This is a genomic window from Bacillus sp. ABR (assembly GCF_056172715.1).
In genome coordinates this window covers 919,876-1,014,517 of sequence record NZ_JAOYSL010000001.1, presented here as the reverse complement: position 1 = coordinate 1,014,517, position 94,642 = coordinate 919,876, and the positions used below count along the sequence as shown (strand labels likewise).

Annotated in this window: 108 protein-coding genes, 1 tRNA gene, 3 pseudogenes and 1 riboswitch (1 of these 113 cut by a window edge); of the genes and pseudogenes, 33 read left to right on the top strand and 79 right to left on the bottom strand. The window is 41.0% G+C overall.

Annotated features, from left to right (window positions below; translation table 11 throughout):
* The first annotated feature begins 375 nt into the window (after window positions 1-375).
* A riboswitch (TPP riboswitch) is annotated at window positions 376-477 on the top strand.
* A 98-nt stretch (window positions 478-575) separates the two neighbouring features.
* Window positions 576-1,151 (top strand): energy-coupled thiamine transporter ThiT, encoded by a 576-nt coding sequence (thiT, locus tag OIT90_RS05225; protein WP_474892317.1) that lies wholly within the window; start codon window positions 576-578, stop codon window positions 1,149-1,151.
* A 240-nt stretch (window positions 1,152-1,391) separates the two neighbouring features.
* Here thiT and OIT90_RS05220 read toward each other — a convergent pair whose 3' ends face one another.
* The 3 genes from OIT90_RS05220 to OIT90_RS05210 form a co-directional block, all read right to left on the bottom strand.
* On the bottom strand, window positions 1,392-1,946 hold the full coding sequence (locus tag OIT90_RS05220; protein ID WP_474892316.1) for an N-acetyltransferase family protein: 555 nt from the start codon (window positions 1,944-1,946) through the stop codon (window positions 1,392-1,394).
* A gap of 157 nt (window positions 1,947-2,103) precedes the next feature.
* A complete protein-coding gene (locus tag OIT90_RS05215; RefSeq protein WP_039180936.1) occupies window positions 2,104-3,651 on the bottom strand; it encodes a flotillin family protein in 1,548 nt (515 codons plus the stop codon).
* 11 nt (window positions 3,652-3,662) lie between these two features.
* Window positions 3,663-4,193 (bottom strand): NfeD family membrane protein, encoded by a 531-nt coding sequence (locus OIT90_RS05210; RefSeq protein WP_048237226.1) that lies wholly within the window; start codon window positions 4,191-4,193, stop codon window positions 3,663-3,665.
* Between the two features lie 207 nt (window positions 4,194-4,400).
* On the opposite strand from OIT90_RS05210, the gene OIT90_RS05205 reads away from it, so the two are divergent.
* On the top strand, window positions 4,401-4,880 hold the full coding sequence (locus OIT90_RS05205; RefSeq protein ID WP_180272435.1) for a DinB family protein: 480 nt from the start codon (window positions 4,401-4,403) through the stop codon (window positions 4,878-4,880).
* Window positions 4,881-4,920: 40 nt separating this feature from the next.
* On the opposite strand, the gene OIT90_RS05200 is transcribed toward OIT90_RS05205, so the two are convergent.
* Entirely contained in the window at window positions 4,921-6,129 is a 1,209-nt protein-coding gene (locus OIT90_RS05200; RefSeq protein WP_047204078.1) for an iron-containing alcohol dehydrogenase, read from the bottom strand.
* A gap of 27 nt (window positions 6,130-6,156) precedes the next feature.
* The gene (betB, locus tag OIT90_RS05195) at window positions 6,157-7,626 is read right to left on the bottom strand and encodes a betaine-aldehyde dehydrogenase (RefSeq protein ID WP_474892315.1); all 1,470 of its coding nucleotides are present in this window, start codon (window positions 7,624-7,626) and stop codon (window positions 6,157-6,159) included.
* Between the two features lie 207 nt (window positions 7,627-7,833).
* On the opposite strand from betB, the gene cudC reads away from it, so the two are divergent.
* Together cudC and OIT90_RS05185 are read left to right on the top strand one after the other, a co-directional pair.
* Window positions 7,834-8,391 carry a choline uptake/conversion transcriptional regulator CudC gene (gene cudC, locus OIT90_RS05190; protein WP_474892314.1) on the top strand — a complete coding sequence of 186 codons (558 nt, stop codon included), beginning with the start codon at window positions 7,834-7,836 and terminating at the stop codon, window positions 8,389-8,391.
* Between the two features lie 72 nt (window positions 8,392-8,463).
* A tRNA-Ala gene (locus OIT90_RS05185) sits at window positions 8,464-8,536 on the top strand.
* A gap of 86 nt (window positions 8,537-8,622) precedes the next feature.
* Here OIT90_RS05185 and OIT90_RS05180 read toward each other — a convergent pair.
* The 22 genes from OIT90_RS05180 to OIT90_RS05075 form a co-directional block, all read right to left on the bottom strand.
* On the bottom strand, window positions 8,623-8,772 hold the full coding sequence (locus tag OIT90_RS05180) for a hypothetical protein (protein WP_330545462.1): 150 nt from the start codon (window positions 8,770-8,772) through the stop codon (window positions 8,623-8,625).
* Between the two features lie 114 nt (window positions 8,773-8,886).
* Window positions 8,887-9,690, bottom strand: coding sequence for a peptidoglycan recognition protein family protein (locus OIT90_RS05175; RefSeq protein WP_474892313.1), 804 nt, complete (start codon window positions 9,688-9,690; stop codon window positions 8,887-8,889).
* Window positions 9,691-9,709: 19 nt separating this feature from the next.
* Window positions 9,710-9,973, bottom strand: coding sequence for a phage holin (locus OIT90_RS05170; RefSeq protein ID WP_048237237.1), 264 nt, complete (start codon window positions 9,971-9,973; stop codon window positions 9,710-9,712).
* A gap of 11 nt (window positions 9,974-9,984) precedes the next feature.
* Window positions 9,985-10,197, bottom strand: coding sequence for a BhlA/UviB family holin-like peptide (locus OIT90_RS05165; RefSeq protein ID WP_008344062.1), 213 nt, complete (start codon window positions 10,195-10,197; stop codon window positions 9,985-9,987).
* Window positions 10,198-10,253: 56 nt separating this feature from the next.
* A complete protein-coding gene (locus OIT90_RS05160) occupies window positions 10,254-10,400 on the bottom strand; it encodes an XkdX family protein (RefSeq protein WP_224929347.1) in 147 nt (48 codons plus the stop codon).
* The gene (locus tag OIT90_RS05155) at window positions 10,401-10,754 is read right to left on the bottom strand and encodes a hypothetical protein (RefSeq protein ID WP_474892312.1); all 354 of its coding nucleotides are present in this window, start codon (window positions 10,752-10,754) and stop codon (window positions 10,401-10,403) included. It lies immediately after the preceding gene.
* Window positions 10,751-12,163 carry a hypothetical protein gene (locus OIT90_RS05150; protein ID WP_059375804.1) on the bottom strand — a complete coding sequence of 471 codons (1,413 nt, stop codon included), beginning with the start codon at window positions 12,161-12,163 and terminating at the stop codon, window positions 10,751-10,753. Before OIT90_RS05150 ends, OIT90_RS05155 begins: the two co-directional genes overlap by 4 nt.
* Window positions 12,164-12,265: 102 nt before the next feature.
* Window positions 12,266-12,409: an XkdX family protein gene (locus OIT90_RS05145; RefSeq protein ID WP_059375807.1), complete on the bottom strand. Its 144-nt coding sequence runs from the start codon at window positions 12,407-12,409 to the stop codon at window positions 12,266-12,268.
* The gene (locus OIT90_RS05140; protein WP_059375809.1) at window positions 12,406-12,726 is read right to left on the bottom strand and encodes a hypothetical protein; all 321 of its coding nucleotides are present in this window, start codon (window positions 12,724-12,726) and stop codon (window positions 12,406-12,408) included. Before OIT90_RS05140 ends, OIT90_RS05145 begins: the two co-directional genes overlap by 4 nt.
* 13 nt (window positions 12,727-12,739) lie before the next feature.
* Entirely contained in the window at window positions 12,740-14,125 is a 1,386-nt protein-coding gene (locus OIT90_RS05135) for a hypothetical protein (RefSeq protein ID WP_474892311.1), read from the bottom strand.
* A 21-nt stretch (window positions 14,126-14,146) separates the two neighbouring features.
* Window positions 14,147-14,446 (bottom strand): hypothetical protein, encoded by a 300-nt coding sequence (locus OIT90_RS05130; RefSeq protein ID WP_058838039.1) that lies wholly within the window; start codon window positions 14,444-14,446, stop codon window positions 14,147-14,149.
* An 11-nt stretch (window positions 14,447-14,457) separates the two neighbouring features.
* A complete protein-coding gene (locus OIT90_RS05125; RefSeq protein WP_474892310.1) occupies window positions 14,458-15,600 on the bottom strand; it encodes a pyocin knob domain-containing protein in 1,143 nt (380 codons plus the stop codon).
* A gap of 13 nt (window positions 15,601-15,613) precedes the next feature.
* Entirely contained in the window at window positions 15,614-15,997 is a 384-nt protein-coding gene (locus OIT90_RS05120) for a phage tail-collar fiber domain-containing protein (protein ID WP_024423249.1), read from the bottom strand.
* Between the two features lie 11 nt (window positions 15,998-16,008).
* Window positions 16,009-16,932 carry a YmfQ family protein gene (locus OIT90_RS05115; protein ID WP_064498124.1) on the bottom strand — a complete coding sequence of 308 codons (924 nt, stop codon included), beginning with the start codon at window positions 16,930-16,932 and terminating at the stop codon, window positions 16,009-16,011.
* On the bottom strand, window positions 16,916-17,965 hold the full coding sequence (locus OIT90_RS05110) for a baseplate J/gp47 family protein (protein WP_474892309.1): 1,050 nt from the start codon (window positions 17,963-17,965) through the stop codon (window positions 16,916-16,918). Before OIT90_RS05110 ends, OIT90_RS05115 begins: the two co-directional genes overlap by 17 nt.
* The gene (locus tag OIT90_RS05105) at window positions 17,958-18,380 is read right to left on the bottom strand and encodes a DUF2634 domain-containing protein (RefSeq protein WP_107163140.1); all 423 of its coding nucleotides are present in this window, start codon (window positions 18,378-18,380) and stop codon (window positions 17,958-17,960) included. Before OIT90_RS05105 ends, OIT90_RS05110 begins: the two co-directional genes overlap by 8 nt.
* Before the next feature lie 14 nt (window positions 18,381-18,394).
* A complete protein-coding gene (locus OIT90_RS05100) occupies window positions 18,395-18,661 on the bottom strand; it encodes a DUF2577 family protein (RefSeq protein ID WP_099663585.1) in 267 nt (88 codons plus the stop codon).
* Complete coding sequence (locus OIT90_RS05095) at window positions 18,658-19,668, bottom strand: XkdQ/YqbQ family protein (protein ID WP_047203987.1); 1,011 nt, start codon at window positions 19,666-19,668, stop codon at window positions 18,658-18,660. The genes OIT90_RS05100 and OIT90_RS05095 overlap by 4 nt, the downstream gene beginning before the upstream one ends.
* A gap of 11 nt (window positions 19,669-19,679) precedes the next feature.
* The gene (locus tag OIT90_RS05090; protein ID WP_058838044.1) at window positions 19,680-20,348 is read right to left on the bottom strand and encodes a LysM peptidoglycan-binding domain-containing protein; all 669 of its coding nucleotides are present in this window, start codon (window positions 20,346-20,348) and stop codon (window positions 19,680-19,682) included.
* Window positions 20,341-24,609, bottom strand: coding sequence for a transglycosylase SLT domain-containing protein (locus OIT90_RS05085; RefSeq protein ID WP_474892308.1), 4,269 nt, complete (start codon window positions 24,607-24,609; stop codon window positions 20,341-20,343). Before OIT90_RS05085 ends, OIT90_RS05090 begins: the two co-directional genes overlap by 8 nt.
* The gene (locus OIT90_RS05080) at window positions 24,610-24,747 is read right to left on the bottom strand and encodes a hypothetical protein (protein WP_095285871.1); all 138 of its coding nucleotides are present in this window, start codon (window positions 24,745-24,747) and stop codon (window positions 24,610-24,612) included. It lies immediately after the preceding gene.
* 41 nt (window positions 24,748-24,788) lie between these two features.
* Complete coding sequence (locus tag OIT90_RS05075) at window positions 24,789-25,229, bottom strand: phage tail assembly chaperone (RefSeq protein WP_012011040.1); 441 nt, start codon at window positions 25,227-25,229, stop codon at window positions 24,789-24,791.
* A gap of 59 nt (window positions 25,230-25,288) precedes the next feature.
* Here OIT90_RS05075 and OIT90_RS05070 point away from each other — a divergent pair, with 59 nt between their 5' ends.
* A complete protein-coding gene (locus tag OIT90_RS05070) occupies window positions 25,289-25,471 on the top strand; it encodes a putative holin-like toxin (protein ID WP_306460555.1) in 183 nt (60 codons plus the stop codon).
* 286 nt (window positions 25,472-25,757) lie between these two features.
* On the opposite strand, the gene OIT90_RS05065 is transcribed toward OIT90_RS05070, so the two are convergent.
* The 18 genes from OIT90_RS05065 to OIT90_RS04980 form a co-directional block, all read right to left on the bottom strand.
* Window positions 25,758-26,201, bottom strand: a complete 444-nt coding sequence (locus tag OIT90_RS05065) for a phage tail tube protein (protein WP_024423257.1) — start codon at window positions 26,199-26,201, stop codon at window positions 25,758-25,760.
* A gap of 1 nt (window position 26,202) precedes the next feature.
* Window positions 26,203-27,549, bottom strand: a complete 1,347-nt coding sequence (locus OIT90_RS05060) for a phage tail sheath family protein (RefSeq protein ID WP_039180985.1) — start codon at window positions 27,547-27,549, stop codon at window positions 26,203-26,205.
* 3 nt (window positions 27,550-27,552) lie between these two features.
* Complete coding sequence (locus tag OIT90_RS05055) at window positions 27,553-27,765, bottom strand: YqzN/YkzM domain-containing protein (RefSeq protein ID WP_039180988.1); 213 nt, start codon at window positions 27,763-27,765, stop codon at window positions 27,553-27,555.
* Window positions 27,752-28,207, bottom strand: coding sequence for a phage tail terminator family protein (locus tag OIT90_RS05050; protein WP_212042178.1), 456 nt, complete (start codon window positions 28,205-28,207; stop codon window positions 27,752-27,754). Before OIT90_RS05050 ends, OIT90_RS05055 begins: the two co-directional genes overlap by 14 nt.
* Before the next feature lie 4 nt (window positions 28,208-28,211).
* On the bottom strand, window positions 28,212-28,709 hold the full coding sequence (locus OIT90_RS05045) for an HK97 gp10 family phage protein (protein ID WP_474892307.1): 498 nt from the start codon (window positions 28,707-28,709) through the stop codon (window positions 28,212-28,214).
* Complete coding sequence (locus OIT90_RS05040; protein ID WP_039180997.1) at window positions 28,706-29,062, bottom strand: YqbH/XkdH family protein; 357 nt, start codon at window positions 29,060-29,062, stop codon at window positions 28,706-28,708. The genes OIT90_RS05045 and OIT90_RS05040 overlap by 4 nt, the downstream gene beginning before the upstream one ends.
* A complete protein-coding gene (yqbG, locus tag OIT90_RS05035) occupies window positions 29,059-29,442 on the bottom strand; it encodes a protein YqbG (protein WP_039181000.1) in 384 nt (127 codons plus the stop codon). The genes OIT90_RS05040 and yqbG overlap by 4 nt, the downstream gene beginning before the upstream one ends.
* A 13-nt stretch (window positions 29,443-29,455) precedes the next feature.
* The gene (locus OIT90_RS05030; protein WP_024425904.1) at window positions 29,456-30,379 is read right to left on the bottom strand and encodes a phage major capsid protein; all 924 of its coding nucleotides are present in this window, start codon (window positions 30,377-30,379) and stop codon (window positions 29,456-29,458) included.
* Between the two features lie 22 nt (window positions 30,380-30,401).
* Complete coding sequence (locus tag OIT90_RS05025) at window positions 30,402-31,490, bottom strand: XkdF-like putative serine protease domain-containing protein (protein WP_058838048.1); 1,089 nt, start codon at window positions 31,488-31,490, stop codon at window positions 30,402-30,404.
* A 38-nt stretch (window positions 31,491-31,528) separates the two neighbouring features.
* A complete protein-coding gene (locus tag OIT90_RS05020; protein ID WP_474892306.1) occupies window positions 31,529-32,986 on the bottom strand; it encodes a phage portal protein in 1,458 nt (485 codons plus the stop codon).
* Window positions 32,983-34,284, bottom strand: coding sequence for a PBSX family phage terminase large subunit (locus tag OIT90_RS05015; RefSeq protein ID WP_180272438.1), 1,302 nt, complete (start codon window positions 34,282-34,284; stop codon window positions 32,983-32,985). The genes OIT90_RS05020 and OIT90_RS05015 overlap by 4 nt, the downstream gene beginning before the upstream one ends.
* 8 nt (window positions 34,285-34,292) lie before the next feature.
* Entirely contained in the window at window positions 34,293-34,937 is a 645-nt protein-coding gene (terS, locus tag OIT90_RS05010) for a phage terminase small subunit (protein WP_024423266.1), read from the bottom strand.
* Between the two features lie 151 nt (window positions 34,938-35,088).
* On the bottom strand, window positions 35,089-35,607 hold the full coding sequence (locus tag OIT90_RS05005) for a sigma-70 family RNA polymerase sigma factor (protein ID WP_039181011.1): 519 nt from the start codon (window positions 35,605-35,607) through the stop codon (window positions 35,089-35,091).
* A gap of 127 nt (window positions 35,608-35,734) precedes the next feature.
* Entirely contained in the window at window positions 35,735-35,887 is a 153-nt protein-coding gene (locus OIT90_RS05000; RefSeq protein ID WP_371412189.1) for an XtrA/YqaO family protein, read from the bottom strand.
* Between the two features lie 50 nt (window positions 35,888-35,937).
* On the bottom strand, window positions 35,938-36,339 hold the full coding sequence (locus OIT90_RS04995) for a RusA family crossover junction endodeoxyribonuclease (RefSeq protein WP_059375845.1): 402 nt from the start codon (window positions 36,337-36,339) through the stop codon (window positions 35,938-35,940).
* A gap of 50 nt (window positions 36,340-36,389) precedes the next feature.
* The gene (locus OIT90_RS04990) at window positions 36,390-36,629 is read right to left on the bottom strand and encodes a hypothetical protein (RefSeq protein ID WP_099663602.1); all 240 of its coding nucleotides are present in this window, start codon (window positions 36,627-36,629) and stop codon (window positions 36,390-36,392) included.
* Entirely contained in the window at window positions 36,607-36,759 is a 153-nt protein-coding gene (locus OIT90_RS04985) for a hypothetical protein (protein WP_180272436.1), read from the bottom strand. Before OIT90_RS04985 ends, OIT90_RS04990 begins: the two co-directional genes overlap by 23 nt.
* Window positions 36,756-37,019, bottom strand: coding sequence for a helix-turn-helix transcriptional regulator (locus OIT90_RS04980; RefSeq protein ID WP_059375848.1), 264 nt, complete (start codon window positions 37,017-37,019; stop codon window positions 36,756-36,758). The genes OIT90_RS04985 and OIT90_RS04980 overlap by 4 nt, the downstream gene beginning before the upstream one ends.
* 159 nt (window positions 37,020-37,178) lie before the next feature.
* Here OIT90_RS04980 and OIT90_RS04975 point away from each other — a divergent pair, with 159 nt between their 5' ends.
* From OIT90_RS04975 to bioB, 3 genes are all read left to right on the top strand, one after another.
* Window positions 37,179-37,556, top strand: a complete 378-nt coding sequence (locus OIT90_RS04975) for a helix-turn-helix domain-containing protein (RefSeq protein WP_059375849.1) — start codon at window positions 37,179-37,181, stop codon at window positions 37,554-37,556.
* A gap of 237 nt (window positions 37,557-37,793) precedes the next feature.
* Window positions 37,794-38,144, top strand: a complete 351-nt coding sequence (locus OIT90_RS04970) for a hypothetical protein (RefSeq protein ID WP_039181025.1) — start codon at window positions 37,794-37,796, stop codon at window positions 38,142-38,144.
* Between the two features lie 152 nt (window positions 38,145-38,296).
* Window positions 38,297-39,292: a biotin synthase BioB gene (gene bioB, locus OIT90_RS04965; protein ID WP_144490197.1), complete on the top strand. Its 996-nt coding sequence runs from the start codon at window positions 38,297-38,299 to the stop codon at window positions 39,290-39,292.
* Window positions 39,293-39,326: 34 nt separating this feature from the next.
* Here the strand turns inward: bioB and OIT90_RS04960 are convergent, their stop codons facing one another.
* The 4 genes from OIT90_RS04960 to OIT90_RS04945 form a co-directional block, all read right to left on the bottom strand.
* Window positions 39,327-39,800, bottom strand: coding sequence for a hypothetical protein (locus OIT90_RS04960; protein ID WP_024423274.1), 474 nt, complete (start codon window positions 39,798-39,800; stop codon window positions 39,327-39,329).
* A gap of 170 nt (window positions 39,801-39,970) precedes the next feature.
* Window positions 39,971-40,804, bottom strand: coding sequence for an undecaprenyl-diphosphate phosphatase (locus OIT90_RS04955; protein ID WP_039183288.1), 834 nt, complete (start codon window positions 40,802-40,804; stop codon window positions 39,971-39,973).
* Between the two features lie 127 nt (window positions 40,805-40,931).
* Window positions 40,932-42,074: an AI-2E family transporter gene (locus OIT90_RS04950; protein WP_039181030.1), complete on the bottom strand. Its 1,143-nt coding sequence runs from the start codon at window positions 42,072-42,074 to the stop codon at window positions 40,932-40,934.
* Between the two features lie 65 nt (window positions 42,075-42,139).
* Window positions 42,140-42,532 carry a DoxX family protein gene (locus tag OIT90_RS04945; protein ID WP_064498114.1) on the bottom strand — a complete coding sequence of 131 codons (393 nt, stop codon included), beginning with the start codon at window positions 42,530-42,532 and terminating at the stop codon, window positions 42,140-42,142.
* Between the two features lie 197 nt (window positions 42,533-42,729).
* Here OIT90_RS04945 and OIT90_RS04940 point away from each other — a divergent pair, with 197 nt between their 5' ends.
* A complete protein-coding gene (locus OIT90_RS04940) occupies window positions 42,730-43,722 on the top strand; it encodes a Gfo/Idh/MocA family protein (protein ID WP_144490195.1) in 993 nt (330 codons plus the stop codon).
* 73 nt (window positions 43,723-43,795) lie between these two features.
* On the opposite strand, the gene OIT90_RS04935 is transcribed toward OIT90_RS04940, so the two are convergent.
* The 8 genes and pseudogenes from OIT90_RS04935 to OIT90_RS04900 all read right to left on the bottom strand — a co-directional run.
* Window positions 43,796-44,320: a type 1 glutamine amidotransferase domain-containing protein gene (locus OIT90_RS04935; protein WP_024423278.1), complete on the bottom strand. Its 525-nt coding sequence runs from the start codon at window positions 44,318-44,320 to the stop codon at window positions 43,796-43,798.
* A gap of 90 nt (window positions 44,321-44,410) precedes the next feature.
* Entirely contained in the window at window positions 44,411-46,399 is a 1,989-nt protein-coding gene (tlpB, locus tag OIT90_RS04930; protein WP_058838059.1) for a methyl-accepting chemotaxis protein TlpB, read from the bottom strand.
* A 164-nt stretch (window positions 46,400-46,563) separates the two neighbouring features.
* Window positions 46,564-47,511 carry a methyl-accepting chemotaxis protein gene (locus tag OIT90_RS04925; protein WP_369880186.1) on the bottom strand — a complete coding sequence of 316 codons (948 nt, stop codon included), beginning with the start codon at window positions 47,509-47,511 and terminating at the stop codon, window positions 46,564-46,566.
* A pseudogene (locus OIT90_RS04920) lies at window positions 47,503-48,399 on the bottom strand (HAMP domain-containing protein); the annotation flags it as partial. The pseudogene OIT90_RS04920 and the gene OIT90_RS04925, both read right to left, overlap by 9 nt.
* A gap of 313 nt (window positions 48,400-48,712) precedes the next feature.
* Complete coding sequence (locus OIT90_RS04915; RefSeq protein WP_474892327.1) at window positions 48,713-49,663, bottom strand: methyl-accepting chemotaxis protein; 951 nt, start codon at window positions 49,661-49,663, stop codon at window positions 48,713-48,715.
* A pseudogene (locus tag OIT90_RS04910) lies at window positions 49,658-50,548 on the bottom strand (HAMP domain-containing protein); the annotation flags it as partial. The gene OIT90_RS04915 and the pseudogene OIT90_RS04910, both read right to left, overlap by 6 nt.
* Before the next feature lie 281 nt (window positions 50,549-50,829).
* Window positions 50,830-51,657 (bottom strand): methyl-accepting chemotaxis protein, encoded by an 828-nt coding sequence (locus OIT90_RS04905; RefSeq protein ID WP_390273526.1) that lies wholly within the window; start codon window positions 51,655-51,657, stop codon window positions 50,830-50,832.
* A gap of 114 nt (window positions 51,658-51,771) precedes the next feature.
* A pseudogene (locus tag OIT90_RS04900) lies at window positions 51,772-52,638 on the bottom strand (cache domain-containing protein); the annotation flags it as partial.
* Between the two features lie 339 nt (window positions 52,639-52,977).
* Between OIT90_RS04900 and OIT90_RS04895 the strand changes: the two are divergent.
* A complete protein-coding gene (locus tag OIT90_RS04895; RefSeq protein ID WP_039181052.1) occupies window positions 52,978-53,718 on the top strand; it encodes a protein-glutamine gamma-glutamyltransferase in 741 nt (246 codons plus the stop codon).
* Window positions 53,719-53,739: 21 nt separating this feature from the next.
* On the opposite strand, the gene OIT90_RS04890 is transcribed toward OIT90_RS04895, so the two are convergent.
* The 6 genes from OIT90_RS04890 to OIT90_RS04865 form a co-directional block, all read right to left on the bottom strand.
* The gene (locus tag OIT90_RS04890; protein WP_039181054.1) at window positions 53,740-53,988 is read right to left on the bottom strand and encodes a hypothetical protein; all 249 of its coding nucleotides are present in this window, start codon (window positions 53,986-53,988) and stop codon (window positions 53,740-53,742) included.
* A gap of 24 nt (window positions 53,989-54,012) precedes the next feature.
* Window positions 54,013-55,044, bottom strand: coding sequence for an NAD(P)H-dependent flavin oxidoreductase (locus OIT90_RS04885; RefSeq protein ID WP_474892305.1), 1,032 nt, complete (start codon window positions 55,042-55,044; stop codon window positions 54,013-54,015).
* Between the two features lie 16 nt (window positions 55,045-55,060).
* Complete coding sequence (locus OIT90_RS04880) at window positions 55,061-55,462, bottom strand: secondary thiamine-phosphate synthase enzyme YjbQ (RefSeq protein ID WP_039181060.1); 402 nt, start codon at window positions 55,460-55,462, stop codon at window positions 55,061-55,063.
* Between the two features lie 112 nt (window positions 55,463-55,574).
* Window positions 55,575-56,867, bottom strand: coding sequence for a hemolysin family protein (locus OIT90_RS04875; RefSeq protein WP_059375864.1), 1,293 nt, complete (start codon window positions 56,865-56,867; stop codon window positions 55,575-55,577).
* A gap of 48 nt (window positions 56,868-56,915) precedes the next feature.
* Window positions 56,916-57,590: a zinc metallopeptidase gene (locus OIT90_RS04870; protein ID WP_024423288.1), complete on the bottom strand. Its 675-nt coding sequence runs from the start codon at window positions 57,588-57,590 to the stop codon at window positions 56,916-56,918.
* 81 nt (window positions 57,591-57,671) lie between these two features.
* Window positions 57,672-57,896 (bottom strand): YuzI family membrane protein, encoded by a 225-nt coding sequence (locus OIT90_RS04865; protein ID WP_039181063.1) that lies wholly within the window; start codon window positions 57,894-57,896, stop codon window positions 57,672-57,674.
* Window positions 57,897-58,022: 126 nt separating this feature from the next.
* On the opposite strand from OIT90_RS04865, the gene OIT90_RS04860 reads away from it, so the two are divergent.
* Window positions 58,023-59,009, top strand: coding sequence for a potassium channel family protein (locus tag OIT90_RS04860; protein ID WP_039181066.1), 987 nt, complete (start codon window positions 58,023-58,025; stop codon window positions 59,007-59,009).
* Here the strand turns inward: OIT90_RS04860 and OIT90_RS04855 are convergent.
* The 5 genes from OIT90_RS04855 to OIT90_RS04835 all read right to left on the bottom strand — a co-directional run bounded on the left by OIT90_RS04855 (window position 59,006) and on the right by OIT90_RS04835 (window position 63,906).
* Window positions 59,006-59,407, bottom strand: a complete 402-nt coding sequence (locus tag OIT90_RS04855; protein WP_024423291.1) for a YugN-like family protein — start codon at window positions 59,405-59,407, stop codon at window positions 59,006-59,008. The two genes, OIT90_RS04860 and OIT90_RS04855, sit on opposite strands and share 4 nt — an antisense overlap.
* Before the next feature lie 29 nt (window positions 59,408-59,436).
* Window positions 59,437-59,655 carry a hypothetical protein gene (locus tag OIT90_RS04850; RefSeq protein ID WP_212042195.1) on the bottom strand — a complete coding sequence of 73 codons (219 nt, stop codon included), beginning with the start codon at window positions 59,653-59,655 and terminating at the stop codon, window positions 59,437-59,439.
* Between the two features lie 312 nt (window positions 59,656-59,967).
* Window positions 59,968-61,323 carry a glucose-6-phosphate isomerase gene (locus tag OIT90_RS04845; RefSeq protein WP_024423293.1) on the bottom strand — a complete coding sequence of 452 codons (1,356 nt, stop codon included), beginning with the start codon at window positions 61,321-61,323 and terminating at the stop codon, window positions 59,968-59,970.
* A 126-nt stretch (window positions 61,324-61,449) separates the two neighbouring features.
* Window positions 61,450-62,622, bottom strand: a complete 1,173-nt coding sequence (locus tag OIT90_RS04840) for an iron-containing alcohol dehydrogenase (RefSeq protein ID WP_099663610.1) — start codon at window positions 62,620-62,622, stop codon at window positions 61,450-61,452.
* A 120-nt stretch (window positions 62,623-62,742) separates the two neighbouring features.
* Window positions 62,743-63,906 (bottom strand): iron-containing alcohol dehydrogenase, encoded by a 1,164-nt coding sequence (locus tag OIT90_RS04835; protein ID WP_034282535.1) that lies wholly within the window; start codon window positions 63,904-63,906, stop codon window positions 62,743-62,745.
* 144 nt (window positions 63,907-64,050) lie between these two features.
* Between OIT90_RS04835 and OIT90_RS04830 the strand changes: the two genes are divergently transcribed.
* Window positions 64,051-64,287: a DUF378 domain-containing protein gene (locus tag OIT90_RS04830; RefSeq protein ID WP_003212952.1), complete on the top strand. Its 237-nt coding sequence runs from the start codon at window positions 64,051-64,053 to the stop codon at window positions 64,285-64,287.
* A gap of 58 nt (window positions 64,288-64,345) precedes the next feature.
* Here the strand turns inward: OIT90_RS04830 and yugI are convergent, their stop codons facing one another.
* The 3 genes from yugI to OIT90_RS04815 form a co-directional block, all read right to left on the bottom strand.
* Window positions 64,346-64,738, bottom strand: coding sequence for a S1 domain-containing post-transcriptional regulator GSP13 (gene yugI / locus OIT90_RS04825; protein WP_008345795.1), 393 nt, complete (start codon window positions 64,736-64,738; stop codon window positions 64,346-64,348).
* A gap of 198 nt (window positions 64,739-64,936) precedes the next feature.
* Window positions 64,937-66,130 (bottom strand): aminotransferase, encoded by a 1,194-nt coding sequence (locus OIT90_RS04820; RefSeq protein ID WP_366206339.1) that lies wholly within the window; start codon window positions 66,128-66,130, stop codon window positions 64,937-64,939.
* A complete protein-coding gene (locus OIT90_RS04815) occupies window positions 66,131-66,631 on the bottom strand; it encodes an Lrp/AsnC family transcriptional regulator (RefSeq protein ID WP_003213765.1) in 501 nt (166 codons plus the stop codon).
* 175 nt (window positions 66,632-66,806) lie between these two features.
* Here OIT90_RS04815 and OIT90_RS04810 point away from each other — a divergent pair, with 175 nt between their 5' ends.
* Window positions 66,807-67,631 carry an alpha/beta fold hydrolase gene (locus OIT90_RS04810; RefSeq protein ID WP_474892304.1) on the top strand — a complete coding sequence of 275 codons (825 nt, stop codon included), beginning with the start codon at window positions 66,807-66,809 and terminating at the stop codon, window positions 67,629-67,631.
* Here the strand turns inward: OIT90_RS04810 and OIT90_RS04805 are convergent.
* Window positions 67,628-67,888 carry a YugE family protein gene (locus tag OIT90_RS04805; protein WP_039181076.1) on the bottom strand — a complete coding sequence of 87 codons (261 nt, stop codon included), beginning with the start codon at window positions 67,886-67,888 and terminating at the stop codon, window positions 67,628-67,630. The genes OIT90_RS04810 and OIT90_RS04805 overlap by 4 nt on opposite strands.
* Before the next feature lie 83 nt (window positions 67,889-67,971).
* Here OIT90_RS04805 and OIT90_RS04800 point away from each other — a divergent pair, with 83 nt between their 5' ends.
* Both OIT90_RS04800 and OIT90_RS04795 read left to right on the top strand, forming a co-directional pair.
* A complete protein-coding gene (locus OIT90_RS04800; protein WP_341040790.1) occupies window positions 67,972-69,147 on the top strand; it encodes a MalY/PatB family protein in 1,176 nt (391 codons plus the stop codon).
* A gap of 133 nt (window positions 69,148-69,280) precedes the next feature.
* A complete protein-coding gene (locus tag OIT90_RS04795; protein WP_047203298.1) occupies window positions 69,281-70,573 on the top strand; it encodes a sensor histidine kinase in 1,293 nt (430 codons plus the stop codon).
* Here OIT90_RS04795 and OIT90_RS04790 read toward each other — a convergent pair whose 3' ends face one another.
* Window positions 70,574-70,750: a hypothetical protein gene (locus tag OIT90_RS04790; RefSeq protein ID WP_180272437.1), complete on the bottom strand. Its 177-nt coding sequence runs from the start codon at window positions 70,748-70,750 to the stop codon at window positions 70,574-70,576. It lies immediately after the preceding gene.
* Between the two features lie 91 nt (window positions 70,751-70,841).
* Here OIT90_RS04790 and kapB point away from each other — a divergent pair, with 91 nt between their 5' ends.
* Window positions 70,842-71,234, top strand: a complete 393-nt coding sequence (kapB, locus tag OIT90_RS04785; RefSeq protein ID WP_058838072.1) for a kinase-associated lipoprotein KapB — start codon at window positions 70,842-70,844, stop codon at window positions 71,232-71,234.
* On the opposite strand, the gene kapD is transcribed toward kapB, so the two are convergent.
* Window positions 71,231-71,848 (bottom strand): 3'-5' exonuclease KapD, encoded by a 618-nt coding sequence (gene kapD / locus OIT90_RS04780; RefSeq protein WP_099663613.1) that lies wholly within the window; start codon window positions 71,846-71,848, stop codon window positions 71,231-71,233. The genes kapB and kapD overlap by 4 nt on opposite strands.
* 217 nt (window positions 71,849-72,065) lie before the next feature.
* Between kapD and OIT90_RS04775 the strand changes: the two genes are divergently transcribed.
* The 3 genes from OIT90_RS04775 to OIT90_RS04765 all read left to right on the top strand — a co-directional run bounded on the left by OIT90_RS04775 (window position 72,066) and on the right by OIT90_RS04765 (window position 75,683).
* Entirely contained in the window at window positions 72,066-73,244 is a 1,179-nt protein-coding gene (locus tag OIT90_RS04775) for an MFS transporter (protein WP_313902631.1), read from the top strand.
* A gap of 108 nt (window positions 73,245-73,352) precedes the next feature.
* The gene (locus tag OIT90_RS04770; protein ID WP_059375881.1) at window positions 73,353-75,254 is read left to right on the top strand and encodes a transglycosylase domain-containing protein; all 1,902 of its coding nucleotides are present in this window, start codon (window positions 73,353-73,355) and stop codon (window positions 75,252-75,254) included.
* An 18-nt stretch (window positions 75,255-75,272) separates the two neighbouring features.
* Window positions 75,273-75,683 (top strand): thiol-disulfide oxidoreductase DCC family protein, encoded by a 411-nt coding sequence (locus OIT90_RS04765; protein ID WP_268474728.1) that lies wholly within the window; start codon window positions 75,273-75,275, stop codon window positions 75,681-75,683.
* Between the two features lie 43 nt (window positions 75,684-75,726).
* Here the strand turns inward: OIT90_RS04765 and OIT90_RS04760 are convergent, their stop codons facing one another.
* Window positions 75,727-76,284 (bottom strand): YufK family protein, encoded by a 558-nt coding sequence (locus tag OIT90_RS04760; RefSeq protein ID WP_039181089.1) that lies wholly within the window; start codon window positions 76,282-76,284, stop codon window positions 75,727-75,729.
* Between the two features lie 185 nt (window positions 76,285-76,469).
* Here OIT90_RS04760 and malK point away from each other — a divergent pair, with 185 nt between their 5' ends.
* The 7 genes from malK to OIT90_RS04725 all read left to right on the top strand — a co-directional run bounded on the left by malK (window position 76,470) and on the right by OIT90_RS04725 (window position 85,450).
* Window positions 76,470-78,068 carry a malate sensor histidine kinase MalK gene (gene malK / locus OIT90_RS04755; protein ID WP_474892303.1) on the top strand — a complete coding sequence of 533 codons (1,599 nt, stop codon included), beginning with the start codon at window positions 76,470-76,472 and terminating at the stop codon, window positions 78,066-78,068.
* Window positions 78,061-78,768, top strand: coding sequence for a response regulator (locus OIT90_RS04750; protein WP_474892302.1), 708 nt, complete (start codon window positions 78,061-78,063; stop codon window positions 78,766-78,768). The genes malK and OIT90_RS04750 overlap by 8 nt, the downstream gene beginning before the upstream one ends.
* Before the next feature lie 391 nt (window positions 78,769-79,159).
* Window positions 79,160-80,242 carry a BMP family lipoprotein gene (locus tag OIT90_RS04745; RefSeq protein WP_039181096.1) on the top strand — a complete coding sequence of 361 codons (1,083 nt, stop codon included), beginning with the start codon at window positions 79,160-79,162 and terminating at the stop codon, window positions 80,240-80,242.
* Window positions 80,243-80,401: 159 nt separating this feature from the next.
* The gene (locus OIT90_RS04740) at window positions 80,402-81,937 is read left to right on the top strand and encodes an ABC transporter ATP-binding protein (protein WP_039181099.1); all 1,536 of its coding nucleotides are present in this window, start codon (window positions 80,402-80,404) and stop codon (window positions 81,935-81,937) included.
* Window positions 81,930-82,976: an ABC transporter permease gene (locus tag OIT90_RS04735; RefSeq protein ID WP_064498102.1), complete on the top strand. Its 1,047-nt coding sequence runs from the start codon at window positions 81,930-81,932 to the stop codon at window positions 82,974-82,976. Before OIT90_RS04740 ends, OIT90_RS04735 begins: the two co-directional genes overlap by 8 nt.
* Window positions 82,977-83,936, top strand: coding sequence for an ABC transporter permease (locus tag OIT90_RS04730; protein WP_024423311.1), 960 nt, complete (start codon window positions 82,977-82,979; stop codon window positions 83,934-83,936).
* Window positions 83,937-84,112: 176 nt separating this feature from the next.
* A complete protein-coding gene (locus OIT90_RS04725) occupies window positions 84,113-85,450 on the top strand; it encodes a 2-hydroxycarboxylate transporter family protein (protein ID WP_047203307.1) in 1,338 nt (445 codons plus the stop codon).
* Window positions 85,451-85,525: 75 nt separating this feature from the next.
* Here OIT90_RS04725 and OIT90_RS04720 read toward each other — a convergent pair whose 3' ends face one another.
* The gene (locus OIT90_RS04720; RefSeq protein WP_024423313.1) at window positions 85,526-85,735 is read right to left on the bottom strand and encodes a hypothetical protein; all 210 of its coding nucleotides are present in this window, start codon (window positions 85,733-85,735) and stop codon (window positions 85,526-85,528) included.
* A 219-nt stretch (window positions 85,736-85,954) separates the two neighbouring features.
* Here OIT90_RS04720 and OIT90_RS04715 point away from each other — a divergent pair, with 219 nt between their 5' ends.
* The 7 genes from OIT90_RS04715 to mnhG are packed head-to-tail and all read left to right on the top strand — an operon-like array spanning window position 85,955 to window position 91,725.
* Entirely contained in the window at window positions 85,955-88,360 is a 2,406-nt protein-coding gene (locus tag OIT90_RS04715) for a Na+/H+ antiporter subunit A (RefSeq protein ID WP_474892301.1), read from the top strand.
* Entirely contained in the window at window positions 88,357-88,788 is a 432-nt protein-coding gene (locus tag OIT90_RS04710; RefSeq protein WP_039181111.1) for a Na(+)/H(+) antiporter subunit B, read from the top strand. Before OIT90_RS04715 ends, OIT90_RS04710 begins: the two co-directional genes overlap by 4 nt.
* Window positions 88,788-89,129, top strand: a complete 342-nt coding sequence (locus OIT90_RS04705) for a Na(+)/H(+) antiporter subunit C (RefSeq protein ID WP_024423316.1) — start codon at window positions 88,788-88,790, stop codon at window positions 89,127-89,129. Before OIT90_RS04710 ends, OIT90_RS04705 begins: the two co-directional genes overlap by 1 nt.
* Entirely contained in the window at window positions 89,122-90,600 is a 1,479-nt protein-coding gene (locus OIT90_RS04700) for a Na+/H+ antiporter subunit D (protein WP_047203309.1), read from the top strand. The genes OIT90_RS04705 and OIT90_RS04700 overlap by 8 nt, the downstream gene beginning before the upstream one ends.
* Window positions 90,601-90,606: 6 nt before the next feature.
* Complete coding sequence (locus OIT90_RS04695) at window positions 90,607-91,086, top strand: Na+/H+ antiporter subunit E (protein ID WP_024425941.1); 480 nt, start codon at window positions 90,607-90,609, stop codon at window positions 91,084-91,086.
* Window positions 91,086-91,367, top strand: a complete 282-nt coding sequence (locus tag OIT90_RS04690) for a Na(+)/H(+) antiporter subunit F1 (protein ID WP_039181117.1) — start codon at window positions 91,086-91,088, stop codon at window positions 91,365-91,367. Before OIT90_RS04695 ends, OIT90_RS04690 begins: the two co-directional genes overlap by 1 nt.
* Complete coding sequence (gene mnhG / locus OIT90_RS04685) at window positions 91,351-91,725, top strand: monovalent cation/H(+) antiporter subunit G (protein WP_024423320.1); 375 nt, start codon at window positions 91,351-91,353, stop codon at window positions 91,723-91,725. Before OIT90_RS04690 ends, mnhG begins: the two co-directional genes overlap by 17 nt.
* Window positions 91,726-91,819: 94 nt before the next feature.
* Here mnhG and OIT90_RS04680 read toward each other — a convergent pair whose 3' ends face one another.
* The 3 genes from OIT90_RS04680 to OIT90_RS04670 all read right to left on the bottom strand — a co-directional run.
* Entirely contained in the window at window positions 91,820-92,209 is a 390-nt protein-coding gene (locus OIT90_RS04680) for a hotdog fold thioesterase (RefSeq protein ID WP_039181120.1), read from the bottom strand.
* Between the two features lie 23 nt (window positions 92,210-92,232).
* On the bottom strand, window positions 92,233-92,874 hold the full coding sequence (comA, locus tag OIT90_RS04675) for a two-component system response regulator ComA (RefSeq protein WP_024423322.1): 642 nt from the start codon (window positions 92,872-92,874) through the stop codon (window positions 92,233-92,235).
* 80 nt (window positions 92,875-92,954) lie between these two features.
* Window positions 92,955-94,642, bottom strand: partial view of a sensor histidine kinase gene (locus OIT90_RS04670; RefSeq protein WP_474892300.1) — the 3' portion only. It continues 625 nt past the right edge of the window; 1,688 of the gene's 2,313 nt are visible here — the last part of the coding sequence; the start codon falls outside the window, past its right edge — the gene reads right to left on this strand; it ends in the stop codon at window positions 92,955-92,957.

Here is a 94,642-nt window from a genome sequence, read left to right as displayed (position 1 = left end):
TCCTGTCTCGTCAGCGTTTGACTGACTACCTATGAAGTATCATAGGATTTTTTTATAAAAACTCGAATTAACAGGTACGTTTTGTCTTGTTTAGTTTTCAAAGATCATCTTCGTCGTCTCTCAGAGGCGACTTTATTAATATAACATTCTATCAAGATAAAGTCAACAACTTTTTTCTTAATGTTATTTATCAACCGCGCTGTTTCAGCGGCGAATACAAATATAACACCTTTTGAAAGAAGAAACAAGTATTTTTTCTAAATAATTTATTTTTCCTTATCTCTTCCTATATATTGATACAAATGCTGCTTATCTCGGGAATTGCCTATTGTTGATCCTGCAGGTCTTTAGTATATTTATAATAGATTGAAATTAAATAACCGCAGGGGGAGCTTTGTGCTGAGAGTGAACATTCGTTGTTCTGACCCTTTGAACCTGTCAGTTAATACTGAAGTAGGAATGTGGAATCACTTAGATACATATGGTGTATTCAAATCGATATGTTTTTCTATGAATAACATACTCATCCTTACACGGTCTCTCCTTGCTCAATTCATGAAAAAGGAGATTTTTTTATGCAGCAATCAAATCAATTGGTACGACTGATGGAAATCGCGATTATGACTTCACTTGCACTTGTATTAGATTACTTATCAGGTCTCTTTTTAAGAATGCCGAATGGCGGATCTCTTGCGCTGATTATGATTCCCGTCATTCTTATGTCTATTAGATGGGGGATATCTACCGGATTTATCATCGGTGTGTTAATCGCAGGTCTTCAGCTGATGAATAGCCCGATCATCGCTACACCTGTTCAAGGATTCCTCGATTACTTCGTTGCATCTGTTGTCATTTCTTTAAGCGGCTTGTTTTCTGGATTGATCAAAAAAGCCATTCAGGATCAAAAGCGAAAGCAGCAATTTTTCTATATTACCTTAGCTGTTTTTGTTGCTAGTTTCTTCAGGCTGCTGACGTTCTTTATTTCTGGCATCGTTTTCTTTTCTCAATATGCACCGAAAGGAACACCAGGATGGGTCTACTCTTTAATTTATAACAGCACATATATGGTTCCTTCATTTATTATTTGCAGTATTGTTCTTTGTATACTCATCCCAAGTGCATCCCGTTTGGTTTTTCCTCATCAAAAATAACCGGCTGATGACAGCTGGTTATTTTTTTATGCATAATTTGCTGCTCTATGGAATCTATTAATAATAGAAGATTTCATGCTGGAGGTACGACAATGAGCCCTTACTCCATTATGCTTTGCTGTTATATTCTCAGTCTTGCTTATTTTTTGGCAGGCTTCTATGAAGCTTTAAAAATAGCAGGCGTGAAAGGAAAAGTAGAAGCTTCACCGTTTATTTCTTACATGTTGCTTGCTGTACTTTTCACTTTTTTCTCTCATTATTACTGGAAGCTGACGATTTAATTCGTTTTACATGGTTATTCAATCTAGACAACTCCCATCCATACCCTATTTCATTATGGTTCTCGCCAGCCAGCTCGAACTGGCTGGTAACGACAAAACTAGGTTGAAGCTTTTGATAAAATTGTTTCGCCGAATTTTGTTCAAACACCCATAGCATCAACTTCTGATATCCTTTTTCAATTAAATACTCGACACCTTTAGCAATTAAAGCAATACCCGCCCCTGATTTCTGTTTCTGTTGGAATAAATAGATGGCATATAGCTCTCCATCATATGTAGAATAACGTTCGTCACGTTGTTTTCCGAAAGAAGCAAAACCAAAAACGCCATCCTCATCTTCTGCGACAAACGTGCCTTCAAGCGGTCTTCTTCTCCAGCTCTCTTCCCGCTCTTCAATGGTTAAACCATCTAAATACTCCTGCGAAATAATCCCTTGATAGGTCGTCTGCCAGCTTTTCACATGAATCTCGGCGATTTTTGGAATATCTTGATGTACAGCATGTCTCACCTTCATCCGCGCCACTCCTTTTAGCTTTTTCCACCTTATCTTCATTATGATAAATTCCTATTACATAGAATTCAATGGCCAGCGTTTTGTCAGCACATCTTTCAATGATTAAATCTTCTTCTATAAAAAAGTGACACCTTCTGGTGGAAGGTGTCTTTTGATTTTATTGTTCTATTTGATCATCAGCTTTTTCGATTTTTCTTGGTTGTTTGATTTCATTTGTCAGTTCTTGAATGCTTTGCTTCACATTGCCTTTGCCAGAAAAGTTCTCAATAATTTCTTTCACATCAATTCCAGAGGATGCTTTCAGACTCTCTTGAAGACTAGACATGAGATTTGTGGCATAGCCTGTAACTTTATTGGCACCGCTGCCTTCACCGTTACCGCCTGTATCCACAACAGTAATTTTATCAATGTTAGAAAGTGGTGCAGATACTTGCTTCGCATATTCAGGAAGCATTTTGACAATCATATCAAGGATCGCTGCCTGACCATACTGTTCGAATGCTTCCGCAATTTTCTCTTTCGCTTCGGCTTCTGCAAGTCCTTTTAGTCTAATGACTTCTGCTTCTGTTTCCCCTTTCGCACGATCCGCTTCCGCTTTGGCAAGCCCGTCAATACGAACTTTCTCAGCTTCTGCCTTGGCCATTGCTTCAATGCTGTATTTCTTCGCATCTGCTTCTGCGAGACGTTTCGCTTTTTCTGCCGCAGCCGACTGCTCAACAGCATAACGGTCCGCATCTGCTTTCTTTTTCACTTCAGAATCGTATTGACGTTCACGACGCTGAATCTCTTTTTCTTCTAATTCAATTTGTTTCTGACGCTCAATGATTTTGACTTGCATTTCTTGTTCAGTTACGTGCTGGCGGTTACGAGCTGTTTCTAAATCGTACGCTTGGTCAGCACTTGCTTTCGCTGTATCCTGTTCACGTCTGAATTCTGCTCTTTTCAGTTCATTAATCTTTTCTGCTTCAGCGATTTCAGTAGCACGCTCAAGCTCAGATTTCTTCGCATCTTTATCTGCCTCGGCACGTTTGATCCGTGTTTCTTTATCTGCTTCAGCCGTTGCAATATCTGCATCGCGTTTTACTTGGGCAATTCTTGGTTTACCTAGAGATTCTAAGTAGCCATTTTTATCACGAACATCTTTGATCGTAAACGAGACAATGACTAGACCCATTTTCGCTAAATCTTGAGAAGCAACGCGTTGTACTTCTTGTGAGAATTTCTCTCTGTTTTTATAAATCTCTTCGACTGTCATTGATCCTAAGATGGAACGGAGGTGACCTTCTAATACTTCTCTCGCTTCGTTTTCACGGTCTTCTTTTGTTTTACCTAAAAATTGCTCTGCAGCAGTAGCAATTTCTTCAATCGATCCACCAATTTTTATGATGGCCGTTCCATCCGCCATGACCGGTACACCTTGTTCGGTATAGACTTCAGGCGTTGAAACATCTAGCTTGCTAGATAGTAAGCTGAGCGGCTCTGCTTGTTGAAAGACTGGAAGGACAAAGGTACCGCCGCCTCTTACAATCTTAATCTTGTTTCCACCTTCGTCCACGTGGACATTTTTACTTCCTAGATAACTTCCTGTGACGATTAATGCTTCATCTGGACCTGCTGTCCGGTATTTAGAAACAAATACACCAATAAGTGCAATAAGAATGACAAGCACAATTCCAATGATCACTAAAATAGTTGTTCCTGGCATAGCATTCCCTCCTAGATTTCTTCATTTGGTATAACAGATAAGACGCCTTTGTTCACTTCGACAACTAGCACACGGGTTCCATATGGAATCTCCTCTTGGTCGAAGCTAACAGCTGGCTTTGAGATTTTCCCGCTATTACTGATTAACAGCACTTCTCCAAACCCGTCTTTTGGAACAGATACAATGATCTCCCCAGTTCTTCCTTTTAAATCGGCCTCCGTATAAGAGAGAGATTCTTCAGCAGAGGAAAGCGGGACTAATACAAATACATTCAAACAGGTCACAAGGATCACTGCGAGGATGGCAGATAATACTGCGCCAAGTCCACTTCCTACAATTGCTGTTTTTTCAGAGATAAACCCTCCAGCCGAGAAAAAGGTAAGAAATGCGAGGATCAATGTTGGTTGAAGGAATGGAACAGGGATCGCTTCAAACCATCCATCAAATACATCGCCGAAAAAGACGAAAACAAGTGTCAGGATTCCTGATATCATCAATATGTATAAATACAGCGTCTGAAGAGGCAGCCCAAACACATCCATCTTCCTCACCCTTTCTTCATGAAATGAACATCTGTTGTTTCATTTAGACCATACTCACCTCCAATGTATTCCTTGTAACAGGTAATACGAACCACTTTTGTAAAGGTTTCATATTTCATCACAATTCTTCAAAGGGATTTTCGGATAGCTCAAGAATGATTGTCATGTACCCTTATGTTAAAATTTGATCTTGAGGTGATGAAGAAAATGAGTTTATTACATGAAGCAAGACAAGAATTGTGGCACGAGCTGCAAGGTTTGAGCGAAGAACAATTGAACCAAAAATTATCTGATGATACTTGGAGTATTCAAGAGGTAGCAGATCATTTAAAGAAAATGGACCTAGTTGCAGCAAAACATCTAGCTGCTGAGGGGAAAAAAGCACCGATCAAAGAATATGAACCAAAGCCGGTGGAAATGGCAGAGGACCGTTCAAAAAAAGCCACTGCGCCTAGTATTGTTGCGCCTGAGCACAAGCATGTGACACCTACACATTTAAAGGATGAGCTGGATACAGCTCGTGAGCAGCTCAATCAAATTTTATCAACATTTACTGAGGAAGATTTCAAACGCGTCATTGCACACCCTGTGTTTAAAGAGCTATCCCTTAAGCAATATCTTGATTTTATCGGCGCACACGAAAAACGCCATATTCATCAAATCAAAGAAATTAAAGAACAACTATAAAACATAAAAAGGACTCCCTTTAGGGAGCCTTTTTTCATTGTTACACTGTTTTAGGTGTTAACTCAAAGCAGCGAGCATAAATCCATTTGTACGCTTTTTCGTTTAGATCTCTTGGGTTTCCAACTGTTTGCGGATCTTTCATCGCTTCTTTAGATAAACGGTCAATCATATCTTTTGATACACCTTGTTCTTCTAATGAAGGAATTTCTAAATCTTCTACTAAATCATACATCCAGTTCACGGCTGCTTTGGCTGCTTCCTCTGTTGTCATTCTGCTTGTATCAACCCCAAACGCTTGCGCGATTCGAGCGAATTTTTCCGGATACCCTTTCCAGTTATACTCCATCACTGGTCCCATCATCGCTGCAACACACTGACCGTGCGCAACAGGAATAATGCCTCCGAGTGTTTGACTCATCGCATGTGCAGCGCCAGCTGATTCACTTCCATAAGAAAGCCCGGCAAGCATCGCAGCTTGTGCCATTCCATATCTGGCTTCCAAGTCCTCACCATCAGCAAAGGCACGACGAATATAATGAGCTGCATATTCAATGGCCATGAGCGCTACCGCATCTGTAATCGGTTGAGCAAATTTCATCGTATAGCATTCAATCGCGTGAGCAAGTGCGTCAATTCCAGTCATTGCTGTCACATGAGGCGGCATGGATACATGAAGCTCTGGGTCAATCACTGTAAGATGAGCTGCAATAAGAGGACCACCTGTATTGAATTTGAATTCTCTTTCTTCATCAGTAATGACTGCCCATTGTGTCACTTCTGAACCTGTACCAGCTGTTGTCGGAATAGTGGTTAAAGGCGGGATTCTGTTTTCAAGCGGTTTTTTCCCCTCTGCCGCTTCGTAATCAAGGACTGAACCTTCATGAGTCGCCTCTACTCCGATTGCCTTTGCTGTATCCATTGAGCTACCGCCGCCTACTGCGATTAATCCATTACAGCCTTCTTTTTCATATAAAGCAGATCCTTCGTTCACTAGACGGACTGGCGGATTTGGCTCTACTTTATTAAATAGAACAACATCAATTTGCGCTTCTTTTAATGAAGCAATGACGGGATCTACCACGCCCGCTTGATAAATGCCGGGGTCAGTTACAAGCAATACCTTTGAAACGCCGTATGCTTTTACTTCTTCCCCAACATGTTTCACTGCACCAATGCCGTGTTTGATGACAGTCGGAATTTCAAATGTATGGAATTTCTGCATGCTTTCAATTTTCATATTTAGTGTCATATAGAATCTCCTCCAAATGCGTAATTTTTATTTAAACCAATGAACTGCTTCAGGTTTTGTATTTCGATATAAATGCTTCAGCTCAGTATATTCTTCAAGTCCCGTACGTCCTAATTCACGCCCAATGCCTGATTGCTTGTAGCCACCCCACGGTGCTTGAGCAAAATAAGGATGGAAATCATTGATCCAAACCGTGCCTAATCTTAATTGCCGAGCCACTCTTTCGGCTTTGCTGATATCAGAAGACCACACAGCTCCTGCTAATCCATAAATCGTATCATTTGCCAGCTTGATGACTTCTTCCTCTGTATGGAAGGATTCGACTGTCAGGACAGGTCCAAAAACTTCTTCTTGCACAATCCGCATATCTGACGTGCAGCCTGAGAAAATGGTTGGCAAGTAGAAGAACCCATTTTGCAGCTCCTCTGCGTCAGGCCTTTTTCCACCTGTCTCTAACCTAGCGCCTTCTTCTAAACCGATGCTGACGTATTTTTCTACTTTTTCTCGATGCTCAGCTGAGATGAGCGGCCCGCTCTGGGTGTCTTCATCAAAGCCGTTGCCTAGCTTGATTTTTTTCGTACGCTTCACCAGTTCTTCTAAAAATTCATCATGAATGGATTCTTCCACCAGCAAACGTGACCCTGCTGAACACACTTGCCCTGCATGGAAAAACACAGCATTCATTGCCTGGTCAACCGCTACGTCTAAATCAGCATCTTGAAACACAATATTCGGATTCTTTCCGCCAAGCTCTAGGGCTATTTTTTTCACATTACCGCTGGCTCCCTGCATAATTTTCTTACCTGTTTCAATACCGCCTGTAAATGAAATCAGATCTACTTGATCATTCACAGCAAGCTCATCTCCAACCGTTGCCCCAGGTCCAAGCACTAGATTTGCAACGCCTGCCGGAACGCCCGCTTCTTCCATGAGTTTAAATACTTTTATCGTGGTGAGTGGTGTGATTTCACTTGGCTTTAGAACGATTGTATTTCCCGCCGCAAGAGCCGGCGCGATTTTCCAGCTTGCTTGAAGCAATGGATAGTTCCAAGGAGTGATTTGTCCGCATACACCGACAGGCTCTCTGATTAATTCACTTTTCGAGTTTGGAATTGGCGATGCAATGATTTCCCCGCCATCTTTATCAGCCAGTCCTGCGTAATATTGGAACACGTTCGCAATATCATCCATATCTGCCTTGCTTTCCTCTAAAGTTTTGCCTGTATCAAGTGATTCCAATTTGGCTAGTTCATCAAGATCACGTCTAATCAATTCAGCTATCTTAAACACAATATTTCCTCTTTCAAGTTCAGGAAGATTTGCCCAATCCCCTTGATCGAAGGCTTTTCTCGCTGCTTTAATGGCTAGCTGAGCGTCATTTCTAGATCCTTCGCTGACTGTCGCGATCACTTCTTGATTGAACGGATTGATGATATCCCGCGTGTCGGTACTTTTAGCGCCAACCCATTGTCCGTCTATAAATAGTGTTTGACTCATAGAAGGAACCTCCTCTAATTCTCTTTGGTAAGTTTGTTAAATAAAAATTTAACGTTTTGAATATAATTAACTTATCATGTTCAAATTTTTCTGTCAAAGGGGGGATATGCTTCATTTATTTTGACTTTTTGTATTCTTTCGTTAACATATAGTCCATAAAGATTTTTTTGAACGTATTGAATTCTCTTAATAGAAAGCAGGGACAAAATGAAAAAGCAGGAACAGCCGCAAGCAGAAGATCGTATTTTAGCTGCTAAAGATCTAGTCATTGATTCCATAGCTGAAACGATGGATCTCTATGGCATTACGCGAAGTGCAGGTATTCTATATGGGACGATGTATTTAAATGAAGAAATGACACTGGATGAAATGCGTGAAGAGCTGCAAATGAGTAAGCCGAGTATGAGTACGGGTGTGAAAAAGCTGCAAGACATGAATATTGTCAAAAAAACGTTTCACCGGGGCCGAAGAAAACACAGCTTTGTTGCGGAAAAAGACTTTTTTAAGTTTTTCACGAACTTTTTTCCGCAAAAATGGGAACGAGAGGTTGAGGTCAATTTAACGGCAATTGAAGAAGCGCAGGAGCGGCTTCAAGAGGTGGCGCATGATGATCAGCTGGAGGAACATGTAAGAGTGGAAGCGCAGCAGCTCATTGAGCAGCTTGAAAGCTCAAAAGCCTATTATGACTGGCTGAGACGATTAGCCCATTCTGTTCATTCTGGCGAAATCTTTGACTATATTCCAATTGAGCAGAAGGAAAAATAGACATTGTGTTTACATTTTACAGCTTGAATTTCACAGGAGGATTGATTATAATAAATTATGTCGTCATACCTCGGGGCATTAGCTCAGCTGGGAGAGCGCTACGCTGGCAGCGTAGAGGTCAGCGGTTCGATCCCGCTATGCTCCATACGAAAAACCATTCTTGAGAAGTCAAGGATGGTTTTTTTATGTACATATCTCTTATGCTTGTTCTTTGTTTTTTCGTATTCTTAATCAATTTATGATGAGGTATGTAATCACAGAAAGATAAGTTAGGATGAGAATGATTGTATAGGACACAGGAAAATCGCTCGTCATTCCGTGATAAATGAAATAGATGAGCAGCACTGACAGCATGATGATCTGGAACAGTTCTTTTTTCATTTTTCTCTCCTCTCATGATAGATTTGGTTGATTGTATCACACATGATGTCATTTTTTGTTAGCTATCAGCAAGGAAGCATTTCCTCACTTGCTGATAGCTCTTTTTATAGATCGTCACTTCTTCAGCAATTGTTCGATTTTGTTCTTCGTCTTCGGTCCGTAAATTCCGTCTGCAGCTAAGCCGTTCATGAGCTGAAACCGCTTGACCGCATTCGCTGTTTTCGGTCCATAATAGCCGTCAATCCCGTTGTTTTTTGCCCCTTTATCTGGGTAAAAATAGAGGGATGATAAGGCTTTTTGCACGGCTGTGACTTGAGAGCCTTTTGTTAAGGGCTTGGTTACTTTTAAAATGCCAGATGGCAGGTTTGACGATTTCTGTTTGGAAACGGGTGCTTTGTGGCTCAAGCTTTCTGCCTGAACTGGTTTTCTTGTGCTTTTGCTGCCGGTATGCGCTGTGGCTATGCCAGCTTTAAACTGATCCCATCGTCCGAGAAGTTTCCTTGGACACTCTTTCCCGCTCCAATGTTTATGAGGCACTACATTTGATAAAGGAATACCCAAATCTCCTATCAGCTTGCGAATGAGCCATTGGGCATTTTCGACTGCTTGTTCAAAGTTACCGTCTGCATTTTCACAAATTTCAATTCCAATTGACTTCATATTGCCGGTGCCTCTGCCATCCCCTGCATGCCAGCCGTTTTCGTTTAACGGTAAATGCTGATAAATCACCTGATCATCTACAGTGTAATGCCAGCTGACACCGGTACTTGAACGTGCAACAAACGCTGCATGACTGGCCGCATTAGCACCTTTTGCACTGTTTGACGTATTATGCACTGTAATATAGAGCGGCTTCATCGTGTTTCCTGGTCTGTTGCGATGTTGTTTTGGGATCAATGCTTGAATGATTTTCACCATGTCGTTTCTCCTTCAAGTATTATTTTGTTAGCCCTCTTTGTTTCAGAGCATCTTTTTGTAATTGTCCTTTGTAGGTCACATAATTGTTTTTAAACCAAGCGATAACCGCTGTGACCATAGTAAAAATTGTAGAACCTGCCACATAAAGTGCCTCACCAGCGGTTTGTACTTGCTCCTCGCTAATCGGCAGCACCGTCTGTCCAAACATGACAAGCGTTTGATTGATCAGAGCAATAAAAAGAAGCACTGTGCGAATCACAGTGCCTTTGTCGGATGTTTTCATGATCTTTCCTCCTATTTTAAATTTCGTTCTATTTTGTCGAGTTTGTCGATCACGACGTCATACTTTTCACTAAACTTTGCTAGTACATCATTTTGCGCCTCGATTTGCTCATTGAGCTTGTTTTCTCGTTCCTTTGTTGTGTTTAATACGTAAAACAGCACCCAACAAAACAACACCGCAAACGGTCCTTGTGTCATTAAATATTGAGTCAAATCCATTTCCACTGCACTCACCTACTCCCTCACTTTGCCCATCTTTAAAGAAGGCAAAATAAAAACGCCTATTCAGCGTTTGTTGGATATTCTTCTCTTGTTATTTCTTTGTATTGTTTCGGCGTAATCTTCTCAAAACGAACAAATTTTGCTACATCTTCATTTTCATAACACTTCCATTGATAGAACAATGAAATACTACGGAACCAATCCAATTAAATGACCCCCTTTTCATTCAGCAACATGATAAGCTCTGATATTGTTTTTGATTGTTCTTCTACTCTCTTTTCTGACTCTGACAGCTGCTGAAGCAGATCAGCATTTTGCTGTTTTAATAGATCAATTTCTGATGGTGGCAGCGGTTTTGGCTGCAAGCTATCAATGTATTCCTGTGTTGCCGACTCATACCATGCTCTTTTCGTTTCATTGTATTTACCTTTGTACAAACCATCTTGAGGTCTTACATCTGTATATCCTTTTGGGATGTCTGCGTCCCCTTCAATTTCTATTTCTTCCCCTGGAAGGTAATTGAATTTTCCGTCGTATTTATATATCCAGTTCACTTTCATCCCTCCTGTGCCGCCATGAATTTAAAGCCGAAAGTAATAAATTCATTTGGGTTTGTTGAATTGGAGACACTTTGTATATACACATTACCATCAGTATCAATATGTGTTCTGTGTGTTTGTGGTGTTGAACCAGCGCCGATACTAGATGCTACCCCTATGAAATGAATATCCTGTACTGGACGATAACCACTTGGCAATGTAAAAACAGGTACTGCAAAACCGATAGTTCCCCCTGTAATAGAACCAATTAACTCTACCTCTCCAAATGGATTCTTATAAAATTGCACTTTTTGAGTGCCGTATTGTTTCCATCCGTTTATTATTGTTGTCGGGGATTTCCATTCTATTTGCTCTGCGCTGGTTAACAAACGTTCCCATTTTGACCATACGCTATTTACAACTGTTTTTCGCCATGTTCGGCCGAGATTATCAAAAGCAATAATAGAACCGTAGTTTCCTGCACTATTACATACCCAAACCCCTCGTAAAGCAACACCTGGTCCGTTAATAGCTGATGTGTCTGAGGTAAAATGTACAAAACCTTTATAACGAGGTAGTATGTCATGAAAATCAACAGAATTGATTATGTGAAATTTTCCAAAACCATCTGGATTGGTAATAGGAAATGCTTGAATAGCATTTAAATCTTTAGCTGTGAGCTGCCTTTCCCATTCAGTCCATGTATAGTCAGTCTTCCTAATTCTATAAAAAGAGTTCAGACCATTGACTGCATCATAGATAGCTTGTAGCAGGGTATTCCCATAACTGATAACAATCATAAACGCCCTTTTGATCTCTTTTGGACCATTTAGACCTGCATTATAAACGAGATACATTCCTGTTTCCGTAATTTCGTTATAGTCGGTGGTCTCACTTGTACCTTTATAAAAGGGTTGACCGTTATCCCTTGTTATTTTATGAAGCTGACTGTTGTTCCATTTATCTTTTTCAGCTGCTGTCGGAATTTGAGTCCAAGTGATAGATAAATGGCTAGAATTATAGTAGAAGTAATATGCATTGCCTGATGTATCTATCGCAAAACCTGTTCCAATGTTATTTTGTCCCACTGTCTGTATCCCTCTAATGGCGAATTGTGAAGGGCTATCCTCTATTCCACTGGGCGCATAAAATGTACATGTCCCTTTGTCTTTAATTGAGTCATAAATTTTTGAGCCGACAGGAATATTTAAAAGTTGTACTCCATTATCTCCTGTAATTTTATACAGCTGCGACTCATTCCATTTCTTTTTTTCTAGTTCTGAAGAGTGTTGGCTAGAATCACCGATATGAAGAGTTAATTGTTCTGATATACCAGTGTCGTTATGAATCAGTATTTTCAACATATCGTTGAATAGATCAGCATGAGCTTTATCACTCGTTTCAAAAGAACGAGGAGTTTTTATATCCAATTTGTTCTCTCCTTTGTTTCAATGAGATTGAGAATAATTTATGATTTAATAGTTTTTTAACGCCATCGCAACAACCTTTTTTCCGGCAAAAAAATAAAGCCATTAGGCTTCGTATTTGTCTCCTGTTATGTCTTCATAGTCATCTGCCGAAATCCAGCCAATGCTTACATAAAATGCAATGTCCTCTGGGCCGTAACATTGCCAGTCCCAAAATTGTTTGATATCTGCTACAGTTGGAAACATCATTCTGAAGTCCCCCCTTTCTGCATAGCCAGTAGTTGCGTTAATTGTTTTGATAATAAAGCATTTTGTTTCTTTAAAAGTTCTATATCACTTGGTGGGAGAGGGGCTGATTTTAAGCTATCTATATACTCCTGTGTCGCTGATTCATACCATTGTTGTTTTTCCACATCAAAAGCTGCTTTATAAAAAGAAGGATTATTGGGTGGAGCGATTGTTGTGCATTGATCTGGAATGACATAATTACCTTCATCATCCCTTTCGAACACTTCGATAGGTCTGACCAATTCATTTTGATGATTGTATTCATAGGCTTGTATCATCTTTATCACTTCCTTAATTTAATGGGACGACTGTGTCAAAATAATAGCCAGTTACTGCACTGTTATTCACTGCATGTAAACCGGTTAATTTTAGCTCTCCTGTCTTATATATATATAATTTACTATGACCGGTTGTACCCGATACTGGTACTGATACTACTATGCCTTTATCAGGTAATCCATTAATTGGAATTTTACCACAAATAACTTCTCTATTCGCTACTAGATGACCTCTCAACAATAATAAGTTTCCCCATTTAACATATTGAACTGGTCTGTCACCAATAGAAGAACCATTATCTAATGTGACATCTAGCCACTTGACACTTTCAAAATCAGCATCAGTTACTATTTTTTTCCACCCTTTGAAAACACCGTCAGTATGAACAGTACCAAACCAATGAGTGTTGTCATAACTTCTAATGATGTGAATAGTCTTTCTACCATTTACAGTTTCTAAGATATCAATATTAAACCAAGAAGAATCATTATCGACAGGCATATTTAAAACATTAGATCCAACAGCAAAGTAAAATCCGGATGGCAGCGTTAATATATCGGTACCTATTGGCATTGAAAGTCTTAATCCCTTTGAGTTTAATAGGTTATGGTCATTGAGACGCTTCCAACCGCTCCACTCTTGTTGGGTACCCGTTACATCAGTTGTTGAACGGTTAATATAGACATCTCCTGTATTGTTTGCTCCGATGACCCAGCCATAGGTATTTTCACTAAAGACAGACAAAGCCCTCATGGAACTTCTTGTCGGAAGATCTGGATGTGCTTCATGGATGTACCATGAGTGAACTCCCGGCAATTTTATCAATTTATCTAAAATACTAGGATCATCTGCATTAATTCTTTCAAAAGCTTTTCCATCATCAGCAGTGATTTTAGATAATTGTCCTGCATCCCATTTGTTTTTTTCATTTTGAGTCGGCATTTGCACCCAGTTGATTCCAATGTCTTTCACATGATAGGAAAAACAAAATGAGTTGCCTGATGTGTCAATTGCAATTCCTACACCAATATTGTTTTGTCCTACAAGCTGGAAGCCTCTTAATGCAGCGTTCCCAATAGCAGGAGAATCAACTACTCCTGAACCTCCTGGGGCATAGAATGAGCAAGCACCTAGCGCTTTAATCTCCTCATAGATACTTCCACCAGCAGGGATATTAATCAATTGGGACCCGTTATCATTTGTCAGTTTATATAGCTGGGATTCATTCCATTTCTTCTTTTCTGAACCAGAGACGTGAGGGTTTGTATCTTCTGCATGATGATGAATTTGAGCTAATAGTTCTGTATCATTTTCAATCAAGGTCTGCATCATCTTATTAAATAAATCTGCATGCGCTTTGTCATTTATCTCAAAAGAACGCGGTGTTTTTAAAACCATATTTCTCCCCCTTATAAAGTTTTAAAATGATTTCAACTCTTTTATGTCATGTAATATCTGTGTCATTTGTTTGGTTAAAAAGGCATTTTGCTCCTTTAATATTTCAAGATCATTAGGTAATGGTTTTGTTTTTAGGCTATCGATATATTCTTGCGTAGCTGTTTCCTCCCATTTCTGTTCTTTAGGATTAAATTTTGCAATATACGATTCAACAGGAGGAGGTACATCAGTAAAACCTTCAGGAATTTTTTCATGTTCATTGATGAGTTTCTCTTCACCAGGCACATAAATCAATTGATCATTATATTTATAAATCCACATTTTAGTTCCTCCTATAATGTACTGAATTTGATTAAAAACGTAATGAATTCTGTAGGATTGGCAGAGTTAGAGGATAATTGTACACATACTCTTCCGTCGTTTGTAATAAATGTCCGATGATATTGTGGTACCCCAGATGTACCAAGACTTGAAGCAACCCCCAAATAATAAACAGAATGTTTCGGGCGGTATCCCTCTGGAAGGACAAAAACAGGAATTTCACCTAAGGCCCCATCTCTAACAGCACCATTTATCTCCACTTCTCCCAAAGCATTTTTACCAAAACGAATAGGTAGCGCACTTGAACTATATTCTTTCCATCCGTTTAAAAGCCTTGGAGTGGTCCATATAATTTGTTGATCTGCCTCACTCAAATTACGTCTCCAGCCTTGCCAGCCTAAATTTAGATCAAGGTAATTCGTATACATGTTGTTTTTGTTATCAATAGCAATGACCCATCCATAAGTTCCTTTATTATTACTATCAGACGAAGTAAAATGATAAAATCCTCTGGCAGATGACTCAGAAGGATTATCTTTTGCACCAGCCACGGAATAAAAAGTGCCGAATGTTTTACCAGTTTCAGATATTTTATCAAGAAGACTATCTGCTGCATCTACAGATACACGAACACCACCTGTGTCATTAGTAATTTTAATTAATTGACTTCCATTCCATTTGTTTAAATCGTTTATACTCGGAAGAGGTGTCCAAGTAATAGTTGTATGCCCATGATTGTAGTAAAAGCTGTATGCCTTCCCTGCTATATCTACCGCAAAGCCTGCCCCTATGTTATTTTGGCCTACTATCTGCATACCTCTTAGTGATATATTTGACGATGATGGAGAATCTTCTACTCCAGGAGCTGCGTAAAATGTACATGTTCCTTTATCCTTAATTGCATCAAATATTTTTGAATCTGCTGAGACATTGATAAGCTGCATACCATTATCTGCAGTTATTTTATAGATTTGCGAGTCATTCCATTTTTTCTTTTCTTCTTCAGATGCATGTAAGTTCATATCTTGAGTGTGACTCGTAAGCTGTTCTAACAGTCCATTGTCGTTTTCAAGCAAGGTTTGAACCATTTCATTGAATAAATCAGCATGAGCTTTGTCACTAGTTTCAAATGTTTTCGGTGAATTTATTTCCATTAAAATCCCTCCATTAATAAATATCATCAATCTCAAAAACGAATTCGATGTCGCCGTCTTTTTGTTTGTCTGTCATGGTGCGGATGGCGGTGAATTTGCCGTCTTCGTCGACAAGTGCTAGTTCGTTGATCACTTCTCCTGCCAGTTCTCCTTCGGCGATCGTGCAGGTGTAGCGGATTTTTGCTGGTTCCATGAAGGTAAATGAATCAATATTTTTCTGGACTAGTTCTTTTTTGAGTTTTTGTTCCGTGCCGTCTAGTGAGATCGGTTTTCCATCCTTCGTTCCCCCATTTCCAAATGCCATTTTGACGACTTTTGTGAGTTTTGTTCCTTCTGCTCTTGCCTTTGCCATTTGTTGACGTGCATACAGTGTTGTTACGGTTAATTGATCAGCCATTGTGATCCTCCTTATAAATCTATTTTTTTAGAAGTTGCTGCGAGCATTTTTGATCCGTCCAACGGAACAGATCCATCAAGAATCCAGTAATGATCCTTGATCAGTAAGCTGCCACCCTGCTCAGTTTGGACATGTACTGGCAGACGGAATGTCATCTTCTTTTTGGTTTGATGCTGAAGCTGATTTTTTGTGCGTAAAGTCAATGCCGCTTCTTGCTTCGTTTCATGTACCGCTCCAGTCATGACATAGTTCATGCGATGTGCTGTTTCTGACTGATGTTGAAGCCGCATTCTCATGTTTAATGAATGTCGAAAACGAGCAGGCACATCCGTTGTACCTCGTGTTCCACTGAGATAAAACGTACCATTTAAGACAAATTCACCATTGAGTAAAATCGGGATATGATCGAAAAAACCCACCCTGCTGCGCAGTGTGAGCCTCACGTGATGATCATTTTTTTCATGTACGTCGGTATGATGAAAAGCCGTGAACGTATAAGCCAAGTGAGCAGGCTTTAACGTTTCAAGAATTTCTACAATATATCTCGTGTTTTGCAGATCATCAAGGTTCACACGTAAGGCGAAGTGATAACGATTGGTTGTGAGACGGATGACAGCACTTGGATTTTTAAGAAAGCGATTCACTGATTTCTCTAATGAAAGATACGTGATTGGCGGAATATTTGACATCATATTGAGTAAGCGTGCCCTGCGCAGTTCAATTGAATCATCTGATTCCCGCTGCACCTTCAGCATTCTTTCCCATCTATTCAATCCCCATGTCGCTGTTAAAGGAAAGAACTGATCCGTTAAGTCGAAAATGGATTCGTCCAATTGCTCAAATTCCGGTGCCTCTGTCTTGAGCAGGTGATCCACTTCATAAATTTCTGTAAAATATGGCGGCAAATAGTTTTTCATTTCATCCTGTTTGCTCAATAACCTTCACCTGCCTAAGACGCGGAATCTCAATGTCCTGTAATACTAAGTTTTTCGACTCGCCATTCAATAACACATCTGCATAATCTGACACACTTTCTGAATGATACAAAATATCATTTAAGGCGGACATTCGAATGGTACTCTTTTCAAATGCGATTGATTTCAACAACGTCTTGACCTTTTCTTCTATTTCTTTCTGAGCTCCTTCAAGGGTCCAGTCCATTTGAAGTTCGACAGCCACTTCTATGTCGATATCCAGCCATTTGGCGCTTTCAACGGTTGCTTTTGAGCCTATAGGCGCTTGTCCTTCTCCTTCACCTGGCACTGGGTCGATATATTCCTGTACCCTTTTGACAAGAAGGTCTGATGCAACATCTAGATTGCCATCTGTTATAACAATTTTAACCGTCCCTTCTCCGTTCCAAAGCGGGAACACTTTCGCTCTGCCAACACCGGCTACTTCCTCAGCCCATTTTTTATAATGCGCCCTGTTGGCACTGACAGCCTCTCGCCTCGCACGTATTAAATATCGATCGTATAATGAAGCGTCATCTTCCTCCTCTTGACCAGGTATGACCAGTTCTCTCATCGTAATCGATTCAAGTCCAGGAATTGTATCAAGTGACAGCAGCGGCTGATCTGTTAATTGAACATTACCGGCTTTACCAGGTGTCTCGCATTCTAGCGTGCCATCCTTCGAATATTGGAAATAAACGTCTTCAATAAAAAAACGTGAGCCAGCTGGAATATTGATATTTTCTGGCTGAATGGCCGTTGACCAAACCGCTTTAGTGGCTGGTTTTCTTTCAATTCCTACTTCAGCAGCCCGCCGATCTAGAAACTCTCCTTGTGCTGTATCTGCAAAGACCAGCTCAAACACTTGATCAAGCCAAATATAGGATTGGGCCAATTCGGCGGCAGCAGGTGCCAAGGCATTCCAAATCACGCTGTTTTCTCTTTTATCTATATCATCTGGCAGTCTTTCCAGCATTCTTTCCATTAATGCTTCGTACGTCTGTTCCTCAAACATCGCCCTCCATCACCTCCTCTATTTCTAATGTACCCTCATCTGTGACAATAGCTAATTTGACATGAAACGATTCATTTTGCTTTGTGACCTCTAACTCTTCAATATGATCAATCCGCTCGTCAACGAGCAGTGCCTCCTCTAGCAGCCTTGGAATCTCCATCTCTTTGTATTCATCCGTGGCTTCTGTATCCGTCAACAGCTCCTGAATTTCTGTTCCAATGTCGTGGCTGTAGATAGGATGTGCGTACCGCTCTGTCCTAAGTGTCATATAAATAAATTGCCGGATTGCTTCAATACCTGAAATGGTTTCGCCTGTCAGTCTGCCAGTTTCAAAATCTATTCGATACGTCGTCGAGGTTTCAACCTCTTCATCTTCTTCTATTTCCTCGATTTCTTCCTCTGGTGAAAGTGCCACGTTCATCACCTCCCTTACAATTTGTCGATGATGTAAAAGGACTGCCCTCCTGCCATTGCAAGCACCATAATACTGTCTCCTCTTTTCAGCTCATCATCCTCACCCTTATTTAAGCGCTTCGGCCAAATCAGTAATTCTTCTGGAATGGTCAGCTTATGATTCTCATTTAATCGGATGCTCAGCGGGGAAACTGCCGTGACTTCTCCAATGACAAGATCGATTGGAGATTCTGCGTCTACTGCATTCACTGCCAACCGTTTAATTGCTTCACTTAATCTCACGCTTGATCACCCTTTGGCATTGAATTTTTCTCAACAACATCAATGGTCATGGTGTGTTTCACCCCACTGAATTCATGTTTGTCTTGATCGATCCAGTAAGTTTTTTTTACGTTGATTTCAGGAATTTTCAAATAGATTGGGAGACCGCTTTGCAGCTCAGGAATTCCTAACGCTTGGATGCTTTTGACTTCTTGTTTGACGCCTTTTTTCTCTGCCAGCCGTACTTTGGCTCTTTTTTGCAACTGCGGCTGGTTAATTTGCCCCGTGACTGTCTCAACATGCTGTAAAATACCGTATTTATTCTGACCGGCTTTATCCTGTTCGATCACAACAATCTCGGATTTACTGCCTTTTTTCTTATTTTTCCCCTGTTCATCAGCAGACGTACGCATCTTAACACGAGTGGCTGTCTCTTCAATCGAGGTACTGTATTGATAGCTGATGAGATTGATGCCTGATTCAATGACCCATACGTCCTCTGGATCAGGCCAGGCTCTCAGCCCCATCTTGCCTTTAGCAGAATAGATTTGATAGTTTCTTCCCGTTTGCCGCTTCGTTTCTTTCAATGCTTTCAATATCATGTCATACAGGCTCGTATCATTTTTAAAGACTAGTGATTTGATGACATGTCCTGTATTGGCGATGGAGGTCATTGGAATTTGAAAGTCAGCTCCAATCCGCCTTAAGATTTGATCTGCTCTTTGATTTGAAAAAACATAGACATCTTGGTTTTTCACCAAATATTGAAGCATATCGTATGCGGTAAAGGTCATCTTCCCTTCAACAGGTGTCCGGGAAAAAACGATGCCTCTAAAAAGCTCTTTTCCTTTCCATTTAAAAAGAACCGTGTCCCCTTCCGAGACACGGTAATACGTTTGACTGCCTTGCTTTGTGATAATATTTGCCTGAATTGAGCGAGGGGCTTGATACCTTTGCCCCTGAAGTGTCACACTCTCTGTGACAAGCTCATACATGGTGCCGCTTCTGATGGCAAAAAGCTCGATCAATGCCAGCCCCCCTATTGTGGTATTTTTAACCTTTGTCCAGGGAAAATCCAATGCCCCGGCTGCTTAATATTACGTCTGCTACGTTTAATCATCGCTAATTTATTGGCATTCCAAATACGCCGCCATTTTGTACTGTCGCCATAAAACCTGCCAGAAATGGCCCATAGCGTATCCCCTTTTTTGACGGTGTACATTTTTGGTGGTGTTTTTGAAGGCCGTTTCTTTTTCGTTTGTTTTGCTTTTTTCTTTCGTTTGATTTTCCTAGGCGATGCAGTTTTATATTCCTTTAACTCGATCGTAAATTCACGATCTCCAATATCATATGACCCTTCCTTGTGGGTGAAGCTTTCAATGCTGCACGTCATGTTGATTTTTGTCCCAGTTACAATCAATCGCACGGATTTCTTAGAACGCATCATTCGTTCAATTTTCGCAATTGCATTCTCTGGTGATGGAATGCCTTTATATTCAGCAATCGGCGAATATTTCTTAGGAAATAATGAGGTGAATGATACTTGTTTAGCCGATGGTACGTCAATAAAAGTCAGTTCTCCAAAAGAGGCAACCTTCACTGTTTCATTTTGTACGTTATTTGTGATTTCGAGTTCGGATGGAAGGACAGGGAATCGCAACTTGTCCTTTCCTTGGGAAATCCACAATTGATATACTGATTTACCCATCGATCACGACCCCCTTCGTTCCTGTATGAAGCTCTACTTCCAGTTCATCTACAAGCATTTGTTTAATTTTTTCGACTAGCGATTGCTGATCTTGTCCATTATGGAAATGCTGATCGCCATTGAATTGAATTGTAATTTGTTTATTACCTGACGATGTTGTACTACCAGCAGACTGAGCTGAGGTGACTTGCTGCATCTGTGCTTCTGGTAAAGGAGCAGATGCATTTGATGGATCATATACTTGCATCCCAAGCGCCTTGGCTGCCTGCGTCAATAAATACCTTCCTCGAATGCCTCTTTCTTCTGGAATAATCCATTCACGTTTGTTTCCTTCACCAACTCTAGCCACCTGCTCCTGAGTAATCAGTCCGCCATTTGCGTAGCCTTTATAAGGACCGCCTCTTCTCATACTTCGTAATCCCGGCGTGTTGAAGACTGTTCCATATCTGCCCTTAATGTAGTTAATGGCTGCTACGGCATTATGAATTGGGTTCCAAATGTCATTCATGCCCTTGCCTTTATTGGCGTTAAACGTCGTTCCAATGGTTTGCATTAAGCCTTTAGAAGGTGTTCCCTTTTTGGCGTTGGAATCCCATAAGTTGATCGCTCTCGGATTTCCACGTGACTCATGCTGCGCGATGGTCATCAGACCTGGAAGCCAGCTCATAGATGTGCCAGTTGCCATGATGGCCGCCATGAGCCATTGTTTAATATTAAGCCCTGAAGCTCCCATACCGCTGAAGGCACCGATTAATGAACCAGCCTGATTTTCAGCAAACTTTTTCACATCAACTGAGTCGAGCCCTTTGACGACACCAATCGATGCAAATTTCCCAAGACTCATCATGACACGTGAAGGGGAATGAATGTCTAATTCCTCTCTAAACGCCTGTTCTACTTTCTTCGCCATTTCTTTGGCCGCTTGTGTGACTTCGCTTCCTTTGGAACGCATGCCGTTGTTAAAGGCGTCAATCATTCCTGAACCCCAGCCTGGTGATTCTTGTTTTGCTTGCAGGAATGGTTGTTTGATGTGTTGATCTACGTATTGGCTCGTGCCAATTGATGTGGCATTTTGGCCTGCTGCAAAACCACTAACCGTTCCAGAACCCCAAGTTGGTGATGCGGTCATGACTTGTTGGTATGGTGTTTTCACACGACTTTGCAAGAAGCTGGCTGTACCTGTTGGTGTCATCTGCTGACCATTTGCAAAAGCTGAAACCGTTTGTTGACCATACTTTCCTGAGTCTGATGTCAATTGACCAAACGGCTGCTGAATATTCTTTTGTTTCCATTGATCAAGAGAGATTACTTTACGGTTTAACCCTTGTTCAAAATCGTTATTAAATTGCTCACCAATGCTGGAGGCTTGAATGTCCCCAGTCATCGAGACCGATCCGTCTATTGAACCGACAGAAGATGATGCAGCTACTGCAATAGGAGCTGGAGAGCTTGATACTTGATTTCCAGCTGCTCCGCTTGGCATAACAGACATTCCAAGATGAGAAGCAGCCTGAGCAAGGAGCATCTTTCCGCGTCCTCGGTTATTTTGAGTTGGAATAACAAATTCGTTACCTGCTTCACCGACCCATGATAAGGTTGGCTGAGTGATATAGCCGCCTGTGGCGTTATTTGCTGCTTTCTCAGACGGTTTCAAACCTGTTTTTTCTTCACCTTTTTTAATAAAGATATTCAGAAAATTCCCACCAATTTTTTTAGCCGTATCAAATACATTTCCTACAACACCAAAGATACCTTCCCATGTTTTCTTTAAAGTTTCAGCATGCTTTTTCAAAGGATTAAATACTTTCTCTTGGAACCATGAACTCACTTTTTTCCAGATACCCTTGATCGTTTCCCATGCTTCATTAAATTTTTCCCAAACGAATTCAATTGCTGGCTTGGCATATTTTTGATAGGGTTGCCATACATTTTCATCAAACCAAGTTGAAACTTTCTCCCAGGTAGTTTTAATCCAGTTCCATGTATTTTGAAACAAATTCCACACAAATGTAATGGCTGGCAGGGCATATGTCTTAAACGGCGTCCAAACGTATTCATTAAACCACTCAGAGAATGCCCCCCATTTCTCTTGAATCCAGTTCCATGTATTTTGAAACAGATTCCATATAAACATAATTGCAGGTATTGCATATGTTTTAAAGGGCGTCCAAACGTATTCATTAAACCATTCAGAGAATACACTCCATGTCTCCTGAATCCAGTTCCACGTTTCAACAAATTTATTCCATACCCAGCCAATTGCTTCTATCGCATATTGACCAAATGGGTCCCAAACATTTGTTAAAAACCATTCAGAGAATACACCCCATGTTTCCTGAATCCAATTCCATGTGTCAACAAGTTTATTCCATACCCAGCCAATTGCTTCTACTGCATATTGGCCAAATGGTTCCCAAACATAATCCATGAACCATTTAGATGCTACTGCCCAAATATTTTTGATAATTGTCCAAGCAACATCAAATACACCAACTACAAAATTGATAATCGGGACTGAAAAATTATAAATAGGCAGCCAAACTTTTTCCATGAACCAAGAAGAAAGCTGTCCCCATTTTTCAGTGATCCAATTCCATGTCTCACCGAAGAACGATGTAATAGGAATTAAAACATTATTATTGATCCAGCTCGAAACTTTGTTCCAGATATCTTTAATCCACTTAACTGCATTTTCAGCACCTTTGACAATGTCATCCCATTTTTTCTTCAAGGTTCCATCATCAAACATTTTACCGATCCATTTTCCTAAGCTTTCGCCTAAAATACTACCTAAGATTCCGCCAATTGCTGTGCCAATACCTGGTGCAATCATTGTTCCTATCGCGGCACCACCAATACCACCAGCGACGCCCCCACCGAATCCTCCTACTTTTTCGCCTACATTTTCTTTTGTTGTGCCGATTAATTCTGTTGCACTAAGCAAAGGCCCAAGTATGGGTACTTTTTTTAATAGCTTACCTGCTCCTTTACCTAAATTTTTAAATGTATCTCCTAAACCTTTTAGTTTCTCGGTATCCTTGAACATCCCAGCGAGTCCGGCGATAGCCATAACACCTGGAATTTTTTTGGTTAGACCACCTAATTTAGTTGGAGGCTTTCTATTCTTTTCCACCCTTGAAGTTCCTGTTGGATTATTAGGTTGGTTTCTGGGTCCATTTCTATTATCTGTTCGGGCAGTTCCCGTTGGATTTAAACCTTTTGCACAGCAAGAACAGCAGCTTACTCTAAATAGACCTTTTTCATTTTGCGTTTGGTCTGAGTTCTGGTTACCCGGCTGCCCTGATGAAGCATTATCATTAGATCCACCCGAGTCATTCGTTTGATTTTTTGGACCAAGGATCCAATCTAATCCTTTGTTAACCCATTTATCTAGATAATCCTCAGGGTTAATTTTAATTTTCTCACTAATTCGTCCGATTACTTCTTGCTTGTATTCGTCGATTTTTGTTTCAATCCAAGGTAGCGCCTTCTCATCCCAAAATTTTCTAGGACTCAATTTTTCCTTCAGTTTATCGGTAACGTCACCTGCATATTTTTCAATTTCTTTTAGTGCCTTATTTCCCAAATTCCCCAACCAGCTCTGTTTGTTTTCATTCGTTTTTGTAGCAGCAGTTGCATTAGGTTGCTTTTTTACTTTCTTCTCTTTCACAACAGACTCTGCCTGATCTCGTTTTTTTAGCTTACTTTTTGCATTGTCTTGAACTGACACTCTGATTTCGTGTTTGGACATCGTCAAGCTTTTGAGTGTCTTTTTGATTCGTTGAATTGCTGCGGTGGCTTGGTCAACCATGTTTAATCTCATATAGTACGTTCTGTTGATGAGCTGAAGGATTGATTTTTTGATTGATGATATTTTACCTGATAATTGATCGTTCAATTTAAACGTCATCATCATGGGACTTGTCCCCACTTGTCTCAAACGATCTATGCTGGTTTTAATGACACCCAGTCCCTTTGCTTGAATGGATATGACCATATGATTCGGTAACATATTTAACTGATTTTTTAATGATTTTAGATCACGATAGATTCCCTGATCCAGTGTCATGGAAACAGCTGAAATTTTCCGCAGCGATAAAGTGAGATTTCTCAGCTTCTTTTCATCCATTTCTAGGCTTATTTTCACCGGTTTTCTAAATGGTTTGAGCTGCTTCTCAAACGTTTGAAACCTTTTTTGAATGCGTAATAGCTTTTTCGACACCCGGTCTTCTAATTCAAATCGCGCTGTAAGTTTCGCCATTTACTTACCTCCTTTCTTTGCTTCTTTTTCTAACATGTCTAGTTTGTAGCTGATCAGTCCGAAAAGGAATGCTTTGAATGGTCTTGGTGATTCGTATAAATCAAGGAGTTCAGATGGGGAGTAGTGAAGTTCGTGCATCGCGTAATATAAAAACACGGCTTCTTTATCCCCATCTTTTATTAGTTTTTTGCTGCTTCTTCTAAATCTTCAATTTCATCTTCGAATCCGTTGATTTCGATTGCTTTGTTTAACCAATTCGCATATTCACCGCCAACTGACAGGACACGTTTTGCTACTTCAACTGGATCTTGTGTGCTGTAGGCTTCTCTTAATTCCTTTGAACGGAAATCTGGGTAAATCGTCGATTCAATTGCAATACGTGCGTAGAAGCGCTGGCTGTCTAAGTCTTTCACACGTCCTCTGCCTTTGACATTTTTGAAGGTTGTGTTTTCTTTTTCCAGTTCATCAATACGTTCAGTTGTAATAGCTTTAAAGACAAAAGGAATGACATTCCCTTTTTTATCAACAAAACGCTTAGAAATCGGTACTTTGACTTCTTCCGCTTCTACTGTTTGTCCTGGCATAAAAAATGAAAGATCAAATGTTTGTTTTTCACTCATGTTTAAAAACTCCCTTTGTTATGTTTTTTTGAATGCAAAAAAGCACATCCATTTTTTGAATGTGCTTTCCAATCTTTTCATGTATAATTTTAATTGTACAATTGAATGGCTTGCTCAAGGGCGTCTGGCTCATCCCCGATAGGAAGGGGGTGATGCATATGTCAACATTTGAAGCGATTTCCCTCATGTTTTTATTCGGGATGTTTATCCTTACTTTGTTGACGTATATAAACAAAAAATAGACTCCCCTTGAGCTTTGGACGGTTGAAGGGGAAGTCTATCCTAAAAACTATCTAAATTGATTAGCCAGCCCCTTTGAGGGCCTCATTGTACATTGCCGGGATGTTAGAGCATCCTGGCTTTTTTATTGTATGCAAATGGCTTTGCATGTAAACATATTTTAATGAATCGAATACAAGACGTTGCCAGACGAAATTTAGACGGCTTCAAGACGGCTGTATTACAACTGCATTATAGCATATTCAGTTTTTAATTTGCTAATTAATTAGCTGATTTCCTCCACTTTTCTTAGAAAGTATTCTTCAGCTTCTCAGGAAGATCAAAGTCTTCAAACGTGAAAGGAACTTCTTCTTCAAGCGCCTCTGAATCAACATCCAATCCAGCGATTTTAGCTGAATCAAAGTTGACATCAAATAATGTCACACGCTCAGTGCCACGGCCTGATGATTTATCGTCAATGACAGCTTGAAGAGTGAAATATGGATCTTCTCCTTTTTTCACGTAATTGAGCATCAATTGAACGAAACGGGACGTAACTTTATAGAAGGTTGCCGTTCCTGTTCCGTTTGCTCCCGTTGTTTTATGCCCAGTCATTCGGCGGCCCATGACGTTCACTTCTGATTTGTTTTTCTCCACGTTTGCTTCGAAGGTTTTGATAAATGCAAGCTCCTCACCTTCTAAGAAAAGACGACCTTCTTTACCTGAAATTGTATTTTGTGCTTTAAAAGCCATCTTACTTCACCTCCACATTGAAATAGAATTTTTCTGCTGCATCTACTGGTTGAACCGCTAAATCGATGATAAATCCATCACGATCTTCATTGAGGCCGATCACGATATCTGTTTCTGAGTTAAAGCCTGTAATGCCGCTGCCATCTTGAAGCTGTGTGAGATACTGGGTAATCAGTGTTTTCACAAGCTGCACACCATCATCTGATGCTGGAATGTCATTGCCATTGGCTTTGCGTAATTTAATCAGATTTTTTAATTCGAAAGTTAAATCATTGTTGATCGCATCAAGCACACGAATGATTTTGTTTTTCGCCATTTGCTGGTTCTTTTCAGCTGTGAAGCTTGTCAAGGAGTTAATATCTTTTTCAACACTCACCGTGCGATCTCTCGCATCAAAGGTGAAAATGAACTCCCCTTGTGATAATCGGTATTCTACTTGATCATTGTCAAGGCGTTCTAATGTATCGACTGCTCCTTCGTATTCAACAAAGGTCAGTGACTGATTGAAGTTTGCTCCGGCACTTGCACCTGCGACCCATGCTGTTGTTTGAGCAGGTGTTAGTTCTGTTCCATCTTCGAGTACAACACCGCTTGTCACATTGATGATTCCTTCTTGGTCAGCTGCGTAATTAGCCACAACCCCTTGCACCTTACGTCCTTGCTTATCACGTAAACGCTCGATAAATGAAGCGAAGGTTGCTTTTAATTGCTCACTATTATCGACTGGAAGGGCAATGACATCGAAGTATTCTGTTTCTGCTGCTTCTAGGAAAGCTGTATAATCTGCAACACTTGCCACGCCGTTTTTCCCGCCGCTTAGTGCCACACCAGCTGTGATGACTGCTTCACCTTCACCAGAAAATTGAACGTACTTGTTTTTCACAAGATCTTTGACATCAGTGACAACCTGTTTGTCCACAATATCTGTTCCCAGATAAGTGATAACATCGCGCTTTGTGCTATCAAGTACATTTTCTGCCACTTGTACTGTGATCTCATTTCCTTTTAGGCCGCCATAATTTGCTGTGACCACAAAGTTTTCAGCAATTTCAGCTTTAGCCGGCTCCCCTTCATTTAAGCGGTAAAGCAAGACCGTTTGCGCTTTTTTCTTTGCTTCACGGAAAAGAAGAAGTGACTTATCATCAATGTTAAGTCCAACCTTCTTATTTAAGTCTTCCATATTTGAAACGGAAATAAAGGTTTTTGGTTCTCCCCAGCTCATCACAAGAGGAAGTGCCACCGTACCTCGGTCACCTAAAGTAATTCGCTGCTCTGCTGTTGTTTTAAAATTAAAGTAAATGCCAGGACGCTTTTTCTCTGTACCTGGTGTAAAAGTGCCTCCGTTCATCCTTTAAACCTCCTTGGACAAAAAAGCATCAATGTGCTTTTTTGCTTCTGTTTTTGTAATTGGTTGATCTTTGATATAAAAAAGAGCCCCTTCAAGGATTTCTGGTTTGACCCCAAAAAGATCCTTGCTGTGCTCCTTTAAGGCTTCAAATGAAAAGCCAAATTCTTTTTCTTCGCCGGCTGTTTGAGCGGGCTGTGCATTTTTAGTCTTGCTCACGTTTGATCACCCCATCTGAAAAGTTGATATCTTCAAGGCTTGCCTGTTTGTCTCGGTTGTACCAATAGCTGCTATCCCATGTCAGGACAATCGCTGCCACGCCTTGATCTATCATTCTTGTTTCCACTTTTTTTATGCGGACATAATCATCAAGCACCTCTCCGTCTTCACTCATCATCTGAATGATTTGACGATCAGCAAGCAATGCATCAACGATTGTTTCTGCCGCATCATGTGCTTTTTCTGTATCAATATGAAAGACTTTCACTTGTAGCGAATAAGATTTCATAAAGGTAGAAACCGTATCTGGACCACTGATCACTGTCACAGGCGGCACATAAACAGATGGCACTTGAAAGCGTTCTGGCAAAAGACGATCATACATTGTCACAGGAAAGTGTGTGTAGATATAATGCATGATTGCCCCGACTTCTTGATTCATTCCATCACCTCCCAAAATGTCGATCGAACCAGCTTTGCAGCTTTCGTTCCAGCGACTGTTCAAACATTTGCTCATAGAGCATGACAGCATGATCCCAGTAGCCATTTCCATCAATCCATTGAGAGGCAAGCATCATTCCTGTACTTGCATTCGGATCATATTCAAAGCGGCTGCCAGTCCATCTGCCAGGCACCCATCTTCGCTCTCCACTTGAAGAAGTGGCATGTCCGTCATTGACATAGGAGGCATATTCAAGCTGCGTTCCCACTTCAAGTGTGAGACCGCCTTTTGAAAGGAAAAAAAGATTCTCCTTGTCGCCTTGTGTAAAGGATCTTAGAAGCCGTCCTGTATCAACAGCATTCTCCTTGATTAATTCATCCTGAATGATGTCTAAAAACTGCAGGCCCATGTCCTCCAACCAATCTTGATATTCTGCCTTTAAACCGCCACCACACGCTGTCTGCAGTTGTGAAATCAGCCGGTCAAGTCCATCAATTTTCATAGATTTTCCTTCCTGACTGCCATCACTTCGATGTGATGATTTTTCACTTTTTTAGGCTGCTGTAATTTGAGTGACACGCCATTCCACACCATTTTGTCATGCAAGCGAATATCACTTCCTAAAGGAAAATGGACAAGATAGGATTGATAAATGACTGTATTCGGCTCTTCTTGCACAAGTGACTGGTTCTTTTCTATGACATAACAAGCTAGATCGGTCAGGCTGGGAGCGTCGGGATAGGAAAGTGTCATTTGTAAATCATCAGCTGGAATTCCAAATTTCCCGCGGGCAGACTCCTTATGTTCAAGGTGAAAAAGATCACAGCGATCTGTTAATAGAGATTGATAGCTCATAATGATCTCACCTTTAGTTTGGCACTGCCGGCAGTTAATGTTGGTTCAATGTAATCTACTAGCAAGGCATATACATAGGGTCTGCCTTTCACTTGATCAGCTGCCTTTGCATATGAATAATCGCCCATTTTCTCTGACGTAAAGCCTTTCATCATAGATTCGTCATCATTCAGCATGGCAAAATATTGGGCCATTTTTAATAATGCGATTCTTGCTTTTTCAGGGAGAGGCTGATATTTTTCGCTTGAGAAATCGTGACCTACGATCTGAAATACCGCAGCTTCTGCTTCGATAATATCTGCTGTCAGTCTTTCTACAGATCGATTTTTCACACGATCAAATACAGAATAGGCCTGCAGTTCTTCAGCAGAAATGATCATGGTCTGCCGTCACCTACTCTTTCACTTTCATCACTTTTGCTACAGCATCCTCTTCCTCAAATTTGCTGTCTAGCTTCGCTGTGAGGACAATAATAAATTTACGGCTGCGAATATCTTTTTCTACTTCAATTCGAATATTTCGAGAGAAACCTACGATAATATTTTTAGGATGTGTCAGCAAAATATCTGATACATCTGTTCCCGCTTCGTCATATGGCTGCATATTGGCAAGACCTTTGACCGGCACACCGAATGCAGAAGAAAGTCCGCCTTGAATGGCCGCATCTCCAAGGCCCGTCTGACGGTTTGCTACTTGATCCTTCCATTCAACTTCTAAGCTTGGGGATGTGTAGAAACGGAAATCCTGAGGAACGCGTAAATATTTTGACGGCATCGCTTTATAAGCTTGCTTAAACATTTGGCGGCTGATTTCCGCTCCATTTGCATCTACGATATGAGATACTGCTTGTTTTCTCACGCCATCCATTTGAGCTAGAAATGGATCTGCTGAAGTCGTATCGCCATTGACGATGAGCTCTTCAATGTCAACCGCTGCTCGTTCAGCGAGCATTTGCATAATCGTCTGCTGAATGCCGTCTTTCTCAATATTGTTTTCAATGCTGTCGTAGGTCATGTGGATCTCTGCGATGACCTCTTTCGCATTTAGCTGGACAGTGCTTGTCGCTGGGACAACACGGTCTTTCGCATCAAGCGCTTTGCCTTCTTCTGCTGGGCGCAAAATACGCTGGCCAAAGCCGATTTTTTCGATTTTTTGTGAATCACTTTCCATTGGAATGATACGTGCATCATTTAAAACGGTTGGTGTATTTTGCATCATTCTAATGAATGTGTTGGATTGGGTTGCGTTCATGAGACCGCCGGTTTTTAAGCTGGCAAGTGTCATTTCGGCCTTGCGAATCAACTCTTGATTTCTCACACTATTTCCTCCTTATTTAGGCTTATAGTAAGCCATCCCATATGGGCTTTGTACTGTCGTTTTGTGTATCGTGGATTGTTTGTTTTGACATGCCGCGCGCTTTTTCAAGCATGTGAATCCGCTCTGAAATAGGCAAAAGCTGCTGCTGAAGCACTTGCTCAAGCGCAGCTTTTTCTCTGCTGGCTGATTTCTCTAAAGAAGAAAGCTGATGACGAATTGGTGCTACGGCTTGCTCAAGCACCTTTTGGACAGGTTCTTCCCCAGTTTGATCTGTTTCCTGCTGTTCAGCATGCTGTAAGACGTTTTCGATGGCCATTTTTGCTTTTTCAAGCTCTCGTACTTGCTCCGTCGTCAAAGCGGCGTCTTGTTTTTGTACGGAGGCTGGCCTTTCACCAATCGTTTGAAGCACATCTTCTGTCTTCAAAATCTCCTGCACGATTGGCAGCAATTGCTCAAGCGCTGATCTTACACCCGCCTCATCACCATCACTTGACTGTAAGGTTTCCAGCAGGTGGTCTAAAACGCTCCAAAATTGTTGTGACATGTTTGCACCTTCCTCTTTCAAAAAGAAATTTTTCAGCAAAGAAAAAAGCCCTCTCTCATTCGTGCTTTGAGATAGGAGCTGATCTTGTTCTTCAATTGCTACGATGTCCGCCGTTCCTGCCATTGAATATCCTGTAATGTGGCCTTTCTGAATTTGATCCCAAATCTCTTGAGAAGCCTTTGTTACAAGCACCCAAGATCCTTTTCGAATCAGCTCACCGCCTACTTCAAAATCAGCTGGTGCAATGTATGATTCAACCACTTCTCCAACACCATGTTGAAAATCATGCTGCTTATCAATGTGGCGGGCATCCTTCATAAAACCATGTGCTGCTCTTTCAATTTCTTTGGCAGACATAAAGTCTTGGTGTGCATCAGGTGTATTCGGTTCATACACGACACCATACACAAGGCGATGAGCATCTTCTGCCTTTGTCAGCACACTCACCTCTTTTTGAAAGTCAGGCTGGCTTTTCTTTGCCTTCATCAAAAAGAATTTCTTTTTGTTTGCGGCTCTGTCCACGTAGGAAACATGCGTAATTTTTGCGTTTTTTAATTCTCTTGGCATATGTTCACCCCCTTTCAAAAAAGCGCACGCGCTTCGGTTTATTCTTTCAACTGATCTGGCTCTCGTTGAGGCTGTTGTTCAGCTGATGTCATGCGGCTTTCTAAAGGTCTGTGATAGAGATCCTCCGGCCATTCCTCTAACGTTTTCCCAAGGATACGTCCCGCCAGATCTCGCAAATCGTTTGGTGACACTGCCCCAGCCTGAATAAATGGTGTCAGAACCTTGGCAATCTCTAATGGGTCTCTAAAGTCAGGACCATTTAATAGGAAACGGACATGCCAAATATCAAGATCCGGCAGGAAAAGGGTATTGAGTTTCCCTGTGATGAGGTGCCGTTCAGGCTGAAATACCTGTTCTTCTGTTGTTTTCCGCGCCGTATCGGCTGTCGCTTTGTTATAGTCTTGAGACTCACCTGTATAAATAGGCGGCAGTCGAAAAGCAGAGCGGATTTTGTTTCTTGTTTTTTCATCGTATTCTAAAAAGAGTGCATCTTCTTGCAAGATCTCTGCTAAGGATTTGAAGTTCACTTTGACATTTGAAACATCTTCTTCTCCAGTTAACCCTTTTTCCGTCGGGAGACCTTCGACTTCAAGCAATAGAAACTTATGTGCATGATCAGAGCCTTCAATATCGTCCATATAATCTTGAAGCTGCTGATAGGATGACTCAGACAGCATTCCATTTTCGACAATGATGGCACCAGGTACGTGCCGCCCTTGTTTAAAATAAAGGTAGTTCAGTTCTTCTGCCTTGCGTGCCCCATACATATTGACGATGTTGCCAATCCAGCGGGGAATCCCATACGTTCCACTGCCGATTTTAAAATGAATCACTTCTGTTGCACGCAGCGGCTCTGGGGTGGTGTCATCGTATTTGCCTGTTTCACAATGTAAAATGCGGGGATCACCATACTCCTTGAAGAAGACTTTCTTTTCATTGATCACCTGCACATATTTACGGAATCGCTTCTTTCGATTCATTGTTTTCAATTCGCCGTTTTCTGTATACCGAAACTCGACGTCGACTGGCTCACTCAGCTTGCAAATGCGGATATGGAGCGCATCTAAATACTCGATTCCTGCCGGCTTTCCCTGGCCATCTCGGAGAACTTCTAAAAAACCATTCCCTGTTTTCTCCCGGTCTTCGATGACATAGCCAAGCACCACATCAGCAGACTCATCATAGTTCATGTATTTCGTAAACTCTTCAAGTCTTGTCCATTCCTTCTCTGCTGCCTTCTTTTTTGCCGGTTTCACGCCTTCTGCATTAAAGTCAAAGGCATATTCTACACCAAAACCAAAGCCTAAAATATTGGTCTTATACGCATCAATACATTGCTGAAGAATGGTTGAATATTCTGCCATACTTTTTAATTCATTAATATTGTAAGTCGGGGGAACAATGTCATCCTTTTCGTAGGAAAATTCATCTGCATACATTTGTTTTGTATGATCAGACATGTTTGCCTTCATAATGGTTGCTTTCAATTGTTTCATTGTATGGACCTCCTCTCTCTGTTTGGACGGACACGCTCCGAGGCAGTCTGTTTCAAATCTGTCACTTCATAATCATCCAGCGCATACCAGATGGCTGATAATGTGTGTGGATCGATTTGAAATTCATCTTCCTCTAGACGTCCATCCTTATCTGCCTTATAGGTTAGTGATTGAAGTTCATAGATGGTATATGGACATGCATCAGAACAAATAATTTTCTTAAACCGTTTGATCTTTTTTGTATACTGTAAACGTGAGCCTTGGAACTTATGTGCCGCCACCATTTGAAAGCCGCGCTGCCGAAAATAGTGAATGGTTTTAGGTTCGGCTGCATCGGCTTTAATCAGTTCTTTTGATTCAATGAACTCTTTCAAGTCAAGGGCTGTTTCATCATCTGTTTTCCCGCGGTCGTAATATTCCCAATAAATATATAAGTACTTTTTTTCATGATCGACAGCTAGCCGAATGAGCGCATTGTATGATTCAACAAATCCAAAATCCATGCCTGCTCGTTTCAGCGGTCTGTCAATCTGCTGAATGGCTTCTAATACATCAGAATGGCTTCTCACCTCAAACTGAGGAAAAACCTTTGTGCCATTGATCCCGAAATATCCCTTCCTCGCAATGCGATAGAGGTCTGGATCATACTCTTTCAGCTCATCCAGCTGCTTCACGTAGCTTTTAGGAAGGAATAGATTATCTTCTGCCGTGGAGTGATGGTAATACGTATCCTTGATAACAACGGTTCGCTTTTTGTATAAGGTTTCATCATCTAAAACAAAACGCTTCAGCTGTTCATCTCGAAAAAAATGTCTATACGTCCAATTATCCTGACCAACAGGATTGGTCGATAACATCATATAAAGCGGTAAGGATGGATGCCTTAGCCTTCCAAGCAGCTCTTTAAATCCTTCATAAGAAACCTCTGAACATTCCTCAATCCAAATGATCGAGATGTTGTTGATTGATTTCAATTTTTCAGGTTTGTCCAGCCCTTTAAATAAGATGCTGCTGCCGTTTCGAAACGTCAGTGCAAGCGGCGAACTTCGGCACTTCACCACATGGTCGATGCCGAGGTCGCTGACGATCTCTTGTAATAAAGAAAAGGTTGATTCGCGGTGCGTATCATACACGTCTCGAATGACAAGTGCTGTCCGCTTTTCTTCCAGCAGCTTTAAGACGAGCTTTAAAGCAATGTGATAGCTTTTAGAGGAGCCATAGCCTCCAACTAAAAATTGAAACTTTTGATTCCAATCGAATAGAAAGTGTTCAAAGTGAGGATTGACTTCTTTTTCAATCAATGGCGTCATGAGTCGTCCTCTTTTCGCTTGATCATGATTTGAAGATCTTCCTCTTTTTCTTCACGCACTGCTTTTTTTGTTTTTTCGATCGTCAGTTCAATTTGTTTCAGCCTTAATCTTCGTTCATCCTTCGCATGTGCGAGCTCTTCAAACTGTTTTATTAAACGCCTGAGTTCACCCATTGCACGGGATTGTGCATTTAGAAACGTCGCATGCCGATCCCATGAAAATTGAAACGAATATTCTTCTGAGGTGATGTCTAGTTCTGGCTGAATGCCTTCTCCTGTTTCTTCTAATGAAGAAGGCATGTATGCCGCCTTTTTCAACTCTTTGATCATGTCCTCTTGATCTGCTACATACATGATTCGCTGCGCCCGAATAATGGCTGCATATTGAATTTGAATTTGATCCCAGATTAAATCAAGCGATGTGCGTCCATCCATTTTCTCCATGATTTCAATCGTTTCATCTGAAAGAAATTGATTGAAGATCGAGTGTGCTTGCTTTGACGAAGTTTTTTGTCTTTGCCATCCGTATCGCCTTTTCCACGATTTGACGGTATGGATCGAGACATTGTAATGATCAGCAATTTGCTGGTACGTCATCCCCTTCATATAATCCTGCTTGGCCTCTATCCGTTTATCTTTCATTTACATTCACCTGCCGCCTCCTTTTAATTCGAATGATTCCCTTTGAAGGAATCATTTGTGTAGGGCTAGCAAACATTCGTTTGGTCTTTCTAACTATAGGTGGCAACTGTAAGACAAGCTTTAGCTGATTTATTTTGGATAGAAAAAACGCCTATTCAGCAGCTCTGAATAGGCGTTCTTGTACTTTTTTGGACATCTTCGTCCGCGCTCTTTCCATATGTTTTTGCACAGTTCCTTTTTTGACATCCAGCATGACCGCAATCTCGCTAAACGATAATCCTTGTGTTGTGTGCATAAAGAATACGTCCTTTTCTCGATCTGTTAAAACAGACAAAGCTTCATCAATTCGTTTTTTGTCTCTCTCACTGACTTCTCTTTCTTTCTCTTGAATAAGGGTATATTCATGTGATAAAGCCTCTAACACTTCTGGATTTGCAAGAATGGTGCGCTGATAGACTGAACGTCTGTCTAACCCTCTGCGCGCACCTGGCTCTCTTCCGATTTGTAGCCATTCTACTACGTATTCTAGATCGCTCACCATACTGGCGATCATTTTTTTATCATGCTTGTCTTGAACGGACAGCTGATGTTCTTCTTTTTCTTTAAATGGTTCATATTGTTTTCTAGCATTCTTTAAGGCTCTTTTATATTCAATGAGTAAATCTTGCATATTCGCTCTCTCCCTTTTTTAAGAAAATAAAAAACGGACACCAATCAGGTCCCCTTTTAACAGGGTCTTGATCAGTGTCCGCAGGCTTTCCGTCTTGGACGTATTATGATTTGATGTGTTTAGTCAGTTAGCTGATTTTAAAACCAATCTCGTGATCTACTCTTGCAAAATGACCTTTTGCCGTTTGAATAATGGTTTTTCCATGTTCAGGTACATCCATTTGATAAGCCGTTCCTACATTTCCATCTAACACGATGACTTGAATTTTTCCTTTTTCCATCTCACCGACAAATGTTTGGTTATCTTGAATGAATAGTTGTTTTGGCTCGTTCATATGCTTGTCTCCTTTTTTGGTGATGGCCTCGTGCCACTACCTACCGTATTGATAATGATTTCAACTCTTTCACACATACTATAAAACTGGGAAACTCTTAAATCGACAATCTGCAGAGGGACTTGATCAGCTATAGAATGAAGTGCTTCTTGAATATGCTGTAGACTTGGCTGTAAGATGCTGACGTGTATCGGGCGTATCAACCCTTTTTCTGCGTATGTACGCTTTTTTTGGCAGTCAGCAATGTTAAGCGGCATGTGATCAAATAAACGAATTTCAAGTGATAGTGCGCCTTCTAATTTTTGCGGGCATTGTACTTTTGCAGCTGATCGTATTCTTTTCATCAATGTCTCTTTTGTTAACAAATGTTCATGTTCAATGATTAAATGGATGACCATGTTATGATCTCCCGTCATCCTCTGCCCACTGGCGGATGTCTTGTTCGTTTTTACTCGCTTTGAGCAAGCATTTCAAAAATGTCATGATTTGCTTCCATCGTTTCACGTCGCCCTGATTCCTCCTTTATTGTCATCGACTTAGCTTTCAGGAGGGTCATATATGTCTCTTTCTCTTCTGCTGTGGCAAAAACAAACATCGGTTTCTGTTGAAAAAAGGCGATCCAGCCGCCAGCTTGGTCTAAACAAAGCTGCGCTTCTTTTCTAGCATCAAACATCAGCTGATGTCTCATCTTCTTCAGATCCCTCCAAACTGTCATCAATTTCTGTTTGGTATCCATATCGTTTCATGTCATATGACCAGTAGCTTTTTGGATAACCAAAGTTACTCATCTGTGTCACCATTGGATGTTCAATATTCATTCTGCTCGTCTCTCCTTTTCTAAGAACTGATCTTCTTCTAGATAATTACTCTTATTGTGTAACTTCTGACCAAAAAAAAGCTCTTGAACACCGGTATTTAGCAGATCTGCAATATGCTTTGCTATTTCTAAGCTTGGCTTCGTTCTGCCCATCTCTATATTCGCATAGCCGCTTGTGTACTTATAACCTAATTTTTTCGCCATATAGGTTTGTGTTTTTCCTTGCAATATGCGCTCTTCTCGTAAATTTTCAAGTTTCATCTTTCCACCTCTTACTCAATATGTGTAAGTTATATTCATTATGATAATATACACAAAACGAGTAAGTCAACCATATTTTTATTCTTTTTGTGTATTTATTTATCTTTTCCGTGTAATTCATGATAAAATTTACTCATAACATGAAAAAAGGTGTTTCTGATGGATAATTTGACTGGGAAGATTTTAACTGAATTAAGAGAGAAGCATGGATGGAGCAAGTCAACAGTTGCTAAAAAACTCGGATTAAAGGCGATGTCCACTTATGCAAACTGGGAATATGGCTTGAGAAAGCCCGACGGTGAAATGATTGTGAAAATTGCTGAGTTATATGGGGTCTCAACCGATTATCTTCTCACAGGTAAGGACAAAGGCAGACACGATGACGATCTTGCAGACGATCCTGATTTGCAAATTGCGTTTAAAGCCGCCTCAGATTTTTCCGAAGAAGCACGAAGACAAACCATCGATTTTATTAACTACATTAGAGAGAAAGAGAAGCAAAAAGGCCGTCAGCCAAAACAGCGAGACGACCAGTAATCACTCTTTCATCTGCTTTACGTTGCTGGGATGAACCCAGCTTTTTTTATACCTCTTTTTTCCCTTAAAAAAGAAAGAGCATATGAATAAAAAATCATGTGTTTTTTTAAATATATGTCTTTCCCAACATAATATGTGACAATTTTCACCATAATTACTCTTTTTTCACACATTTAAATTGACATATAATTCTATTAATATTAATATATGTATATACTAAAAAAAGGAGTGTTACCGATGAAAAAATTCATGAAAGTCTGTACATTGTCTTTAGCTGCTTTAGGTGCTCTTACGTTCTCCCAAACTGAAGGTGCTCATGCAGCTGCACAGCCAAAAGAACCAGTCATAGCAAAAGCTCCTATTATGAATAAAGTAATTACAGTGAACCGTACGCTTTCTGTAGGTTCTTCAATCGCCGTCTCTCTTCCAGCAAGCCAAATTTCTGTGTCGGGTGCAACGTATGCGATTCAATTAGATCAAACGGCTCCAAACTTCACTTGGATTCGTGCCGTACAACGCGGTTCAGTAACCGTTTCTTACTATAATTCACAAGGCGAGCTTGTCATTAACTATATTACGGTTCGATAAGCAATCTAGCTTTACATATCTGAAGGCGATGACATGGAGTCATCGCCTTTTGATGTTTAAAGTTGGTTTCATTTGATTCGTGATTGCCAACACCTCTCCATTATGTTAACTTTTAATAAAAATAAGTTAACATAATAAGGGAGGCATTAATGATGAAAGAGCAACTGTCTTTATCTTGGGAAGCGATAGCGGAGAAGGCCATGAAAAATGAACCGATTACGGTGCAAGAGGCTTTAGACATTCTTGAAGCTGACGATAGTGAATTGTTACCTATTATGCATGCAGCCTATCAAGTACGATTTCATTTTTTTCAAAAAAAGGTGAAATTAAATATGATTTTCAACGCAAAAAGTGGATATTGCCCTGAGAACTGTGGATATTGTTCACAGTCGATGATTTCAAAAGCACCGGTTGAAAGATATACAATGCTTGATCAAAAAACCATTGTGGCAGGGGCGCGTGAGGCTCTCAAAAGAAAAGCCGGGACTTATTGTATTGTGGCAAGCGGGAGAGCGCCTTCTCATAGGGAATTAGATGAAGTTACAGCAGCAGTAAAGGAAATCACTGAAACGATGCCTTTGAAGGTGTGTGCCTGTCTTGGGTTATTAAATGAAGACAAAGCGAAGCGGCTGAAGGAAGCGGGTGTTCATCGGTATAATCACAATATCAATACACATCACGATCATCATGATCACATTACGACAACTCATACATACGATGACCGCGTGTCGACCATTGAGCAGGTCAAACAGTCTGGCATGTCACCTTGCTCAGGGGTCATTATTGGAATGGGTGAAACCAATCAGCAAATCGTTGAAATGGCTTTTGCGCTTAGAGCACTTGATGCGGATTCAATTCCAGTCAACTTTCTTCATGCCATTGAAGGAACACCGCTTGAGCATCAAGAACGGACACATCCGATCAAAGCATTGAAAGTGCTGGCAATGATGAGATTTGTCAATCCAACAAAGGAAATTCGGGTATCCGGAGGCAGAGAGTTTAATTTACGGACACTCCAGCCACTCGCACTTTATGCGGCAAATTCGATTTTCGTTGGTGATTATTTAACAACAAAAGGCCAGCAAGTTCAAACGGATCATCACATCATTGAAGATTTAGGGTTTGAAATAGAAGAATGTGCGTTATAAAAAAGTCTGCCGATTCACCGGCAGACTTCTAAGATTAGAATCTTTTATGAAAATCGACAGTTCCGCTTCCATCTTCTCGGTCAAAGCTGCCAACAAACGTCCAGTTAATATATCCACCGTCACCATTGTTGACAAACGTACCATCTTCAAATACCCAAATACCAAACGTAATACCGTCATATTCAACACTATCATAGTAGACAACATTGTTCAGACCGCTAAAGTCGTGATCTTGGCTTAAATTTTGGACAACTACGTTGTAGTTTTGACCTGCTTCATAGAACGCACTGTATGCCGCGTTTTTTACGAATCCATCACGATTTTGAGATGATTTTACTGCTTGTTCAATTTTATCGGCAATGGCTACTGGATCAATTGAGACACTTCCATCAACACCTGTTGTTGTAGCAGCTTCAGCCGTTTGACCAAAAGTCGTAAGAGATAGAGGGGCAGCAATCATTGACGTGGCGATGACAGAACCAACAAACATTTTACTTGTTTTTCTCATATTTTCTAACTCCTCCTTTAATTGGTATGTTTATGTACTACCCCTTTCTCTGTCTCTTAAACACTAATTTATGAAAAAAATTCTTATTCTACCAATTAAGAGGGTGTTTTTACTGTTTAATTAGGCGAAATAACAAAAAAACTACTCTTTTATAAAGAGTAGTTTACATATTACATGAACAGGATAAATAAAATCACACCTAGGATAATTCGGTATATCGCAAAAGGCACCAGTTTGATTTTATTGATCAGTTTTAGGAAGAATCGAACAACAAAGAGAGCCACAACAAACGCACTCACAAAGCCGACGATAAAGAATGGCAGCATGTCTGTTGTTAAATATTCAGCATTTTTCACAAGGGTTAACAAGCTTGCTCCCGCCATAATTGGCATCGCCATGATAAATGTAAAGTCTGCCGCAGCACGGTGATTCAAACCAAGAATAACCCCGCCTGCGATCGTCGAACCTGAGCGCGAGAAGCCTGGCCATAATGCCAAACATTGAAACAGTCCAATATAAAGCGCCTGTCTGTACGTCATGTTATCGACAGAGCTTGTTTCTGTTTTCCGTTTATTGATCCAGTCAGCGACAAGCATCAGCACTGCCCCTAAAATCAAACCGACAGCGACCGTTCTGACGTCAAATAAGTATTTATCAATATAATCTTCAAATAAGAATCCTAAAATGACGGCTGGAACAAGTCCAACAGCAATTTGGGCGATGGTCAGCTTATGCCCGCTGCGCTTTTGTTCTTCGGTGATATTTTTCTTTAAGCCCAATAAGTTTAAAATACGATCTTTAAACACGATCATGACAGCTAAAATAGAGCCTAACTGAATCACGACTTTAAATGTATTAGCCGCTTCTGGCGTAATAATTTCCTTTGATTTTAGCCAAAGATCATCGACAATGATCATGTGACCTGTAGATGAAACAGGTGCGTACTCTGTTAATCCTTCGACAATTCCTAAAACCAGTGCCACGAATAAATCCCATAGATTCATGATTTTCTTTCCTTTCAATTCTGATCTTTTGAACACGCCAAACATCTATGTCCACATAAAGACAAGCTTCCTTTATCGAAAGCTCGTCTTTATGATACTATATTTTTTTCAAAAAAAGATTATGACATCAAACCTTTTCTTCTTTATACAAATTGGACCGCATTTTAAACCAATCAAACAGGTGGGTTGTGATAACCTTCAGAACGGCATACGTCGGAATAGCGACAATGATGCCGATGACGCTGAACAATTTACCAGCTGTTAATAGAACAAAAATAATCGTAATTGGGTGAATATGAAGGTTTTTCCCCATCACCTGAGGCGAAATAAATTTACCTTCAATGAGCTGAACCACTGTCCAGACAATAATGAGTTTTAAAAGCATCACTGGTGACGTCACAAGTGCAATCACAATCGCTGGTGTAATCGCAATTGTTGGCCCAAGGTAAGGTACTACGCTTGTACATGCCGCAATGATAGCAAGCAGCAACGCATAGTCAAGTCCAATGATCATATAACCGATTAACAGAAGAACACCGATACAGAAGCTGACAATAATCTGTCCGCGAATATACGAGCTCAGCCGGTGGTTCATTTCGTGAAGCACGATATGTGTATGTTCTCTCATTTTATTTGGAATGAATTTCAAGAAATAGTCAGGCAGCTTTTTGCCGTCTTTTAATAGATAAAACAGAATGAACGGCACCGTCACGATCGAGATGATAACTTCTGTGAGCGCCCCTAAGAATGTTCCTACACCGGTAAAGGTGCTTTCCAAAATCTTCGTCGCTTGACTAGATGCTTTACTTACCAATTCAGACACATTAAAGTTCATCGTTTTTTGCACTTGATTAATAAAGTTACTTCCCGTTAATTGTCTAATTTGTTCTTCTACTGTATCGACGTATTTCGGAAGATTATGAAATAGACTCATGGTTTGAGCTTGTAAAAAAGGAATAATAGACACGATGGTCACTGTAATAATCCCAATAATGACAAGATATAAAAGCAAAATGGAATAGATCCGCTTGATTCTTGCTTTCTCTAACAAGTTGACAATTGGATTTAATAAATAATACACGACCCCCGTTAAAATAATCGGTAAGGCAATGGTTTTGACGAGTACAATGAGCGGTGTGAAAATAAATGATGTTTTCATGAAAACAAGGATATTCAATCCGATTAATAGCAGGACGAGTAAAAAGAGAACAAACTTGTTATCAAGAAAAAATTTTCTAAATCGACTGCTCCACATTTGCATAGAATTCATATCGTTCCTCCAAACACGGGCTATTTTATGAGTAAATTGTACACTACTTGATCATGATATGGTGATCATTGTTTCAGCTTTTTTTCCCATTTTGCAATAGACATCGCCCATATAATGAGAATCGGCTGTCCAATAAGTCTTATCCATAGCAAAGCTTGTTCTGTATTTTCTTGACCTGGAAATGGTATTCCCTCACGTGCAGCAAATAAGTTTGCCGGGAAAATGAGTACAAGATAGACAGCAATGAATTTTGCCGCTGCAATCCTAGAATTCGGCAAAAGCAGCAGCACGGCCAGCAGCCATTCAAGACATGCAGTCACATAGACCATTACATATGGAAATGGCCAGCCTGGCATCATGCGAGCAAAGCCGCCCGGCTCTATTACATGAAAAATACCAGCAACTATGAATAAAAGCGCAAAGGTGTATGTACTTCCTATATGCAGGACGCGCTTCATGTTTCCTCCTCTCCCTTCTATCCTGAGTATTACCCGAAGAAGGAAGAAACTACCCACTTTTCGTACATTTATATCCTTTATGTAAGACGCATCAGCCTATATAAAGGTTTCATCCGCTTTTCAATAAAAAGAATATTCTTTCATACAAACGCTTTCAAAGCATGTATAATCAGAGGAAAGCAGAAGGAGGGAATCACATGATTCGATTTGCTGTCATCGGAACGAACTGGATTACAGATCGGTTCTTACAAGCTGGTGAAGGAATCGCTGACTTTACATGTACAGCCGTCTATTCACGATCCGCTGAAAAAGGACAGGCCTTTGCCGAAAAATACGGGATTGAGACGGTTTTTACGAACTTACAACAAATGGCGGAAAGTGATACGTTCGATGCCGTGTATATTGCGAGTCCAAATGCCCTTCATAAAGAGCAAGCCATGTTGATGATGGAGCATCAAAAGCATGTTTTATGCGAAAAACCATTCGCCTCTCATCGAAAAGAAGTGGAAGAAATGATTGCCGCAGCAAAAAAACATCAAGTGTGTTTGATGGAAGCGATGAAAACGACATTTCTGCCAAACTTTCTGCAAATCAAACAGCACCTTGATCAGCTTGGACCTATCAGGCAAGTGGTCGCGCATTACTGTAAATATTCCTCAAGATACGATGCCTATCGAAACGGCGAGCTTCCAAATGCCTTTAAACCGGAGTTATCCAATGGTTCGTTAATGGATATCGGGGTATACCTCGTTTACCCAGTCATATCCTTATTTGGTCTGCCGAATCAAATCACCGCGAGAGGCTATAAGCTTTCTTCTGGTGTGGATGGAAATGGTTCAGTCCTTTTACAGTATGACGGGCATCAAGCACTTCTTTTTCATTCTAAAATTTCAACGTCTCATTTATCCGCTGAAATTCAAGGCGAGGATGCCACGATGGTGATTGATCAATTCCACCGGCCTTCACGAATCACGATACATGACCGTGATGGACATCAAACTGACATCTCGCTCAAAGATGATCAGCCAGCTATGTCTTATGAAATCAATCATTTTATTGAGTGTATTCAGCAGGGAATGGGGCAGTCTCCGGTCAATACATTTGCGTTATCTGTTCAAACCATGTCCGTCATGGACGAAGCAAGAAGACAAATGGGCGTGATGTATCCTGCCGACAGACAAAATGTATAGGGCATAAAATGATGAACAAAGGGCGAATTATTTTTTGGTTCGCCCTTTGTTTTTTACGTTTCGTGTCAGTCGCTTATTTTGCCGCTAACACATCCGCAAATGCTTTTACATACGGCGGAAGGTCCGGCGGACGTCTGCTGGAGATGAGGTGGCCATCTGTGACGACCGCCTCATCAAACCAATCCGCACCGGCATTTGTCATATCATCTTTAATACCAGGTGTACTTGTCACTTGTCTGCCTTTCAGGATTCCTGCTGAAATCAGCACCCAGCCGGCATGGCAAATCTGCCCGATTGGTTTTGCCTTCGCATCAAATGTACGGACGATGTCTAATACTTCTGGATAACGGCGCAGTTTATCAGGCGCCCATCCGCCAGGGACAAGCACAGCATCATAATCATCAGCTTGAATGGAATAAAAATCTGCATCAGATACCGCCGGCACACCATACTTCCCGATGTACTCATGATTTGCTTTTTCACCTACAAGATGGACAGTCGCCCCTTCTTCTCTTAAACGCAGAACTGGATACCACAGCTCTAAATCTTCAAAATCATCACTGACAAACGCAATGACCTTCTTATCTGATAAACGCATTCTATCTCTCCTCTTCTTTCGATTTCCTCTATTGTACGAGATGTCCTCTTAAAAAGAAAAGCGGTTCCCCTCGAGGAGAACCACTTGACCTTATTCGCTGATCTTGAATTTTTTAATTAAATCGCGTAATTCTTCCGCCATTTGGGAAAGAGTCGTGGATGAAGAACTAATCTCTTCCATTGAAGCAAGCTGTTCTTCTGCTGAAGCTGCGATATCTTGGATGCTTGCTGAACTCTCTCTCGATACATCTGCAATTTCATTCACTGCTTTAGAAATTTGCTCAGATCCTTTCGACAGCTCGCGCACCGTTGTATTCATTTCGTTCATTCTTGCTGCGATTTCCGCTGTTTGCTCATTTATTTGTGAGAAGCTTTCTTTCGTTTGATCTGTAATAGTAAGACCGTTCTTTACTTCTTCATTCACTGCTTTGAACATATTTTGAGATGTTTCAATTTCAGAGACGATTTCATTCACAAGCTTTTCAATCTCTTTTGCTGAATCTGATGATTGAACCGCTAGTTTACGCACTTCTTCCGCAACAACGGAGAAGCCTCTGCCTGACTCGCCTGCGCGTGCTGCTTCAATAGCGGCATTTAGTGCAAGTAAATTCGTTTGATCCGCTATGCCGTTAATCACGCCTAGGATGTTTGTGATATCTTTTGATTTATGCTCGAGTCCGTTGATCACGCCTTCAGCTTCTTTCACTGAATGGTCAATCGTCTTCATTTGGCCGACAGTTTGCTCCACAAGCTGACCGCCTGTTTCCGCGACTGTTTTTGATTGAACAGATGACGCTGTGATGACATCAGACGTTTCGGCAACTTCGTTCAGTCCTTCATTCATTTGTTTTAAATGAACTGCGCTTTGCTCCACCATTTCGCTTTGATTTTCATTGCCGTTTGAGAATGTTTCAATAGACGATGTAATATGTTCGGTTGCTTTTGTTGTTTGACCTGCACTTGCCGTCAGTTCTTCAGATGATGAAGCGACATTCTCAACAGATGTTTGTACAGCTTGAATGACATCTCTTAGAGACTCACTCATTTCATTAAAGCTTGTGCCAAGCTGTCCAATTTCATCTTTTGAGTGGACATCAATTTTTTCTGTCAAATCTCCCTGACTGATCTTCTTCGAAGAAGAGACAAGAGTGGAAAGTGGTTTTGTAATGGAACGGATGATAAAGAAGATCAGAATCCCGCCAATGATAAGCGCGCCGGCTAAAATGATGGCGGCCATATTAAAAACTGGCTGTGCAGCTTCTTCTACTTCACTGACAAACATCGTCCCGACAATCTTCCAGCCAGTCGCCTTGTTTGTGGTGAACTCCATTTGCTTTTCTTTCCCTTCAAACATATAACTCATAGATCCGTTATCTTGTGAGTACATTTTTTCTAACCATTCACCAGATAATTTCGTTCCTGCTTTTTTCTTTGGATGTGCCACATATGTGCGGTCCGGACTTCCAATAAAGGCATAGCCTTGTTTCCCAATGTTAATGCTATTGGACTCTTTTACTAGATTCGCAATGTCTAGGTTCATCGCGATGACGCCTGATCCATCCTCTAGTTTTTTAGAGATTGTGACCACCAGCGTACCGGTTGATGCCGTTGCATATGGAGCTGAAATAGACAGCTCGCCGTTTTTCGCCCAGCCGTCTTTATACCAATCCCGCTCAGTTGCGACATAATCGGCAGGCATTTTTTGATTAGGATATCTTGAAAACACTTTGCCGTCACTTGAAGCGACAAAAATACCTTCTGTGTCATCATTCATACTCATGAACTGCTCAAAGCGTCCTTGAATATCGGTCGTGCCTTTTTGCTTGAGCTTTTTCTCCGTGATCCATTTGCTAAAGAAATCGGCTGCGTCTGTTTTCACTTTTACAACCTTCGTAATATTTTTATCTAGCTGCTCTACATTTTCCTTTGCGCTTTGCATAATTTGATCATTTAAGGAGGTGCTTGCCGTATGATATGAAGAGAATGCCAATACGATGATTGGGCATAAAAGAATAAATAAGAAAGAGAATACGAGCTTTTTTGATATAGATGGCTTTCTGAAATACTGTATGAATTTCATAAAAAAGAAAACTCCTTTTAGTAAGATAGTATATATATCGGAAGTACTACTAGGTTCTTTACTTTTTTAACTTATTAAAGTCTAAATAAGTCCAAATTACCCAATTTATATGCATTGAATGGAAAAACACCTGACGTTTTGGCGTCAGGTGTTTCGCTACTCTCTTACATTTTAAATTGTTTAATGAGCTCTCTTAGTTCTTCTGCCATCTGAGATAAAGTGGCAGAGGAAGAACTGATCTCTTCCATAGATGCAAGCTGCTCTTCTGCTGAAGCTGCGATATCTTGGAAGCCTGCTGAGCTTTCTCTTGAGAGCTCTTTGATTTGATTCACCGCATGAGAAATATCATTTGAGCCATGCGATAGCTCTTTGGCTGATCCGTTCATTTGTTTCATTTGTTCTGTCATTTCTGATGTTTTATCAGTGATTTTCTCAAAACTCACTTTTGTTTCATCTGTAATGTTTAATCCAGACTGTACTTCACCTGCTACTTGTTTAAACATTTTCTGCGATTTTTCTATTTCCTCCACAATTTCGTTCGTCAGGCTTTCAATTTCTTTTGAAGAGCTTCCTGATTGCTCTGCCAGCTTGCGGACTTCTTCTGCGACAACAGAGAAGCCTCTGCCTGCTTCACCTGCTCGTGCAGCTTCGATCGCAGCATTTAAAGCAAGGAGATTCGTTTGATCCGCAATACCGTTGATGACCCCCAGAATATTTGTAATATCCTTTGATTTCTGCTCTAAACCTGCAATGACAAGCTCTGCTTCTTTTACTGCCTGCTCAATGGTTTGCATTTGACCTGCTGTTTTTTGAACGAGTTCTCCTCCAGCCTGAGCGGTTTTGCTCGATTCGATCGACGATTCCATCATATGAGAGGTCGTGTCGACCATATGCGATAGGCTGCGATCCATTTCGTTTAACTGAACTGAGCTTTTTTCGATCATATCATTTTGATGTTCAGTGCTGTTTGAGAACTGTTCAATAGAGGATGTGATATGCTCGGTCGCTTGAGCTGTCTGTCCTGCACTTGCCGTTAATTCTTCAGACGAAGCAGCCACATTTTCAATCGAATTTTGAACAGCTTGGATGACTTGTTTCAGCTTTGCTGACATGTCGTTAAAGCTTTGCGCAAGTTTACCTATTTCATCGTGCGTACGAACTTCAATATGCTGGGTCAAATCACCTTGACTGATTTTCTCAGCCGATTCAGAGAGCTCTATCAGTGGCTTTCGAATCGATTTAATAATAAAATAAACCGCGATTCCGCCAATGACAATCGCAGCCGCAAGGATGATCATTGTTAAGTCGAGCACTGGCTGAGCGGCTTTTTTTACTTCATTCACATACATCGTTCCAGCAAGCTTCCAGCCTGTTGCTTCATTTGTGTCAAAAAACATTTGCTTCGGCTGGCCATTGTATTCATATTCAAAGCTGCCTTGTTTTTTATCATACAATTTCGAGATAAAGTCACCAGTCAGCTTTGTCCCAGCCTTATCGGTTTTATGGGCAACATAACGCTGATCTGAGGTGGCGATAAACGCATAGCCTTCTTGGCCAATTTTGATGCTGTTTGTATCTTTTATAACCGTATTTAATCGTACATTTACCCCGATCACACCAGATCCATCTGCTAATTGTTCTGATATTGTGATGAGCAGGTCATCAGATGACTTACTTGTAAAAGGATCTGAAATAATGAGTTTCTTATCTCCCATCGATTGCTGAAACCATGGTTCATTTTTTGCGCTCTTTGCATTATCTTTGTGTATCTCGGAATATTCAGTTAGTTTACCATTTTGATCTGCAACAAATACTTCTACTACATCGTCATCTGTTTCCGATAATTGCTCTAATTTCACTTTGAGTAAATCTTTGTTTTTAGCAGCCAATTCACTCTTTTTGACCGATTTGGATAAGTATGAAACAATGTCAATTTTAGGCTGTATATCTTTATTAATGAGTTCATTTAATTGTTGAACACCATTTGCAGCGCTAGACATAATCTCATCATTGAGAGACTTTGATGCCACTTCATAAGAAAATGCGGCCAATACGAGAATTGGCACTAGGAGAATCGCTAAAAATGCAGTAATTAATTTCTTCGACATCGTAAAGTGCTTAAAAAAGTTGATTTTTTTCATAACTCTACTCCTTTTGATTTATGATTTGTGGTCTTTCTCTTCTATTCTTAGGTAATATGAATTATTTTTCAAGGAATAATGTTCAAAAAAACCAAAAAATAAGTACAATTACCTATTTCTTTTTATTCAATAAATAAAAAGAGCCTCTAGTTGGAGGCTCTTTTCTTCATGTCTATTCAACTTTAAACTTGCTAATTAAATCGCGTAATTCTTCTGCCATCGAAGAGAGTGTGGCAGAGGATGAGCTGATTTCTTCCATTGATGCCAGTTGTTCTTCTGCTGAAGCAGCAATGTCTTGAATATTTGCTGAGCTTTCACGTGATACGTCTGCGATCTCACGAACAGCCTCTGACACATGTGCAGAGCCTTTTGAAAGCTGGACAACGGTTTGATTCATTGTTTGAAGCTGGTTAGAAATTTCTTTTGTCATGTCGAAAATATTGTGGAAGCTTACTTTCGTTTGTTCAGTGAAGCTTAGGCCTGATTGAACTTCTCGACTCACCGCAGTGAATACTTCCTGGGATACGTCGATGTCTTGCACGATTTCATTGATCAAATTCTCAATTTCTTTTGCCGAGTTAGCAGATTGAACCGCAAGTTTTCTTACTTCTTCTGCTACAACGGAGAATCCTCTGCCAGATTCACCAGCTCTTGCTGCCTCAATTGCTGCATTTAGTGCAAGTAGATTCGTTTGATCGGCAATTCCATTGATGACACCGAGAATTTGGGTAATGTTTTTAGATTTATTTTCAAGCGCCCTGATGACGTTCTCTGCTTTTTTCACGGACTGATCAATAACATTCATTTGAGAGGCCGTTTTTTCAACAAGCTGTCCGCCTTCTCCTGCGATATCTGTTGATTTGATCGATGAAGCCGTAATAGACTCAGCTGATTCATTCATATTTTGAAGACCACGGTTCATTTCCTCTAACTCGACTGAGCTCAATTCGACTTTATCATTTTGGCTTTCATTTCCGCTGGAGAATTGTTCAATGGCTAGTGTAATATGCTCAGTTGCTTTACTTGTCTGTCCTGCACTGGCAGTCAGTTCTTCTGATGAAGATGCGACATTTTCGACTGAAGTTTGAACGGCTCCAATGAGGGATCTCAATGAATCAATCATCGTATTAAAGCCTTTACCAACTTGTCCAATTTCGTCATCTGACTGGATCTGAAGCTTATCGCGCAAATCACCATCGCTGACTTTTTTCGAGAAACGGGCAAGATTGGATAATCTTTTTGAAATAGAGCGGACGATAAAGAAAATAAGGGTTCCTGCTACAATGAGTGTGACACTGAATACGATAATGGCAGTATTGAAAACGGGCTTTGCCGCTTCTTCTACTTCAGATACGAGCATCGTTCCACCAATTTTCCAGCCGGTTAATTCATTGGTGACATATGCAACCTTTTTATCTGTTCCTTTGAGGGTATAGCTGCCGCTTCCTTCTTTGTTTTTATAAATAATACTGGCCAGATTTTCATTGACCTGACTTCCTGACTTTTGGGTTGGATCTGCTAAAACCGTTTGATCTTTCTCCATCATGAAAGCATAGCCTTTTTGCCCAATTTTGATTTCTTTTAGTTTTTGGAGCAGGCTGTCAATTTCCATATCAAGACCAATGACACCTGAACCATCTTTCGTTTTTTGGGCAATTGTGATCACCATTTTGCCTGTGGATGCTGCTACATATGGTTTTGTGATGACTTGTTTGCCGTTTTCTGCTTTCAATGCCTCTTGATACCAAGGACGTTCTCTTGGATCGTAGCCATCCGGCATCTTTTGGACTGGGTATTGCATAAACAATCCCTTTTCAGAGCCTGCATAGATCGCAGAAACATCTTTTTCGTTAATTTTTCCAAATTGCTGTAATTCTTTAATGGTCGCATTTCTATTTTTTTCTTGAAGATTAGACGCTTTGAGTGAATCTGAGAACAGTGTCACAGCATCTGATTTGTTTCCAATATTCTCATTGATTAAGGTATCAAATGCATTGACCTGACTCATCGCACTGCCCATAATCTGTTTGTCTAGCTCTGTCTTTGATGTAAAAAATGCACTAATTGTCAGTGCCACGGTTGGCAGGATAAGAACTACCAAGAAGGCAATGATTAATTTTTTTGAAATGGATGGTTTTTTGAACCATTGGATCATTTTTCCCATTTTAACTTTCCCCCTTTACTTCTCTAAAGTTAATATCGGATGAAAGGTGTATTTTTAGAGACTGGAAATGACGTTTAAAAATAAAAAAAATACCCAGACAATTCTGGGTATTTTTTCATCATTATTTAATTAATTTTAAATTGACTTGTGAGCTCTTTTAGCTCCTCTGCCATGTTGGCAAGTGTTACAGAAGAAGACGTGATTTCTTCCATAGATGCTAGCTGCTCTTCTGCTGAAGCCGCAATGTCCTGAATGTTTGCTGCGCTTTCTCTTGAGACTTGGCGCATCTCCTGCATCGCTTGTGAAACAAGCTTTGAACCGCTCGATAGGTCAATGGCTGTATCGTTTAATTGTGACAGTTTTTTCGACATTCCTTCTGCCGCCTCATAAATGTGCTGGAAGCTTTCTTTAGCTTCTTCTGTCATACCGAGCCCTGCGTTTACTTCTCGATTGACTGCTTTGAACATATCTTGAGATTTAGCAATTTCTAACACAATTTCTTGGATAAGCTTCTCAATTTCTTTCGCTGAATCTGCGGATTGGACAGCTAGTTTTCGCACTTCTTCGGCAACGACGGAGAAGCCGCGTCCTGATTCACCTGCTCTTGCTGCTTCGATTGCTGCATTAAGCGCAAGTAAGTTTGTTTGATCCGCAATGCCGTTAATGACATTTAAAATACTCGTAATATCTTTAGACTTGTATTCTAATTCTTTCATGACCTGTTCTGCTTCTTGTACGGATGTATCAATATGTTTCATTTGGCTCGCTGTGCTTTCAACAATTCGCCCGCCTTGACCAGCCGCCTCTGTTGATTGAAGTGAGACAGCAGCTACTTCAGATGAGGTTTGTGACATATCTTGTAATCCTTCGTTCATTGCCACAAGCTGATTCGTACTAGATTCGACTTTCTCGTTTTGTGCTTCATTTCCATTTGAAAATTGTTCAATCGACATCGTGATATGCTCTGTTGCTTGACTCGTTTGACTGGCACTTGCCGTCAGCTCCTCTGAAGCCGAAGCCACATTGTCGACAGATTGCTGTACAGCGCGAATGACGTCACGAAGAGATTCACTCATCTTGCTGAAACTTCTTGTGAGATCTCCTATTTCATCCTTCGATTTCGTTTCGAGGGTTTCTGTTAAATCCCCTTCACTCACTTTTTCTGAGAAATCAACAAGCCTTCTCAGTCCAATTGTGATCGAGCGAACGATGAAGAAGATAGCGACACCACCAAGGATAAATGAAGAAATTAAAAGAATAATGGCAGAATTCCAAACTGGCTGTGCTGCTTCTTCTGTTTCTGATACAAACATCGTTCCAGCAATTTTCCAACCTGTTAAATCATTTGTTACAAAAACGATACGTTTTTGTTCTCCTTTATTCTCATAAGTTGATGTTCCTTCTTTGCCGCTGTAAAGGATAGATGAAATATTTTCTGTGACCTTAGATCCTGATTTTTCTTCTGGATGGGCTACAATTTGTTTATTTTTATTTGCAATAATTGGATATCCTTCTCGTCCAATTTTAATATCTTTTATTTTATCTACAATGTCTTGCACATCAATGTCAATTCCGATCGCTCCCGACCCGTCCTTCAGGCGCTGGGCAATCGTGACTACCATGCCGTTTGTTGTAGCAGAAATGTATGGATTGGTGACAACTGGCTCTCCTTTTTCATTCTGCATTGCTTGCTGATACCAATCGCGTGTTGTTGGATCATAGCCTTTTGGCATGTCTACTTTAGGAAACTGAATGAAATCACGATTTTTACTTGCTGCATAAAAACCAACCACATCTTCTTCATTGATTTTGCTGTATATCTCAAGATGCTCATACAGTTCGTCCTGATTTTTCTTTTTAAAGTCTGCAGCAGTAGATGTTTCAGTAAAAAGTTTCACCGCATTTTCCTTATTCGAAAGCTTTTGCTCGATCATGTCATTCAGTTCATTGACTCTTGCATTTGCTCCGTACATGATTTCATGATCTAGTTCTTCTTTGGCAATCTGATATGAAATCGTACTGAGTGTAATAATGGGCAAGACGAGAACAAGTGTGAATGAAATAATCAATCTTTTAGAAATCGATGGTTTTTTCAACCATTTTATGACACTTTTCATGTTTTTCCTCCTTTTAAACGTTATTTTATATATCGGACGGCTTGATATTATTTTCATGTTTTTCAAATAAAAAGGATGACTTTTTGTTTATTTTCACAAATTGATTCCTTGCCCAAGCACCCTGCATACGCTAATACTAAAGGGGGCGCTTTTCATATGATTATCCTTTCAGGACAGCCAGTGACTAATGAGCAGCTGGCATCGTTTCAGCTAGAAGGACAAAAGCGGATCATTTTGATGCAGTTACAGGCCTCGAATGGTACGTTCCGCTATAGGCAAGCATCTGATTTGTTATTTGAGGTCACTTTAAGATCAAACATTATGAATGCTGCAAGAGATTTGAATAAAAGCGGTGCCTCATTTGCCATCTTTCAAAGATCGCGTGCAAATGATGCGTTTTGGCGTGTATCGGAAGCAGGAGCATTAGAGCTGCGCTATCAAGTGGAGCCATCTAGAGGCATTAAAGACATTTTTGAAAATGGTTCAAAATATGCATTTGAATGTGCAACGGCGATTGTCATTGTGTTTTATATGGGAGTCTTGCAAACAGTAGGCGAGGAGAAGTTTAATCGAAGACTTCGCAGTTTAACACTGTATGACTGGCACTATGATACTTTGTCAATTTATACAGAGCGCGGAAATGATTTTATCTATGGGGATTGTTTATATTTCGAAAATCCAGAGTTTAGCTATCAGCAGTCGCAATGGCGCGGGGAAAATGTGATTTACTTAGGAGAAGATCAATATTACGGTCATGGGCTTGGAATTTTAACAGCAGCAGAAATTATCGACAAACTGAATAAGAGAAGACGGCCAGGTGCAGTTCAATCCGCTTATTTATTACCGCAGACTACCCGGATGGATGTGATTTATCTCAGGCAAATGTTTGGCAGCTGAAAAAAGCCTCTTGTCTATTGGTTATGACAAGGGGCTTTTGTATGCCTTGCGTTTACGATAATTTTGGAGTGTGCCAAGCAACGTGTTCGCAAGGATTTCCATTTCTTCTAAATCTTTTCTTGTGACCGGTGGATCGTGCCGGCTCCATTTCACGTATCGAACAAAATAGTAATGACGAATGGGCGTAAGGACGGCAGGAGAATGAGGAAAATCATCAAACCAAAATTCAATCTGACCTTTTTTTCGGTAGGAATGTTTTAAGATGTCCATCCTGTCACACCACCCGTCATGATTTTATATCTGCGTCAGTTCGTGCATGATGTCTTCAACGGTTAAAATCGAGTGAATACGTCCAACGCCCTGTCCTGCCCACAGAGCCATTTGTTCAGGGTTACCGCCGGCAGCGGCTGCTTTTCGCATCGGTGTTGTCCATACATGCTGAACCGGATAAGGAAGAACCCTATCTTCATGCAGGCTTTCATCCTCCATCCACTGATTCACAATACCTCTCGCTCTTTTCCCAGAAAAAAGCCTTGTCACCCTTGTTTCACTGCCTTCTGCCTGTAAAATGGCCTTCTTGTATACCTCTGCCGCAGCACTTTCCTGGCTGGCTAAAAACCTTGTGCCGATTTGAACCGCATCTGCTCCAAGCGCCAGCACTGCTTTCACACCTGCTCGGTCCGTGATGCCTCCGGCGGCAATCAATGGCACGCGGCAGAGCGGTTTGACATCAGAGATCAAACTGATCAGTCCCATCAGTGTGTCTCCTTTTGCCCGTAAAAATGTGCCGCGATGCCCCCCTGCTTCACTTCCTTGCACAACAATGGCATCCATTCCTTTTTCCTCTAAAAGCAGTGCTTCCTCTTTTGTTGTGGCCGTTCCGATTAAAAAGGTTCCCTTTTGTTTTAAGCGGTGAATCGTTTGTTCTTTAGGACAGGCGAATGTAAAGGAAACAATCGGAACGTCTTCTTCCAGAAGAATGTTGATTTTTTGTTCAAAATCATCCCACAATTCTTCTTCGCTTGGCATCCTATCTGCTGACGGGCGTGCAGGCAGTCTCTTTTCCCAAAATGCCACATCCTCTTTTTTCACTTCTGGAACTGGCTCTGGTACAAACACATTGACCTGAAACAGACGAGATGTCAGTTGTTTGACCTGTCTAATCTGCTGTCTTAAATGGTCAGGCTGCACATATCCACTTGCCAGGCTGCCAAGCCCTCCGTATTCCGAAACTGCGGCTGCCAGCTGCGGTGTCACAGCTCCTCCTGCCATTGGCGCTTGGATGATTCCATGTTCAATCTGCAGTAACTTTTTGATATCCCCCATTTACTTCCCCCATCTCTTACTCGTTTGACGACACTTGTACATAAAAATGACGATGTCTCGGACCGTCAAACTCACAGAAATAGATTCCCTGCCACGTGCCAAGTACAAGATCTCCATCATGAATGAGAACATGCTGAGACGCCCCCATATAACTCGCTTTCATATGTGCTGCCGTATTTCCTTCCATATGGCGGTCCTTTGGATGTTCCCACGGGAAGACTTCATCAAGCCGGCGAAGCATATCCCGTTTCACATCTGGATCCGCATTTTCATTAATGGTGATCCCTGCTGTTGTATGTGGACAATAGACGATGACAGTTCCGTTTTGTATGCCTGTTTCCCTGACATATTGGAGAACCTCGTGTGTGACATCGATCATGTCATCGCGTCTGTCTGTTTGTACATTGATTTTTTTCATATGAGCTGCCCCTTTTTGACGTTTCTATAAATTCATACCCTTTTTATGTGAAACAAATCTTCTTACCTAAAGTTTACCAAGCAAAAAAACCTCGTCAAGCAGTACGAGGTTTTTAAGAAAAATGAACCTTTTTGACTTCAATGGTTCGAATATGGTGGTCTTCAGCATCAATGATCGTAAATTCACAGCCTTCTGCTTCAATCGTATCTCCAATGTCAAAATCAAATTTATGCGTCATCATCCAGCCTGCAATTGTATCAACATCATCATTCTCAATGGCTAAATCCAATAAATCATTTACTTCATCAATCAATGCTTTCCCATCCATCACATAATGGAAATCACCTTTTTTCACGATGTGAGGTGTTTCATCCTGATCATATTCATCTCGAATCTCTCCGACAATTTCCTCTAATATGTCCTCTACTGTGACAAGTCCCGCTGTACCTCCGTATTCGTCTACGAGCACTGACATATGGATTCGTTCCTTTTGCATCAAAATGAGCAATTCTTGAACAGGGGTGCTTTCAATGACCCGGATCACCGGACGCATTAAGTCTTCAATAGATACATCTTGATTTAGGAAACTCGCTTTAAATACATCTTTGCTATTGATAACTCCAATCACATGATCTTTGTCTTCTTTAATAACAGGGTAGCGTGTGTACCTTTCGTTCAGCATATAATGGGTCACATCTTCTAAGGTCTGTTCAATCTCTATAGCTGAAATTTCTGTACGCGGGATCATGATCTCTCTCGCCACTCGGTTATCAAATTCAAAGATTTTATTCACATATTTGTACTCAGATTGGTTAATCTCACCCTTCTCATAGCTTTCAGATAAAATGAGTCGCAATTCTTCCTCACTAATCGCCACCTCATGTTCTTTGACAGAATGATAACCAAATAATTTCACGATGCTTCGTGCAGCTCCATTTAATGCTTTAATAAACGGGTACATGACTTTATAGAAAAAGATGAGTGGTTTTGCTGTCACAAGGCTGACGGCCTCTGCCTTTTGAATGGCAATTGTTTTAGGCGCGAGTTCTCCAACAACAACATGTAAAAACGTAATGATCACAAATGCGATGATAAACGAAAGGATGTCAGTTAATGCGGAATGAAGCCCGATTCTTTCAAAAAGCGGATGCAGAAAATGCTCCACCGTCGGCTCACCCAGCCACCCTAAGCCTAAAGCTGTGATGGTAATTCCAAGTTGACAGGCGGACAAATATTCGTCCAGATTTGATATCAGCTTTTGAACATGGATGGCCCTCTTATCACCGCTTTCAATCAGCTGGTTGATTTTAGAGCCTCTAATTTTCACAATCGCAAATTCAGTGACAACAAAAAATGCTGTCGCAGCAATGAGTAATATGACTAAAAATACGTTTAAAATGTACAAAAAAACCCTTACCTAACACTGGTAAGGGCTCACCTCCTCTGGCATCAATTAATCATTACGGCCATTTAGGAAGATCATTACAAAACGGAGCAATTCAAACAGGGAGACAAGGGCTGCTGCTACATACGTAAGAGCTGCAGCATTTAACACCTTGTTCACGCCTCTTTCTTCACTGCTTCTAATGATTCCTTCTGAAACAATGATATCTTTTGCACGAGAACTTGCATTAAACTCGACAGGCAATGTCACAAGCTGAAAGAATACAGCTGCTGAGAACAAAATGATCCCAAGCCCGATTAAGTTAAGGCTGCTGAGCAAAATTCCACCAAGGAAAAGAAGCGGAGCAACACCAGATGCAAAGTTCACGACAGGAAAGATCTTATGTCTCAAAACAAGCGCACCATAGGATTCCTGATGCTGCAAGGCATGTCCAACCTCGTGTGATGCGACTGAAATGGCCGAAATGGAGTGGCCGTAGTACACAGGTTCAGATAAACGAACCACACGCTGAGTCGGGTCGTAATGATCAGTCAAAGTTCCTCTTACCGGTTCAACGGGCACATCGTATAACCCGTTGCGATCTAAAATATATCGAGCGGTTTCAGCACCTGTTTTCATACTGGATGCTTCCACCTTTGAATACTTTTCAAAATTATTCTTCACTTTAAATTGTGCCCAAAATGATAATCCCAATGCGGCAAATGTTAAAAAATAAAAAAACAGCATGCTCATCAGCTTCCTTTTTATTTTATATATTTATTTACAATTTTAATGACTTTTATGTACCATGTACAGCAAAAAGCACTAGGTCTTTTTCAGGGGAATGACCGCACCAATGAAAAAGAAGAACACACCTAAGCAAGCTGTATAAAAGGTCACTGTACCATAAAGGTCTTGAAAGAAGTGCAGCCATGAAAAATCATTCATAAAATGATTCACAGCATTTAAATCAAACACGAGTAAGATGACAGCTGATGATAAAAAATGCACACCAATAAAAAGAAGTACGGTCTTTTGAACGAACGACATTCGAATTCCCTCCTTCTTCTCCCTTATTTTAAGATATGGGTTCTATTTCAATACATGACGAAGATGAAAAAATCTTTCCTCAATCGGGCATACTGACATTAGCATTCTCCTGAAAGGAAGAGTCCGATGAAATCAAACCGTATCTTTATCGCTTGGCTAAGGTGGCCGCTTTATCTTCGAATTGCCATCATCATCTGTTTCTTGCTTCTTTTTTTTGGACAATTGATCGTTTTACTTGAACCGAAGCAGTATCATACGATCTTTGATGGGATCTGGTGGGCGCTCATTACAGTCTCTACGGTTGGCTACGGTGATTTTGTGCCGCAAACCATGCCAGGGCAGGTGGCAGGTATGGCACTCATTTTTATCGGAGCCAGCTTTGTCACCGCTTATTTCGCCACACTTGCTGCCGCCGTGTTCAGCAAGCAGCACCATTATGTTGAAGGCAAGGTAGCCTTTAAAGGGAAAGGACACCTGATTATCGTCGGCTGGAATGAGAAGACGAACAAACTGCTTCAGTCGTTTCAAACGATTGATCCAGCCATGCCGATTGTGCTGATTGATGATTCCTTGAAAGAGGGGCCTCTTTTGGAAAATGTTCATTTTATTAAAGGACATGGGACCGAAGATGTCACACTCCGTAAAGCCAATATTACCGGTGCAGATGCACTGATGATTACCGCAGATCAGCATGAAAATGAAGTGACAGCCGATATGCAGAGTGTTTTAACCTTACTTGCAGCAAAAGGCTTAAACCCTTCGCTATATTGTTTAATCGAAATCTTAACAGATCGTTACGTGAAAAATGCCGAACGTGCTGGTGCCAACCAAGTCATTCATACCTCTGATGCTGTCAATCATTTAATGGTTGAACATTTTCTGATAAAGGAACAGCTTACAGCGTTAACAAAAAAACGACAAATGACCTTGCATAAAAACGTTACGATCATACCTGTACCAGCTTCATTGGCTGGAGAAACCTTCTTAACAGCGCTCCATCACTTTTTAGAGCATCATGTGATCATCGTTGGCGTACAAAAAAAAGAAGGACCCATGATGAATCCTCCCTTTGGGTATGAGCTTCATCCAGAGGATGAACTGATCAGCCTTTAAAGCAGTGCGTCTTCTAATTCCTTGACGAGCGAAAAGCCAATCTCAGCATAAGCCTTTGATACATCTCCATCTTTCTCTTTTGGTTCTTGGAATTGGTTAAAGGATGCGCCCACATTTCCAACCATCGCATGATCATCTAACTTGTCTTGATATACATGCTTTAAGAGAAATGGATGTCCCATTTTCACCACAACCCCTGGCTGATCCAGCTGGCCTTTCTCGGCTGTAAATGGAACTCTGAGAAAGGTATAGCCATCACGGTTATCAATTTTATAATCAAAATATCCGTGATCATAATCCCAGTTGCCATTAATGACATAACCGAGCGGCTTCATTGTTTCTTCTAAATGGTAAAGTGAAAAGCTTTCACCAGGCAGTCTGGATGGTACATGAATCATACGAAACCCTCCTTTTTGTATAGGGTTCGTTAAAGAGAGGAATTCATACATTTGCCCTTTGTAATTTGTACATTGTTTGTAAACGCGGCATCAAATAGGCTTTGATTGGATGATTGATTCGTCTCGTTATCGCTGCCAGAACCTGCTGTTTCCTTCGTAGCACTCGTAGAACAAATGCGTCCGACATTGCCAAAGTTCACGATTGCCTGGCCAGAAATATCATGAATATAGACATGATTCGTCCTCATTTTTCACCCTCCTCCATTTATTATTCTATGTACAGTACACAGGAAAGCTTGCACAGGAACCTGAAGAAAACAAAAAAGGCACACCTTTATGTAAAGGTGTGCTCAGCGTGTAGACAAACCCTTGCATTCTGTGTCAGTCCTGCGCTCCGGTGCTCACGAATGTCAAATTCGCTCCGCTCCGGTGCTCGTCCTTCCTAGACTTCAAAGGTTTTCTATCACGCTGAAAAGAAGACAAAGGGCTAAAATCAAGATCATTTTAGCCCTTTGTCAACAATCTGGGCACACCTTTATGAAAAGGTGTGCTTTTTCGTCTTATGATTGTTTTAAACGGCTTTCAAGCTCTGCTTTTTTCTCTTCGAAGCCCGGTTTGCCTAGTAAAGCAAACATATTCACTTTATAAGCTTCTACTCCAGGCTGATCGAATGGGTTGACGCCTAGTAAATATCCAGACATCGCACATGCTTTCTCAAAGAAGTACACAAGGTATCCGAATGTATAAGCATCCATCTCAGGAATTGTCACGATAAGATTCGGTACTTTTCCATCTGTATGGGCAAGCATTGTTCCTTCAAATGCTTTTTTATTGACGAAATCAACCGTTTTTCCTGCCAGATAGTTCAAGCCATCAAGGTCTTGCTCTTCTGCTTCAATCACAAGCTCATGTCGAGGCTTGTCTACATTGACGATTGTTTCGAACAAATCTCTTCTTCCTTCTTGAACATATTGGCCAAGTGAATGAAGATCTGTTGAGAAGTTAGCAGATGAAGGATAGATTCCTTTTTCATCTTTCCCTTCACTTTCACCGAATAATTGCTTCCACCATTCTGCGAAATATTGGAGGCCTGGCTCATAGTTAATCAGCATTTCAATCGTTCTGCCTTTATTGTAAAGGACATTGCGGACGACAGCATATTGGTAAGCCGCATTTTCAGAAAGCTCAGATGAAGCGAAGTCTTCGCTTGCTTTTGCCGCACCTTCCATCATCTGATCAATGTCTGCACCGCTCACAGCGATTGGCAAAAGACCGACTGCTGTTAATACAGAATAGCGTCCACCAACATCATCAGGGATGATAAATGATTCGTAGCCTTCTTCAGTTGCTAATGTTTTCAGTGCACCGCGTGCCTTGTCAGTTGTCGCATAAATACGTTTTTTCGCTTCTTCAGCACCGTATTTTTCAATGAGGAGCTTTTTAAAGATGCGGAACGCAATGGCTGGCTCTGTTGTTGTACCAGATTTTGAAATCACATTAATGGAGAAATCTGCATCTTCCAATAGATCCATCACATCTGTTAAATAAGAAGAACTGATGTTGTTTCCAATAAAAATGATTTGTGGTGTCTTGCGCTTGCCTTTTGGCAAAGTGTTATAGAAAGAATGGTTCAAAAACTCAATCGCCGCACGTGCACCTAGATATGACCCGCCGATTCCGACAACAAGCAGGACGTCAGAGTCAGACTTAATTTTATCTGCACTTTTTTTAATGCGGGCAAATTCTTCGCGGTCATATTGCTTCGGCAAGTCCACCCAGCCTAAATAGTCACTGCCTGCACCCGTTTGTTCATGAATATTATGATGGGCCACCTTCACAAAATCTTTTAAATATGTAAGCTCATGTTCTTGAAAGAAAGGTAACGCTTTCGAGTAGTCAAATTGAATATGTGTCATCGCTTGTAAGCCCTCCATTACGTTAGTTCTGTCCCTTTCACTTTAGCGGAACTAGCTTTTGAAATCAAGTGATCGTCACTGGCATAGCAAAAAGCCGCTTCTCATTCGGAGAAGCGGCAATCTGAATTATAAAGAAGCTTTCAAAATCGATAGAATGTCATCACGGTTAAGTTTCATAAAGTTTCCAAAACCACCATATTCCATTTCTTTTGCTGCAATGTCAGCAATTTTGTCCAGCTGATCCTCACCAATGTCATAATCAGCTAAACGGCTTGGTGCACCAAGGCTTGTCCAGAACGCTGACAGTTTGTCGATTCCTTCCAATGCGATGTCACGATCTGACTTTCCTTCTGTTTCGATATCAAACATGTTCAGCATAAGGTTTTTAAAGCGTTCGACATTATGATCGAGTGTGTGGCGCATCCAGTTTGGGAAGAGGATGGCAAGTCCGCCTGCATGCGGAATGTCATAGACAGCCGATACAGCATGCTCAATCGTATGGGATGCCCAGTCGCCAAAGTAACCCATTTGCAGCGTGCCATTTAAAGCAATCGTTCCTGCATAAAGGATGGTTTCACGGTGTTCATAGTTTTGTAAGTCTTCAAGAAGCTTTGGTGCTGTCTCGATGACTGTTTGAAGAACAGCAAAACACATCCGATCTTGTAGAGGCGTGTTTTTCACATTATGGAAGTATTGCTCAAAAACGTGGCTCATCATATCAACCATACCATACACTGTCTGGTTTTCTGGCACAGAATACGTATGCTCAGGATCTAGAATCGAAAAAGCAGGGTGAGTGACAGAGCTGCCCCACACATATTTTTCATTCGTTTCCCAGTTTGTGATGACAGAGTCCGGGTTCATTTCTGAACCAGTTGCTGCAAGTGTCAGCACTGTGCCAAACGGCAGTGCTTTTTGAGCGGTTGTTTTCTTTGAAATAATATCCCACACATCACCGTCATACTCTGCTCCGGCTGCAATCGCTTTTGTACAGTCGATCACACTGCCGCCGCCAACGGCTAATAAGAAATCAATGTTCTCCTTGTGGCAGATATCGATTCCCTTTTTCACTGTTGTGAGGCGCGGGTTTGGTTCAACGCCAGGCAGCTCAAACACTTCGGCATCTGCTTCATTTAACGCACGGATGACATTGTCATAAAGACCATTTTTCTTAATGCTGCCGCCGCCATATACAAGTAACACTCGTTTTCCATAACGAGCGAGTTCGCTTTTGAGTCCTTCTAGTTGTCCTTTTCCAAACATCAATTTTGTTGGATTGTAGTAAATAAAATTCTCCATCTGTTGAAACATCTCCTTACAACGAATATATCCAAAAACATGAAAGACTACTGTAACATATGTACACGATGAACTCAAAAAAAGATAACTGCCCGCAAGCAGCTATCTTTTGTTGTTCAATTATAAAGAAGCGTTCAGAATGGCTAAAACATCTTCTTTGTTTAGCTTTTTAAATTGACCAAATTCACCGCGTGCCATTGCACGGTCTGCAATTAAATCAATTTTCTCATCGTTGATGTCATAATCCGCTAAACGGCTTGGTGCGCCAAGACTTGTCCAGAAAGCTGACAGCTTGTCGATTCCTTCTAAGCCGACTTCTTCGTCTGTTTTGCCCGCAGGGTCTACATCGAATACACGCACCGCTAATTGTTTAAAACGGCCTGGGTTTTCTTGAATCACATGTTTCATCCAGTTCGGGAACAAGATCGCAAGTCCGCCTGCATGAGGAATATCATAGACAGCAGATACTGCATGCTCAATGTTATGAGATGCCCAGTCACCGCGTGCCCCCATTGAAAGCATTCCATTGAGCGCAATTGTACCAGTGAATAAAATCGTTTCACGCAACTCATAGTTCTCTAGATCGTTGATCAACTTCGGTGCCGTTTCAATGACAGTGCGAAGAAGTCCTTCACACATGCGATCTTGATAAGGCGTATTTTCCGTGTGATGGAAATATTGTTCGAACACATGTGACATCATGTCAACCATGCCATAAATCGTATGGTTTTTAGGCACAGTGAATGTGTTGACTGGATCCAGAATAGAGAATTTCGGGAAAACTGCTGGACTTCCCCAGCCATACTTCTCATTTGTTTCCCAGTTTGTGATAACTGATCCAGAGTTCATTTCAGAGCCTGTTGCGGCAAGTGTCAACACAGTACCGAACGGAATAGCTTCCATTGGGACGTGCTTACGTGTCACGATATCCCAAGCATCTCCATCGTACTTCGCACCAGCAGCGATTGCTTTTGTCGCATCAATGACACTGCCGCCGCCAACTGCCAAAATAAAATCAATATCGTTCTCTTTGCAAAGCTCGACCCCTTTTCTTACTGTCGTTAAGCGCGGGTTTGGCTCTACGCCAGCAAGTTCAGTGATGGCAGCTCCTGATTCTTTTAGGATGCTGACAACTTGGTCATAAAGGCCGTTTCGTTTAATACTGCCTCCACCATATACAAGTAATACGTTTTTTCCGTAGTGTTTGAGTTCATCTGAAAGGGCTGATACTTCTCCCTTTCCAAAAATTAATTTCGTTGGGTTCCAATAAGTAAATCGATCCATGTGATCTCCTCCTCGCGCTACATTATGCGCCTCATTCATTCCAAAAGTAAAGTAATTTGCTTTCATCCATTTTCTTACGCATAGTTTGGCTAAAAATCTGCAAAATATAAATGTATTGATGCTGTAGCGAAAGGAGGAATCACGATGAGTGCTATTCAGCGTATTGCCCTCGTGCTCACGATTATCGGTGCTATTAACTGGGGACTAATCGGCTTTTTTCAATTTGACTTAGTAGCAGCGATCTTTGGCGGACAAGGTTCTGCATTATCACGTATTATTTATGGTCTTGTTGGAATTGCAGGTCTTGTCAACCTTGGTCTGTTGTTCAAGCCAAGCGAAGAAGCTGTTCGCCGTGACGAACCGAATCCAGAGGTTCGTTAAATAAAAAGGCTGCCTACATGAGGCAGCCTAAGGCACCGTTTGAAGCGGTGCTTTTTTATTATTTCTTGATAAGGTCTTTACGGTTTGATTGCTCAATCCACTCTTCAAGTTTATCTTTAAGCGTATTGAAACCTTGTGGTGCAGCAGCTTCTTCTTTCACTTGCTGTGGTCTTTGTTTCTTTGGTTTGCTTTCTTTTCTTTCAGGTGCTTCTTGTGTCGCACGGATAGAAAGGCTGATTTTACCTGCATTTTCATCAACAGAAAGAACTTTTACTTGTACTTCGTCACCAATTGAAAGATGCTCGTTGATGTCTTTTACAAAGCCATGTGTTACTTCAGAAATATGCACAAGTCCTTGAGTTTCTTCATCTAATGCAACAAACGCACCATACGCTTGTAATCCTGTTACTTTACCAGTGTAAACACTGCCTACTTCAAACTTTGTCGCCATGATAACAACTCCTAAATAAATGTTTTAATATTCGTTTATACGCAATTAAAAACTATATCACAGAACGGGCAGTTACGCAAAATATTTTTTAAATGGGTTTAGATTAGATCAAAAGGGGGAATACCTGAAAACAAGAATGCTTTCTAGTATTCCCCCCTAATTTGTGAGGCATGAGTCCATTTGGATTGATGCCTTTTTTTATTTTAAGATGGCTGATGCTTCTTCCTTCACTTGTCGAGCCTGCAAAAAGCGCTGAATTCTTGAAAGTGATTCCTGAAGATGATCAAGTGATGAAGCGTATGAACAGCGAATATGACCCTCACCGCTCGGTCCGAATACATTCCCAGGAACAACAGCGACTTTTTCACTTAGGAGCAGCTCCTCAGCAAATTGTTCTGATGTCATGCCTGTGCTTTTAATCGATGGGAACGCGTAAAATGCTCCGTTTGGCTGGTGGCATGCGAGGCCTAGTTCATTCAGGGAGCCGACAAACAAATTACGGCGTCTTCTATAGCTTTTCTTCATTTTCTCTACATCTTCAAGCCCATTTTTTAATGCTTCTTCTGCCGCATATTGTGCCATCGCCGGCGCGCACATCATAGAATATTGATGTATTTTCAGCATGGCATCGCGCAGTACAGGTGGTGCTGCCACATATCCTAAGCGCCAACCCGTCATGGCAAACCCTTTAGAAAAGCCTGAAATCAAGATCGTTCTTTCTTTCATATCCTGTATAGCCGCCACGCTTGTAAAAGCTTCATCGTATGTCAGCTCTGCATAAATCTCATCCGTAATAATGAGCAGATCATTCTCTTTCGCAAATTGAGCAATATCTTCAAGCTCTTCCTTTGAATAAACAGAACCCGTTGGATTTGATGGCGAGCAAAGCAAAATGGCTTTTGTCTTCGGCGTCAGCTTTGTGCGAAGATCAGCAGAATCCGCTTTGAAATCTTTTTCAGCGGATGTACTTAAATAGACAGGCACTCCGCCTGCAAGTGTCGTAAGCGCCCCGTACGCTACGAAACAAGGCTCTGGAATGATCACTTCATCTCCGCTGTTTAAAATCGCACGAAAGGCCAAATCAAGCGCCTGGCTTCCGCCAACTGTGATAATTAGTTCTTCTTCTGGACTGTAGTCAATGTGAAACCGCTTATATAAATAGTGGCTCAGTTCTTTTCGCAAAGAGATTAAACCTGCATTCGCCGTATAGGAGGTCAGTCCTTGTTCTAATGACATAATACTTGCTTCTCTTACATTCCAAGCTGTCACGAAATCTGGCTCTCCGACTCCAAGGGAGATAACTCCCTCCATTGTGGCAGCCAAATCAAAGAATTTCCGAATACCTGACGGCTGAATGCTTTGTACCGTTTCAGATAAATAAGACTTTTTCATTTAAGGAGACACCACGATTCTTTTGTCATCGTCTCCTGTTTCAAACACTTTCCCATCATGTTTATATCTTTTCAAAATAAAGTGGGTAGTTGTTGAAACAACGGAATCAAGTGTCGATAATTTTTCAGATACGAAGCGGGCAATATCAGACATTGATCTTCCGCGGATCACAACGGAAAGATCATAAACACCTGACATGAGATAGACAGACTCCACTTCCTGAAACCGATAAATCCGTTCAGCAATTTCATCAAATCCGACGCCTCTTTTTGGTGTCACTTTTACATCAATCATTGCTGTAACGCCTTCATGGCCATCCACTTTTCGCCAGTCAATCATAGTTGAATAATCAATAATAACTTTTTGATCTTCAAGTTTTTGAATGATGGCTTCGGCTTCTTCTGTTGTCACGCCTGCCATTTTTGCTATTGTATTTAAATCGGCGCGGCTGTTTTCATCTAAAATCTCTAATATTTCAGTTTCTTTTTCTGTTAGTTTCATTTGATTTCACACCTCAGATTATAAAAGCTAGTTTTAAAAAATCTTCTGAACATTATAGCACGTTTTTCCCATTATGCTAAGCAGGGAAAAGATTCTAATGATAGCTTAAAATCCACTTTTTAGGGTACAATACAGTCACCTAACAGAGAGAGTATCAAGTATCGGAGTGAAGATTGTGGACATTGTTCAGCCAGCTTATATGAAAAGTACATTCGGTTTAGACATCTATTACGAGCACTATCCAAATGAGGGCAAGAAGACATTGATCTTAATTCACGGTCTCTTCTCTTCTACCTTCAGCTATCGAAAACTCATTCCGCTTCTAAAGCAGGACTTCAATTTAATTGCGATAGATCTGCCGCCATTTGGACAGTCCGAGAAGTCGAATACGTTTATTTACAGCTATCGCAACATGGGAAAAATTATTATTGAGCTAGCTGGTTATTTACAGATTCAGCATGCGATTCTAGTAGGCCATTCAATGGGCGGACAGATTGCCTTATACGCTGCCACTGAGCGGCCAGACCTATTTGAAAAGGCGGTTCTTTTGTGCAGCTCTGGATATTTGAATAAGTCAAAAAAATCACTTGTTTACAGCACATATATTCCTTATTTTTATCTGTATCTAAAAAGAAAGCTTTTAAAGCAGGGCATTATGAAAAATTTAACTGCCGTTGTGCATGATCACTCCATCATTGATCAAGAGATGGTCGACGGATATTTAAAACCGTTTTCAGATGATCAAATCTTTCGGGGAATATTTCGTTTGATTCGGCACCGGGAAGGAGATTTAACCTCGGACGTTTTAAAGAAAATGGAAACACCCGTGCTGCTTATTTGGGGCGAGGAAGATCGAATCGTTCCCATTCAAATAGGCGAAAGACTGCACAAAGATCTGCCGAATTCGACCTTACATGCATTAAAAAAAACCGGGCACCTCATTCCTGAGGAAAATCCGGTCTTTGTGTCTGATCAAATCGGACATTTCAGCCTGTCTTAGCGTGAACAGGAGCTGCTGTCTCGCAAGACAAAAAGCTGATTTGCTATATGCTGACAGCTCTCTATCGGAAGAAGCTGTTCAAATGAGTGATGGTAGATGGCTTGAATCTCTTTTGCTAAAGATAACGGGTCTTCTGCGTCGTATAATGCACTGATGACGTCAGCAGGCTCCGTTTCATAAAAATCCTCTCCATAATGAAAAGGGTCCCATGCCTTAATGAATTGAATCATCTCTTCTACAGCTTGACTATCTTTCATCGGTATCACCGCTTATAATAAATTTTGTGATGTTTATTTTAGCACAACCAAGAATGGTTGAAAAACAGCTAGAGGTGGGTTTCATGAATTTCGACGAACAGATCATACGTAAAGGTTCAAAATCAGTGAAATGGGATCAAGCAGAGTCTTTGTTCCTGACAACAGATGCCCTCCCGATGTGGGTGGCCGATATGGATTTTAAAGCGCCGCAGGTCGTCCTTGATGCATTGAAAGAGCGATTAGACCATGGTGTATTTGGCTATGCATTTCAAGATCAGGATACGCAGCAGGCAGTAGCTGGATGGCTCAAAAGAAGACACGGATGGACCATTCAGACAGAAGCGGTCACTTTTACACCAGGCATCGTAACGGCACTTAGTTTTGCTGTTCAAGCCTTTACAGCACCGCATGACGAAGTAGTTATACAGTCACCAGTGTATACACCTTTTTATCAAATGATTGAGCGAAATGGACGTACAGTCTCAACCAATCCTTTAAAAATAGAAAACAACCGTTATATGATGGATTTTGATGATTTAGAGAAAAAACTGAGCAGACCACAAGCAAAGCTCATGTTCCTATGTCACCCGCATAATCCGTCTGGAAGAGCGTGGTCAAAAGAGGAATTAAAGCGAGTTGGAGACCTCTGTGTGAAGCATGGAGTCACAGTCGTTTCAGATGAGATTCATTCTGATTTGATGCTTTACGGGAAGCAGCATGTGCCCTTTGCCAGCCTTTCTGACGACATTGCACATATTACAGTAACGTGTATTGCGCCGAGTAAAACCTTTAATCTAGCGGGGCTCCAGGCATCTGCTATTATCATTTCAGATGAAGAAAAAAGAACCCTTTTCACCAATGAATTGCAAAGAAACGGACTGTCCAAACTGAATGCATTTGCGATTCCAGCGATGGAAGCAGCATACCGCCACGGGGATGAGTGGCTTGATGCCCTTGTTCTTTATCTCGAAGGCAATATGAAGATGGCGATGGACTATATTGACGAAAATCTTCCAAATATGCGTTATATGAAACCAGATGCTTCTTATTTATTGTGGCTGGACATTCGGGATTATCAATTCAGTCAAGCGGAATTAAAGCGGAATCTGCTAAAGAAAGGGAAAGTGATCCTAGAGCTTGGCCACGTGTACGGACACGAAGGAGACGGCTTTATTCGGATGAATCTCGGCTGTCCTGCTTCAACAGTCAAAGAAGGACTGAAACGTCTTCATCAAGCGTTCACGCTATCAGCTGAATAAGATCTATACGGTAGAAAGAACATCCTAACGGGTGTTCTTTTTAAAGAAAAAAACCCTCCTTTTATCATATCTACTTTGTACATGAAATGATATAATGAGAGGAATTACTATTATTTACGAGGAGAGCATTTAAATGGAAATGTTCAAGGATTTTCTGCTCCATGTATCTTTTATTCTATTTCCAATCTTTTTATATCATGCGCTATGGCTAAGCCGGACCCCTGCTCATTTCCCAAAAACGAATAAACTGCTCATCACAGTATTCGCATCCATCTCTTCAGCACTATGTATTATGTATCCAGTTGGTTCGATTTTAGATTTGCAGACTGGGCTTCAATCCATTCCCCTTGTACTTGCTATTTTATACGGAGGATACATGGCGGGGAGCGTTGCCATCTTGATAAGCATCATTGTCAAATTCGTGATGTATGGCTCTTTCTTATGGATTGGACTCATTGTTGTCCCAATTTACTTTTTCATCCCGTTCCTGTTCTACCGAAAATGGCATCAATATTCGAAGCCAAATAAGCTTTTTTACGGAGTGCTTATCGGTTTATCCAAAGGATTCTTTATTTACATTGGACTGCTTGCGGTCAGCTTACTGGAATACAGCCCAGCTTTTATTATGCAGCAAAAGCTCCTTGAGTTATTTTTCTCAACTCTTTACTACATATTCTTTCTTGTGCTCAGTATCTATTCCATTGAATTCGTTAAAGAAAATGCGGAAATGAGAACACAGCTTGTCCAGTCAGAAAAACTGACCATTGTAAGTGAACTTGCTGCAAGTGTCGCCCATGAAGTACGCAATCCGCTGACAGTTGTGAGAGGATTTATTCAATTGCTCTTTTCGAGTGATCATACGAAAGAGCCGCCTGCCAATAAAGATTATAAAAATCTCGTTCTGTCCGAGTTAGACCGGGCGCAGGACATTATCACGAGTTATCTTGACATTGCAAAACAAAACTATTATCAAATTGAATCACTCAATCTATCTAAATTACTTGAGGAATGTGCATCACTGATGACATCCTATGCGAATTTTAAATCGGTCACGATTCATCAATCCATTGAACCTGACTTATACATTCAAGGTGACGTAACGAAGATCAAGCAAGTCATGATTAATTTAATCAAAAATGCGATAGAAGCGGCTCCCGAACATGAAGGGAAGGTTGAACTTTTTGCTTCGAAAGAAAATCATAAAATCTGCCTTTATTTCGTTGATAATGGTGTAGGTATGACAGAAAGCCAAATGAAAAAGCTTGGCGAACCGTATTACACCTTGAAAAACAAAGGGACAGGGCTTGGGCTGACAGTGACTTTTTCAATTATTGAAAATCACCATGGAACCATACGTTTCAAAAGCTCGCTGCAGTCTGGAACAACCGTCACCGTAAAATTTCCTGAAGATACAAGAAGAAAATGATTAATCCATTTTTTTTGTTCTTTTTTCATCTATCCGCTCCTGCTTCTTAGACGCACGCACGATGAGACGAAAACAAATAAACGCAGCAATAAAGAACATCACCGTGGTGATCGCCGCCGGGATGTACTCCCTTTTATCTTCAGGAAAATATAGTAGAAAAAGTACGATGAATGACATCTCGCCATTCCCCCTTTTGCTCGTTTACTTCACTATATTGGCTAAAAGAAATGAAATACCTTCCTATGAGAAGGAAATGGAGGAATTTCACATGACAGACATTCAAATTGGACAAGTTGTGAAAGGTTTTTATAAAACAGGTGTATACGTTGGGGAAGTGACAGCAGTGAAACCATCGACCTATCTCGTTCAAGTAAAAGCCATTCTGACACATCCCACTCAAGGCGACCTGCATCATCCGAAAGAAGCAGACGTGCCTTTTTTCCAGGAGAGGCGGGCTTTGGCCTATAGAGAACAGACCAATATCCCTCATCATATGGTGAAACCTTTTGATGGCGATATACCTGATTATGAAGAGTCACTGAAAGAAGCTGTAGATAAATTGAAACAAGCACTCCATGCGGATGATTCCAAATGGGCTGAAAAATCAAGAGCGTGCCTATCTTCTCTTGAGAAAGATTATTTTCCAGAAGACGTCCGCTAATCAGCCGAATCAAAAAAATGTGAGAAATCGATCAGCTCACCAATTTTGGTCGTTTGCGGATTTTCCACATAGGCTCTGTCTTTTTCAAAAAGGGTTAACAGCTGATAAGTCGTCATGGCATCATCGAGTGCTTTATGATGCTTACCAGCTCCTTCACTGCCATATTCCTTTGCCGCTTTTCGAAGCCCTGTCAGTGTGCGGTCACCAAAAAAGGTTTTATATTCAAAGGCAAGATCCCTCAGTTTCCCCTTAAAAGGAAAGCTAATATGATTAAGCATACAATTTTGCTTCAATACCTTCATGTCCATGTTGCCCCACGTAATAATCTCACAATTCTCTCCCCCATCAAGTGACACGAGCTTCTCGATAAACACCTCAAATGAAATCCCGCTCTCTACATCCTCCTGCGTAATTCCGAGGAATGATTTACAGCGCTTCGTCAGCTTTGGGAACTTTTTCGGTTTGACGTAGCTGGAGAATGTGTCTATGATCGTTTCATCTGCTGCTTTCACTACCCCAGCTTCAATAATTTCAGGAAAAAAGTTTTGTGGATGATATTTTCCATCAGGCATCGTAAATTCAAAATCGACCACAAGCACCGTCTTCTGTTCCACCAGTTTCACCTCACTTTTTCGTCAGTTTTCATTCTCATACCATTATATTAAGGTGGACCTTGAAATCACTTCATTTTCGTGAAAATAATGCAGATTCACTACGCCCAACCTATTCATCTGATGAAAGATCGTTTATTTTCCTTTATAATTATTAAGGAACACGAAATAAATAAAGAAGGTGGTCTCTATCACAAACAGGAAGAAAAACTTGTACATCATGTGGTTTGTGAACTTTTTTGTATCTGCGAGCATTACAATGATCGTCCCTTTTTTATCACTTTACATAGAATCTCTTGATAGCAGCTATTCAAATGAATTTGTTCAAAGATGGAGCGGCTATGTCTTTGGGGTCACGTTTTTAACGGCCTTCCTGATCTCTCCAATTTGGGGGCGGATTGGCGACCGGCATGGCTATAAAAAGATATTATTAATTAACGGTATTGGCATCGCCACAAGTATTCTATTAATGGGGCTTGTGCACACCGTGTATCAGCTATTCGCATTAAGGCTCTTCATGGGGCTTGTCACAGGCTTTATCTCGACTTCCATGGCACTGATTTCTGCACAGACCGAAAAGGCAACTGCCGGTAAAACCCTTGGAACGATGCAGATGAGTAATGTCGCCGGAGGATTGTTTGGTCCATTAATGGGCGGATTCATGGCAGACAGCGTCGGATTTATTTATACGTTTTTCCTCACAGCGGCTGTCATTTATGTGTCAGCTATTGTGATTATCTTCGGAGTGAAGGAACAGCCGATCCGGTCAAAAGAAGCAAAGCGTGTTTCTTACTCACGGAAGGATGTACTCTTTCACATTTTCAAACAGCCTTTACTTATAGTCACGATGCTTTTAACGTTTATTACACAAGTAGGGAACTTTAGCATTCAGCCGCTTTTGGCTTTATACATTCATGATTTACATGGTCCTGTCAATCTCGCTTTTTATGCGGGGCTTGCATTTTCTGCAACTGGACTTGGCAATTTGCTGTTTACGCGAAAATGGGGAGATCTCGGAGATCGAATTGGTCATGACAAGGTGCTGCTTGCCCTTCTCATCCTCTCCTCTATTTTATTCATCCCGCAAGCGATGGCGGATTCGTACGTGATGTTAGTCATTTTCCGTTTCCTATACGGCATGGCACTTGGCGGCATTATTCCGTGTACGACGGCGTATATTCGGATCAAAGCACCTACTTCTATGCAAGGGGAAGTGCTCGGATACAATGTCAGCTTCCGCTTTCTTGGGAATGTCGTCGGTCCGGTAATCGGCGGCATTGTGGCGAGTCATTACGGGATTCCAGCTGTCTTTTATGTCACTGCCGGCATTTTTCTGTTTGGCGCTTTATTTTTATGGGTGGTCCGCTCGCATGCGAAGACAAAGGAAAGGAGTGTCTGATCATCTTCAGACACTCTTTTTTTCTTTCAGAAAAGCCTTATTCACTAGACTTCACGCCCATTCTTTTCTAAAAATAACCTTCTCGTATTCGCAAAAGAATGGTACGATATGGCTAGAAAATTGAAGAAAGTGAGTGACCTCATGTTTCGTGCAATCATTGGTTGGTTATTACTTGCTGCCCTCATCCCATTATTTGCTCTGACTTTTTATCTATCAAAGGAAGAAGCTGCAAGTGTAAAGCCTGTTAACGAAGTGCTTGATCAAAAAATCAAGCTGGAAAAGATAGATTTTTCCCAAAACAGTTATATGTATGACCGGGATGGTTCTCTCATCTCCGAGATCGTCTCAAACGATGAGAACCGAGTGTTCGTGAAATACGATAAAATTCCTGAACCTGTGAAGGAGCTGTTCCTCCGATCAGAGGACCGCAACTTCTATGACCATAAAGGCATTGACTTTATGGGGGTGGTTCGTGCCCTTGCTGCAAACGTCAAAAACCATGGCATCAGCCAAGGAGCGAGTACGATCACACAGCAGCTGTCCCGTAACTTATATTTAAGCCATGAACGTTCGTTCAGCCGAAAGTTTACAGAGCTGCTCTATTCCTATGAACTTGAGCGGAAATTCTCGAAAGATGAAATTCTCGAAAGCTATTTAAATACGATTTATTTCAGTAATGGTGTTTACGGTGTCGGTTCTGCGGCTAATTACTATTTTGATAAGCCGCTTAGTTCTTTAACACTCGCACAAATGGCATTTATCTCTGCTATTCCAAACAACCCAACACTGTATGACCCATTAAAACAGTTCAAGCACACAAAGAAACGCCAAGAACGACTGCTTGGTATTTTGAAGAAAGATGGCGTCATCACCAAAAAGCAATACAAAAAAGCCGTCAAAGAAAAAATCAGTCTATCCTTAAGTGAAAAGAAAAACCTTTACCCTGACTATGTGACATATGCCAATGAAGAGTTTACCGATCTTGTGTCTGATCAGGAGGGCTTTACAAAACGATTGAAGAAGGCCAAAACGGCTGAAGCAAAAAAGGCAATTCAAAAAGAATTATCTGAAAAGGTCAGTGCTCTGCTCCAGGATGGCGTGAAGATTTATACGGCGCTTGACCCTTCCTTACAGCAAAGAGCTGTCTATCAGCTCAATGCTCAATTGCCTTACCAAGGGGTCGAAGGTGGATCAGCCGTCATTAATCATGAAACGCATCAAATTGTTGCACTTGCTGGCGGGAAAAATTATAAGAAATTTGATTTTAACTATGCTTATCAAGCGCAAAGACAGCCTGGTTCTGCGATTAAGCCGCTTTTAGACTATGCGCCTTATATTGATCAAACCGGTGCAACGGCTTCAAGCACTATCAGTGCCGGCAAGTTTTGCAGCAGCGGATACTGCCCGCAGAACTATAATCATAAAACGTATGGAACAGTCACACTTGAAACAGCCTTTAAAAATTCTTACAATACCCCTGCGATCCGAATGCTGGATACAGTAGGTGTCAAAAAAGGCTTCAGCTATTTAGAGAAGTTCTCATTCGAGCATATCGTAGCAGATGATTACCGCCTTCCTTCTGCACTTGGCGGATTTACGAAAGGCTTCTCACCGCTAGAAATAACAGATGCGTACACCGTTTTTGGCAACCAAGGAGCCTACACACAAAGTCATTCGATCACAAAAGTGACAGACTTAAACGGCAAGACCCTTTACAAGTGGAAAGAGTCGCCAAAGCAAGTATATTCTCAGCGGACAAATGAAACGATGCGTAAGCTGCTTTCCTCCGTTGTAAAAAGTGGAACAGGGAAAAAAGCGAATTTCAATGCCCCTTATATCGGTGGTAAAACAGGGACATCCAATGACTACAAAGATATTTGGTTTGTGGGACTGACAGATCAGTACACAATGGGTGTTTGGGTCGGAAGAGATAGAGGAACGGTTGAATCGATATATAATTCAAGCCCACACTTACGTATTTGGAAAAATACGATGCAATACGCCAGATAAACAGGAGGTTTGATTGCGATGCATTCAACACATCCATCCCATTTAATTTTATTTGACGGTGTCTGCAACGTGTGCAGCGGAGCTGTTCAATTTGTGATTAAGCGCGATCCGAAAGAACGGATGATGTTCGCTTCATTACAATCAGATACAGGACAACGTATCTTAAAGGAAAACGGTTTGCCTTTAGAAGAGTTCAATTCATTCATTTATATTGAAAAAGGGACCCTTTATACGAAGTCAACAGGCATCTTAAAAGCCGCGCGGCATTTAAAAGGGATCTACAGATGGAGCTTTTTACTCCTTGCCATACCTCGCCCAATCCGTGATTGGTTTTATGAGCTGATTGCAAAAAATCGCTACAAATGGTTTGGTCAAAAAACATCTTGTATGATGCCTACACCCGATATTCAAAAGCGGTTTCTTTCATAAAAAAAGCATCCTCCAATGATAGGAGGATGCTTTCTTTGTCTGCTTACGAAGGCAGACTTGCCATCACACTGTTATAAAGCTTAATAAATAAGTACAAAATACCGATCAAAAACGTCGCCCAAAACAGCAGAATAAACATCATAAATCCAATCAAATTCAGCATATTAAGCGATTGATAAATGCGAACCACAACCCAGATAAAATAGACAAGACTTGCTAATGCAAAAAGTCCGACTAGCAGAATGAGCTGCTGCGTCAACAGAAATGCAAGCAAGCTGGCAAATAAATAAACAACGGATGCAATCCGAATTTTCTTTAAGTTCTCCCCTTCAGGGTCCTTAGCGAAAAAGAGTAACGCCAGCTCTAATACCGTATCTGCAATCAGTTTTAAGGCAGATAAGATCATAAAATAAACAAGTGCAAAAGCGGCAAAAAGAGCAAGACGGATGCCCTGTTCTGAGAAAAATTCCAGCATTCCTTTTAAAATACCTGCTTGAGTCAAGAAATCAGTTGTGATACCTACTGTAAAAATCGAAAAAGCAGAGCTGAATAGTAAGATTGAAATCAGCGGAAAATATCCAGTCAAATATGTATTTTTCATAAATAGTTCCTTTCTCATAAGCTCACATTTATTATGGCTCACTTAAAACGGATTGACAAGATGCTTTCAAAGTAAACTGACAGCAAAATCAAATTTATGATTTTGCACGTACATTCCTTCACAAACTTACATTTTCCCGTTAAAGTATTACTGTTACGAAAAAATCGTGCGTTAGGGGTATACTCGTGAAAAAAACTTTAAGACTGCAAACACGGCTGACGATCTTTGTGTGTATCGTTGTCCTGATCTCCCTTTGTATCACATTCTTTACGATATGGTCGGAAACAGCCAAGAACATTCATCAGCAGGAGCGTGACATTGCTCTGTCTACTGCCAAAATGGTCGCAGAGGCACCGATCACAGCACAATCATTAGAAGATCATTCATATTCAGCATTACGAAAATATACAACAAATGTTCAGCAAATCACCAAAACCGAATTCGTTGTCGTCATGGATATGAAAGGTATCCGCAAAACACACCCGAATCCGCATAAGATTGGGAAACGGTTTGCCGGCGGTGATGAAAAAGCAGCATTACAGGGAAAAGAACATATTAGTACGGCTTCTGGAACACTCGGCAGATCCATGCGTGCTTTTGTTCCTGTTTATGATCAAAATGGTAAGCAGCTCGGGGCTGTAGCCGTAGGGATTACGTTAAAGGAAATTGACTTGATTATTCATCAAAGCTTACTTCCACTCTACTTCGTCACATCACTCAGCCTCCTATCTGGCATCATCGGGGCACTCATTGTGGCAAGAAAAGTGAAGAAGATTATGTTTGGACTTGAGCCGGATGAGATTGCCACATTGCTAAAAGAACGAAGTGCCATGCTAGAATCAACAAAAGAAGGGATTCTTGCCGTCGATCAGCACGGTAAAATCAAGCTGGCCAATGCAGAGGCAAAACGACTCTTTCATAATATGGGCATTATGGTTGATCCTAGAGAACAAGATGTTCAAACTCTCCTCCCTTCAAGCGGCTTAAAACAGGTCATTGAAACACGCAAGCCACTGCTTGATCGTGACGTGAGAATGAATGGACTGGAGCTCGTTTTTAATGAAGTACCAATTACAGTAAATGATGAGATTGTCGGGGCCATCGCCACCTTCCGTGACAAAACAGAAGTCAAACACCTGGCTGAGCAGCTTAGCGGGGTCAAAATGTATGCGAATGCCCTCCGTGCCCAGTCACATGAATTTATGAACAAGCTTCATGTCATTTTAGGTTTGGTCCAGCTCAAAAACTACGATGACCTTGGCACCTACATCAAAGATATTGCCATTTATCAGCAAACGGAAACAAATGAAATCATCAACCATGTGAAAAACTCTGTTTTAGCAGGATTTTTACTAGGAAAACAAAGCTATATCAGGGAACAAGGCGCTTCCTTGGAGGTTATTTGCAGCACACAAGTGCCAAATACAGAGGACCCGGCAGTGACGCATGACCTCATTACCGTGATTGGCAACCTGTTAAATAATGCACTCGATGCGGTTTCACATACTGAGACGAAAAACATCTCGATCTCCTTCAGATACGTTCAGGAGCAGCTTCACATTGAAATCACGGACACAGGTGTTGGTCTCACTAAAGAAGAACAAGACTTCATGTTTGATCAAGGCTTTTCAACTAAAGGAGAAGACCGAGGTTTCGGACTCTACTTCGTTGACCAAAGCATCAAGAAATTGAATGGACATATGATTGTCACGAGTGAAAAAGGAGAAGGAACGACCTTTAGTCTTCGCATTCCGTATAAACAAAAGGAGGATTCACATGATTAATGTGTTAATAGTAGAAGATGATCCAATGGTTGGGGAGCTGAACAAACGCTACCTGACCCAAATCGATGGCTTTGAGTTAAAGGGAATTGCCACCTCTTTTCAGCAGGCGCTTGAAGTGTTAAAAACAGAAGTCATTCACCTCGTACTGCTCGATATTTATATGCCAGGTCAAAATGGGCTGGCTTTACTAACAGAAATTCGCCAGCAAAATCATGCCGTTGATGTCATTGTCATTTCGGCTGCAAATGAAGTGGACGTTGTTCAGCAAACGATGCGAAACGGAGCGGTTGATTATTTAATCAAACCTTTTGAGTTCGAACGATTCCAATCAGCACTGGCAGAGTATAAACGGAAACACGCCCTGTATCAATCCATGAACAGCATTTCGCAAAATGATTTAGATGCGAAGCTTTTTCAAAAAAAAGCAGAGGCGGAAAAAGTCCTCCTGCCAAAAGGCCTGACCAAAAGCACACTCAAACTCATATGGACAAGCATTCAATCATTTGGTCAGCAGGCTTTCACGACCGAAGACCTAGCCAATCATACAGAAATCTCTCAAGTCTCCATTAGAAAATATTTGAAATTCCTTGAGGACATCGAAGTGGTGGATGTTGAAATGGCTTATGGGACAATTGGACGTCCTGTTTTCCAATATAAACTGAACACGAGCAATATGAATTTGATTCAGCAATATCTTTAAAGTGTTACATCTGACCTTCACGAAAGGCCAGATGTTTTTTTATGGCATACGATGTAACAAACCCCTTGATATCAGTGGTTCTACTGTAATAGAGCACATCACAAAAGCGGCATTATATCATATTTCGGCAGATAAAAAGACATCAAATAAAGCCATTTAACATTTTTTTAAAAATAAAACAAATTTCTATTTATTTATTCGATGGGAAATGATAAATTATGATTGATTAGTTCAACGAGATATAAGTCTGATGTCTTACATCTTCTCTCCTGTCCTCCATAAGTTTCGTGAGAAAGCAGGATAAAATACCCTCTTTAGGGTGAGAAGAGATAGATCGGTCTTTTTTCGCGAGACTTTTCTGAAACTTTTAAATTTTATAGGGGGTTATGTTTTGAAGAAGCGCAAAATTGGACTAGCATTGTCCTTAGTCGTAGCAGCAGGAACCATCCTTGGAGCATGCGGCAACTCTGGCTCAAACAGCGGTGAAAGCAAAAAAGATAAAGATCAATTCACTGTTGCAATGGTAACTGATGTCGGTGGTGTCGATGACAAATCGTTTAACCAATCAGCTTGGGAAGGTTTACAAGCATTTGGGAAAGACAACAATCTAAAAAAAGGTAAAAACGGCTTTGATTACTTACAATCTAAATCAGATGCTGACTATACAACAAACTTAAACACACTTGCTCGTGAGAAATTCGATCTGATTTACGGAATTGGTTTCTTAATGGAAGATGCTATATCTGAAATTGCGGATCAACGTAAGAAAAACCACTTTGCTATCGTTGATGCAGTCGTGAAAAAAGACAACGTGGCCAGCATCGTTTTTAACGAAAACGAAGGATCATTCCTTGTGGGTGTTGCGGCTGCTCTTACAACAAAATCAAACAAAATTGGTTTTGTCGGCGGCGTTGATTCTGAATTAGTCAGAAAATTCGAAGTCGGTTTCCGCGCAGGTGTTGAAGCTGCTAACCCGAAAGCAAAAGTTGAAGTGAAATATGCTGGTGCATTCGATAAGGCTGACATCGGTAAAGCAACAGCTGAAAGCATGTACAAATCTGGCGTCGACATCATCTATCATGCTGCTGGCGGCACTGGAACTGGTGTCTTCACAGAAGCGAAAAACCTGAAAAAAGCAGATCCTAACCGTAAAGTTTGGGTCATCGGTGTAGATAAAGACCAGTATGACGAAGGAAAAGTACCTGGAACAAAACAAAGTGTCACTCTTACTTCTATGGTTAAGAAAGTAGACACAGCGGTACAAGACTTAACAACAAAAGCAAAAGATGGTAAGTTCCCTGGCGGCGAAGTGATCACATACGGTCTGAAAGAAGGCGCTCTTGACATCTCTCCATCTAAGGAAAACCTTGATAAAGATGTATTAAAGAAAGTGGAAGAATGGAAACAAAAAATCATCAAGGGCGAAATCAAAATCCCTGCAACACGCGATGAATTAAAAGATTTTAAAGCTTAATTTGAGCATCGGGATAAGCGCGCCTTATCCCCTTGCCTCTCCTTTACCTCCTCTTTATTCGTAAAAGGTGGTAAAAGAAAAGCTGCAGCCTCGTTTTGCAGCTTTTCTTTTGCTAGTTTTTATCTTCATCAGCACCCTAAAAAAGGAGCGGTTAAACCTGTGGATTATGTCATTGAAATGTTGAATATACGCAAAGAATTCCCTGGCATTGTAGCAAACGACAACATTACGCTGCAGCTAAAAAAGGGCGAAATTCATGCGCTGCTTGGTGAAAACGGCGCTGGAAAATCAACGCTCATGAACGTGCTTTTCGGACTGTACCAGCCTGAAAAAGGTGAAATCAAGGTACACGGAAAACCCGTGACCATCTCTAGTCCAAATGATGCTAGTGATTTAGGCATCGGAATGGTGCATCAGCACTTTATGCTTGTCGATACCTTTACTGTCGCTGAAAACATCATTTTAGGTAAAGAGCCAAAGAAGTTTGGAAAGATTGACAAAGAGCAAGCCATACAGCAAGTACAAGAGCTTTCTGACCGCTATGGTTTAAAAATAGATCCTGCCGCAAAAGTATCTGACATCTCTGTCGGTATGCAGCAGCGTGCAGAAATCTTAAAAACACTTTACCGCGGCGCTGACATTTTGATCTTCGACGAACCAACGGCCGTTTTAACACCTCAAGAAATCAAAGAACTCATACAAATCATGAAAAACTTAATCAATGAAGGCAAATCCATTATTTTAATCACCCATAAGCTGAAAGAAATTATGGATGCCTGTCATCGCGTGACCATTATCCGAAAAGGTCAAGGTATTCGTACACTTGATGTGGAAAGCACAAATAAAGACGAACTTGCAAGCCTCATGGTTGGTCGTGAAGTGTCATTTAAAACAGACAAAAAAGCTGCTTCTCCTGCTGAGGAAGTTCTTCAAATTCAAGACCTCACAGTAAAAGACGCCAGAGGAATTGAAGCGGTCAAACAGTTAAACCTCTCAGTAAAGGCTGGCGAAATTGTTGGAATTGCTGGGGTAGACGGCAATGGCCAGTCTGAATTAATTGAAGCCATTACCGGTCTAAAAAAATCAGAATCTGGCACGATCATGCTAAACGGGAAAGCCATTCAAAATCTCCCGCCTCGTAAAGTGACCGAATCTGGGATTGGACATATTCCTCAGGACCGTCATAAACATGGACTTGTACTCGATTTTTCAATTGGAGAAAACATTTCCTTACAAACGTATTATCAGCGTCCTTATTCAAAATTCGGCTTATTGAATATGAAGAATATTTATCAAAAGGCAAAACGAATCATTGCGGAGTATGACGTCAGAACACCGAGTGAATATACAGAAGCGCGCGCCTTGTCAGGCGGTAACCAGCAAAAAGCCATTATCGGCCGTGAAGTGGACCGTAATCCTGATTTATTAATCGCCGCTCAGCCGACACGAGGACTTGATGTTGGTGCGATTGAATTTGTTCATAAACGTCTCATTGAGCAAAGAGACTCTGGCAAAGCTGTTTTGCTCATCTCCTTTGAGCTTGATGAAATTATCAATGTTAGTGATAAGATCGCTGTCATTTTCGAAGGCAGCATTGTGGCCATTGTTGATCCAAAAGAAACAACAGAGCAAGAGCTTGGCCTATTAATGGCTGGAAGTACGCAACAGGAAGTGGGGAAAGAAGCAAATGTCTAATCGCTTAACAAATCTGCTGATTCCGCTTATAGCCATTGTACTTGGTCTTTTGGTTGGGGCCATTATTATGCTGGCAAGCGGTTATAGTGTCATCGAAGGCTATGGCGCCCTTTGGAATGGCGTTTTCGGTGAAACCTATTATATGGGAGAAACCATCAGGCAAGTGACACCTTATATTTTATCAGGTCTTGCTGTTGCCTTTGCATTTCGGACAGGCCTGTTTAATATCGGTGTCGAAGGTCAAATGCTTGTTGGCTGGGTAGCTGCTGTATGGATTGGAACAACTGTCCATGCACCTATGTATATTCATCTGCCGCTTGCACTCATCACCGCAGCTGCTGCAGGTGCTCTATGGGGCTTTATTCCCGGATTTTTAAAAGCTCGTTTTTATGTGCATGAGGTCATCGTCACCATCATGATGAACTACATTGCCCTTCATGTCACAAACTATTTAATCTCAAATGTCTTAACAGATAATAAAGATAAAACAGATAAAATCGATGCCACTGCCTCGCTTCGCTCTGGATTTTTTGAGCAGATCACTGATTTCTCCCGGATGCATAACGGTATTTTTGTTGCCATTATTGCGGCGGTCGTGATGTGGATCATTATTCAAAAAACTTCTAAAGGGTTTGAGTTACGGGCTGTTGGAATGAATCAGCAGGCATCACAGTATGCTGGCATGAACGTTCGCCGCAATATCATTTATGCGATGCTCATTTCAGGTGCTTTTGCAGGTCTTGCAGGCGCTATGGAAGGCCTTGGTACATTTGAATATGCCTCTATTAAAGGCTCGTTTACAGGCGTAGGTTTTGATGGAATTGCTGTCGCTTTATTAGGTGGAAATACGGCTGTTGGTGTTGTCCTTGCTGCATTATTGCTTGGTGGACTGAAGGTCGGTGCATTAAATATGCCGCTTGAATCAGGCGTACCGACTGAGGTTGTTGATATTGTCATTGCGATCATCATTCTTTTCGTCGCCTCAAGCTATATTATTCGTCTTGTGATTCAACAAATGAAGAAAAAGGGGGGAAAATAAGTGGGATTTCTGCAAATACTTGAAATCATCGTCCCAGCTACACTTGTTTATGCTGCACCACTTATTTTAACCGCTCTTGGAGGCGTCTTTTCAGAAAGATCAGGTGTTGTCAATATCGGTCTTGAAGGTTTGATGGTCGTCGGAGCATTTTCCAGTATTATCTTTAACTTATTTTTTGCTGATACGTTTGGAGCCTTGACCCCGTGGCTTGGGCTTCTCGTTGGAATGGCCGTTGGCGGATTGTTCTCACTGATTCATGCAGTTGCGACCATTACATTCCGAGCTGATCAAACGGTCAGTGGTGTGGCCATTAACATGCTGGCACTTGGCGCTACACTGTTTGTCGTAAAACTGATTTACGGAAAAGCACAAACTGATAAAATTACAGAACCTTTCTATAAAGGAGATATTCCCCTTTTAAGTGACATTCCGATCATTGGTGATATTTTCTTTAAAGATGTTTATTATACGTCCATACTTGCTTTAGCCCTTGCGGTGGTTGCATGGTTTGTTTTATTTAAAATGCCATTTGGTCTTCGTCTTCGTGCAGTTGGAGAGCATCCAATGGCAGCTGATACAATGGGAATCAAAGTGTACCGAATGCGTTATATCGCTGTCTTCATTAGTGGACTGTTTGGCGGTCTGGGCGGGGCTGTTTATGCCTCAACGATCGCGCTTGATTTCTCCCATGCTACCATTACTGGACAAGGCTTTATCGCACTAGCTGCGCTTGTATTCGGTAAATGGCATCCATTTGGCGCAATGGGAGCTGCTTTATTCTTTGGATTTGCTCAAAGCTTAAGCATCATTGGTTCTCTCCTGCCGCTGTTCCAAGATATACCGAATGTTTATATGCTCATAGCACCATATGTGCTCACCATCTTAGCACTTACTGGCTTCATCGGACGTGCCGATGCACCGAAAGCACTTGGTACACCTTATTTAAAAGGAAAACGATAAATACGATGTATGATCAATCCCCTGAAGGACAAACTATCTTCAGGGGATTTTTGTATGATAAAAAACTCAAAAACTCCTGTTTATTTTACTTTTATTACACTTATTTTAGTTTAATAAATAGATGAGTGTCACAGAATCTTCTACAATTGAGACAAATAGCATTTGGGGGTGTTTATGTGGCTAATGCACAACAATTGAAATCGATTACAGACGATTCTGACAATAATAAAAGCGTTTTCCGTAAGATCATGTCTTGGAAAATTGGTGTTATTGATCTACCTGTGTATTTAGTACTTGCAGCGATTATTTTAACTGCCGCTTATTTTAATAAAATTCCAGCAAATATGCTTGGTGGTTTCGCTGTTATTATGATTTTGGGGATTTTCCTTGGAGATGTAGGACAACGTATTCCAATCTTAAAAGATATTGGTGGACCGGCGATTCTTTCTTTATTCGTACCATCGTTCCTGGTCTTTTTTAATGTTCTAAATCCGAACTCATTGGAAGCGGTTACGTCTCTTATGAAAACGTCGAACTTCCTTTACTTCTATATTTCTGCTCTTGTAGTAGGAAGTATTCTTGGCATGCAGCGAACTGTTTTAGTACAAGGCCTTATTCGTATGTTTGTCCCTCTAGTTGCAGGTACAATTGCAGCTGTGAGTGCTGGTATCCTTGTTGGCCTTTTAGTTGGTTACACACCGCATCATTCATTCTTCTTTATTATTGTACCGATTATTGCCGGTGGTGTTGGAGAAGGGATTTTGCCATTATCTATCGCTTATTCACAAATTCTTGGTGTATCAGCAGAGTCATTAATTTCTCAATTAATCCCTGCGGCTGTCATTGGGAACGTCATTGCCATTATCTGTGCTGGCGCAATGAAGAAGCTTGGTGAGAAACGTCCTGAACTGAACGGGAATGGCCGTCTTGTGAAATCTAAAGAAGCAAACGAAATTTTCGAGCAGCCGGATATGGATGCAAAAGTTGATTTCGGTTTAATGGGTGCTGGTGTACTCGTTGCTTGTACAACCTTCATCTTTGGTGGTTTGTTAGAAAGCTTCGTTCATATTCCAGGTCCAATCTTAATGATTGTTCTTGCTGCTTTAATCAAATACTTAAACGTGATGCCTCAGCATCTTCAAAATGGCTCACAGCAGTTCTACAAGTTTGTATCAAGAAGTTTTACATGGCCGCTAATGGTTGGTCTTGGTATTCTATACATTCCACTTGATGATGTAGCAACTGTCATCTCAATTCCATTCGTATGCGTATGTATCGCTGTTGTACTCGCAATGGTTGGTTCTGGTTACTTCGTTGGAAAACTAATGAACATGTATCCAGTAGAATCTGCTATTGTCACTGGCTGTCACAGCGGACTTGGCGGTACTGGTGATGTTGCCATTCTTTCAGCTTCTGGAAGAATGGGTCTTATGCCTTTCGCACAAGTATCTACACGACTTGGCGGAGCAGCAACTGTTATCTGTGCAACGATCTTACTCAGAATGTTTAGTTAAACTACCACACATAAAAAGCATGAGCTCTCACATGGGCTCATGCTTTTTTATATTTCTTTTCTCCTATAGGATCTCTTATTCATCAGCTAATACAATTCGTAAATATTCCCTGGGCTGAAAAGGATACAGCTTCGTTTCTTGATAGCTCATGTGAAGAAGATGCTCAGAAAATAGCGGCCATTCACTTCCGGCCTGCCACCTTTTTTGATCATTTCGGTCAATCAAGAATGCTCCTCCTAAAATCGTGCAGAATAGGCTTAAGCTGATGGCGATCTTTCGTTTCATTTGATCAGCTCCTTTAAGAAAAGCATGTACGAAAAACAAAACAATATACAATGAGTGTCATTTTTGATAAAATTATTTTTGTGGTCAAAAGAACCTAAAACAAATACAGTTTGCTTGAAATCGTTTCAAACCAATGCACTATGGCTGTATTTACGCTATAATTTTAATTACCAGTTCTTTAGAACGTGAATTTATATTGATCAAAGGAGGTTCATTTTCTTGCAGCTTATTCACTTCGCCATCCTATCACCTTTTTTACTCGCTTTTGTTGTACCTTTCCTTTACAAATATGTGAAGCGTATACATACAGGATGGTTTGTTCTCATCTTGCCGATTCTTTTATTTACCTATTTCATCCAAATGTTACATATCACTTCGAATGGGCGAACGCTTTTCTCACAGGCTGAATGGATTCCATCTTTAGGGATGAATTTCACTGTGTATGTCGATGGTCTCAGCCTGTTATTTGCTTTATTAATTACAGGTATCGGCGCACTTGTGGTACTGTACAGTATTTTCTACTTATCAAAGGAAAAAGAACAGCTTGGCTCTTTCTACACGTATTTGCTCATGTTTATGACCGCGATGCTGGGTGTCGTTCTTTCTGACAACATGGTGGTTCTATACTTGTTTTGGGAGTTAACGAGTATCTCTTCCTTCCTTTTAATTGGGTATTGGTATAAGCGTGAGCGCTCTAGGTATGGAGCAACGAAATCACTGCTTATTACTGTTTTTGGCGGATTAGCTATGCTTGGTGGCTTCATCCTCATTTACCTGATTACTGATTCATTCAGTATTCGTGAAGCAGTCAATCAGCTTCAACTCATTATGGCATCACCTTACTTTATCCCTGCCATGATCCTAATCTTAATAGGTGCCTTTACGAAATCAGCCCAGTTCCCATTCTATATCTGGCTGCCTGATGCAATGGAAGCACCGACCCCTGTGAGCAGTTATCTGCATTCTGCTACGATGGTGAAAGCCGGTATTTATCTTGTTGCCCGCTTCAGTCCAATCTTTGCTATATCAGAGGTATGGTTCTGGACCATTTCCATTGTTGGACTTGTCACATTATTCTGGGGATCATTCCACGCCATCCGGCAAAACGATTTGAAAGCCATTCTGGCCTATTCGACAGTGAGTCAGCTCGGTATGATTATGCTCATGCTTGGCGTCGGCGCAGCTGCGATTCATGAAAACAATCCTGCCTTTTTTGGCGCAGCCATTCTTGCAGCTATTTTTCACCTCATTAACCATGCTACGTTTAAAGGAAGTCTCTTTATGGCAGCTGGTATTATCGATCATGAAACAGGAACTCGTGACATTCGAAAATTAGGCGGATTAATGACGATCATGCCGATTACCTTCACAATTACGTTAATCGGTACATTTTCAATGGCCGGATTACCGCCATTTAACGGTTTCTTAAGTAAAGAGCTATTTTTCACAAGTATGATACGAATTTCTGACATCAGCTTTACGGACGTTTCAACATGGGGTGCTATCATCCCAGCACTTGCTTGGCTCGCTAGTGTCTTTACGTTCATTTATAGTATGATGCTCCTCTTTAAAACTTTTAGAGGCCGTCTGAATATAGACCAATTGGAGAAAAAACCGCATGAAGCACCGATCGGCATGCTCATTCCGCCAATCATTCTCGCTGCACTTGTGGTCACCTTCTTCTTTTTCCCTAATATTCTTGCCTATTCTGTCATCGAACCCGCAATTGCGGCGATCATTCCTGAAGCGATTGAAACAGGAAGCCGTTTTTCTGTGAAGATTGAAGCATGGCATGGCTTCCAGCCAGAGCTCTATATGACAATAGGTGTTGTTGTACTCGGCACAATCGGCTACTTGACGCTTTCAAAATGGCGTCCAATGTACAACATCTTTAAGGAAAAATGGTCATTTAACGCTTTATACGACCGCTCTCTTATCGGTTTGGAAAAAAGGTCATACCGCCTGACAAACAGTTATATGACTGGTTTTCTTCGTGACTATCTTGTCTATGTGTTTGGGTTCATGATTATCGTCATTGGCGGCGTCATGTTTTATCAGCAGGCCTTTTCATTTCAAACAGATCAGGCTGCCTCTATTGGCACGTATGAGGTGATTCTTTCACTTGTGATGGTGGCGGCGACGATTGCAACAGTATTCGCAAGCTCACGATTAACAGCTATTATTGCTCTAGGTGTCATGGGATACACGCTGTCATTATTCTTCGTGATTTTCAGAGCACCTGACCTTGCGCTGACGCAGCTGATTATTGAAACGATTTCTGTCGCACTGTTTTTGCTTTGCTTCTATCATTTACCGAAGCTGAGCTTAAAGCAAAAAACGAGAAGATTCAAAATGACCAATTTCATCATTTCATTAGGTGTTGGGGTTGTTGTCACTTGTCTAGCTTTCGCTTCCACAAGTCAGCAGTCACTTGATACCATTTCAACTTACTTTATTGAAAACAGCTACAAACTTGCTGGCGGTGACAATATTGTCAATGTCATTCTTGTCGATTTCAGGGGCTTTGATACCCTTTTTGAAATCACTGTGCTCGCCATTGCGGCACTTGGTATTTATGGGTTATTAAAAACACAAGCAAAACGGAAGAGAGGTGTGCGGCGATGAGAAAGATTGATACGAATGATATGCTTTTGCAAGTCACAACAAAAATCACAGCATTCATCATCTTGCTCTTCTCCCTTCACCTATTTCTTGCGGGGCATAACAATCCTGGCGGCGGATTCATCGGCGGCCTGATGAGTTCTGCGGCTGTCGTTCTTCTGCTTTTAGCCTATGATCTGAAAACAGTAAGACGCATTTTGCCTTTTGACTTTATTTATGTAGCTGGAGCCGGTTTGCTCGTTGCGATCCTGACAGGTATGGGATCCTTTCTATTCGGTGCACCTTTTCTATCACATGCATTTGATTATTTCCAATTACCGTTTTTAGGAAAAACAGAACTAGCGACAGCCGTCCTGTTTGATATCGGTGTGTATTTGGTCGTTGTCGGTGTCACCATGACCATTATTCAAATGATTGGAGAGAAGGAATAATGGAATTTCTAATGTCTATTATCGTCGGAATTATTTTTATGGCGGCGACCTATTTGATGCTGTCAAAAAGCCTTCTGCGGGTCATCGTCGGTACTGCTGTTTTGAGTCACGGCGTCCACTTGCTTCTTTTAACAATGGGCGGCTTAAAAAAGGGAGCGCCTCCAGTTCTAAAAGAGGGGCTCACATCCTATGTAGATCCATTGCCGCAAGCATTAATTTTAACAGCCATTGTCATTGCTTTTGGTGTGACATCCTTATTACTTGTCATGGCCTTCCGAGCCTTCCAAGAGCTGCGAACAGATGACATGGATCAAATGAGAGGAAATGATCAGCATGAATAATCTCGTGATCCTGCCTATATTAATTCCATTACTAGCTGCTACACTATTGATTTTTATGAATAAAAACATCATGCTTTCAAGAGTTTTTAGTGTCTTGGCATCTCTTTCAGCCATTATATGTAATGCATATTTGGTTCAAACGATTTTCACAAATGGGATACAAACCCTTTATTTAGGCGGCTGGAAAGCACCATTTGGGATTGCCCTTGTCGCCGATCAATTTGCTGCACTCCTTGTGCTGACTGCTTCCGTTGTCGGGCTTGTGACAGTCCTCTTCTCCTTTCAAACGATTGGGAAAGAAAGAGAGCGGCTCTTCTATTATTCTGGCGTGCAGTTTTTGTTAGCTGGCGTGAGCGGAGCCTTTTTAACGGGAGATATATTCAACCTGTTTGTCTTCTTTGAATTACTGCTGATGGCATCTTATATGCTCATTGTATTAGGCGGATCAAAGCCTCAGCTTCGTGAATCACTCAAATATATTGTGTTTAATATCATCTCGTCGGCATTATTTATTGTCGGAGTTGCCTGTTTATATGCAGTGACGGGTACGCTCAATATGGCTGATTTAAGTGTGAAAATAGCTGAATCAGGGCAAACAGGGTTAATCACTGTTATTTCCATCCTGTTCCTCATTGTATTCGGCTTAAAAGCTGGGATCTTCCCGCTTTATTTCTGGCTGCCAGGATCGTATCATGCACCGCCAGCAGCGATTTCAGCTCTTTTTGGGGCTTTGCTCACAAAGGTTGGCTTATATGCGATTGCCAGAGTCTTTACATTAATTTTTATACACGATACAGGCTTCACCCATACACTCATGGCGTGGCTTGCCGCACTGACGGTGATATTCGGTGTGATAGGTTCGATCGCCTATTCTGATGTGCAGAAGATTGTGATTTATAATATTGTCACAGCTGTTGGTGTCATTTTGTTTGGATTTGCAGCCAACACACCTGCATCACTCCAAGGAGCTATTTATTATCTCATTCACGACATGGTGATCAAAGGGGCTTTATTTATGCTGGCAGGTGCCCTCTTTGTGTACGCTGGTACAAACCAACTGAAAAAAATGGGCGGACTGATTCAATCTCAGCCTCTATTAGGATGGATGTTTTTCATATCGGCTTTATCGCTTGCAGGAATTCCGCCGCTGAGTGGCTTTGTTGGGAAACTAAAAATTGTGGAAGGTGGATTTTCTGCTGGATACATGACGTTTTCTATCTTGGTCTTACTGTCCAGCCTCCTTGTCCTCTACTCTATTATGAAGATTTTCATGTCCGCATTTTGGGGAGAGGAACAAGATAAACGTAGAAGAAAGCCGTCAATTAAAGGAATGGTGTATCCTGGCGTACTGCTTGTCGTCTTATCGCTTGCTATTGGGTTAGGGACAGAGTTCATTGCCCCTTATATCAATCAAGCAGCGGAAATGCTCTCTACACCAGAAAAATATATTCAAGCTGTGCTGAAGGAGTAGATGAACATGGCCTTTCAAATATTACTAAACGCTCTCCTCGCCTTTACATGGATGTTTATGAATGATACATACAGAGCCGCAGACTTTGTATCAGGTTTTGCATTAGGGATGATCGCCATTTTTATGCTGCGTCGATTTTTCCCGCAGCGTTTTTACGGCTATGCCCTTTATGCGATTTTCAAGCTTATCATCATTTTTATTCGCGAGCTGCTTCTTGCCAATTTAAGTGTATTAAAGACCGTATTATCTCCAAAGCTCACAATTAAGCCCGGTATTTTCGCCTTTCGTACGGATTTGAAAACAGATTGGGAAATCACCATACTGGCTAATATGATTACATTGACACCAGGTACACTAGTGATTGATATTTCCGACGATCGTTCCATTTTATACATTCATGCGATGGATATTGAAGATGCTGAAAAAGCCATTCACGATATCCGGGTTTCATTTGAAAAAGCGATTCAGGAGGTGAGCGGTAAGTAATGGAACTCATTTTGCAAATTTCACTTGGCATCCTTGCGCTGTCTACCTTGCTTTTTGTGATACGAGTGATCAAAGGTCCCTCTATTCCTGATCGTGTGAGTGCGCTTGATGCGATAGGAATCAATTTAATTGGAATGACAGCCATCGTTTCAATTTTACTGAAAACCACTGCATTCTTTGAGATTATTTTACTGCTCGGTATCCTTGCCTTTATCGGTACTGTCGCTTTTTCCAAATTCCTTGAGAAAGGGGAAGTGATTGAAAATGATCGTCATCGCTAAAGCCATCGTCATTTTCTTTATCCTGCTAGGCGCTATCCTCTGTTTGATTTCAGCCATTGGTGTCCTTCGCCTGCCGGATGTTTACACACGTATGCATGCTGCATCAAAAGCATCGACACTTGGCGTTGTTCTGATTTTAGTAGGTGTGTTTTTTCATGAATGGTTTCTTGCAGGCGTTATTTCTGCAAAAATCCTTCTCGGCATCGTATTCATCTTCCTGACAGCACCAGTCGGCGCACACTTAATCGGAAGAGCCGCCTACAATACTGGTGTTAAGCTCGACAAACGCAGTGTCCAAGATGATTATGGTGGTTTCCGTAACTTTGTAATTAAGCGGAAAGAAGATTCTTATTTATAAACAGCGAAAAAGAATGGCCTGATATGTTGGGCCATTCTTTTTTTTATCTCTCAACGTGCATATAAAAAAAGCTTCCGCTGCACCGGGAGCTTTTTTATATGCGATCAATGACAGCAAGTGTGCATCTGGACGTACAGATGTGCCGGTCTCGATCATCTTTTATATCGATTTGAAATACCATTGTACGCCGTCCTACATGCACAGGAACAGCTGTCGCTGTCACAACTCCATCGCGTACAGATTTTAAATGATTGGCATTGATTTCAATACCTGAGCAAACTTGCTGCGTTAAGTCTAAATGAGCCGCAGCCCCCATGCTCGCCACTGTTTCTGCTAGAGCAGCAGATGCTCCTCCGTGCAGCAGTCCAAATGGCTGTTTTGTTCTGTGATCGACTGGCATTGTTGCAACGCACCGTGATTCATTGCACTCTACTATCTCAATGCCTAGTGCCTCAAGCAGTGTATTTGATCCGCTCACATTCATTAAGGCCCTCTCCCTTCACACGTTTACAGCACACTTTCAGACTTGGCAATTAACACCGCTTCTGTACGAGATCCAACATTCAGCTTATTAAAGATGGATGTCAAACTGTACTCAATTGACCTTTTGCTCAAATGAAGCACATCGGCAATCTCCTGGTTCGTGTATCCTTTTTCCACTTCTCTAAGGATCAAACACTCCCGTTCCGTTAAGAGATCGTGGTCAGTCTGCTGCGCTTGTTCTGGCTTTTCTTGCTGCTGTGAAATTAATTTCTTTAAATAGGACAGCTGAATGACAACTTCTCCTTGCAATGTCCGGTGTATGTATTCAATAATTTTGTCTTTCGTCTCTGTTTTACTAATTGCACCGTGTAATCCAGCCCGAATAGCCTCTTCAAAATAATCATCTACTTCATACCCTGTATAAATGATAATTTTCACTTGATGGTTGGTTTCTAAAATTTGTTTCGCAATGTCCATTCCATTGATATCCCCGAGATTTAAATCCATTAAAATCACATCATAGATGGAAAAGTCATGCGTCTTTAAAAAGGCGGCTTCTGCATCAGGACTTAAACAATCGACTGATAGCTGCTGGTCTGATTCTAATATGCTTTTTGTCCCTTCCATGACAGCCGGATGATCATCAATGACCAATATCTTCTTCATGTCTTCCTCCCTTTAAATCACTCACTTCCATTTTATATAAAAGACTTGGCTGATGCCAAGTCTTAATCCTTAATAAATGGTTACAATTCCATTTCAATTTTCACCTTGAGCCCTTTGCCCGGGGCTGTGTGAATTTGAAGCTTTCCATTTAATGCTTTGACTCGTTCTCTAATTCCCGAAAGCCCCATGCTCATTGTGTGCTGATCAAGATGACTGGCATCAAAACCGACTCCATCATCCTCATAGTGAAGAACAACCTGATCTTTAATACAAATCAGCATCACTAACACTTGAGTGGCTCTAGAGTGCTTCAGGGCGTTGGATAACAGCTCCTGAACAATTCGGTAAATATTCAGCTGTGAATCAATATCAATGTCCAATTCTTTATCAAAGCGTGTCGTATTCAGCCTAATATGAAATGGTGCTTCCTCCTGAATTTGAGAAGTTAGCTTCGATATCGCCTTTACTAAACCTAAATCATACAGCAGCTGAGGCCGAAGCTCATGACATGTTTCTCTCGTCGTTTGAATCACTTTAGACATTTGATCGTTCCATGAGACAAGCGAATTTTCAATGGAGGTTGGGCATTGGTTGTTTTGGAAATTCGTTAAAAACATCTCTGACTGCCTTTTTAACGATATCAAGTCCTGCAGCACGGAATCATGAAGATCCCTCGCTAAATCTGAGCGCTGCTTTTCTTCCATGGCAAACATGATTTTCTTCAGCCACGCAGGATTGGCCTCGCGCTGTTTCAAATCGTCAAGATGCTCCATCAATTCTTCGATCTTGACGACATTTTCTAAACTGACACTGGTGTAAAATGCCAATGTTTTCAACCAAGAAATTTCATCGCGTGTCAATTTCGGTGTCTGTATATTGGATAAGCAGCAAATCATAAACGAGTGACCGCCCCGCTCGCCAATTTTCATCATAAACCCTTTATCAAGCTCGATGATTTTACCAACTTCACCTAAAATATCTTGAAATTGATCCACGTATTCTTTCCATAGCTTACTATCATTTGTTGACTCATCAATTTCAATAATTTGTCCGTCAGCCTTCACCTCAAGCACAAAGGCTTTATTCACAACAAGCACTTCTAAAATGGTGTATTTCAAATGATACAGCACTTGATGAAGTGAGGACGCCTCACGAATGAGCTGTGTAAATTTAAATACACTATCCTGATAATTATGCTTCTCTGAAAAACGCTTCAATCGAAAACGGAAATCTAGAATTTCTTTGAAATAAAAAACAGCCAGCATGAGAGTATAAGTGATTAATGCAAGCTTCAATGTGTACTTCAAATCTTCTGGTTTTTGCAAAATATAAAACGTGACAACAACTAAAACAGTCGGTGTAATAGCTAGAAAGCCATAGTATCTCAGTCTACTAATTAGAAAATCCATATTGTAAAGTTTGTTCGTCATAAATTGGTACACGAGTGAAAAAGGAATTAACAAAACGATAGACGTCAGGATAAAAGGATCAATCAAATACTTATCAAAAAATACATAGGGAATAACGAAAAATAAAATAAATGGACTGAACGACAATACATTTATAATAGCAAAAAACTTTAAAACTGAACCATGTGCTGTTTTTTTATATCTCTTCATGCCTCTGACTATTAAATAAAGTGCTACTAAAACTGTTCCGAAAAAAAACAGCAAACTGATGCTTGGAACATATTTTCTCAATTCAGATGACACCGAAACTCCACTATGTACTGCAAGATTAAAAATAGGTATTAAGTATAAACACCTGA

Coding starts and splice junctions, on each gene's coding strand:
- OIT90_RS04980 (WP_059375848.1), bottom strand. CDS start 37,019: ATGAAACTTGAAAATTTACGAGAAGAGCGCATATTGCAAGGAAAAACA.
- OIT90_RS04820 (WP_366206339.1), bottom strand. CDS start 66,130: ATGAAAAAGTCTTATTTATCTGAAACGGTACAAAGCATTCAGCCGTCA.
- OIT90_RS04880 (WP_039181060.1), bottom strand. CDS start 55,462: ATGAAAAAAATCAATGTACAAACAGACAGACGCGATGACATGATCGAT.
- OIT90_RS04750 (WP_474892302.1), top strand. CDS start 78,061: ATGATTAATGTGTTAATAGTAGAAGATGATCCAATGGTTGGGGAGCTG.
- OIT90_RS04865 (WP_039181063.1), bottom strand. CDS start 57,896: ATGTCGTTCGTTCAAAAGACCGTACTTCTTTTTATTGGTGTGCATTTT.
- OIT90_RS05090 (WP_058838044.1), bottom strand. CDS start 20,348: ATGGGTAAATCAGTATATCAATTGTGGATTTCCCAAGGAAAGGACAAG.
- OIT90_RS05075 (WP_012011040.1), bottom strand. CDS start 25,229: ATGAGTGAAAAACAAACATTTGATCTTTCATTTTTTATGCCAGGACAA.
- betB (WP_474892315.1), bottom strand. CDS start 7,626: ATGAGTCAAACACTATTTATAGACGGACAATGGGTTGGCGCTAAAAGT.
- cudC (WP_474892314.1), top strand. CDS start 7,834: ATGAAAAAGCAGGAACAGCCGCAAGCAGAAGATCGTATTTTAGCTGCT.
- OIT90_RS04995 (WP_059375845.1), bottom strand. CDS start 36,339: ATGGTCATCCATTTAATCATTGAACATGAACATTTGTTAACAAAAGAG.
- yugI (WP_008345795.1), bottom strand. CDS start 64,738: ATGGCGACAAAGTTTGAAGTAGGCAGTGTTTACACTGGTAAAGTAACA.
- mnhG (WP_024423320.1), top strand. CDS start 91,351: ATGATCGTCATCGCTAAAGCCATCGTCATTTTCTTTATCCTGCTAGGC.
- OIT90_RS04770 (WP_059375881.1), top strand. CDS start 73,353: ATGGCTAGAAAATTGAAGAAAGTGAGTGACCTCATGTTTCGTGCAATC.
- OIT90_RS04925 (WP_369880186.1), bottom strand. CDS start 47,511: ATGTCAGCAAAGCTGAAACAAGTCATCCAAGCTGTTCAAAATTCGATT.
- OIT90_RS04935 (WP_024423278.1), bottom strand. CDS start 44,320: ATGCGTTTATCAGATAAGAAGGTCATTGCGTTTGTCAGTGATGATTTT.
- OIT90_RS05050 (WP_212042178.1), bottom strand. CDS start 28,207: ATGAATCAAGAAGTCGGGGCAATCATGCATTATATCTACACACACTTT.
- thiT (WP_474892317.1), top strand. CDS start 576: ATGCAGCAATCAAATCAATTGGTACGACTGATGGAAATCGCGATTATG.
- kapB (WP_058838072.1), top strand. CDS start 70,842: ATGACAGACATTCAAATTGGACAAGTTGTGAAAGGTTTTTATAAAACA.
- terS (WP_024423266.1), bottom strand. CDS start 34,937: ATGAAAGATAAACGGATAGAGGCCAAGCAGGATTATATGAAGGGGATG.
- OIT90_RS04720 (WP_024423313.1), bottom strand. CDS start 85,735: ATGAAACGAAAGATCGCCATCAGCTTAAGCCTATTCTGCACGATTTTA.
- OIT90_RS04855 (WP_024423291.1), bottom strand. CDS start 59,407: ATGATTCATGTACCATCCAGACTGCCTGGTGAAAGCTTTTCACTTTAC.
- OIT90_RS05180 (WP_330545462.1), bottom strand. CDS start 8,772: ATGAAAAAAGAACTGTTCCAGATCATCATGCTGTCAGTGCTGCTCATC.
- OIT90_RS05125 (WP_474892310.1), bottom strand. CDS start 15,600: ATGGAAATAAATTCACCGAAAACATTTGAAACTAGTGACAAAGCTCAT.
- OIT90_RS05120 (WP_024423249.1), bottom strand. CDS start 15,997: ATGGCTGATCAATTAACCGTAACAACACTGTATGCACGTCAACAAATG.
- OIT90_RS04705 (WP_024423316.1), top strand. CDS start 88,788: ATGGAATTTCTAATGTCTATTATCGTCGGAATTATTTTTATGGCGGCG.
- OIT90_RS05130 (WP_058838039.1), bottom strand. CDS start 14,446: ATGTGGATTTATAAATATAATGATCAATTGATTTATGTGCCTGGTGAA.
- bioB (WP_144490197.1), top strand. CDS start 38,297: ATGAAAGAGCAACTGTCTTTATCTTGGGAAGCGATAGCGGAGAAGGCC.
- OIT90_RS05065 (WP_024423257.1), bottom strand. CDS start 26,201: ATGGCTTTTAAAGCACAAAATACAATTTCAGGTAAAGAAGGTCGTCTT.
- OIT90_RS04775 (WP_313902631.1), top strand. CDS start 72,066: ATGTGGTTTGTGAACTTTTTTGTATCTGCGAGCATTACAATGATCGTC.
- comA (WP_024423322.1), bottom strand. CDS start 92,874: ATGAAGAAGATATTGGTCATTGATGATCATCCGGCTGTCATGGAAGGG.
- OIT90_RS04860 (WP_039181066.1), top strand. CDS start 58,023: ATGAAATCAAACCGTATCTTTATCGCTTGGCTAAGGTGGCCGCTTTAT.
- OIT90_RS04970 (WP_039181025.1), top strand. CDS start 37,794: ATGAAAAAATTCATGAAAGTCTGTACATTGTCTTTAGCTGCTTTAGGT.
- OIT90_RS05215 (WP_039180936.1), bottom strand. CDS start 3,651: ATGCCAGGAACAACTATTTTAGTGATCATTGGAATTGTGCTTGTCATT.
- OIT90_RS04680 (WP_039181120.1), bottom strand. CDS start 92,209: ATGAATGTGAGCGGATCAAATACACTGCTTGAGGCACTAGGCATTGAG.
- OIT90_RS04835 (WP_034282535.1), bottom strand. CDS start 63,906: ATGGATCGATTTACTTATTGGAACCCAACGAAATTAATTTTTGGAAAG.
- OIT90_RS04690 (WP_039181117.1), top strand. CDS start 91,086: ATGGAACTCATTTTGCAAATTTCACTTGGCATCCTTGCGCTGTCTACC.
- OIT90_RS04890 (WP_039181054.1), bottom strand. CDS start 53,988: ATGGACATCTTAAAACATTCCTACCGAAAAAAAGGTCAGATTGAATTT.
- OIT90_RS05000 (WP_371412189.1), bottom strand. CDS start 35,887: ATGGAAAAAGGAAAAATTCAAGTCATCGTGTTAGATGGAAATGTAGGA.
- OIT90_RS05210 (WP_048237226.1), bottom strand. CDS start 4,193: ATGGATGTGTTTGGGCTGCCTCTTCAGACGCTGTATTTATACATATTG.
- OIT90_RS04955 (WP_039183288.1), bottom strand. CDS start 40,804: ATGAATCTATGGGATTTATTCGTGGCACTGGTTTTAGGAATTGTCGAA.
- OIT90_RS04840 (WP_099663610.1), bottom strand. CDS start 62,622: ATGGAGAATTTTATTTACTACAATCCAACAAAATTGATGTTTGGAAAA.
- OIT90_RS05020 (WP_474892306.1), bottom strand. CDS start 32,986: ATGAAACAATTGAAAGCAACCATTATGAAGGCAAACATGTCTGATCAT.
- OIT90_RS05135 (WP_474892311.1), bottom strand. CDS start 14,125: ATGGTTTTAAAAACACCGCGTTCTTTTGAGATAAATGACAAAGCGCAT.
- OIT90_RS04990 (WP_099663602.1), bottom strand. CDS start 36,629: ATGAGACATCAGCTGATGTTTGATGCTAGAAAAGAAGCGCAGCTTTGT.
- OIT90_RS04940 (WP_144490195.1), top strand. CDS start 42,730: ATGATTCGATTTGCTGTCATCGGAACGAACTGGATTACAGATCGGTTC.
- OIT90_RS05170 (WP_048237237.1), bottom strand. CDS start 9,973: ATGAAAACATCCGACAAAGGCACTGTGATTCGCACAGTGCTTCTTTTT.
- OIT90_RS05060 (WP_039180985.1), bottom strand. CDS start 27,549: ATGAACGGAGGCACTTTTACACCAGGTACAGAGAAAAAGCGTCCTGGC.
- OIT90_RS04695 (WP_024425941.1), top strand. CDS start 90,607: ATGGCCTTTCAAATATTACTAAACGCTCTCCTCGCCTTTACATGGATG.
- OIT90_RS04710 (WP_039181111.1), top strand. CDS start 88,357: ATGAGAAAGATTGATACGAATGATATGCTTTTGCAAGTCACAACAAAA.
- OIT90_RS04790 (WP_180272437.1), bottom strand. CDS start 70,750: ATGTCATTCATCGTACTTTTTCTACTATATTTTCCTGAAGATAAAAGG.
- OIT90_RS04765 (WP_268474728.1), top strand. CDS start 75,273: ATGCATTCAACACATCCATCCCATTTAATTTTATTTGACGGTGTCTGC.
- OIT90_RS04830 (WP_003212952.1), top strand. CDS start 64,051: ATGAGTGCTATTCAGCGTATTGCCCTCGTGCTCACGATTATCGGTGCT.
- OIT90_RS05080 (WP_095285871.1), bottom strand. CDS start 24,747: ATGCACGAACTTCACTACTCCCCATCTGAACTCCTTGATTTATACGAA.
- OIT90_RS04960 (WP_024423274.1), bottom strand. CDS start 39,800: ATGAGAAAAACAAGTAAAATGTTTGTTGGTTCTGTCATCGCCACGTCA.
- OIT90_RS05070 (WP_306460555.1), top strand. CDS start 25,289: ATGTGCTTTCCAATCTTTTCATGTATAATTTTAATTGTACAATTGAAT.
- OIT90_RS04915 (WP_474892327.1), bottom strand. CDS start 49,663: ATGATTGATTCATTGAGATCCCTCATTGGAGCCGTTCAAACTTCAGTC.
- OIT90_RS05200 (WP_047204078.1), bottom strand. CDS start 6,129: ATGACACTAAATATGAAAATTGAAAGCATGCAGAAATTCCATACATTT.
- OIT90_RS04700 (WP_047203309.1), top strand. CDS start 89,122: ATGAATAATCTCGTGATCCTGCCTATATTAATTCCATTACTAGCTGCT.
- OIT90_RS04905 (WP_390273526.1), bottom strand. CDS start 51,657: ATGTCGATTGAACAATTTTCAAATGGAAATGAAGCACAAAACGAGAAA.
- OIT90_RS05025 (WP_058838048.1), bottom strand. CDS start 31,490: ATGCCAAGAGAATTAAAAAACGCAAAAATTACGCATGTTTCCTACGTG.
- OIT90_RS04975 (WP_059375849.1), top strand. CDS start 37,179: ATGGATAATTTGACTGGGAAGATTTTAACTGAATTAAGAGAGAAGCAT.
- OIT90_RS05045 (WP_474892307.1), bottom strand. CDS start 28,709: ATGAAAATTGATGGACTTGACCGGCTGATTTCACAACTGCAGACAGCG.
- OIT90_RS04845 (WP_024423293.1), bottom strand. CDS start 61,323: ATGACACATATTCAATTTGACTACTCGAAAGCGTTACCTTTCTTTCAA.
- OIT90_RS05175 (WP_474892313.1), bottom strand. CDS start 9,690: ATGGTGAAAATCATTCAAGCATTGATCCCAAAACAACATCGCAACAGA.
- OIT90_RS04805 (WP_039181076.1), bottom strand. CDS start 67,888: ATGAAAGATAGTCAAGCTGTAGAAGAGATGATTCAATTCATTAAGGCA.
- OIT90_RS04985 (WP_180272436.1), bottom strand. CDS start 36,759: ATGAATATTGAACATCCAATGGTGACACAGATGAGTAACTTTGGTTAT.
- OIT90_RS04795 (WP_047203298.1), top strand. CDS start 69,281: ATGGAAATGTTCAAGGATTTTCTGCTCCATGTATCTTTTATTCTATTT.
- OIT90_RS04800 (WP_341040790.1), top strand. CDS start 67,972: ATGAATTTCGACGAACAGATCATACGTAAAGGTTCAAAATCAGTGAAA.
- OIT90_RS05205 (WP_180272435.1), top strand. CDS start 4,401: ATGAGTTTATTACATGAAGCAAGACAAGAATTGTGGCACGAGCTGCAA.
- OIT90_RS04885 (WP_474892305.1), bottom strand. CDS start 55,044: ATGGGGGATATCAAAAAGTTACTGCAGATTGAACATGGAATCATCCAA.
- OIT90_RS05145 (WP_059375807.1), bottom strand. CDS start 12,409: ATGATGTTTCCAACTGTAGCAGATATCAAACAATTTTGGGACTGGCAA.
- OIT90_RS05155 (WP_474892312.1), bottom strand. CDS start 10,754: ATGAAAGTGAACTGGATATATAAATACGACGGAAAATTCAATTACCTT.
- OIT90_RS05005 (WP_039181011.1), bottom strand. CDS start 35,607: ATGCAAGATTTACTCATTGAATATAAAAGAGCCTTAAAGAATGCTAGA.
- OIT90_RS04945 (WP_064498114.1), bottom strand. CDS start 42,532: ATGAAGCGCGTCCTGCATATAGGAAGTACATACACCTTTGCGCTTTTA.
- OIT90_RS04735 (WP_064498102.1), top strand. CDS start 81,930: ATGTCTAATCGCTTAACAAATCTGCTGATTCCGCTTATAGCCATTGTA.
- OIT90_RS05085 (WP_474892308.1), bottom strand. CDS start 24,609: ATGGCGAAACTTACAGCGCGATTTGAATTAGAAGACCGGGTGTCGAAA.
- OIT90_RS04950 (WP_039181030.1), bottom strand. CDS start 42,074: ATGAATTCTATGCAAATGTGGAGCAGTCGATTTAGAAAATTTTTTCTT.
- OIT90_RS04815 (WP_003213765.1), bottom strand. CDS start 66,631: ATGAAACTAACAGAAAAAGAAACTGAAATATTAGAGATTTTAGATGAA.
- OIT90_RS05040 (WP_039180997.1), bottom strand. CDS start 29,062: ATGAGCTATCAATCTCTATTAACAGATCGCTGTGATCTTTTTCACCTT.
- OIT90_RS04895 (WP_039181052.1), top strand. CDS start 52,978: ATGATTATCCTTTCAGGACAGCCAGTGACTAATGAGCAGCTGGCATCG.
- yqbG (WP_039181000.1), bottom strand. CDS start 29,442: ATGATCATTTCTGCTGAAGAACTGCAGGCCTATTCTGTATTTGATCGT.
- tlpB (WP_058838059.1), bottom strand. CDS start 46,399: ATGAAATTCATACAGTATTTCAGAAAGCCATCTATATCAAAAAAGCTC.
- OIT90_RS05220 (WP_474892316.1), bottom strand. CDS start 1,946: ATGAAGGTGAGACATGCTGTACATCAAGATATTCCAAAAATCGCCGAG.
- OIT90_RS05140 (WP_059375809.1), bottom strand. CDS start 12,726: ATGATACAAGCCTATGAATACAATCATCAAAATGAATTGGTCAGACCT.
- OIT90_RS04850 (WP_212042195.1), bottom strand. CDS start 59,655: ATGAGGACGAATCATGTCTATATTCATGATATTTCTGGCCAGGCAATC.
- OIT90_RS05110 (WP_474892309.1), bottom strand. CDS start 17,965: ATGTTTGAGGAACAGACGTACGAAGCATTAATGGAAAGAATGCTGGAA.
- OIT90_RS04760 (WP_039181089.1), bottom strand. CDS start 76,284: ATGAAAAATACATATTTGACTGGATATTTTCCGCTGATTTCAATCTTA.